Origin of the sequence: Bacillus nitratireducens (genome assembly GCF_001884135.1) — a bacterium.
Lineage (GTDB): Bacteria > Bacillota > Bacilli > Bacillales > Bacillaceae_G > Bacillus_A > Bacillus_A nitratireducens.
The window spans coordinates 1-115,343 of record NZ_MAOC01000007.1 but is presented as its reverse complement, the minus strand read 5'-3'; the positions used below and the strand labels follow the sequence as shown (position 1 = coordinate 115,343).

Sequence of the window (115,343 nt, the reverse complement as noted above, 5' to 3'; positions counted from 1 at the left end):
CGAAGCTGGTGGAATTACTCAGCATATCGGTGCATACCAAGTTGATGTAAATGATAAGAAAATTACGTTCTTAGATACACCAGGTCACGCGGCATTTACAACAATGCGTGCTCGTGGTGCACAAGTAACAGATATTACAATTCTTGTTGTTGCAGCTGATGACGGTGTTATGCCACAAACAGTTGAAGCAATTAGCCATGCGAAAGCAGCTGGAGTACCAATTATTGTTGCTGTGAATAAAATGGATAAACCAGCGGCAAATCCTGATCGTGTAATGCAAGAATTAACAGAATATGAATTAGTTCCAGAAGCTTGGGGCGGAGACACAATTTTCGTACCAATTTCTGCAATTCAAGGCGAGGGAATTGACAACTTGCTAGAAATGATTCTTCTTGTGAGTGAAGTAGAAGAATATAAAGCAAATCCAAATCGCTATGCAGCTGGTACTGTAATTGAAGCGCAGCTTGATAAAGGTAAAGGAACTATCGCGACATTACTTGTTCAAAACGGTACACTTCGAGTTGGAGATCCAATTGTTGTTGGAACATCATTCGGTCGTGTTCGTGCGATGGTAAGTGATATTGGTCGTCGTGTAAAAGTTGCTGGTCCATCAACTCCTGTTGAAATTACAGGTTTAAATGAAGTACCACAAGCGGGAGATCGTTTCATGGCATTCGCTGATGAGAAGAAAGCTCGTCAAATCGGTGAATCACGTGCACAAGAAGCGTTACTTGCTCAACGTGGTGAGAAATCTAAATTAAGCCTTGAAGATTTATTCCAACAAATCCAAGAGGGCGATGTAAAAGAAATTAACTTAATTGTGAAAGCAGACGTACAAGGTTCTGTTGAAGCAATGGCAGCATCACTTCGTAAAATTGATGTTGAAGGCGTAAAAGTGAAAATTATCCATACAGGCGTAGGTGCGATTACAGAATCTGATGTTATTTTAGCTTCTGCATCTAATGCAATTATAATTGGATTTAACGTACGCCCTGATGTGAATGCGAAGCGTACAGCTGAATTAGAGAACGTTGATGTTCGTTTACACCGTATTATCTATAAAGTAATCGAAGAAATCGAATCAGCAATGCAAGGTATGCTGGATCCAGAATTCGAAGAAAAAGTAATCGGTCAAGCGGAAGTACGTCAAACGTTCAAAGTAACAAAAGTTGGAACAATCGCAGGTTGTTACGTAATCGACGGTAAAATTACACGTGATAGTGGCGTTCGTATTATCCGTGATGGCGTAGTAGTCTTCGAAGGACAACTTGATACGTTAAAACGTTTCAAAGACGACGTAAAAGAAGTTGCACAAAACTATGAGTGTGGTATTACAATTGAGAGATATAATGATCTTAAAGAAGGGGACATCATTGAAGCGTACATTATGGAAGAAGTGAAGCGATGATTATCGCTTCACTCTCATTCGAGTGTATGATTTACGATGTGCATTCTTTAAAAGAGAAACGAGCAATTTTGCAAAGGGTGCTAACTCGTGTGAAGCAGCGTTATAACGTAGCTGTTTCAGAAGTAGGGCATCAAGATGTATGGCAACGTACAGAAATTGCAATTGTTTCCGTATCCTCAAATCGTGTTATCTGTGAAAAAGAAATGAATCGTGTACTCGAGTACATCGATTCATTTCCTGAAATTGAACGTACGATAACACAATTGGAATGGTACTGAATGAGGTGAAGAATTATGAAATTACGTGCAAACCGTGTAGGCGAGCAAATGAAAAAAGAATTAGGCGACATCATCAGTCGTAAAATTAAAGATCCACGTGTCGGATTTGTTACAGTAACAGATGTACAAGTGAGTGGAGATTTACAAATTGCTACAGTATATATTTCTGTTTTAGGTGATGAAGAACAGAAAGAAAGTACATTAAAAGGTTTAGCGAAGGCAAAAGGCTTCATTCGTTCAGAAATTGGCCAACGTATTCGTCTTCGTAAAACACCGGAAATTTCTTTTGAATTTGATGAGTCTATCGGATATGGTCATCGAATTGATACACTTTTACATGAAATTAATAAAGAAGGTAAACGTGAAGAATAATGGATAGACATATGTCTATCCATTTTTTCAATGCAAAATAAGTTTTGGATATTTATTATGAAAGAATTATGATGAGGTGAACATATATGGAAGGTGTAGTATTATTACATAAGCCGAAAGGCATGACGTCACATGATTGTGTATTTAAATTAAGGAAGATTTTACGTGAGAAACGAATTGGTCATACGGGAACATTAGATCCAGATGTAACGGGCGTATTACCGATTTGTGTTGGTAAAGCAACGAAAATTGCACAATTTTTAACAAGTGAGACGAAAACGTATGAAGGTGAAGTAACATTAGGATTTTCTACGACGACTGAAGATGCTTCGGGTGAAGTTGTAGAAACGAAAAATGTAGATCGTGTTATTACACGAAAAGAAGTAGAAGATGTTCTTGCAAAGTTAACAGGAACAATTGAACAAATGCCACCGATGTTTTCAGCTGTAAAAGTAAACGGGAAAAAACTATACGAATATGCTAGAGCAGGTCAAGAGGTTGAACGTCCAGTTCGTACAATTACAATTCACGAATTTGTATTACTTGATGAACGTGAAGTTTTTGAAGGGGAAAACATTTCATTCCGTTTCCGTGTAACGTGTAGTAAAGGAACATATGTAAGAACGCTAGCAGTAATGATTGGTGAAAAACTTGGTTTTCCATCACACATGTCCCATCTTGTAAGAACAGCATCTGGTGAATTTTTACTAAAAGATTGCATATCATTTGAAGAAATTGAAGAAAACGTGCAAAATGGAACAGTAGAGTCTATCTTCATTTCAATTGACGAAGCGTTAAGTAAGTTTCCGAAAATGGTTGTAGATGAAAAGCAAGCAGAAAAAATAAAAAATGGTATGTTCTTAAAGAATGAATTAGAAATAACAGCACCATTTATTACAGTATTTGATAAAAATGATTGTTGCTTAGCGATTTATGAGCACCACCCAAAACACCCTGGTATGCTAAAGCCAATGAAAGTACTTGTGAATAATCAAGAACTAAAGCTATAATGAATTATCGGAAGGATTATTACAGAAAAAGGTGAATTCAAGCGTGAAACTTATTCATTTAACTCATCCACATGAACAAAATAAATTAGAATTACCACCTACTGTAATGGCATTAGGATTTTTTGATGGCATTCATTTAGGACATCAATGTGTGATTCGAACTGCGAAGCAAATAGCGGATGAACGGGGATATAAAAGTGCAGTTATGACATTTTATCCTCATCCATCTGTTGTTTTAGGGAAAAAGGAAGCGCATGTGGAGTATATTACACCAATGCGTGATAAAGAAAAAATAGTCGAAAGTTTAGGAATCGATATATTATATGTTATTAAATTTGATGAATCATTTGCAGGATTATTACCACAACAATTTGTAGATGATTATATTATTGATTTAAACGTAAAGCATGTAGTAGCAGGATTTGATTATTCATATGGACGTTTAGGGAAAGGGAAGATGGAGACTTTACCATTTCATGCAAGAGGGGAGTTTACACAGACCGTGATCGAAAAAGTTGAATATCAAGAAGAAAAAGTAAGTTCTACTTCATTACGAAAGTTAATTCGAAATGGAGAAATGGAGCAGATTCCATCTATTTTAGGGAGAGCTTATACGGTAGAAGGAACAGTTGTGCACGGTGATAAGCGTGGACGCCAAATTGGCTTTCCAACTGCAAATGTAGGTTTAAGTGATGAATATCTACTCCCACCTGTAGGTGTATATGCAGTGAGATTGAAAGTTCACGATGAATGGCACGATGGCGTATGTAATATTGGATATAAACCAACTTTTAAAGAGAATGAGCGCCAATTATCTATTGAAGTACATCTATTTGAATTTAATAAAGATATATACGATCAAAGTGTCACGGTGGAGTGGCATATGCGTATAAGAGAAGAAAAAAAGTTTAATGGTATTGATGAGTTAGTCGCACAAATCGCGAAAGATAAGAAAATCGCCCAAGAATATTTTTCAAGCGCAAAGAATATACTTGCTTTTTCAAATGAAAAGTAGTATTCTATGTTATGTACTTTATGACAACCATTGCTTGGCATTGCGACTCACCGACGCTTGCTAGGTAACTGGGGGTTTAATTAATAGGAGGTGAAATAGGATGGCTTTAACACAAGAGCGTAAAAATGAAATCATTGCACAATTTAGAACTCATGAGACTGATACTGGTTCTCCAGAGGTTCAAATTGCTGTCCTAACGGAGCAAATTAACACTCTAAACGAGCACTTACGTACTCACAAGAAGGATCATCATTCACGTCGTGGTCTATTAAAGATGGTTGGTAAACGTCGTAACTTACTTACTTACCTTCGTAATAGCGATATCACACGTTACCGTGAATTAATCACAAAGCTTGGCTTACGTCGATAGTCAAAGAAGCGGGAATATTCCCGCTTTTTTGTTAGGTAAAAATATATCTTCTACTCTTTATAGCTTATTAAATTTTCGGCAATACTAGAGGAAAGAATATTGTGATATACTATCCATTTACATAGAAGAATTGAATATTTTAAATTGAGAGGGGTACTTAAATGAGTCAGGAAAAGCAAGTCTTCTCGATAGATTTAGCTGGTCGTCAGCTAACAATTGAAACAAGTCAGCTTGCAAAACAAGCGAACGGAGCAGTATTAGTAAGATATGGCGACACAGCAGTTCTATCTACAGCAACTGCATCAAAAGAGCCAAAAAATGTAGATTTCTTCCCACTTACAGTAAACTATGAAGAGCGTTTATATGCAGTCGGAAAAATTCCAGGCGGCTTTATTAAGCGTGAAGGCCGTCCAAGTGAAAAAGCAATTTTGGCAAGTCGTTTAATCGACCGTCCAATTCGTCCACTTTTCGCAGATGGTTTCCGTAACGAAGTACAAGTTGTCAGCATTGTAATGAGTGTTGATCAAGATTGTTCTTCTGAAATGGCAGCTATGTTTGGTTCTTCATTAGCGTTATCGATTTCAGATATTCCATTTGAAGGCCCAATCGCTGGTGCAACAGTTGGTCGTATTAATGGCGAGTTCGTTATTAATCCAACAGTAGAACAGCAAGAACAAAGTGATATTCACCTAGTTGTAGCTGGTACGAAAGATGCAATTAACATGGTTGAAGCAGGAGCAGATCAAGTACCTGAAGAAACAATGTTAGAAGCGATTATGTTTGGTCATGACGAAATTAAACGTCTAATTGCATTCCAAGAAGAGATTGTACAAGCTGTAGGTAAAGAGAAATTAGCAGTAAAACTTTATGAAGTTGACGCTGATCTTAATCAAGCTGTACGTGAAATGGCTGAGAAAGATATGCATTCAGCGATTCAAGTACATGAAAAGCATGCACGTGAAGATGCAATTAACGAAGTGAAAAAGCGTGTAATTGAACATTACGAAGCGCAGGAAGCTGACGCTGACACATTAGGACAAGTAAGTGAGATTTTATATAAAATTGTAAAAGAAGAAGTACGTCGTCTTATTACAGTTGAAAAAATCCGCCCAGATGGCCGTAAAGGTGACGAAATCCGTCCATTAGCATCAGAGGTTGGTATTTTATCTCGTACACACGGTTCTGGTTTATTCACACGTGGACAAACACAAGCACTAAGTATTTGTACATTAGGTGCATTAGGCGATGTACAAATTTTAGATGGTCTTGGTGTAGAAGAATCAAAACGCTTTATGCACCATTACAATTTCCCATCATTTAGTGTTGGTGAAACAAGACCGATGCGTGGACCAGGGCGTCGTGAAATTGGTCACGGTGCACTAGGAGAACGTGCTCTTGAGCCTGTAATTCCATCTGAAAAAGATTTCCCATATACAGTACGTCTTGTATCTGAAGTTTTAGAATCAAATGGTTCTACTTCACAAGCAAGTATTTGTGGTAGTACTTTAGCAATGATGGATGCTGGTGTTCCACTTAAAGCACCAGTTGCAGGTATTGCAATGGGTCTAGTTAAAACTGGTGAGCATTACACAATTTTATCTGATATTCAAGGTATGGAAGATCATTTAGGTGATATGGACTTTAAAGTAGCAGGTACAGCAAAAGGTGTAACTGCACTGCAAATGGACATTAAAATCGATGGTCTATCTCGTGAAATTTTAGAAGAGGCATTACAACAGGCGAAAGTTGGTCGTGTGCACATTCTAAATCATATGTTATCTGTTATTGCAGAGCCACGTACTGAATTATCAGCGTATGCTCCAAAGATCATTACAATGACAATTAACCCAGATAAAATCCGTGACGTTATTGGGCCGAGCGGTAAACAAATCAATAAAATTATTGAAGAAACTGGCGTTAAAATTGATATCGAGCAAGATGGTACAGTATTCATTTCTTCAATAAATCAAGAAATGAATGACAAAGCTAAGAAAATTATCGAAGATATCGTTCGTGAAGTACAAGTAGGTGAAATCTACGAAGGAAAAGTGAAACGTGTTGAGAAATTCGGTGCTTTCGTTGAATTATTCAGCGGTAAAGATGGATTAGTCCACATTTCTGAATTGGCACTTGAGCGTGTAGGTAAAGTAGAAGACGTTGTGAAAATCGGTGATGTAATTACAGTTAAAGTTATCGAGATTGACAAGCAAGGTCGTGTGAACCTATCTAGAAAAGTATTGCTAAAAGAAGAGCAAGAAAAAGAAGCTGCGAAAGAAGAAAATAAACAAGAGCAGCAATAAGTAAAAGCCAGTTAAACTGGCTTTTTTTGTTATGTAAAAAACATGATTTGCATATATTTTTATGTCAGTATAGGTATAGTTTTCATCATAACGCTCAAATTAACAAAGATAAGAAGAAAATGGTTTTCTTTTTATATAGTTAATGGGAGGGTTTATATGAAAGTTCGTATATTTGCATACATATTAATATTTTCTTTATATGTTGGTTTAGGCTCTTATTCCGTTTTTGCTCAAGATAGTTTGTATGAAGAAATTCAAAAACAAGCAAAACAGTATGAGGTTGTTCCGCAAAATGCGGTGATTGATAAGATTTGGAAAGCGACACCAGGATATAATGGAAGACAAGTGGATGTAGAAGCATCCTACAATAATATGAAGACGCTCAAGAAGTTTGATCAACAACAACTTAAATTCAAGGAAGTATCACCGAGTGTCCATCTAAAAGATTTACCACCAGCTCCCATTTATCGAGGGCACCCAAATAAAAAAATGGTGGGATTAACAATTAATGTGGCATGGGGCAATGAGTATTTGCCTCGTATATTAGAGATATTGAAAAAACATGATGTGAAGGCGACTTTCTTTTTAGAAGGACGTTGGGTGAAAGAAAATTTGAGGTTTGCAAAGATGATTGTAGATGCGAATCAAGAAGTAGGAAATCATTCTTACACACACCCCAATATGAAAACGTTATCTTCGGAGGAAATACGAGAGCAATTGCAAAAAACGAATCAAATGATAGAAGTAGCTACGAATCAAAAGGTGAGATGGTTTGCTCCTCCAAGTGGAAGTTTTCGGGATGAGGTAGTAAAGATAGCAGATGATTTTCAAATGGGTACGATTATGTGGACGGTAGATACAATTGATTGGAAGCGACCAGAACCAGGCGTGCTATTGCAGAGAGTAATGCGGAAAATACATCCAGGTGCTATCGTGCTAATGCATCCTACTTCATCTACAACGGAAGCATTAGAAACTATGATTAAAAATTTGAAGGAACAAGGATATAAAGTGGGGAATATAACAGAATTACTGGATGAAAAACGTGTAGATTAAATACATTTGCATGACATTCATCCTTAAACTTGTTATCATTAAATAATAGCAATTATTTAGAGAAACTGGCATTAGGAGGAAAGTTTTTGATTAAAAAATATACGTGTAAAAATGGTGTAAGAATTGTTATGGAGAATATTCCAACTGTACGCTCAGTTGCGATTGGTATATGGATCCATGCAGGTTCAAGAAATGAAAATGAAAAAAACAATGGGGTTTCGCACTTTTTAGAGCACATGTTCTTTAAAGGGACAGAAACACGTAGCGCGCGAGAAATTGCAGAATCATTTGATAGCATTGGCGGACAAGTAAATGCTTTTACTTCAAAAGAATATACATGTTACTATGCAAAGGTGTTAGATGAGCATGCTAAATACGCGTTAGATGTTTTAGCAGACATGTTCTTTAATTCAACATTTGATGAGGAAGAACTGAAAAAAGAGAAGAATGTTGTATGTGAAGAAATAAAAATGTACGAAGATGCGCCAGATGATATTGTACATGATATGTTAACGAAAGCAACATATGAAACGCATCCGCTTGGATATCCTATTTTAGGAACAGAAGAAACACTTGAAACATTTACAGGTGATACGTTACGTCAATATATAAAAGATCATTACACACCTGAAAATGTAGTTGTATCAATTGCAGGAAATATTGATGAATCATTTTTACAAATTGTAGAGCAATATTTCGGTAATTACGAAGGCACAACAAATCGTGAACAAGTACATAGCCCAATTTTCCATTTCAATAAAGTATCACGTAAGAAGGAAACAGAACAAGCTCATTTATGCTTAGGATATAAAGGCTTGCAAATGGGACACGAAGATATTTATAACTTAATTGTATTAAATAATGTTTTAGGCGGTAGTATGAGTAGCCGTTTATTCCAAGAAGTACGTGAGCAACGTGGATTGGCGTACTCAGTATTCTCTTATCACTCTTCTTATGAAGATACAGGGATGTTAACGCTTTACGGTGGAACAGGTAGCCAACAATTAGATACACTGTATGAAACAATGCAAGAGACGTTAAATACGTTGAAAAATACAGGTATTACAGAAAAAGAGCTTGTTAATAGTAAAGAGCAATTAAAAGGAAACTTAATGTTAAGTTTAGAAAGTACGAATAGTCGTATGAGCCGTAACGGTAAAAACGAATTACTTCTTCGTAAACATCGTTCTCTTGATGAAATAATTGAAAGTGTAAATACTGTAACAAAACAAAATGTAGACGAATTAATTCGTAACATGTTTACAGATGAATTCTCTGCGGCACTTATTAGTCCAGATGGAAAATTACCAAAAGGAATGAAACTTTAGTTGGTTTTATGATTCATTCCTTTTCGAGAATAATCGTATCTCATTTATATGAGGTACGGTTATTTTTTTTATATATGCAGAATAGGTACTTATTATAGGAGGCTTTTATAAAAAGATAAGGGGGAGATTTCATGCGTTTAAGTGAATTAAGTGGTAAAGAGATTGTGGATTTAGAAAGAGCGGAAAAAATGGGAGTTTTAGGTCACGCAGATGTAGAAATTAATGAGCGAGACGGGCGAATACAAGCTCTTATAATACCGCTTGGGAAATGGGGAGGCTTTAAAAGAGAACAACAAGAAGTGAGGGTGGAATGGAACCAAATTAAGAAAGTGGGACACGACATGGTAATTTGCGATTTTACAAATCATACAAAGTCAGAATGAAAGATGACCGTTTTGGTTGTCTTTTTTCTTATTTTTATATAGAGCAGATAAAACATGTGTGCTTTTTGTTTTTCAATCACCTCAAACTCGTACATTACATATGATGTGGAGGAAAAAGAAAAAGTAGGCATTTTTCTTATAAATGAAAGAAAAAGAAGGTGAATTAGGGAATGTTGACTGAGATGCATATCGCTGTCATAGGAGGAGATGCACGGCAGCTAGAAGTAATTCGCAAGTTAGTTGAACTAGATGCGAAACTTTCATTAATAGGGTTTGAACAGCTAGATCATGGCTTCACTGGGGCAGCAAAAGAAAGTATACAGGATTTAAATTTCGCTGCTTTAGATGCCATTATTTTGCCAGTTGCAGGGACGAATGCCAAAGGAGAAGTAGATACTATTTTTTCAAATGAAAAGGTTTCTATTACGCAAGAGCAAATTGAAAAAACACCAGAACACTTTACTATATATTCAGGTATCGGAACACCTTATTTGGAGAATCTTGTATCCACTACGAATCGAAAACTTGTAAAATTATTTGATCGTGATGATGTTGCAATTTATAACTCTATTCCGACTGTAGAAGGTACACTAATGATGGTTATTCAACATACTGATTATACAATCCATGGATCGAATGTAATGGTTTTAGGGTTTGGTAGAACTGGTATGAGTGTAGCAAGAGCCTTTCAATCATTAGGAGCACATGTCAAAGTAGGAGCGAGACGATCGGAACATATTGCTCGTATTACAGAAATGATGTTTTCTCCTTTTCATATGCAAGACATAGAAAAAGAAGTAGGTAATATCGATATTGTGATTAACACAATTCCGCATCTCGTTGTGACAGCGAATGTTATTTCAAAAATGCCAGCTCATACGTTAGTAATTGATTTAGCTTCGAAACCAGGCGGTACCGATTTTAGATATGCGGAGAAAAGAGGAGTCAAGGCGTTGTTAGCACCTGGTTTGCCGGGTATTGTTGCTCCGAAAACAGCCGGACAAATTTTAGCGAACGTTCTTTCTCAGTTACTAGCAGAAGGTGCAATAGCAAGAAAGGAGAATGGGGAATGAATTTAAAAGGGAAAAGAATAGGATTTGGTTTTACAGGTTCACATTGTACGTATGAGGAAGTGATGCCTCATTTAGAAAAATTAATTGCTGAGGGAGCAGAAGTACGTCCCGTTGTTTCTTACACTGTTCAATCAACAAATACTAGATTTGGAGAAGGAGAAGAGTGGATTAAAAAGATTGAAGAAATAACAGGTTTTAAGGCAATTAATTCAATCGTTGGCGCAGAACCACTAGGACCTAAAATTCCACTAGATTGCATGGTGATTGCACCACTAACAGGAAATTCTATGAGTAAATTTGCAAATGCAATGACAGATTCTCCAGTACTAATGGCAGCAAAAGCGACGCTAAGAAATGGAAAGCCTGTTGTGTTAGCTGTTTCGACGAATGACGCTTTAGGGCTTAATGGGGTTAATCTCATGCGCCTAATGGCTACAAAAAACATCTACTTCGTCCCATTCGGCCAAGATGCACCAGAGAAAAAACCGAACTCAATGGTAGCTCGTATGGAGTTACTTGAAGATACAGTATTAGAAGCATTGCAAGGGAAGCAATTGCAACCTGTTGTTGTAGAAAAATTCAGATATATGAATTAAAAAACGAAAAAAAACGGACAATTTTTGATGAAACCATCATTCTTACTGTAGAATATGATAAAATTAACGTTATTAAGATTGGGAGGGGCATTTTATGCTCCTTCTAATTCTAAGTTATAGAAGGATTGGTATCTAGAAAGGGGCATAGTGATGGAAAAGCAAAAAACTTTTCATGTCGCTGTAGTTGGAGCAACCGGCGCAGTTGGTGAACAAATGTTAAATACTTTAGAGAAACGAGAATTTCCAATCGGGAAATTAACGTTACTTTCATCTAAACGATCTGCAGGTAAGAAACTTGTATTTAAAGGCGAAGAATTTACAGTTCAAGAGGCAACTCCTGAAAGTTTTGAAGGAGTAGATATCGCACTATTTAGTGCTGGTGGATCTGTATCGAAACAATTAGCGCCAGAAGCAGCAAAGCGCGGTGCGATTGTTGTTGATAATACAAGTGCATTCCGTATGACAGAAAACGTGCCACTTGTTGTACCTGAAGTAAATGAAAACGACTTAAAAGAACATAATGGTATTATTGCAAATCCGAACTGTTCTACAATTCAAATGGTAGTAGCTCTTGAGCCAGTTCGTCAGCAATATGGTTTAAAACGAGTAATCGTTTCCACATATCAAGCTGTATCAGGTGCTGGTGCGGCAGCGATTGAAGAACTTCATGAACAATCACAAGCAATCTTAAATGGCGAAGAAGTTAAGGCGAATGTTTTACCTGTATCAGGTGACAAAAAACATTACCAAATTGCTTTTAATGCGATTCCACAGATTGATAAGTTCCAAGATAATGGATTTACGTTTGAAGAAATGAAAATGATTAATGAAACGAAAAAAATTATGCATATGCCTGAATTAGAAGTAGCGGCAACATGTGTACGTTTACCAGTTGTATCAGGGCATTCTGAGTCTGTTTACATCGAAGTAGAAAAAGAAGGCGTAACAGTAGCAGAATTAAAGAGCTTACTTGCAAATGCGGAAGGTATTGTTCTGCAAGATAATCCAGAAGAGCAGTTATATCCAATGCCAGCTACTGCAGTAGGTAAAAACGAAGTATTCGTTGGAAGAATCCGTAAAGATTTAAATAACGATAAAGGATTCCATCTTTGGGTCGTATCTGATAACTTATTAAAAGGCGCTGCATGGAATTCTGTTCAAATTGCAGAGCGCTTAGTAAAATTACAATTAGTGTAAACGGCTAAGAGAAGGTGCAAAATATGAAAATAATTGTTCAAAAATTTGGTGGCACATCAGTACGCGATGAAAATGGACGTAAGCATGCGCTTCATCATATAAAAAAATCGTTAGCTGCTGGTTATAAAGTAGTTATTGTCGTATCTGCTATGGGCCGTAAAGGTGAACCATATGCAACTGATACTTTGTTAAGTCTTGTAAATCAAGAGGAATCTCGCATTTCTAATCGTGAGCAAGATTTATTATTATCATGCGGAGAATTAATCTCAGCAATCGTCTTCTCTAACATGTTAAATGAGAACGGTATAAAAGCAGCAGCGTTAAATGGTGCACAAGCTGGTTTTGTAACAAATGATGATTTTACGAATGCTAAGATTATTGAAATGAATTGCGATCGCGTACATGAAGAGTTAGAAAATGTAGATGTAATCGTCGTTACAGGATTCCAAGGACAAACGAAAAAAGGTGATACGACAACACTTGGACGCGGAGGTAGCGATACTTCAGCTTCAGCATTAGGTGTTGCGCTTCATGCTGAATTTATTGATATCTTCACAGATGTAGAAGGTGTTATGACTGCGGATCCTCGTATTGTAAAAGATGCACGTCATCTTCAAACGGTAACGTATAACGAAATTTGTAACATGGCATATCAAGGTGCAAAAGTCGTTCATCCACGTGCAGTTGAAATTGCGATGCATGCAAAAGTGCCGCTTCGTGTACGTTCTACGTATTCTGATAGTGAAGGTACGCTTATTTCAGCATCTGATGGTGCTACAAAAGGCCGTGATGTAGAAGAACGACCTGTTACAGGTATCGCTCACGTATCAAATGTGACGCAAATTAAAGTGCTTGCAAAAGAAACGGCATATGATTTGCAACAGCATGTGTTTAAAGAAATGGCGAATGAAGGAATAAGTGTCGATTTAATTAACATTTCACCTACTGGAGTAGCTTATACGGTGAGTGATAATGTATCAAGTCGTGCAGTTGAATTATTAAAGAACCTTGGATATGAGCCAATTGTGACAGAGCATTGTGCAAAAGTATCTATTGTAGGAGCTGGAATGGCAGGATACCCAGGGGTTACTGCGAAAATCGTTACAGCTTTAGCGGAAAAAGGTATTCAAATTCTGCAATCAGCAGATAGTCATACGACAATTTGGGTTCTTGTAAAAGAAACCGATTTAGTGGAGGCTGTAAATGCATTACATAGTGCGTTTGAGCTTTCAAAAGAAAAGCAACTGGAACAATAAGGAGTGAGACCATGATAGATTTTGGGACAATTGCAACCGCGATGGTAACACCGTTTGATATAAACGGGAATATCGATTTTGCAAAGACAACGAAATTGGTAAATTATTTAATTGATAACGGTACAACAGCAATTGTGGTAGGAGGAACGACAGGTGAATCTCCTACATTAACATCAGAAGAAAAAGTAGCGTTATATCGCCATGTCGTAACTGTTGTCGATAAAAGGGTGCCCGTAATCGCTGGAACAGGTAGCAATAATACACATGCCTCTGTTGACTTAACTAAAAAGGCAACAGAAGTTGGTGTTGATGCAGTTATGCTAGTGGCGCCGTATTATAACAAACCGAGTCAAGAAGGAATGTATCAGCACTTTAAAACGATTGCTGAAAGCACGCCACTTCCGGTTATGCTATATAACGTTCCAGGGCGATCTATTGTACAAATCTCCGTTGATACAGTTGTTCGTTTATCAGAAATCGAAAACATTGTTGCGATTAAAGATGCAGGCGGCGATGTGTTAACAATGACAGAAATCATTGAAAAAACAGCGGACGACTTTGCAGTATACAGCGGTGATGACGGTTTAACGTTACCGGCTATGGCAGTTGGGGCGAAAGGTATCGTTTCAGTAGCATCTCATGTTATTGGAAACGAAATGCAAGAAATGATTGCAGCGTTCCAAGCAGGAGAATTTAAGAAGGCGCAAAAATTACATCAATTACTTGTAAGAGTAACGGATTCATTATTTATGGCGCCAAGCCCAACTCCAGTGAAAACAGCGTTACAAATGGTGGGATTAGATGTAGGTTCTGTACGTTTACCGCTTCTTCCATTAACAGAAGCAGAAAGAGTAACGTTACAATCTGTAATGCAATCCATTCCTCGTTAATAAAAAATGACCTAGTGTGAAACTAGGTCATTTTTATTTTTTTAACTAACTGTAGTAACATTCCTTAGAGTTAATAGGATGTAGGGGGAAGGGGAAATAACATTTAATTAGTTATATACTGATTGCATAGTTAATATATTATGAAACATTTTCAGTGCATATAGTTTTATATTCATGCAAAGAAATCGCATGAATATTTTTCCATTAAACTCTTGTGGAGTAGGAAAAATAATAAAGATGATATGAATTTCACCCTCGTAAATTATAACCTCATTTTAATGTCTTCTCTTGTCTTTCGCATAATTTAACTTGTGTTCTATTTCTTGTATCAGGTATAATATGGCTAAGTAGCTTAGTACGGGTATGCTTAGCAAAATTGGGAAAAATTATGATTCAATGAAATTTTCATATCATATCGAATAAGATATTTGATTTATATAATGAAAGAGAGGTGAAACCTGGTTTAAAAAATAAACAAGGACATGATATCGCATAACGGTAAGGACATTCGTCTTGGACGGTGAATATATGGTGGTTGTAGAGTTTCCCCTGGTGTCTCTACAATTTTAGTGAAATCAGTGTTTGCAAGATTTTTAAACCAGGCAACAACATGAAGAGAAAAGAGAATGAGTCTGTTAAAGTATTTGCTCTTGGTGGAGTAGGTGAAATCGGGAAAAACATGTACTGTGTTGAAATTGATTCTGAAATCTTTATTGTAGATGCAGGATTAATGTTCCCAGGAGATGAAATGTTTGGAATTGATATCGTTATTCCTGATATTACATACTTAGTGGAAAATCAAGAGCGAGTAAAAGGTTTATTTATTACTCACGGTCATGAAGATCATATTGGTGGAATTGTTTATGTACTTCGTAAATTATCTATTCCAGTGTATGCAACGAAATTAACAGTAGGACTTATACAAGAAAAACTTGGCGAAGCGGGCATGTTAGGCCGTGTAGACTTAAAAACAATCGATTCAAATTCAACAGTAGATTTTAATACTACAACGGTGTCATTCTTTGGAACGACACATAGTATTCCGGATTCTGTTGGTGTTTGTTTCCATACATCAAAAGGTGCTGTAGTGTATACAGGGGACTTTAAATTTGATCAAACTCCAATTGGAAATAATGGAGCAGATCTTGGGAAAATGGCGCAAATCGGAAATGAAGGCGTACTTTGCTTATTATCTGATAGTACAAACGCTGAGCGTCCAGGCTACACAGGTTCGGAAAAAGAAGTTGGTGTAGAAATTTCTAAAGTGTTCTACGGTGCAGAAGGTCGTATTATCGTTGCTTCATTTGCATCAAATGTACATCGTATTCAACAAGTATTTGATGCGGCTGCTGAAACAGGAAGAAAAGTAGCGGTAGTAGGACGTAGTATGGTGAAAGTAGTAGACATTGCAAGACGTCTTGGTTATTTAGATGTTCCAGAAGGTATGGTTATTTCATTACAAGAAGTAGACAATTTCCCAGAGAAAAAGGTAGCTATTTTAACGACAGGTAGTCAAGGGGAACCGATGGCAGCCCTTTCTAGAATGGCGAAGCAAGCTCATAAACAAATTTCAATTCGTAAAGGTGATACGGTTATTATTGCAGCTTCACCAATTCCAGGAAATGAAATATCTGTATCAAAAATTATTGACTTGTTATTTAGATCTGGGGCTGAGGTTATTTATTATGGTGAAAGAAAAGTACACGTTTCAGGTCACGGTAGCCAAGAAGAGTTAAAACTAATGTTAAATTTAATGAAGCCGAAGTATTTTGTACCCGTACATGGTGAGTTCCGTATGCAAAAAGCACATGCATATTTAGCGGAAGATGTAGGTATTGCGAGAGAAAATATCTTTATTGTAGAAAAAGGCGATGTAATTGCTTTTGGCGATGAAGAAGCAAACTTAGTTGGTAAAGTGCAAGCTGGCAATGTTTTAATTGATGGATTAGGTGTTGGCGACGTTGGTAATATTGTTCTTCGAGATAGAAAGATGTTATCTCAAGATGGAATTTTAGTTGTTGTTGTGACACTTGGTAAAGATGAAAAGAAAATTATCTCTGGTCCAGAAATTATTTCACGTGGTTTCGTATATGTACGTGAATCAGAAGCGTTGATCGAGCGATCTACAGATATTGTACGTATGATTGTTGAACAATCTATTAAAGAATATTCAATTGAATGGTCTATGTTAAAACAAAATATTCGTGAATTATTAGGGCAGTTCTTGTACGAAGAAACGAAGAGAAAGCCAATGATTTTACCGATTATTATGGAAGTATAAAGAAGATCACCTTTACAGGTGATCTTTTTCTTTTTTAAACCCTATCGAATGAAATTTATAACTTAAGAAATAATAGTTATATACGAGTGAAAGGGGATACGATATGACAGAACGTGATCGTTATACAAATGAAGAAAAAGAAGCTGAGCCGAAAGAAATTCCGAAAGAAGCTTCTATAGTGGAGAAAATTCAACAACTTGGACAGACGAATGTCCCGCAAATGAATGAATCGCGTATTCATTGTTTAACAATTGTTGGGCAGGTGGAAGGTCATATTCAGTTGCCGCCACAAAATAAAACAACAAAATATGAGCACATCATTCCGCAAATTGTCGCGATTGAACAAAATCCGAAAATTGAAGGCTTACTTTTAATATTAAATACAGTTGGAGGTGACGTTGAAGCTGGGTTAGCAATTTCTGAAATGGTGGCTTCGCTTTCAAAACCAACTGTCTCTCTTGTTTTAGGAGGAGGGCATTCAATTGGTGTACCGATTGCGGTCTCAACCGATTATTCATTTATTGCCGAAACAGCGACGATGACAATTCATCCAATTCGTTTAACAGGTCTTGTTATAGGTGTGCCGCAAACATTTGAGTATTTGGATAAAATGCAAGAAAGAGTCATTCGATTTGTGACAAAGCATTCGAAAGTAACGGAAGATCGTTTTAAAGAGCTTATGTTTGCAAAAGGGAATTTGACGCGAGATATTGGGACGAATGTAATAGGTGGAGATGCAGTGAAGTATGGTCTTATAGATGATGTCGGCGGTATTGGTGGCGCGCTGCGGAAGTTAAACGAATTAATTGATGCGCGTGTGGATAATCAGACAGAAGGGACAATGCTACAATGATTTTATATACAATTATGCCAGAGCAACTTGTATATCCGGCCGATTATTCACAATGCGAAAGTCAAAAAGTTGTGAATGTAAATGGCGTGGAATTAATGGTCTCTGAGGAGGATAATCAATGTTACTCGATTGTACGTGTGCTAAGTACGAATCCGTCTCACTACCTAGAGTTTGAGCCTGGACAGAAAATTACCTTTTAGCAAAAAGAAGGATTTTGTTTAGAAGCTATGGTATAATATAAAAAACAAGACGGTTGAGCAGCCATGAGTAGGCTGCTTTCTTCTGTTTATTTAACATTTTACAAGAAGTGTAAAAATAGAAGATATAAAGACCAGAAAAATAGAGAGAAAGACATATAAGTAGAGCTTTTTTTAGGAAGTTGTACTTAATTTTTAGAACACGAGGTGAAGAAATGGCAAAACAAAAGCAAAGAGGGACGAAGGCAAAAGCAAGGCGTACGATAAAGCCAACTTTGTATTATGAAATCGTCGGGTTGACTCTTTTTGCACTTTCGATTATTACGATTTTACAGCTAGGTGTAGTAGGGAAATCGTTTGTGTTATTTTTTCGCTTCTTCTTTGGTGAGTGGTACATAATTGGTGTTTTAGGTGTAATAGCTTTATCTGTTGCTTTTGTTATAAAGCGTGGATGGCCAAACCTTTTAAATAAACGGCTAATAGGTGTTTATTTAATTGTATTAGCAATATTAATGTTTAGTCATATTACATTATTTAATCTTCTTACGAAAGATGGAGCTGTGCAAAATACTTCTGTAATTGTTAGTACAAAAGATTACTTCTTCCTTGAAATGAAAAAGGGCCCAGATAGTGTTCATTTAGGTGGTGGTATGTTCGGTGCGCTTATGTTCGCAACGTGTTATTTCTTATTTGACGAAGTAGGAGCATATATCATTGGCATTATTTTAGTTATTCTCGGGATACTGTGTATAACAAATAAACATATTGGAGAAGTGCTGGCTCCTGTAGGGCGAATTCTTAGAAGTCAATTCGAAGTAATGCAAGGGGATTATAAAGATTGGAGATCTAAAAGGGTCGCTGAGCAAACTGAAAAGAAAAAAACAACAAGAAGCACGAGGCGTGAACGAGTTGCCGAACGAGAAGAGGCTATTGAGCCAGTAGAAGAGATAGAAATCGGTCCGCCAATTATTTCAAATTTTACTGAGAATTATCCAGTAAGTGAAGAGGCGGAAAAGCAGATAAAAGAAAAAGAAAATGAAAATGATTTAATCACTCCTCCGTTTATTGAAGAGGCAGTTCCGGTTACACCAGAAGAGCAACCTCAAAAGAAACGAGGAGAAAAAATAGTTGAATCGCTAGAAGGTGAAACGAAAACACCTCCTATGCAATTTTCTAATGTGGAAAATAAAGATTATAAGCTTCCTTCGCTTGATATATTAAAGTTTCCAAAAAATAAGCAAGTTACAAATGAAAATGCGGAAATTTATGAAAATGCTCGTAAATTGGAACGTACATTCCAAAGTTTTGGTGTGAAAGCGAAAGTAACAAAAGTACATAGAGGTCCCGCAGTTACGAAGTATGAAGTGTATCCTGATATGGGAGTAAAAGTAAGCAAAATTGTTAGTTTAAGTGATGATTTAGCGCTTGCTTTAGCAGCGAAAGACATTCGTATTGAAGCACCTATTCCCGGGAAATCAGCTGTTGGGATTGAGGTTCCGAATTCAGAAGTTTCTATGGTAACGCTCAGAGAAGTTCTTGATTCAAAGGCGAATAACCACCCAGAAGAGAAGTTATTAATTGGTCTTGGACGTGATATTACAGGAGAGGCTGTATTGGCACGTTTAAATAAAATGCCCCATTTATTAGTAGCTGGTGCGACTGGTAGCGGAAAGAGTGTATGTATTAATGGAATTATTGTAAGTATTTTAATGCGTGCGAAACCGCATGAAGTAAAATTAATGATGATTGATCCGAAAATGGTAGAGTTAAATGTATATAACGGTGTTCCGCATTTATTAACGCCAGTTGTAACTGATCCGAAAAAAGCGTCACAGGCTTTGAAGAAAGTTGTGAGTGAAATGGAGCGTCGTTATGAATTATTCGCGCATAGCGGTACGCGTAACATTGAAGGGTATAACGATCATATTAAAGAGCATAATAGCCAATCGGAAGCGAAACAACCAGAATTACCATATATTGTAGTGATTGTGGACGAGTTAGCTGATTTAATGATGGTTGCATCTTCTGATGTAGAAGATGCGATTATGCGTTTAGCTCAAATGGCACGTGCTGCTGGTATTCATTTAATTATTGCGACTCAGCGTCCGTCAGTTGATGTTATTACAGGTGTTATTAAAGCGAATATTCCATCGCGTATTGCATTTGCTGTATCTTCCCAAACAGACTCTCGAACGATTCTTGACGGTGGTGGTGCAGAGAAGTTGCTGGGGCGTGGAGATATGTTGTTCATACCAATTGGTGCATCGAAACCTGTTCGTGTACAAGGAGCATTTTTATCAGATGATGAAGTTGAGAGAGTCGTAGAATATGTTGTTGCGCAACAAAAAGCGCAATATCAAGAGGATATGATTCCGCAAGATGTTCCTGAAACAAAGCGGGAAGTAGAAGATGAATTATACGATGAAGCGATTCAGCTTGTCGTAGAAATGCAAACAGCATCTGTGTCTATGTTACAACGTAGATTTAGAGTAGGATATACGCGAGCGGCTCGTTTAATTGATGCCATGGAAATGAATGGTGTAGTAGGTCCTTATGAAGGTAGTAAACCGAGGGAAGTACTCATTAAAGATGTACAAGAAAAAAGTTCTTGAAAAAAAGCCTAATTGTTTTTACAATTAGGCTTTTTTATATGCTGTTTTTGTTATATACTATAGTCAACATAAAAGAAAGGGCTTACATAACGAGGTGCTCTTTAGAATACGAATGCTTATTGTTTTGGTTTTCGAAACGTTCGATATTTAATGTAGAAAAATGTTGAATTCTGTTGACACATATGGGAGCAAGTGGTAAGATTACTTCGAAAAGAATCACTGCCTCATATAATCTTGGAGATAAGGTCCATAAGTTTCTACCTGGCAACCATGAATTGCTAGACTATGAGGGGAAAAGTGTGTAACAAAGGATGTAAGGGATCTTTGTGCCGAACTTTTTCTCTATATGAGGAATGTTTATGGTACAAAGTTTTTTTTATGGAATAAAGAGTGAAAATTTCTTCTTGAAAAATTATTAATATTTATTCGACAATTATGCTTATTGTTAGTATTTCATACTATGTTGTAAGTTGAAAAAAGAGAAAAGAAGTCTTACATCAGAGGTCGAATAATTGAAATGCGGGGGAGTCTTATGTCAGTAAAATCCGATAGTCGTCATTTGTATTTGCGAGTGATTGATCACATCAAAGGAAAAATTAAAGATGGGGCTTACAAAGAAAAACAAAAGTTACCTTCAGAGTTCGATCTAGCGAAAGAACTTGGTGTAAGTAGGGCAACTTTAAGGGAAGCACTACGTATTTTAGAAGAAGAAAATGTTGTTATTCGTAGACATGGTGTAGGGACGTTTGTAAATGCGAAGCCATTATTTTCTTCTGGAATAGAGCAACTTTCTAGTATTACAGATATGATTTCTAGTGTGGGGAAAACACCAGGAACAATCTTTTTATCATCATCTACAACAACTTTAACAGAAGAAGAAAAAGAGAAGTTTAATAGTGAAGATGGTTTTAATGCGGTAATGATTGAGCGTGTTCGTACAGCGGATGGGGAACCAGTTGTATATTGCATTGATAAACTAGCGAAAGAGATATTACCAGATTTATCGGGGTACAATGAGGAATCACTGCTTACAGTTATACATAATAATACGCATAAGCGTATCACTTACGCAGTTGCTCATATTGAACCGATTGGTTATCATCCGAAAATCTCACCGATTTTAGAATGTGAACCTGAAACGGCACTGCTAGTTTTAAAACAAATGCACTATGATCAAAATGATGAGCCAATCTTATATTCTATTAATTACTTTAGAGCTGATAAGTTTAGCTTCCACGTATTAAGAAAGCGTATGTAGGGAAGTTCCTTTTTAGGGAGGTGACAGCAAGAAGTAAGGGACAGCAGCGTATGATTCATTAGATAAAACATTTCAGGAGGGGTTTCTAGTATGAAGAAAAAAACAGGTCTTTTATTATCGTTAACGTTAGCAGCAAGTACAGTGTTAGGTGCATGTGGTAACTCGGATAAAGCGGATAGTGACAAAAAAGGGGATAAAGAGTTTAAGGTTGGTATGGTTACAGATGTTGGGGGCGTTGATGACAAATCATTCAACCAATCAGCTTGGGAAGGTTTAACGAAATTTGGTAAAGACAACGACTTAAAGAAAAATGAAGGATATCGTTACCTGCAATCAAGTAAGGATGCAGACTATATCCCGAATTTAACGAAATTTGCGAAAGATAATTATAACACAACATTTGGTATTGGTTACTTAATGGAAAAATCGATTACAAAAGTAGCTGAACAGTATCCGAAAGAACAGTTTGCGATTGTAGACACAGTTGTGGATAAGCCAAACGTAACAAGTATTACATTTAAAGACCATGAAGGTTCATTCCTAGTTGGAGCTGTAGCAGCAATGACAACAAAATCAAATAAAGTAGGTTTTGTTGGTGGTGTGAAGAGTCCATTAATTACAAAATTTGAATCAGGTTTTAAAGCTGGTGCAAAAGCAGTAAATCCAAATATCGAAATTGTATCGCAATATGCTGATGCGTTTGATAAGCCAGAAAAAGGATCTGTATTAGCTTCAGCAATGTACGGTCAAGGTGTTGACGTAATTTATCACGCTTCAGGTGCAACTGGTAACGGTGTATTCACAGAAGCAAAAAACCGTAAGAAAAAAGGTGAAAACGTTTGGGTAATCGGTGTTGACCGTGACCAAAACCAAGAAGGTATGCCTGAAAACGTAACTTTAACTTCTATGGTAAAACGTGTTGATATTGCAGTAGCTAAAGTAGCGCAAGAAGCGAAAGATGGTAAGTTAAAAGGCGGTAAAATAGAAGAGTTCGGATTAAAAGATGACGGTGTTGGTATTGCGAAAACTACTGACAATGTGAAAAAAGTAAATCCAGAAATCTTAACAAAAGTAGAAGAATTTGAGAAGAAAATTACTGCTGGTGAAATTAAAGTACCTGCAACTGACGAAGAATATAAAGCATATGAAGCTTCTCTAAAGAAATAATAATAGAGAAATAGCAAAGGTTAGTTCTTAGAACTAACCTTTGTATATATAAAAATACCTTTAATAGACTGCAATTGGGGAGTGTTCCCTGCTAGAAGGAGGAACAAAATGGAATACGTAATTGAGATGAACAATATTACAAAAGTATTCCCAGGCATTGTAGCGAATGATGATATTACGCTACAAGTAAAACAGGGAGAGATACACGCTTTACTTGGAGAAAATGGTGCAGGGAAATCAACATTGATGAATGTACTGTTCGGTTTGTATCAACCAGAACAGGGAGAGATTAAAATTAAAGGGAAACCTGTAAAAATTACAAATCCGAATATAGCAAATGACCTTGGAATTGGGATGGTCCATCAACATTTTATGCTTGTTCATAATTTTACAGTTACAGAGAATATTATTCTTGGAAATGAACCGAAGAGAAAAGGGAAAATCGCTGTTGAAGAGGCTGCAAAAGAAATTAAACAATTATCTGAACAGTACGGTTTAGCTGTTGATCCATATGCAAAGATTGAAGATATTTCGGTTGGGATGCAGCAAAGGGTTGAAATATTAAAGACACTTTATCGTGGTGCGGAGATTTTAATATTTGATGAACCTACTGCGGTATTAACCCCTCAAGAAATTAATGAATTGATTCAAATTATGAAAAAACTTGTACAAGAAGGGAAATCTATCGTTCTTATTACACATAAGTTGAAAGAAATTATGGAAGTTTGCGATCGTTGTACAATTATTCGTAAAGGTAAAGGGATTGGTACAGTTGACGTTGCGGAAATGGATGAACATAAACTTGCAGAATTAATGGTCGGACGTCAAGTGAATTTTAAAACAGAAAAAATAGAGGCTAAACCGAGAGAAGAGGTTCTATCTGTTTCGAATATTGTCGTTCATGATGCACGCCAATTACCTGCTGTAAAAGGCCTTGACTTAACTGTTCGTGCAGGAGAAATTGTTGGGATTGCAGGGATTGATGGAAATGGACAAAGTGAATTAATAGAGGCGATTACTGGTTTACGAAAAGTTGAGTCAGGTTCTATTGCAATTAAAGGAAAAGAAATAACGAATTGGCCTGTTCGAAGAATTACAGAGGAAGGAATTGGTCATATTCCAGAAGACCGTCATAAACACGGGCTAGTGCTTGATTTTTCTGTTAAAGACAATATAGTTTTGCAAACGTACTATAAAAACCCATTTTCAAAGAAGGGGATTTTAAACTTTAGTAAAATCACAGAGAAAGCAAAGGCTCTTATTGAACAGTTTGATGTACGTACGCCTAGCGAACAAACATTAGCGCGTGCTCTATCAGGTGGAAATCAGCAGAAAGCTATCATTGCACGTGAAGTAGATCGAAATCCAGATTTATTAATTGCAGCACAACCAACACGTGGTTTAGATGTAGGGGCGATTGAATTTATTCATAAGAAGTTAATCGAGCAGAGAGATAAGGGGAAAGCGGTATTACTTCTATCGTTAGAACTGGATGAAATTTTAAATGTTAGCGATCGAGTTGCTGTTATATATGAAGGGGAAATTGTAGCGATTGTCGATGCAAAAGAAACAAATGAACAACAGCTTGGTTTGTTGATGGCTGGCGGAACGGAGAAAGAGAAGGTGAATACAAATGGCTAAAAAATTTTTAACGGAGCGAACAATTAATATTTTAGTTCCTGTATTATCCGTTATTTTTGGTTTACTTGTTGGTGCCATTGTAATGTTAGTTAGTGGATATGATCCAATTGTTGGGTATGCAGCGCTTTGGGAAGGAATGGTTGGAAATCCGCAAGCAATTGGTGAAACGTTACGTACGATGATTCCGCTTGTGCTAGCAGGACTTTCCGTGGCATTTGCATTTCGTACCGGTCTTTTTAACATTGGGGTAGAAGGACAATTATTAGTTGGGTGGCTTGCCGCTGTTTGGTTTGGTTATGCAGTATCGTTACCGGCATTTTTGCATATTCCATTATCTATTTTAGTAGCCGCGATTGCTGGTGGTTTATGGGGTTTTATACCTGGATATTTAAAAGGAAAGCTTAAAGTAAATGAAGTAATTGTAACAATTATGATGAACTATATTGCGCTTTATGTTACGTATGACCTTATTAAACGTTTTATACATGAAGGTAACGAGAAATCTTATGATGTACAAGCGAGTGCTTCATTAGCTTCTGATTGGCTATCTTCATTGACAGATGGATCTCGTTTGCACTGGGGAATTGTTGTAGCTATTATAATTGCTATTGTAATGTGGTTCTTGCTAGATAGAACTACGTTAGGATATGAGTTAAAATCGGTTGGTTTTAACCAAAATGCATCGCAATATGCAGGGATGAAAGTCTCTCGTAATGTTGTATTATCAATGACGATTGCTGGTGCTTTTGCTGGAATTGGTGGGGCAATGGAAGGTCTAGGAACATTCCAAAGTATGACGGCAATGACGTCGTTTACTGGTATTGGATTCGATGGGATTGCGGTAGCTCTTCTTGGAGGAAATAATCCGTTTGGTATATTATTATCGGCTTTACTGTTCGGTGGTTTGAAAAGTGCAGCCCCGCAAATGAATTTTGAAGCAGATGTACCTTCTGAGTTAATTAATGTTATTATTGCATGTATTATTTTCTTTGTTGCTTGCAGTTATGTTTTACGCTGGGCACTTACACGCATGAGCAAGGAGGGGAAATAAATGAGCTTTATAGATATTTTAGCCATTCTTGTGACTGGTACGTTATATACGGCAGCGCCACTTATTTTTACGGCGTTAGGTGGAGTGTTCAGTGAACGTTCTGGAGTTGTAAATATAGCATTAGAAGGCTTAATGTTATTTGGTGCATTTACTGGTATCGTTACAACGTTATTAATGGGTGATACGTGGGGAGCGATGACTCCGTGGATTGCACTATTATTTGCAGCGATTGGTAGTGGGTTATTTGCACTTCTTCATGCGGTAGCATCTATTACATTCCGTGCGGATCAAGTAGTAAGTGGGGTAGCGATTAACTTCTTAGCTCTTGGTTTAACAGTATTTGCGATTAAGAAAATCTTTGGCAAAGGACAAACTGATTTCATTCAATACCGCATTGAAAAAATCGATGTTCCGGGCCTTTCGGATATTCCGGTAATCGGAAAAATCTTTTTCTCAAATGTACCGTTAACATCATATATTGCTATTATTTTAGCTTTTGTTGTCTGGTACATTATTTATAAAACGCCGTTCGGTCTTCGTCTTCGTGCAGTTGGTGAACATCCAATGGCAGCAGATACGATGGGGATTAATGTATATAAAATGCGTTATATTGCAGTTTGTATATCTGGAATGTTCGCAGGAGTGGGTGGTGCGGTCTTCGCAATGTCGATTTCTGGTAACTTCTCAGGTGCTACAATTACTGGACAAGGTTTCTTAGCATTAGCAGCTATGATTTTCGGTAAATGGAATCCACTAGGTGCCCTTGGAGCAGCTCTATTCTTCGGATTTGCTCAATCACTTGGGATAACAGGTGGTACAATTCCTGTATTAAAAGAAATTCCAAGTGTATTCTTAACGATATTACCGTATGTATTTACAATATTAGCACTTGTTGGTTTTGTAGGCCGATCTGAAGCTCCGAAAGCACTCGGAACGCCTTATGAAAAAGGAAAACGATGAGTATTTAGAAAGTATAAGAAAAGCTCGCACATTAGTGCGGGCTTTTTTACATAGAATATATTTAATACGGAAATTTACTATGTTCCTTACATATTAAAGTTTTTAGAAAGACTCAAATGTAAGCATAATAAGGAAGAAAAGTTGATTTTTTATTTCTAAAAACTGTATATTGAAGAGGAATATTCCTACATACGTAAAGGAGGGCTATTAATGAAACTAATGGAACAGCAACTACATGAATTAGGTGGCTTGCGAGTACATATTATTCCGACTGATAAATATAAAACAAATACCTTTGTATTTCGTTTTAAAGCACCTTTAAATGAGGAGACGGTGACAGAGCGTGCCCTATTGCCATACGTATTGCAAAGTGCGACAGAAAAACTACCTTCTGTAATTCGCCTTCGTCAATATTTAGAAGAATTATATGGATCTTCTTTAGCGGTAGATGTAAGTAAGAAAGGGGAAGACCATATTATCTCTATTTATGTAGACATCGCAAATGAAACATATTTACGCGATGCACCACCGTTATTTGAAAAAGCGCTTTCTATGTTATCTGATATTGTTTTACATCCAGCAACAGAAGGCGAAGGTTTTCTACCTGCTATTGTAGAAAGTGAGAAACGAGCACTCTTGCAACGAATTGAGGCTACTTATGATGATAAAATGCGTTATGCAAACGAGCGTTTAATTGAAGAAATGTGCAAAGTAGAACCATATCGTTTAAGTGCAAATGGGAAAAAAGAAAGTGTTGCTTCTATTACAAATGAAAGTTTGTATCAATATTATCAAAAAGTGTTAGCGGAAGATGAAATGGATTTATATATTATTGGTGACATTTCAGAAGATGCTGTGGAGCTTGTAAATAAGTATTTTTCGATTTCGCCTCGTGTTGTGAAAGAAAGAAATGTACTTCTTCATAAACGAAATAATGAAGAGAAAGAAATTGTTGAAAAACAAGAACTAAAGCAAAGTAAATTAAATATCGGCTATCGCACATTCATTACGTATAAAGATGAAGATTATTTTGCACTGCAATTGTTTAACGGATTATTTGGAGGGTTTTCTCATTCAAAGTTATTCGTAAACGTCCGTGAAAAAAATAGTTTAGCGTACTATGCAGCATCAAGATTTGAAAGTCATAAAGGTTTGCTCTTCGTTATGTCTGGAATTGAAGCGAAGAACTTTGAAAAAGCGGTTGAAATTATTAAAGAACAGATGAAAGCAATGCAAAACGGTGATTTTTCAGAGGAAGAGATGCAACAAACAAAAAGTGTAATTCAAAATCAAATCTTAGAGGCTGTTGATACACCACGTGGTTTTGTTGAAATGCTTTATCATGGCGTTATTTCAGAGCGTACGCGTCCAGTTGAAGAGTGGCTAACGGGTATAGAAGGCGTGACGAAAGAAGAAATTGTGAAAGTTGCTAATAATATTGAATTAGATACAATTTACTTTTTACATGGAACGGAGGGAGAATAAATGGAGAAGATTGTGTATGAGCAATTAAAAGAGACACTATATTATGAAAAACTTCCGAATGGATTAGATGTATACATTTTACCGAAACAAGGATTCAATAAAACATTTGCGACATTTACGACGAAGTACGGTTCTGTTGATAATACGTTTGTCCCACTTGGAAAAGAAGAAATGACTCGTGTGCCAGATGGGATTGCTCATTTTCTTGAGCATAAATTGTTCGAAAAGGAGGACCATGACGCATTTCAATTGTTTAGTAAACAAGGTGCTTCAGCAAATGCTTTTACGTCCTTTACGAGAACGGCTTACCTCTTTTCTTGTACATCAAATGTAGAGCAAAATTTAAATACGTTGTTAAATTTTGTTCAAGAACCGTATTTCTCGGAAAAAACGGTTGAAAAAGAAAAAGGTATTATCGGCCAAGAAATTCAAATGTACCAAGATAATCCAGATTGGCGTTTATATTTTGGGTTAATCGATAGCTTGTTTGTGAAGCATCCAATTAAAATTGATATTGCAGGGACGATTGAGTCTATTAGTAAAATTACAAAAGACCTATTGTATGAGTGTTATGAGACTTTTTACCACCCAAGCAATATGTTATTGTTTGTTGTTGGAGCGATTGATCCTGAAAAAACAATGGATTTAGTTCGTGACAATCAAGAGAAAAAAGATTACGAAAACCAACCGGAAATCGTTCGTTCTTTTGAAGAGGAACCAGAAGAAGTAAATGAAAAGAAAAAGATTATTTCAATGCCTGTTCAAACTCCAAAATGTTTAGTTGGTATTAAAGCAACGAATTTACAAGAAAAAGGGCAAGCTCTTTTAAAACAAGAAATTGCGCTTACATTACTTTTAGATTATTTATTTGGAAAAGGGTCAGTTCATTATGAATCTTTATATAATGAAGGTCTTATTGATGATTCGTTCTCGTATGACTATACAGAAGAAAATAACTTCGGTTTTGCGATGGTTGGTGGAGATACGAAGCAACCTGATGAATTGGCAGATCGATTAAAAGGTATTTTACTGCAAACGAATTATGATCAGTTAGATGAGGCTGCGTTGGAACGGGTGAAGAAAAAGAAAATAGGTGGATTTTTACGATCATTGAATTCACCTGAATATATTGCAAATCAGTTTACACGATATGCGTTTAATGAATCTAGTTTATTTGATGCTCTTACAGTGTTAGAAGGCTTAACTGTTCAAGACCTACAACAAGCAGCAAAAACATTATTAATTGAAGAGAGAATGAGCGTCTGCCAAGTGTTGCCAAAAAAGTAAAGTGATACTTGAATAAAAAACGCAGTATCTATATCCCTCATCTAACGTTTGGTTATTGCCAAATGGTAAGATGAGGGTATTATTTATTTATACATAAAAGATAAGAGAGGGAACTTATGAAAAAGTATGCATTAGTAACTGGAGGGAGCGGAGGGATTGGCTCTGCTATTTCGAAGCAGTTAATCGAGGATGGTTATACAGTCTATATTCATTACAATAAAAGCGAAGAGAAGGTAAGGGAGTTACAGAAGGAATTTGATGTAGTGATTCCTGTGCAAGCAAATTTAGCTTCTAGAGATGGAGCAGAGGAATTGTGGGCGCAAATAGAACATCCTATTGATGTTATTGTATACGCAGCTGGAAAGAGTATTTTTGGATTAGTAACAGATGTTACAAATGAAGAATTAGATTATATGGTCGAGCTTCAAGTGAAGAGTGTATATAGACTTCTTTCGATGGCGCTTCCATCGATGATCGGGCGGAGAAGTGGAAATGTTGTTGTTATTTCATCCATTTGGGGGCAAATAGGAGCATCTTGTGAGGTGCTGTACTCAATGGTAAAAGGTGCACAAAATTCATATGTGAAAGCTTTAGCGAAAGAAGTTTCTTTAAGTGGATTACGTGTTAATGCGGTAGCGCCAGGTGCAATCGAAACAGAAATGTTAAATATATTTTCAGCAGATGATAAAAATGAAATTGCTGAAGATATTCCATTAGGTAGGCTAGGACTACCGGAAGAGGTAGCAAAAACAGTCTCCTTCCTTGTTTCACCAGGAGCTTCTTATATTACGGGGCAAATTATTGGAGTCAATGGCGGTTGGCATTGTTAAAAATTTCTTACATAAAAAACAAAAAAATGTACAAATTAAGCATGATTCTATTACTCAATAGTGAGGTGCTTAAACATGTCAGTGTTAGATAATTTTGATCAGTGGAAGAGCTTTTTGGGAGAACGTTTAGAACAAGCGGGGGGGAAAGGGCTTGATGGTGGTGCCGTATCAGATATGGCATTTCGTGTTGGAGATTATTTAGCTAATGAAGTAGAAGCGCGCAACGATCAAGAAAAATTATTGTCTGAGCTTTGGAAAGTTGCTGATGAACAAGAGCAACATACAATCGCAAATTTAATGGTGAAGTTTGTACAACATAAGTAAAAGTAGAGAGGAGAAACTCCTCTCTACTTTTTTTGTATAATAATTAAGAGGGGTAGATTATACATTTAGCTTCCCTATTAAGGTGAAATCATATAATATAGTACGTAGGTGTAAAGTAAGCGTGGGGGAGTGATCTTGGATGATTGAATGGTATTTTGAATATGAAATACATAAAAACCGACCTGGCTTACTTGGTGACGTTTCTTCGTTAATCGGTATGCTTGGCATCAATATTGTCACAATTAATGGTGTAGATAATGCACGACGTGGACTTCTGCTTATGTGTGATAATCAAGAGCAAATCTCTAGACTTGAATCAATTCTAAATACGATGGATAATATAACGGTAACGAAATATCGTCCGCCAAAGCTTAGAGATAAGCTAGCAGTTAGACATGGTAGGTACATACAACGAGATGCAGATGATAAGAAGACATTTCGATTTGTACGTGATGAATTAGGATTACTTGTAGACTTTATGGCGGAGATAATGAAAAAAGAAGGTCATAAGCTAATTGGGATACGAGGAATGCCTCGTGTCGGAAAAACAGAATCCATTGTTGCCGCAAGTGTTTGTGCAAATAAGAGATGGCTATTCGTATCATCGACTCTTATTAAGCAAACTGTACGTAGCCAATTGATTGAAGATGAGTATAGCGACGATAATATTTTCATACTAGATGGAATTGTATCAACAAAGCGTGCAAATGAAAGACATTGGCAGCTTGTTCGTGAAATCATGAGGTTGCCTGCAACGAAAGTTGTGGAACATCCAGATGTATTTGTGAGTCAGTCGGAATACACATTGGATGATTTTGATTATATTATCGAATTGCGTAACGATTATGATGAAGAAATTCAATATAATTTAGTAGATGAAATTGAGCAAGGTACGCAAAATAATTTCTCTATGTTTGACTTTTAAAGAAATATTGAGGTGTTAGTAGTGACGGAATTAGGACAAAAGCTGACAGAAGCAAGAGAAGCGAAAGGCTTGTCTATTGATCAGCTGCATGAAATTACAAAAATTCAAAAACGCCATTTAGTAGCGATTGAAGAAGGCAATTATAATGTATTGCCAGGAACTTTTTATGCGCGTGCATTCATTAAACAATATGCAGATGCGGTTGGATTAAATGGAGAGGAACTGCTTGTAGAATATCAGAGTACGATACCACAATCTGAAAAACACGATGTTCCACAAGTATCAACTGGACAGAAAACACAAGAAACAATGCAAAAATCTTCATCATGGCCAATTGCAGATCATATGCCGAAAATTTTGATTGCGTTATTAGTGATTGCATTTGGAGTGGTAGTATGGTTTGTTATTCAAGCGTTAACTGGAAAAGATGATAGGCAAGTTCCAAATGCTCAAAGTGAGAAAATTGAAGTTCAAAAAGCAAAAAATTCTCCGCTAGATACGAAGAAAGATGAAGAGAAAGCGGAAGAACCAAAAAAAGAAGAACCAAAAAAAGAAGAGCCAAAGAAAGAGGAACAACCAGCACAACCAACTGGACAGCAAGAGGTAAAAGTAGTTGGAACAACTGGTAAGGTATCTACTTTGGAAATTCATAATAATAAAACATTAGAACTGGAAATATCGGGTAAAGGTGCGAGTTATGTAGATGTTAAAGATGATGCTGGGAACGAAATTCTAAACACTACAGTACAAGGTGGCCAAATAGAAAAACGTGATTTATCAACAGTAAAAGAAGTGCGACTTAATATTGGAAATGCAACGAATGTTGAAGTTAAACTGAATGGTCAAGTGGTTGCTTTCCCATTGGATCCAGAAAAAGAACTTCACCAAAGATTGGTGATAAAAAACCAAGGGATAGGGCAACCTGCACAATAACAGTCATCGCTTCGATGACTTTTTTCAATGAACAAATGTTTTTGATATGATGGAGGAATAGCTGTGAATTTACCAAATAAAATTACAATATCTAGAATCTTCTTAATTCCAATTTTTATGGTAATTATGTTAGTGCCCTTTGAATGGGGCTCATTTATAATTGGTGATGTAGAGTTACCAATTCAACATTTAGTAGGGGCACTTATCTTTATTATCGCTTCGGCTACAGATTGGATTGATGGACATTATGCAAGAAAGTATAATCTTGTAACGAATTTAGGGAAGTTCCTTGACCCGTTAGCAGATAAACTACTTGTTTCGGCAGCACTTATCACATTGGTAGAAATGCAATATGTACCTGCTTGGATCGTTATTATAATTATAAGCCGTGAGTTTGCAGTAACAGGTTTACGCCTTGTACTTGCTGGGACAGGGGAAGTAGTGGCAGCAAATCAGTTAGGGAAAATTAAGACATGGACACAAATTATTGCGATTGCAGCGTATTTATTACACGATGTACCTTTAAATTTAATCCATATCCCAGTTGCTGATATTTTCATATGGATTGCATTAATCTTCACTGTTATTTCAGGATGGGATTATTTCTGGAAAAATAGGGCTGCTTTTGTAAACTCAAAATAGAAGTTTTATGGGGGAATTGGGATGAATGCTGAGATTATTGCGGTTGGAACTGAATTGTTACTTGGACAAATTGCAAATACAAATGCCCAGTTTTTATCTGAAAAGTTAGCTTCAATTGGAATAAATGTGTACTATCATACTGTTGTGGGTGATAATAACAAGCGATTACAAAAGGCAATTGAATTGGCTGAAGAGCGCGCTGATATGCTTATTTTCACAGGCGGATTAGGGCCGACAAAAGACGATTTGACGAAAGAAACAATAGCGTCTAGCTTAGGTGAAGAGCTTGTGTATGATGAAACAGCATTAACGTCCATAAGCGATTATTTTAAGCGTACAGGCCGTGAATTTACGGAAAATAATAAAAAGCAGGCGCTCGTTCTAAGTGGATCGACTGTATTTGCGAATGATCACGGTATGGCACCTGGCATGGGTTTAAATAAAAACGGAAAAGTTTATATTTTATTACCAGGGCCGCCAAAAGAAATGAAGCCGATGTATGTAAGGTACGTAGAGCCTTTTTTACGTAACTTTACAACAGGGGAAAATATTTATTCTCGCGTTCTTCGCTTTTTCGGTATTGGGGAATCTCAATTAGAGGTAAAAGTTCAAGATTTAATTGATGGACAAACGAACCCGACCATTGCACCACTCGCAAATGATGGAGAAGTGACATTACGTTTAACTGCAAAACATCATGATGCGAATGAGGCGGAGAAACTAATTCAACATGTGGAAAATTTGATTTTAGAAAGAGTAGGAGAATTTTTCTACGGATATGACCAAGATTTTCTTCATTACAAGGCAATAGAGTTATTGAAGCAAAAAGGGTTAACTTTAGCATGTGCAGAAAGTTTAACAGGCGGTCTCTTTGGAAATCAAGTAACAGAAAATGCGGGTGTTTCGTCTGTGTTTAAAGGCGGAGTCATTTGTTATCAAAATGAAGTAAAGCAACAAATTTTACATGTACCTGAAGAAGTGTTACGTACTGACGGCGCGGTTAGTAAACAATGTGCTCGTTATCTTGCTGAAAATGTAAAGAAACTGTTAAAAGCAGATATTGGAATTAGCTTTACTGGGGTGGCAGGACCTGATGCTTCGGAGTATAAAGAACCAGGAACAGTATTTGTTGGATTGGCGATTAAGGATGAACCGACTGAAGTCTTCCCTCTTAATTTAAGTGGAAGTCGTCAACAAATTAGAGAACGCTCTACAAAATATGGGTTTTATCATTTATACAAAAAACTAGAAGAGATATGAGTTTCTTCTGGTTTTTTTTGTGGGAAAATCTAGTTTGATTCGATATAAAATAAAAAAATCGAATAAATGTTCGATTTTTGTTGGCAAATTGAATTGAAAATAGGTATAATAAGATTAGCAGTTCAGTTAAGGAGGAATTATGAATGAGTGATCGTCAAGCGGCATTAGATATGGCGTTAAAACAAATAGAGAAGCAATTCGGTAAAGGTTCAATTATGAAATTAGGAGAACAAGCGGAGCGTAGAATTTCTACAATTTCAAGTGGTTCTTTAGCACTAGATGTGGCACTAGGGGTAGGCGGATACCCACGTGGCCGTATTATTGAAATTTACGGACCTGAAAGTTCAGGTAAAACAACAGTTTCATTACATGCAATCGCGGAAGTACAGCGACAAGGTGGACAAGCAGCATTTATCGATGCGGAGCATGCGATGGATCCTGTTTATGCACAAAAATTAGGTGTTAACATCGATGAATTACTATTATCACAGCCTGATACAGGGGAGCAAGGACTAGAAATCGCAGAAGCACTTGTACGAAGTGGCGCGGTTGATATTATCGTAATTGACTCTGTAGCAGCTCTTGTACCGAAAGCTGAGATCGAAGGAGACATGGGTGACTCTCACGTTGGTTTACAAGCACGTTTAATGTCACAAGCACTTCGTAAACTTTCAGGTGCAATCAACAAATCAAAAACAATCGCAATCTTTATCAACCAAATTCGTGAAAAAGTTGGGGTTATGTTCGGAAACCCAGAAACAACTCCAGGTGGTCGTGCGTTGAAATTCTATTCAACTGTCCGTCTTGAAGTGCGTCGTGCTGAGCAGTTAAAACAAGGTAACGACATCGTTGGTAATAAAACGAAAGTAAAAGTAGTTAAAAATAAAGTAGCACCACCATTCCGTGTTGCTGAAGTTGATATTATGTACGGAGAAGGTATTTCAAGAGAAGGTGAAATCTTAGATATGGCTTCTGAACTTGATATCGTGCAAAAGAGTGGTGCTTGGTACTCTTATAATGAAGAACGCTTAGGACAAGGTCGTGAGAATTCGAAGCAATTCTTAAAAGAGAATACGGATTTAAGAGAGGAAATTGCCTTCTTTGTTCGTGAACATCATGGAATTGGTGAAGACTCTGGTGTTGAAGACACGGAAGATTCAACCCTTCAAGATTAAAAATAAAAGACACGGAATCGTGTCTTTTATTTTTAAATTCGCTATGAAAGCGTTGTATATAGTTGGAGATAAAATATTTATTCTATCCAAAAGGCTATGTGTAAAGAGGAATATTCATATATTTTACGTGAAGACAATGGGATTTACTAAGGTTTTCCAGGATAATATGCTACCTACTTTTCGAATTCAGATAAGATTCAGGGCTGAAGGTAAAGAAAGTAAAAGTAGACAACGCTTGACAATGAAAATTGCGATAGATACAATGAGAATGTATATTTTTTCTTATATACGATATACTCTTCTCAAGAAGAGAAGTAATATTCGGAGTAAGACTTAAATCTTGCCGAAATAATAATATGACATTTTAATTGTGAAATGAAGAAAGTCCCTTAAAAAAGCGGGACGACGGTCTTTGCTGTACGTTGCTATTCAATGTACATGCCGACAGTCTTTTTTCATTCATAGCAAGGGGAGGTGAAATCATGAGTAGTACAGTTTGGATACTCATCTCCATTTTGCTTGCAACAGTCGGTGCAGTTGTTGGCTTTTTTGTTCGAAAGTCTATTGCTGAAGCGAAGATTAATGGTGCAACTAATGAAGCGAAACGTATTCTAGACGAAGCGAATCGTGAAGCAGAAGCACTTAAGAAAGAAGCGCTTTTAGAAGCAAAGGATGAAATTCATACACTTCGTACAGAAGCTGAATTAGAAATTCGTGACCGTAGAAGCGAATTACAAAAACAAGAAAATCGTTTAATGCAAAGAGAAGAGAACCTTGATCGTAAAGACGAAACGCTCGATAAGCGCGAGCAACAGTTGGAAAAGAAAGAGGATTCTCTTGTAGCGAAACAACAACAGATTGAAGAGTTGGAAAGCAAAGTGGGAGAGTTAGTTCAAAAGCAACAAACAGAATTAGAGCGCATTTCCAATCTGACACGCGAACAAGCGAAAGCAATTATTCTTGGTAAAGTAGAAAGTGAAGTTTCTCATGAAATTGCCGTTATGGTAAAAGAAAGTGAAGTTCGTGCGAAAGAAGAAGCGGATAAGAAAGCAAAAGAGATTTTATCTCTTGCAATGCAAAGATGTGCAGCTGATCATGTTGCTGAAACAACCGTTTCGGTTGTAAATCTTCCAAACGACGAAATGAAGGGACGTATTATCGGACGTGAAGGTCGTAATATTCGTACGCTAGAAACGTTAACAGGTATTGACCTTATTATCGATGATACACCAGAAGCGGTAATTCTATCTGGATTTGACCCGATTCGTCGTGAAACAGCTCGTATCGCTCTTGATAAACTAGTACAGGACGGACGTATTCACCCAGCGCGTATTGAAGAGATGGTCGAAAAATCAAGACGTGAAGTGGACGAGTATATTCGTGAAGTCGGAGAGCAAACAACGTTTGAAGTGGGTGTTCATGGCTTACATCCAGATTTAATTAAGATTTTAGGTCGTTTAAAATACCGTACAAGTTATGGACAAAACGTCTTAAAACACTCTATGGAAGTTGCATATTTAACTGGACTTATGGCAGCGGAGCTTGGTGAGGATGAAAAACTAGCAAGACGTGCTGGTCTATTACATGATATCGGAAAAGCAATTGATCATGAAGTAGAAGGTAGCCACGTTGAAATTGGTGTTGAACTCGCAACGAAATATAAAGAGCATCCTGTTGTAATAAACAGTATCGCATCTCACCATGGTGACACAGAACCAACTTCTATCATTGCAGTTCTAGTTGCAGCAGCAGATGCATTATCAGCTGCAAGACCGGGAGCTCGTAGTGAAACACTTGAGAACTACATTCGTCGTCTTGAAAAGTTAGAAGAAATTTCAGAGTCTTATGAAGGCGTAGAAAAATCTTTCGCAATTCAAGCAGGACGTGAAGTTCGTATTCTGGTAAAACCAGATACAATTGATGATTTAGAAGCTCATCGTTTAGCTCGTGATATTCGAAAACGTATTGAAAGTGAACTGGATTATCCAGGACATATTAAAGTTACTGTTATTCGTGAAACACGTGCAGTGGAATACGCAAAATAAAGTGGTGAAACACCACTTTATTTTTTTGTGTTGGAATTGGGTAAAATAAAATTATTTATGAGAAGTATGCAAGTGAAAGAAACTTATAATAGGTAAATTTTTAATATTATAAGGAAATTGCTTGTTAGAGTAAGGTAATAAAAAATGCAGTACATAGAAAGGGTAAGACATATGAGAATATTATTTGTTGGGGATGTAGTAGGATCTCCTGGTAGAGACATGATTCAACAGTACGTACCGGCATTAAAGAAAAAATATACACCTACAGTAACAATCATTAATGGAGAAAATGCTGCGGGTGGACGTGGAATTACGGAAAAAATATATCGAAACTTTTTGGAGTGCGGGGCACAGGCAGTTACGCTTGGAAACCATGCTTGGGATAATCGTGAAGTATTTGAATTTATTGATGATGCTAAATATCTTGCAAGACCAGCTAACTTCCCAGAAGGAACGCCAGGAAAAGGTCTTATCTTTGTGAACTGTAACGGAACAGAAGTTGCAGTAATTAACTTACAAGGACGTACTTTCCTACCTCCAATTGATTGTCCATTCCGAAAAGTGGATGAATTAATCAATATTGCAAAAAAACGTACGAATATTATCTTTGTTGATTTTCATGCTGAAACAACAAGTGAGAAGCAGGCGTTAGGTTGGTACGTAGATGGCCGTGCTACAGCTGTAGTAGGTACACATACACACGTTCCTACAGCTGATAATCGTATCTTACCAAGCGGAACAGCTTATATTACAGATGTTGGTATGACAGGACCGTATGATGGTATTTTAGGTATGGATCGCGAAGCGGTATTGAAGAAGTTTTTAACGAACTTACCAGTACGTTTTGAGGTAACGAATGGCAGAACGCAATTAAGTGCAGTTTTAATCGATGTGGATCCAAATACAGGGAAAGCGAAGAAAATTGAACGCATTTTAATTAATGATGATCAGCCGTTTTTTGAGTAATTTTTAACGAAAAGTTAGAGAAGTCATTATATTTTAATTTTTTAGAAAAATTACAGAAATTTAGCAGGAATACGTGCCATTCCTCGTGAATATAAGTTAAAGTGAAATAATTGCTATTACTTTTTATAAAAACGAGGAGGAAACGCGGAATGGAAATATTAAAAGTTAAAGCAACGTCGGTCCCTAATTCTGTAGCTGGTGCACTTGCAGGTGTTATTCGCGAACGCGGAACAGCAGAAATTCAAGCTATTGGTGCAGGTGCATTGAATCAAGCGGTAAAGGCAGTAGCAATTGCAAGAGGATTTGTAGCGCCTAGTGGTTTGGATCTGATTTGTATCCCAGCGTTTACAGATATTATGATCGATGGCGAAGAGCGTACGGCAATAAAATTAATTGTAGAACCTCGTTAAGTTGAAACAACCTGTTTGCATGTATGCAAACAGGTTGTTTTTATAGTGGAGGAATGAATATGAAAATTTTTGATGCTCATTGCGATGTACTCTTTCAGTTATGGAGTGCAAAGGGAAAAAAAGACTTTCAAAACGATTCACAATTACATATTACATTTGAACAATTAAAGAAAAGAAAAGGAAGTATACAATGCTTTGCGATATATATACCAGAAACAGTAGCGTATGAAAAGCGCTTTGAAGTTGCACTGCAAATGATAGATATTTTTCATAGTGAAATTCTATCGCTACCAGGAATGAAGTTTATTCAGACAAAAAACGATATTAACATGCTAAAACAGGACGAGATTGGAGCGTTATTAACATTAGAAGGATGCGAAGCGATTGGAAAAGAAGCGATGAAATTACGTTTGTTTTATCGCTTAGGTGTACGTTCCTTTGGATTAACATGGAACTATGCCAATTTATTAGCTGATGGGGCGCTAGAGACACGTGGTGCAGGCTTAACTACATTTGGTAGACAAGTTGTACAAGAACTTAATATGTTAGATTTATGGACCGATGTGTCTCATTTAAATGAAAGAAGCTTTTGGGATGTTATAGAAATAGCTAAAAACCCAATTGCATCTCACTCAAACTGTTATCAACTTTGTGGGCATCCACGCAATTTAACCGATGAACAAATAAGAGCTCTCATAAAGAAAAATAGCATTATTGGTATTACATTCGTACCGCAGTTTTTAACGAATGAAAGACAAGCGAATATAGCAGATATATTAAGACATGTGGAATATATTTGTTCATTAGGTGGAGAAAAAAATATAGGATTCGGTTCTGATTTTGATGGGATTTTAGAAACTGTTGTAGGTGTAGAAGCATACAGGGATTATGAAAATATAATTAATCACCTGTGTAAAAAGTATAGTGAATCAACTGTAGATCGATTTTTGTATAAAAATTTTGTTGACTGTGTAACGTTCTAAAGATTGTATTTTAAAAATTCAGAAAAATTAAAATGAATTCACTTGAATTTATTGATTTTTTTAAGACCTAATACTAGAATGGAAAACGAAATAGCTTTATACTAAAGATTCAGGGAAATCAGAAGAGGCATAATTTGCGTCCATTGTAGTTTATTTGTATAAAAAATGCTAAACTAATACTGTAAAAAAATACACTACAATGAATGCAGCCAAAAGGGGTGTAGGAGATGATTAGTCAACTTTCATGGAAAGTTGGAGGCCAACAAGGTGAAGGAATTGAAAGTACAGGGGAAATCTTCTGTATTGCATTAAACCGATTAGGATATTACCTATACGGTTACCGCCACTTCTCATCACGTATTAAAGGCGGCCATACAAATAATAAAATTCGTGTAAGTACAACAGAAGTACGCGCGATCTCAGATGATTTAGATATTTTAATTGCTTTTGATCAAGAAACAATTGATTTTAACTTCCACGAACTACGTCCGGGTGGAATTGTAGTTGCGGATGCAAAATTTAATCCAACAATACCTGATAATACAGATGTAAATCTATATGTGATACCGTTTACAGATATTGCTTCAGAGTTAGGCACATCATTAATGAAAAACATGGTTGCTGTTGGGGCATCTAGTGCGGTATTAGGATTAGACGAAACAGCGTATTTAGAGGTTGTTGAAGAAATCTTTGGTCGTAAAGGAGAGCAAGTCGTTCAAAAGAATATGGAAGCCATTAAACGCGGCTCTCAATATATGAAAGAATTGCTTGGTGAAAAAGTAAACATGATGCAGCTTGAAAAAGCTGACGGTAAGAAACGCATGTTTATGATTGGAAACGATGCAATCGCATTTGGTGCAGTAGCTGGTGGTGCTCGCTTTATGTCTGCATATCCAATCACACCTGCATCTGAAATTATGGAATACTTAATTAAAAAGTTACCGAAAGTCGGCGGGACAGTAATCCAAACTGAGGATGAAATCGCAGCTTGTACAATGGCAATCGGTGCAAACTACGCTGGTGTTCGTACATTAACAGCATCTGCTGGTCCTGGTCTTTCTTTAATGATGGAAGCAATAGGTTTAGCAGGTATTACTGAAACACCGCTAGTTATCATTGATACACAACGTGGTGGTCCAAGTACGGGCTTACCAACAAAACAAGAGCAGTCTGACTTAATGGCTATGATTTACGGAACGCATGGTGAAATTCCAAAGATCGTAATGGCGCCAAGTACAGTTGAAGAAGCTTTCTATGATATTGTAGAAGCATTTAATTTAGCAGAAGAATATCAAGTGCCTGTTATCTTCTTAACAGATCTACAGCTTTCTTTAGGAAAGCAAACAGTAGAGCCACTTAAGTTAGATAAGGTTGAAATTCGTCGCGGTAAGCTTGATTTAGAAGTAGAATTACCAGAACGTGAAAATAAAGCATACTTCAAGCGTTATGAAGTAACAGAAGATGGAATTTCACCACGTGTTTTACCTGGTATGAAAAATGGTATTCACCATGTTACAGGTGTAGAACATGATGAAACGGGTAAACCATCTGAATCAGCGTTAAATCGTAAAGATCAAATGGACAAACGTTTCCGTAAAATGGCGAACTTGCAGTTTAATACCCCTATTTACAAAAATGCTAAGCATGATGACGCAGACGTATTGTTAGTTGGCTTTAACTCAACTCGTGGTGCGATCGAAGAGGCAATGCAACGTTTGGAACAAGAAGGAATGAAAGTAAACCATGCCCATGTACGTTTAATTCATCCGTTCCCAACAGCTGAAATCGATCCACTTGTGAAAAAAGCGAAGCGTGTTGTAGTAGTAGAAAACAATGCAACTGGTCAGCTTGCTAACATTATGAAAATGAATCTTGGCAGTGGTGAGAAAATTTCTAGTCTTTTAAAATACGATGGAAATCCATTCTTGCCGAAAGAGATTTACAACGAATGCAAAAAAGGGGTTGTATTAAATGGCAACATTTAAGGACTTTCGTAACAGTGTAAAACCAAACTGGTGCCCAGGTTGCGGAGACTTCTCGGTGCAGGCTGCGATTCAGCGTGCGGCAGCTAACGTTGGTTTAAATCCAGATGAGCTAGCTGTTATTTCTGGTATCGGCTGTTCAGGTCGTATTTCAGGGTATATTAATTCATATGGTTTGCATAGTATTCACGGACGTGCTCTTCCGATTGCACAAGGTGTAAAAATGGCAAATCGTGACTTAACAGTTATTGCATCCGGTGGTGACGGTGATGGTTTTGCGATTGGTATGGGACATACGATCCATTCTATTCGTCGTAACATTGATATTACGTACATCGTAATGGATAACCAAATTTACGGATTAACAAAAGGTCAAACTTCACCACGTAGTGAAGCTGGATTTAAAACGAAAAGTACACCACAAGGTTCAATTGAACCATCACTAAATGTTATGGAAATGGCTTTAACAGCTGGTGCGACATTTGTGGCGCAAAGCTTTTCAAGTGATTTAAAAGAATTAACGCAAATTATTGAAGCTGGTATTAACCATAAAGGCTTTTCATTAATTAATGTATTTAGTCCATGTGTTACTTACAATAAAGTAAATACTTATGATTGGTTTAAAGAGAATTTAACGAAACTAAGTACAGTAGAAGGATATGATCCATCTAACCGCATGATGGCTATGCAAACATTAATGGAAAAGAACGGGTTAGTAACAGGTTTAATTTATCAAAATACAAAGCAACCTTCATACCAAGAACTTGTAAAAGGGTATAGTGAGAAGCCTTTAGTGCAAGCTGATTTAAATATGGATCAGAAAATGTTTGATGAACTTGTTGCTGAATTTATGTAATATAAGAAGAGGAGGTTGCCATTTGGTAACCTTTTTTTATGAGTAAAAAATATAGGGTAGTCTTATTTACTTAGAAAATTCAGAATGGTAAAATAATATATAAATCGTTGTATGAAAATGGCGAGTTCATTGCTGATGAAATGTAAGATCAGACAAAGCCTCTTTCTTGTTAAAATTGGCGCAACGCTTCATACTATGGTAATGTTTATAGGGATAAAGCAATATGCTTTTGGATAGGACAAAAAGAAGTATGAAAAGGGAATGTCTATTTGTGTGGGGAAGACTTCATTCTTATGAATGATTAGATTGATTACTCAAGTTTCAAAGGACAAGTTATCTCTCAAGCTATCTAACCATTTTTGAGGTGAGTCAAAGCGCATTAAAATGGACTATAGAGTGTGTATAGTTAAGGGTGAAAGGAGATTACCGATGAACGAGCAACAACGATTAGCAAGTCAACAAGCGAATTCCTCTACGAAAAAAGAAGAGAAAGATTATAGTAAATACTTTGAAAGTGTATACCAACCACCTTCCTTAAAAGACGCGAAAAAACGAGGGAAAGAAGAAGTTAAAATTGAACGGGATTTTGGCTTACCTGAAGAATTTCGCAATTTTGGTACAGGAAGAAAGTTCTATATTCGTACATATGGTTGTCAAATGAATGAGCATGATACGGAAGTAATGGCGGGTATTTTCACCGCACTTGGATATGAGCCAACCTTTTCAACTGAAGATGCAGATGTAGTTTTATTAAATACTTGTGCAATTCGTGAAAATGCTGAAAATAAAGTGTTCGGTGAACTAGGTCATTTAAAGTCATTAAAAAGAAGAAATCCGGACCTTTTAATTGGTGTATGTGGTTGTATGTCTCAAGAAGAATCTGTTGTAAATAAAATTATGCAAAAAAATCAGCATGTAGATATGGTGTTTGGAACGCATAATATTCATAGATTGCCGTATATTCTAAAAGATGCAATGTTCTCGAAGGAGACGGTAGTTGAAGTTTGGTCAAAAGAAGGGGATGTAATTGAAAACCTTCCGAAAGTACGCCGTGGTGATATTAAAGCTTGGGTAAATATTATGTATGGCTGTGATAAGTTCTGTACATATTGTATCGTGCCGTATACACGTGGAAAAGAGCGAAGCAGACGTCCAGAAGACATTATCCAAGAAATTCGTCATTTAGCTGCGAATGGTTATAAAGAAATTACATTACTTGGCCAGAACGTAAATGCATATGGTAAAGACTTTGAAGATTTTGAATACGGACTTGGCGATTTAATGGACGAACTCCGTAAAGTTGATATTGCCCGTATTCGTTTTACAACGAGCCATCCACGTGATTTCGATGATCACTTAATTGAAGTGCTTGGAAAAGCTGGAAACTTAGTAGAACATATTCACTTACCAGTTCAATCTGGAAGCACAGAGATGTTAAAAATTATGGCGCGTAAATATTCACGTGAGCATTATTTAGAACTTGTAAGAAAGATTAAAGAAGCAATTCCAAATGCAGTATTCACAACTGATATTATCGTTGGTTTCCCAAATGAAACAGATGAGCAATTTGAAGAAACGATGTCGTTATATCGTGAAGTAGGATTTGATACTGCCTTTACCTTTATTTATTCTCCGCGCGAAGGTACACCAGCTGCAAAAATGAAAGATAATGTACCGATGGAAGTGAAAAAAGAACGTCTTCAACGCTTAAATACACTAGTAAATACGTTGGCAATTGAAAAGAATAATCGTTACAAAGGTCAAATTGTAGAAGTGTTAGTTGATGGGGAAAGTAAAAATAATCCAGAAGTACTCGCAGGTTATACTCGTACGAATAAACTTGTAAACTTCGTCGCTTCAAAATCTTTAATTGGTCAGCTTGTGAAAGTAAAAGTAACGGAAGCAAAAACTTGGTCTCTTAACGGGGAATTAGTTGAAGAGCCGATTGAGGTGGAATAATAGATGAAAGCATATTCGAAAGATGAAATTGTTGAACAAGCGAAAGAATTAGCAAAAATGATTTCTGAAACAGAAGAAGTCGACTTCTTTAAGCGAGCAGAAGCACAAATTCATAAAAATGAAAATGTAAAGCGCGCAATTGATGAAATTAAAGCACTGCAAAAGCAAGCAGTAAACTTGCAGCATTACGGGAAATGGGAAGCTTTGAAAAAAGTAGAAGCTGAAATTGATGCATTGCAAGATAAGTTGGATAGTATCCCAGTTGTGCAAGAATTTAAATCTTCACAAACATATGTAAATGACTTACTACAGCTAGTTGCAAGTACGATTTCTAACAACGTAACAGATGAAATATTAATTTCAACTAATGGCGATGTATTGAAGGGTGAAACGGGCGCAGCGGTAGAAAGTAAAAAAGGAAATTGTGGTTGTTAAAGAGATGTCGAATTGACATCTCTTTTTTTAGTGGGTTAAACGTAAGTTCTTCTCGAAAAAAGAATGACACATTCCGCTATTGTCACGCATATGATTAAGTGAATAGTGATTGAGGAGGGTTACGAATGTCCGAATTTAGAGAGATTATTACAAAAGCAGTGGTTGGAAAAGGACGTAAGTATACAAAGTCAACGCATACATGTGAATCGAATAATGAGCCAACAAGTATTTTAGGGTGCTGGGTAATTAACCACTCGTACGAAGCAAGAAAGAATGGAAAGCATGTGGAAATTGAAGGTTTCTATGATGTGAACACTTGGTATTCATTTGATGGAAACACAAAGACAGAAGTTGTAACAGAACGTGTGAACTACACTGATGAAGTGAGTATTGGATATCGTGATAAAAACTTTTCTGGTGATGATTTAGAAATTATTGCTCGTGTCATTCAGCCACCAAATTGTTTAGAAGCTCTTGTATCACCAAATGGTAATAAAATTGTTGTAACTGTAGAACGTGAATTTGTAACAGAAGTAGTTGGGGAAACGAAAATTTGTGTAAGTGTAAATCCTGAAGGTTGCGTAGAATCAGACGAGGATTTCCAAGTCGATGATGATGAGTTTGAAGAATTAGATCCGAACTTTATCGTCGATGCAGAAGAAGAGTAATAGAAAGCTAGGGAGAAGTTCTTCCTAGCTTTTTACTTTACATAAGTGATGCTTGAATGAACATGATTCCTTATGAAATGTGCTATAATGAGGAAAGACTCCTGAAATAGGAGATATGGATGTCCGTGAAGTGTGACATATATGAAAATTGATTACTATGTAAGAATTATGGAGGAAAAGTATGACGCAATATACCCCTATGATACAGCAATATTTAAAGGTTAAGGCAGACTATCAAGATGCCTTTTTATTTTTCCGATTAGGTGATTTTTATGAAATGTTCTTTGAAGATGCGGTTAAAGCAGCTCATGAACTTGAAATTACATTAACGAGCCGAGATGGTGGTAGTAGTGATCGTATACCGATGTGCGGTGTACCGCATCATGCAGCTAAAAATTACATTGAACAACTTGTTGAAAAAGGATATAAAGTAGCTGTTTGTGAGCAAGTGGAAGATCCAAAAACAGCTAAAGGTGTAGTACGTCGTGAAGTAGTACAACTAATTACGCCAGGAACGATGATGGAAGGGCGTACAATAGACGAGAAAGAGAATAACTTCTTAGCAGCATTAACACATTTCGAAGATGGATCTTATGCGCTAGCTTGTAATGACTTAACGACTGGACAAAATACAGTGACGTTGTTAACAGGTTCAGTAGAAGATATTTTATTAGAAGTGTATGCAACTGGTTCAAAAGAAATTGTTGTAGATTCTACATTTTCAAAAGATGAATTAAATAAATTAACTGAAACATTAAAAATGACGATTTCGTATGAAGATGCAACAACTATTCCGGAAGGGTTAGAACATCTTGTGAAAAATGTTTCACAAGCAAAGTTAATTAAAGCAATTGGACGCTTATTTAACTATGTGATAAGAACACAAAAACGTTCGTTAGATCACTTGCAACCAGTGGAAATTTATTATACGAACCAGTTTATGAAAATTGATGTGCATTCAAAGCGAAATTTAGAACTGACAGAAACACTTCGAACAAAAGAAAAAACAGGATCATTATTATGGCTATTAGATAAAACGAAAACAGCTATGGGTGGTCGTATGTTAAAACAGTGGATGGAACGTCCACTTATTCAGAAAGAAAAAGTTGAAGAGCGTTTAGAAATGGTTGAAACGTTTGTAAATGATTACTTCTTACGTGAAGATTTAAAAGAAAAGTTAAAAGAAGTATATGATTTAGAGCGTTTAGCAGGGAAAGTTGCATTTGGTAATGTAAATGCACGGGACTTATTACAGTTAAGACGTTCTTTACTTCAAGTACCAGCTATTTTAGAAGCGATTAGTCTTTTAGATAATGCTTATGCAGCAAGGTTAATTCAAGGTGCGGATCCATGTGAGAGCTTAACTGAATTACTAGGAAGAAGTATTCAAGAAAACCCACCGCTTTCTATTAAAGATGGAGATATTATTAAAGACGGTTATAATGACAAGCTTGATCAATATCGTTACGTTAGTAAAAACGGGAAAACGTGGATCGCTGAGCTTGAAAAACGAGAGCGTGATATTACAGGGGTTAAATCATTAAAAATTGGATACAACCGTATTTTCGGCTACTACATTGAAGTGACGAAGGCGAATCTTGCAGCACTTCCAGAAGGGCGCTATGAGCGAAAACAAACACTTGCAAATGCAGAGCGCTTCATAACAGATGAACTAAAAGAAAAAGAAACATTAATCTTAGAAGCAGAAGAGAAAATTGTACAATTAGAATACGATTTATTTACAGCACTTCGCGAAGAAGTTAAAGTATTCATTCCGAAATTACAGCATTTAGCGAAAGTAATTAGTGAGCTAGACGTGTTGCAAAGCTTTGCGACAGTTAGTGAAGAAGAGCAGTTTGTAAAACCTGTTTTAACAACTAAGCGCGAAATCTTTATTAAAGATGGTCGTCATCCTGTCGTTGAAAAAGTATTGAACGGGAAATTGTATGTACCGAATGATTGTATTATGCCGGAGAAGATGGATGTCTTTTTAATTACAGGACCGAACATGTCTGGTAAAAGTACGTATATGAGACAATTAGCACTTGTTACTGTTATGTCACAAATTGGTTGCTTTGTACCAGCGAAAGAAGCAGTATTACCCGTCTTCGATCAAATCTTTACGAGAATTGGTGCAGCGGATGATTTAATCTCAGGTCAAAGTACATTTATGGTTGAAATGTTAGAAGCGAAAAATGCAATTGCAAATGCATCAGAAAGAAGTTTAATTTTATTCGATGAAATTGGACGCGGTACATCTACGTATGATGGTATGGCACTTGCACAAGCAATCATTGAACATATTCATGACCAAATTGGTGCGAAAACATTATTTTCTACACATTATCATGAATTAACAGTGTTAGAAGAAAGTTTAGACCAACTAAAGAATGTACATGTTTCAGCTATTGAAGAAAATGGAAAAGTAGTTTTCCTTCATAAAATTCAAGATGGAGCAGCGGATAAAAGTTATGGAATTCACGTTGCGCAACTTGCTGAGCTTCCAGATAGCTTAATCGCTCGCGCGAAAGAAGTGTTAGCACAACTAGAGGGACAGGAAGAAATTATTATTCCAAAGCGCACAGAAGTGAAAGTGCAAGAAGTTGCTCCAGAACCTGTAGTTGTAAAAGAAGAACAAGCAGAAATACAAGAAAAGCAAGAAAAGCAAGAAGAGACTGAAGAAGAATCGCAACTATCTTTCTTTGGAGGAGAACAGTCTGCGAAGAAACAAGACAAGCTTGTGTTAGATCAAAAAGAAACGGCAGTACTTGCACAAATTAAAAAAATTGATTTACTAGATATGACACCTTTAGAAGCGATGAACGAACTGTATCGTTTACAAAAAAAGTTAAAGAAAGGATGAGTAAGTAGATGGGGAAAATTCGCAAACTCGATGATCAACTCTCTAACTTAATTGCGGCAGGGGAAGTAGTAGAGCGCCCTGCCTCAGTTGTAAAAGAACTCGTGGAAAATTCCATCGATGCGAATAGTACATCTATTGAAATCCACTTAGAAGAAGCTGGGTTATCGAAAATTCGCATCATTGATAATGGAGATGGCATTGCAGAAGAAGATTGTATCGTTGCATTTGAACGCCACGCAACGAGCAAAATTAAAGATGAAAATGATCTGTTTCGTATAAGAACGCTCGGTTTCCGCGGAGAGGCCCTGCCGAGTATTGCCTCTGTAAGTGAGTTAGAATTAATTACAAGCACAGGTGATGCGCCTGGTACACACCTTATGATTAAAGGTGGAGACATTATAAAACAAGAGAAAACAGCGAGCCGAAAAGGAACAGATATTACAGTACAAAACTTATTCTTTAATACACCAGCGCGCCTTAAATATATGAAAACGATTCATACAGAGCTTGGGAACATTACAGATATCGTGTATCGTATTGCAATGTCTCATCCAGAAGTATCGCTAAAACTGTTTCATAATGAAAAGAAATTGCTTCATACGTCAGGAAACGGTGATGTAAGACAAGTACTTGCATCGATTTACAGCATTCAAGTTGCGAAGAAGCTTATTCCAATTGAAGCCGAATCTTTAGACTTCACAATTAAAGGGTATGTAACATTACCAGAAGTAACGAGAGCGTCTCGTAATTATATGTCAACGATCGTAAATGGTCGTTACGTTCGAAATTTCGTATTAATGAAAGCAGTTCAGCAAGGATACCATACATTACTGCCAGTCGGACGATATCCAATCGGTTTCTTATCGATTGAAATGGACCCAATGCTTGTTGACGTTAACGTACATCCAGCGAAATTAGAAGTTCGTTTTAGTAAAGAACAAGAATTGCTAAAGCTTATCGAAGAAACATTGCAATCGGCATTCAAAAAAATACAGCTTATTCCAGATGCTGGCGTAACAACGAAGAAAAAAGAAAAAGATGAAAGTGTGCAAGAACAGTTCAAGTTTGAGCATACAAAACCGAGAGAATCATCTATGCCTAACATCGTTTTACCGACTGGTATGGATGAAAAACAAGAAGAAACAACGACTGTGAAACGACCAGCACAACTTTGGCAACCGCCGAAGCAAGAATGGCAACCACCACAGTCACTAGTAAGAGAAGAGCAAAGTTGGCAGCCATCCTCTAAGCCGGTAATAGAAGAAACGGTTCGAGAGGAAAAGGAATGGACTAGCAACGATGATGATTTTGAATTAGAGGAATTGGAAGAAGAAGTTCACGAAATAAAAGAGATTGAAATGAACGGTAATGATTTACCGCCGCTTTATCCAATTGGACAAATGCACGGAACATATATTTTCGCTCAAAATGATAATGGGTTATATATGATTGATCAGCATGCAGCGCAGGAACGTATCAATTATGAATATTTCCGTGATAAAGTAGGAAGAGTAGCGCAAGAAGTACAAGAACTACTTGTACCGTACCGTATTGACTTATCTCTTACTGAATTTTTACGTGTCGAAGAGCAGCTGGAAGAACTAAAAAAAGTCGGACTATTTTTAGAGCAATTCGGCCATCAATCCTTTATCGTCCGCTCGCACCCAACGTGGTTCCCGAAAGGACAAGAAACAGAAATCATTGATGAAATGATGGAGCAAGTTGTCAAACTTAAAAAAGTTGATATTAAAAAACTACGAGAAGAAGCAGCAATCATGATGAGCTGTAAGGCTTCCATTAAAGCAAATCAATATTTAACGAACGATCAAATATTCGCTTTACTTGAAGAACTTCGTACAACAACAAACCCTTACACATGCCCGCACGGAAGACCGATTCTTGTGCATCATTCTACTTATGAGTTGGAGAAGATGTTTAAGAGGGTTATGTAGGGTTAACCTCTTTAATGCGAAACGTTAAAAGACACCTTTATTTTAAGGTGTCTTTTTGAGTTTCACATTAAGATTAATACCATATTCTATTTTATCTTTATTTACTTGAGAGATACTTATCCGGATTACTTTGTGTTTGTTTCCTTCTAAATACATTCTAGATGCATTATCTACATAAATATGTTTTTCTTTTAACGAATGAATTAACTTGTCAATGTTTATATGTGAAGGTAAGAAAATAGTAAGATACAAACCACCTTTTGGCTTAGTAAATTTTATATAGTTTGGTAAATAAGATGAACAAGCATTTAATAAGATAGTCATTTTATTAATGTACAATTTGTTCCATTATCAATATGATAATGGAACATTCCACTTTATATATATATTTCTAAAGCGCTTTGTGATAGTGTCGATGTATTGAAATTAGCAATAAATTTATATTGTACAAATTGATCAACCATCGCTTCAGGGAGTATAACTGTTGCGATGCGTAATCCTGGTACAAATACTTTTGAAAAACTTTTAACATAAATAACTCTACCGTTAGGTTCATATGCAAATAATGGATCTGCCTTGGAATCCATATCAAATTCTGCCAAATAATCATCTTCTACAATGTAAACATCATATTTTTCGGCAAGAGCGACGATTTTTTTCTTGTCTTCATTTGTATAACAAGTATCAAAGGTTTTAAATCATTATAGGGAGAAAATACAACACTTCAAACAACAACATCAAAATTTCAGGGTTAAAATAAGGGGTTATTTAGGTTTCCAGAAACTTAGGCGTACAGATTAAGACGATTTGTCGGTAGTATTCCTTTTGTAGATTTGTGCCATTAACGGCGTTGACGAAATTTTAAATTTAGGATATTATGTACGTATATCAATGGAATTGGGTAGTAATTGTTTTAATACAAGCTAAGCCTATTCATTAGTGTGCAGAGAAGTTTTTAGGTACTTCTATGCATTTTAATGGATGGGCTTTTTTATGTTATATCGGAATAATATATGATAAATCCATACTAAAATATCCTTGATTGGAGTGAAATATATGGAAGTTAAAAGGAATCTAAATAACAATGTCGTTATTACGGAGGATAAAAATGGAAAATAGATAATTGTTATGGGAAAAGGAATAGGCTATCAAAAATCAAAAGGTGATGTGATTGATGAAAGTAAGGTAAACAAAATTTTTCGCATAGCCAATCAAGATATATCTAATAAATTACAAGAATTGCTAAATAACATACCCATTGAGCATATGAAACTCTCAGATGAAATTATTGGATATGCTCAAAGAAAATTAGGTAAAAAACTCAATGAAGGTATTTATATTTCATTGAGTGATCACATGCATAATGCAATTCAAAGGATTAAAGAAGGAATTCAGATTAAAAATGCACTGCTATGGGAAATAAAACGATTTTATAAAGATGAATTTAATATTGGAATGAAAGCACTGGATATTATTGAAAGAGAGACGCACATTCGTTTACCTGATGATGAAGCAGGTTTTATTGCTTTTCATATTGTAAACGCTCAGTTGCATAAAGAACAGCCAATCGTACATGAGATCACACAGTTGATTCAAGAAGTGCTGACAATTGTAAGGGTTCATTTTGGTATTGAGATTATAGAAGAATCGGTTTCCTTTTATCGTTTTATTAGCCATTTAAAGTTTTTTGCTTCCCGGCTAATTACGAATAGCACATACAGTGATGAATCTGATGAAGAGTTATTTGAGATTATTAAAAATAAGTATATGAAAGAGTTTGAATGTGTTTCAAAGATTCAACTATTTATCCAAAAGAAATACGGACATTATTTAACTTCAAATGAAATGATTTATTTGACTATTCATGTAGCAAAGGTAGTTCGGGAGTCGAGTAGATAGGTAAAAGAACATGAAAGGTGGTGATGACTGTAAACATGCAATACATAGCTGGATGGTAACATTAAGTTGGCCAGACCTTCACTATTTCTGTAAATAAATACAAGAAAAAATGGAGGATTGAAAAATGAGGAAATACAACGAATTAGCAAAAGAAATTATTGAAAATATAGGTGGAAAAGAAAATATAAATAGCTTAACACATTGTGTGACTCGACTACGTTTTAAATTGAAGGACGAGTCCATCGCAAATGATGATACCCTAAAAAATATGGAGGGTATTGTCACGGTCATGAAAAGTGGTGGTCAATATCAAGTTGTTATCGGAAACCATGTACCACAAGTATATGATGATATTAGTGCATTGATCGACGTAGATCAACTGAATGCAACTCAACAAGGTGAGCAAAAGCCTGAAAAATTACTACATAAGGCAATTGACATCATATCAGGTATATTCCAGCCAATATTAGGTATTATGGCTGCGTGTGGTATGTTGAAAGGACTAAATGCACTGTTTGTTGCTATAGGATTATATAGCTCAACTTCGGGTGGTTCAATGGTCATTAATGCAATCGGTGATGCTTTATTTACTTTTCTACCATTGTTTTTAGGTTATACTTCAGCTAAAAAGTTTGGTTTAAAACCCATGTTAGGCTTAGTTGTAGGGGCTATTATGTGTTATCCAAGCATACAAGCTAGTGCTGTTTCTTCAAGTACTAATGCAATGTATACATTATTTCAAGGTTCTATGTTTAAATCGCCGATTTACATTGATTTCTTTGGCATACCTTTAATTTCAATAAATTATACAGGTACAGTTATTCCTGTTATTTTAGCTGTATATTTTGCAGCAAAATGCGAAAGAGTGTGTAATAAGTTTGTACCAGATTTACTTAAATTCTTCTTTGTTCCAATGCTTACATTACTAATTGCATTACCAGTTGCATTTATTGTAATTGGACCACTTGCAACATTTGGCTCAACGGCTGTTTCTGAATTTGTATTTGCAGTTAGAGATTTCAGCCCCTTGTTTGCTGGTATCATAGTTGGAGCTACGTGGCAAATACTAGTAATCTTTGGTATACACTGGGGATTTATACCTGTATATCTAAATAACATTATGACTATGGGATACGATAATGTGATGATGCCTTTCTTTGCTTGTACTTTCGCAACTGCAGGAGTTGTCCTAGCGATATTATTTAAAACAAAAGACAAGAAAATGAAGGAAATGTCTTTACCAAATTTCTTATCCAGTATATTCGGAGTAACAGAACCAGCTATTTATGGAATTCTATTACCCTTAAAGAAACCATTTATTATTAGTTGTATTGCTGGTGGAATCGGTGGGGGATTCTATGGATTCTTTAATTTAAGAAAATTTATGGCTGGTGGAATGGGTATTTTTGAATTACCTGCAATGATTGAACCGGATGGAGCAATGGGGAATTTAATTGTTGCGGTTATCGGTATTGTAATTTCGATGGTAGTTGCATTTATATTGACGATGATTGTCTATAAAGATAAAGAGACTGTTTACGCAGGGGTGAATGAGCCTCAAATTGAAGTTAGCCAAGATGAAAAGAAAAGTAGATTAGAGAAAGAAATAATTGAAAGCCCGATAAAAGGTGAAGTATTGCAATTAAAAGATATAGAAGATGCGGCTTTTTCATCAGGTGTATTAGGTAATGGAGTTGCCATCGTACCTACAGAAGGGGTAGTTGAGGCCCCTGTTAATGGGGAAGTAACAGCATTATTCCCTAGTTTACATGCGATTGGAATTATATCGGATAATGGAGTCCAGATTCTGATTCATGTTGGTTTAAACACAGTCCAATTAGAAGGTAAAGGATTTAAAACTTATGTACAACAAGGTGATAAGGTAAGGAAAGGTCAACGATTGTTAGATTTCAATATTGAAGAAATAGAACAAGCTGGTTACAGTGTTGTTACTCCAATAGTTATTACGAATTCCGCAGATTATTTAGAGGTCGCGGAGAGTAAAGAAGGTAACGTGGATAGAGGAGCGAGTTTAATTACAGTTATATTTTGATGCCAAAGACGGCCAAATCTAGGCGGAAAAGTTTTCTATACACGGTTATTAAGAATAATACTTCGAGATTGGAGGAATGAGTGATGAAGTTTAGTGATGATTTTTTATGGGGTGGGGCTACCGCAGCCAATCAATGTGAAGGGGGATATAACGAAAATGGGAGAGGACTTTCGAATGTCGATGTATGCCCAACAGGAGAAGCTCGATCTTTAGTAATTACAGGAAAGCTGAAAATGTTTGATTTTGATGAAAATTACTATTATCCAGCTAAAAAAGGCATTGATATGTACCATCATTTCAAGGAAGATATTCAGCTATTTGCTGAAATGGGCTTTAAAGTTTATCGAATGAGTATTGCTTGGACTAGAATCTTTCCATTAGGTGATGAAGAAAAACCTAATGAAGCGGGGCTTCAATTTTATGAAGATATATTTAAAGAATGCCGTAAATATAATATAGAGCCACTCGTAACCATTACTCACTTTGATTGTCCGATGCACCTAATTAAAAAATACGGTGGCTGGAGAAACCGTAAAATGATTGATTTCTATATGCAACTATGCCAGGTTATTTTTAAAAGATATAAGGGCTTAGTTAAATACTGGTTAACGTTTAACGAGATTAATATGATTTTACACGCTCCATTCATGGGGGCAGGAATTTATTTTGAAGAAGGTGAGAATAAGGAGAAGATAAAATATCAAGCTGCACACCATGAACTTATTGCAAGTGCAAAGGCCACTAAAATGGCTCGTGAAATAGATGGAAATAATGTAGTCGGCTGTATGTTTGCAGCAGGGAGTGTATATCCTTATAGTTGTAATCCAAATGATGTTTGGGAAGCAACAAAATTAGATCGGGAAAGTTATTTCTTTGTTGATGTACAAGCAAGAGGAAAATATCCAAACTATGCACTAAAGGAAATGGAACGTAATGGGACGCTGCCAATAATGGAGAATGGGGATGAAGAGCTCCTCGCAAAATATACAGTAGATTTTATTTCCCTTTCTTATTATAACAGTCGCTGTGTAAGAACAGATAGCGACGGGGGAGATAATGCAGAAGGGAATTTATTTGCATCCACCAAAAATCCTTATTTGGAGTACAGCCAATGGGGATGGCCCATTGATCCATTGGGATTCAGAATTACTCTAAACCATGTCTACGATCGTTATGAGAAGCCATTATTTATTGTAGAAAATGGATTAGGGGCAAAGGATGAAGTGGACAAAAATGGTTATGCGGAAGATGATTATAGAATTGATTATTTAAGAGAACACATCCAAGCGATGAAGGATGCGATTCAGGTTGATGGGGTAGATATTTTAGGGTATACAACATGGGCACCTATAGATTTAGTGAGTGCAGGATCTGGTGAGATGGACAAGCGGTATGGATTTATTTATGTTGACCAGGACAATAAAGGAAATGGAACATTAAAAAGAAGTAAAAAGAAGAGCTATTATTGGTATAAAAAAGTTATTTCCACGAATGGGGAAGATTTAGATTAAATAGTGTAGATGGCGTAGTCACAGGGGTGTAGCTATGATGGAGGGAGTTCTTCATCACGGTACAGATATTGTAGGTAAATATAAAAACGTAGAAATAATTAATTTCTACGTTTTTATTTGTTCATATGTAAAGTTAAGTGTTGAATGAGATTCGGAGGGAGTAATTTTGTTGTTTTATTAAAATTTGAGTGCATGATATTTAATAATGCAAGTAATGCATTTCTAGACTAAGGAAACTTTAATTTATCTATGTATAAAAAAGCGCTGTATATCAGCACTTTTTAAAAGGTACGTGGATTTTAAAATAAAGGTTGTACATTATTAAAAGCGTAACTATGCACGGCTAAACATAGATTCTTACTTTGTTAATTGTTATAAGAATCTATATGATTATTTATTTTTATTATTATTAATTTTTTCAGTATATAGCACCTGTTCTTTATAGTGTTTTTTAATTGGGAAAGTATGTGTACCAGAGCTATTTTTGAAATTTTTATTGATAGGATTTTTTAGAGGGACTGTTGTAGTTTCGGTAAATTCATATGGGTAATTTATTTTAGATTTATCTTCAAACATGAAAATGCCTCCTTTTTAGGATTTCCTGAATTCTTTACTATAACATGATATGCATATAGATTTTTTTTGGACTAGTTATTTATATAGGTTAATGGAATTTAATTACGTAACTACTGAAATATTTCCAAGGAAAACAATTGGAGAAAAATATTGTAATGATAGCCGTTCACTATTATTGTTGTTTAAGTTATCGTGGTATGTTCGAAATTCTGAGGGGACGTAGCATATTGGTCTATCTAATAACCATTATGTGATGAGTTCTTTTATTTATCAGTGAAACAAACAATGCATATATATTCGTTATAGATTGTTTTTATAATGTAATATATATATAGTTTTCCTGATAATATAATGTGGAATATTATAGTGTTATTAGGTTATTAGGAACATTTAATGTTGTTTCACAACTGAAAGGGAATTGAAAAAAAACTGAAACTTTTCTCATAAAAATTCAATCTTACTTGAAAAATGAAAGGAAAATGAAATTTTCCAAAAGGAAATCTTTGTTAAGATAAAAAGCATACATACAAAAAAGTATTGACATATCTCAAAAATGTATTTTTGAGATATAGTGGGGGAAAAGATGAGATTAGAAAAACAATTAATAAAAAAGATGTATTATGAAACATTCCTAATGGAGAATGAAACGCACCCACCTCTTCAAGTACTTGGAGAAGCTTATGTAAACGAAGAAAAAAATGAGATTTCTGATGGATCTTATATTCGTTTTGCACAAGGTGAATTTTATTATCACCATCAAGATTTTGAAGCAGCTATTTTTAAATGGGAGAAAGTTAGTAATGAATTCGCGCCATGGGCACAAAAAAATATTGCGGATGCTTACTTCGAACTTAACCAATTATCAGTTGCTGAAAATGTGTATACTTCCATTACTACTGATAACAAAATACTGATGACCGAAATTGTACTGCAATTACTGTCTCTTTACATCGAGCAAAATAATTTTGATTCAGCTTTCGCTGTTATAAAAGAAGCGGTTTCTTTAAATCCCGATTATCCAAACGTCACAACAATTGCACGTTCCTTTTATGAAGAACAGCAAGATTTTGATAGTGCAGTAGAGCTTGCTGTGAACGAGTTAATTCGAACAGAATCTTATCCGTGGTTTGAGGTTCTAAAAGAATATATCGATAAAGGATTTACTAAAAATATTTCACCAGATTATTTTTATAAAGTATTAATAACATTAAATAATGTAGATCAAGTACAATTTACGCAAATAGTCTCATCACTTTGGCGCAGCTATAAAGATGAACAAAATTACTTATTATGGCTTAACACAATAAATGAATTTTTCATACATATCGAAATACGTTCGTCCGATATATGGGACGAAATTTCTTCTCTTTACGAAGAAACATACTTTGAATTAATTCAAGGTCAATATATGCTTAGACAATTACACGATATCATTCCAAATCTGTTAACAAATTGGTTAAAGGTAGTCAATCCCTCTCATGCTGTATTTCCATCTGCAGCAGTATTGGCATGGGATGAGATTTTCCCTTCTAAAATAGATTCAGCGGATATAAAAGATGCGGAAAACCTACTGTCATATTCTATTAATCATGTGAATGGATTAGAGTATAGTTTACATCTTTTTGAATCTATTACATACTGGGCACAAGAATATGATTTAGAAATGGGTCACCGATTTAGCTGGTTAGTTGGCGAGCTTGCAGATTTAAGAACAAATCGCCTATTAGTAACTGGAACTTCAGGAAACGGAAAAGCGTCATTTATTAACTCTATTTTAGGAGAAAATATATTAGAAAACTCAATCTCAAATGTAGTTGTTTTTAAAAATGACGCTTATACAGAAATTAACGCTATAACAGATTCGGAAATTACAACAACTGAGAATTTTTCTGATTTCCATAACATGATGGCAGTACACCGTCAAACATACAGAGATAGAGCATGTGTTGAATTTAAGTTACCATGCAGATTTTTAAGTAAAAATAAACTTACATTCGTTGTTACACCTAGCTTTAATAGGAACAATGATGCGAGAGATGAGGTGTTTGAATATTTAAATTCTGTAGATGAATTGTTATTCGTATTGAATGCGGATTCACCTTTTACTGACAAAGAACGTGACATTCTATTAAGTATCCAAGAACATACACCAAATCTACAAGTGCATTTTTTATTAAATAAAATCGATAACATTTACAATGAAGCAGAAGCAAAAAGAGTTATACAAGATACGCAAGTGAGAATTAACACATATTTCCCTAATGCAAGGGTTTTCCCTTATTCTTCGTTATATACAAATAGTAAACAACTAAACGATTTAACTGAGTTTATTCATTTTAACTTTAACTATAAAAATATCGATGCAGAACGTACTGAAAAGCTATTGTTTTTCATTCGAAAAACAATTACATATCTTTTGGATAAACGCGTCGAGAGGGAAAAAAATCTAGTGGATTCTATTAATTGGAATGAAGATATGTTAGTTAAACTTAATGGTTGTATTAATAACCTTACTGCTTTTGAGAAGGAAAAAATTCATTTAATTACAGAATCATATCGTACGATGAAAAACGAAATTACTAATGATCTTACAGAACATATTCCGAAACTATTGAAGAGTTGTTCCGATTTAATTAGTGAAGAAAGCGATTTTAGTCACATTGATATTGAACTAAACACAGCGATGAATGGAAGAGTGCAACAATATCTAGAACAAACTGTATTACCTAATCTTGCTCGCTCTATGCAAAATTGGATTGCGACCTCTAATAATGAGCTCCTTCAAAGTCAATTGTACTTAGAAGAAACCAGTGAAGGACTTAATTCTTTATTTGGAGAAAATCGAATACAGTTAGAATGTGACTTTAAAGTAATTGATGACTGGCGCAGAGATACTGACAGAATGACAACTAGAATACAAATGGAAGAAGTAAATATTTTACGCCGATTTACGCCAGCGCAATTTTTACTGAAAAGTGCCGGTAAATTATTTGGAGTTCTTCCTAAAAATAAAGCTATGCTATATAACAAATACAAACAGTATTTAGAAAATGAAGATTATACCGATGTAACGGCTTCTATTATGAAGAAGTTTTTCTTGCAATTTGAGCTGTTTGAAAACACACAAGAGCGGGATATTAATATGTTCTTTAGAAATCCATTTGGTGCGTTGGAACAAGCTATAGAAAACACTCATTTAGAAATAAAAGAAAAACAAGATAAATTGCATAAAATGAAATCAAACCCTGAAGTTTACCATGATCCTATAAAGCTCTTTGAATTGAGATTACGTCAATGTGAAGTAATTTTAAATATAGGTGATGATAATACCTATACAGATGTAACTTTAGAAACAAGCATAGAATAAAAGTAAAATATATCAGTTTTTTATATGAAATTGCACCATGTGTTATAAGAAAGTAAAAAGGGAGCAACTTTTAATAAGTTGCTCCCTTTCCTTATATAGATTACTTTTCAGTTTCTTTAATTTTAGTTTTTACTTCTCCAGTTTTAATTTTATTACTTTCTGAGAAACGTAATAAATCGCCTTCAATAATTTTGTCAGACATTCGTAACTCATTTTGTGCACGGTTAATGAGTGCTTGTGCTTCTTTTTTTGGTAAATCTACAATTTCACCTGTTATGCGGTCATAGAAAGTATTGTTTGTGTATGCATACTTGTCTGTAATAAAGCTACCATCACGTAAAACAACAAAACCGGTATATTCATCTGAAAACATATCATGGCCAAAACGGATATCGTTAGTAGTATCAATCCCTAATAAATTTAGAATAGTAGGTTTCATATCGATTTGTCCCGTAGGCTTTGAAATAGTTTGACCTTCTGTTTGGCCAGGGATATGAATATATAGAGGTGTGCGTTGTAAATTTAAAGTATCAAATTCTGTTATTTGATCTTTTTCTAAAAACTGTGCCATTGCGCGATTATGTTTTTCAGAAATGCCATAATGATCACCATATAACACAATAATAGAATCATCATACATTCCCTCGGCTTTTAGACGCTCAATAAATTTTTTAATTGATTCGTCTAAGTAACGTGCTGTTACGATATAACGATCAAATACGCCATTACCAGAGTTGTATGGTTCAATGAATTTTGTATCTTCATCATACGTAAATGGATAATGATTTGTTAAAGTAAGGAAACGAGCATAAAATGGTTGATCAACAGTTTTTAATATATCTACCGATTGATCAAAGTATTCGATATCTTTTAATCCCCAATTTAAATTTGTTTCGGGTGTAATTTTGTAATCAAGTTCATTATAGTAACGATCATAACCAAGAGCAGAGTACATGATATTACGATTCCAAAATGTTGCGTTATTCGCATGGAATACAGAAGTGAAATAGCCTTGCTGACGTAAAATTTCTGGAGTGGCAGTATAATCGTTGTTACCGTGCGTGAAGAATACAGCTCCTCGATTTAATGGATACAACGATGTATCTATTAGAAATTCAGAATCTGATGTTTTTCCTTGCCCAGTTTGGTGGAAAAAGTTATCAAAGTAATAGCTTTCATTTATGAATTCATTCAAGAACGGTGTAACTTCTTGGCCATTGACGGATGCACCTATTAAAAAGGTTTGCAAGGATTCAAGAGTAACGACAATTACGTTTTTTCCTTTCGCTGCACCAAACATATTAGGATTTGGTTCACTTTGGTTTGCTTTTACGTAGTTTTCAGTTTCTTGTAATTTACTACTATCTGCAAGTGCCTTTTGGGATCCTGCTTTTACTTGTAGTGTTAAATCATATACTTGATGAGTGTATAGTCCTAAATTTTTCACAAGCATTACGCGGTCGAAGGATCTCGTTAATAATTCAGGTCGTTCTTTTTCTGCAAGATGTAGATTCGCAAAAAAGACACCAATCGTTAAAAGAAAATATAATAAGCGTGCAGAATGAGTTACACGTTCTGTTTTAAAGACTATTGCTTTCTTTTTTAATAAAATAAAGAAGAAAATAATGTCTACGAATGCGAGTATAATTTTGTAGTTCAATATTTCTATAATACTGCCGCCTAATTGGCCAAAGTTTGATGTTTGTCCAAGTACTGGTAACGTAACGAAATCATTATAAAAATCATAGAACATTACATTCCCAACAAGTACGATTGTTAATAAGAGATTAATACATAGCGCTATATAATTTCTCTTTTCACCGGTTGCAAATAATGCTAATCCAACAAATGCTAACGATGCAGCGAGAGGGCTAATAAACAAAATAAGTTCTTGTGTAGAAGACTCAATTTTTAAATCAAAACTGAATCGCGTAATAAGATATGTTTTTAACCATACTGCTAAAGCAATTATTAAAACAAAGCTTATATTTTGCATTTGTAAATTTATTTTATTCTTCATTTTTACACCTTCTTTATAGAATTTATTTAACTAATGTTATATATTATATTTTTATAACTATTAGAGTGTGGTGAACCATTTATATTATATTTTTCTAAAGGTAATATTTTGAAGTATTCATATACATACAATGGAGAATTTTAAAGCGAAGTAACATACATCTAATTTTTTTAGAAACAGAGCAGAAAAAGTCATAGTCGTAGTAAAAAATACTTATAGACATCCTAACATATTAAACACTACGGCGATGTTACAAAATATCGAACAAATAAAAGTGAAAATGAATAGAGACTTGTAAAACTATTGACATTCAATTTGTTAGAATTGAATGTCAATAGTTTTACATACATGGTTATATTAAATATGTATCTTGTAAAATCCCGATTCTTTGTGGGTTAATCAGTAGCGCGGGAATGATTTCATTCATGCTATTACTACATAAGTAAAGTACTGGTGAAACTCAAAATATTTGATTGGTATCTAAATTATAGCAATTAAATATCAGACAAGTATTTTCCAACATACAGCCCACTTGCAGCTGCTTGAGATAATGAATGAGTGACGCCTGAACAATCTCCAATTAAAAATAGCCCATTTATACTTGTTTCAAAATGGTTATTGATTTTTATTGTAGGAGCGTAAAACTTGCCATCAATTCCATATAATAAAGTATCTTGATCGATAGGTTCTTGGATAAATTGTTCTAAACGTAATAAAAATTTTTTGAGTCCTTCAATATATAATGGAGGAATTTCTTTATTCAAGTCTCCATAATCTCCATGTAGTGTAGGCTGTATACGATTATGTTTCATGGTGTTCTCCGCTGTAGGTTGTTTCTTTATTAAGTCCTCTAAACGCTGTGTAACAATCCGATCTCGTCCTTGGTTAATGTTTTTAATAATTGAACTTGCGTATACATTTGCTTCTCTGAGAGTTGGAAAATAGCGCGGGATAAATAAAGTGAAATTTAAGTTAGAAGTGCCAGTTTCTTGCTCTCGGAAATTTTGACCGTCAGGCATAATCAAGCCGTCTTCGTACTTTCGAATAATGCGTCCTTTTGGATTCATACAGTAAGTAGTAGCCGTGAAAAGTTCATGCTCATAAGAAAGTTTTGTCTCAAATGTATCTTTTAATATAGAACGTAATTGGTGTTCTTTCATCTCTACTCTAATACCTAAATCTACACGAGTTTGCTCTTGAGAAATATTTAGAGAAGTGCACATTTCTTTTAACCAATCCGCTCCGGAACGTCCTGTTGCAAATACGATTTGCTTAGATTGAACTATTCCTTGATTGGTATCTATTTTAAAATGATTTTTCTGTTTCATGATATGCTCTACATCTATATGAAATTGGATATCTATTTTCGTAAGTAAAAATTCATAGAGCTGCTGAAAAATGTTACGGGAAAGTGTAGTACCAAGATGTCTTACTTCGGTTGTTAGCATTTGTAAACCACATGCTTCAGCTCTCTTAGTGAGATTTAGATTTTCTGTAGAATATTTTGAAACTGAACTTCCGCCAAACTGACATAGAATTTCATCTACTTCATCCATGAGTTGTATAAAGCCTTCTTTACCTACCTTTTGCTCAAGTCCGCCTCCAAAACCGTTTGTGTAATTAAATTTCCCTTCAGATTTTCCTAAACCACCAAACCCGAAATATTTATCACATGCAGTACAGTTACATATTTCCCCTTGTTCTAAAGAGCAATTTCGATGTTCTAACGGTTTACCTTTATCAAGAATTAAAACCTTTTTGTTGCTTTTGGCTAATGTATAAGCCATAAAAATGCTACTCACTCCAGCACCGATAATTGTAATGTCATACATATTTTTTCACCTGCTAACGAATAGTTTGTTTTTTATTTTCTTAGTGTATAACACTTTTAGGAAGTTAAGAAATAGCTTTTATTAATAAAGAGGGCGTTTTTGAACTTGATGCTTTTTTAATTTCTCCGAGTAGTGGAGTAAATACAAATGTTTTTATTTGAAAGAAGAAATAGTTTTAATTGATCACTATGTCATATGATTAATAAAATCTTACATATAAAAAAACAGACCTTTTAAGTGAAGAGGTCTGTTAATGATTTCAAATCTTATTTAGCGAAGACGTGGTTACCGATTCTCTATCAAGAAGTTATAAGTACTAATAAGTCACTTTAATTTTCAACATAATTTCATAGAAACAATGTAACTCTATTAAAAGTCTTGTAGAATTCGCATAAGCCTTTTAGTATTTGTTATTATGAGAATCAAAGTTCTTTGAATAGGTTTATATAGTTAATATAATAACTTAATACAATTATAAGATTGATACGAAAAAAATGTCGATAAATGTCGATTAATGTTGTAATATAAAACGTATAAATATAATATATAGATGAGGTGTAAGTGTTGTTTTTTATTAAAAATAGTAAAATTGGAACGAAATTAAATGTATTAGTCATTATATCGAGTTTGGCTTGTATCATGTTATCTGCACTGGGGTTTTTAGGGCTTCAAAAAGGTGAAAATACATCTTCTAGTATGTATGACGAAAGGCTATTACCAATTCAATGGATAGGAATTGTAGAATCAAATTTTTACCATGCTAATATGAATTTTATGGAGATTATGATATCGAAAGATGAAAATAGAATGAAAGAACTAATAACAGAAATAGATAAGACTAGGAAAGAAAGTGAGGAGTTATTAAAACAATTTGAAACTAGAATTAGTTCTCATAAAGAAAAGGACTTGTATAATGCATTTCAAAGTCAATTCAAAGATTTAAGAATACAAATGAAGAAAGCACAGGACTTGGGACTGACTAATAATGAAGAAGCGTATAGCTATTATTTAAAAGAAATTGAACCTAATATGGGGAAAACAATTCAGTCTATTCGTGAACTTATTGTACATAATAATACCGCGGCTGAACAACTACAAAAAGAGAATATCAATAGTGTGAAAAATACAATAATAACATTTGTAATGATTTCATTTGTTGGCATCATAATAATCATTTTTATTGGTTTTATAATAAAAAATACTATAAAAAAACCAATTGTATTATTACAAAAAGATATGGAACGAGTATCTGCTGGAGATTTAACAATTCGAACTTCTTATAAATCCGAGAACGAATTAGGCCGTATTGTACAATCCTTTAATAGTATGTTAGATAACTTGCAACAATTAATCGGTCAGGTGAAGGTTACAGCGAAAGAAGTAATTACTTCAACTGAAAATATGCTACAAGAGACAAAAACGGCAGCACATATATCAAACGAGGTTGTTCGAACTACTTCTGAAGTAAATAAAGAAATAGAGGGACAAGTGACTAGTATTCAAGAAAGTTCAACTTCGATGGAAGAAATTGCAACTGGAGTTCAAACTGTAGCTGAATCTTCAGCGATGGTTGCTGAAGTTGCTGTTGCAACAATAGACCAAGCAAATTTTGGTAGTGAAGTTATAAAACAATCTATTCGTCAAATGAATAGTGTGAATGAAGTTGTCGAAGAAACTTCTAAGGTCATTGATAGACTTGTTACGCGTACACAACAAATTGAAGAAGCGCTAGATATTATTACTAATATTGCGGAACAAACGAATTTACTTGCCTTAAATGCAGCAATTGAGGCAGCACGCGCCGGAGAAAATGGAAAAGGATTTGCGGTAGTTGCAGCTGAAGTAAGAGGTCTGGCAGAGAAATCTAAAACATCTGTAAATGATATAAATAATTTATTACGTTTTATACATCAAGATACACAGGATACAGTTCATGTAATGAAAAAAGGTCAACAACAGGCTAGTGGTGGTAAAGAAGCAGTACATAAGGCAGAACTCGCATTTTCATCTATTATGCAAGATATTAATAGAATAACGTCCCAAATTCAAGAAGTGTCTGCTGCCACAGAAGAAATGTCTGCTGGGACAGAAGAAGTGAATGCCTCTTTATCAATAGTTTCTGAAACTGCAACACAAGTCGCACAAGAAACGAATCGAACGGTACAATCAATTCAAGCACAAGCCACATTGATTCAAGAAATAACGACGAAATCTAATGAAATGAAAAAGAAAGTCGAAAATTTAGAAATGCTAATTTCACAATTCATTATTGAAGAATAAGTCTGTTAACATTTATCATTAGTAAAAACTTTAAGATACTCAATATAGTGCTGCGTTGCACAATTTGAAAAAGGGCCTTCAATTGAAGTAAGTTATTTCAAAAAAGATATCATTCCTTATTTGAATGAAGAAATAGCATTAAGTTCTGTATACAGTTATTTCATTGAGGATTTACGATTAAATATTGGCTTTGCCGATAAAGTTATTAGTTGTGAAAAAATAAATAAAGAAAATGCACAGCTTTTAGAACTAAATGAAGATGATCCAGCGCTTCTTATTGAAAATACAGTTTATCTTGTAAATGGAACAATTTTCGAGCTATCTCAATCAATGTTTCATTATGAAAAGACCAAACTTTTAAATCGAATTAATTTTAATTGAAAATGAATACAAGTAGCCTTGTAAAAGAGCAACTGGTCCTAAGTGAGCAGTTGCTTTTTATTTTTAAAGTGGATGAGCAAAAAAACACAAAAGTGGTTGGTCCGTTTTTTACAAACTTCTATTATGATAAGAGAAGAAAGGTAGTATTTTATTCCTGCTTTAAAATAGACTGGCTTTAGAGAGGTGAAAGACAATGAGTTTTGCGATTTCACTAGTTGTTATTATTGTAGTTGTATCACTATTGGGGACCGTACTAGTCGCACGAAATGTAGAAGAGAATTACGGTAAGTCTACAAAGAGGAATGTAAAAAACTTATCTGCTATCTATACCATTCTTCTTTTAGGGCTTCTTGTGGGAGTTACTTGGTATGCGGTTGTTATTTTATAGAGTGTGTATATGATGAAGGAGTTAATGCATTGATGAAAAATGAGCGCCATGTTTTAGTTGTTTTCCCGCATCCAGATGATGAGTCGTATTGTGTGGCTGGGACAATTTTGGCTTATACGGAGCAGAAAGTCCCTCTTACCTACGTTTGCTTAACACTTGGTGAAATGGGGAGAGCGATGGGGAATCCACCTTTTGCAACTCGTGAATCTTTATATGCTATTAGAGAGAAAGAGTTAAAGCGAGCTACAAATATTTTAGGGATTAAAGATTTACGTATGATGGGATATCGTGATAAAACTCTTGAATTTGAAGAGCCTGGAAAATTAAGAAGCTTGATTCAAAACTGTATTGAAGAATTGAATCCTTCTGTAGTTATTTCTTTCTATCCTGGGTATGCAGTTCATCCAGATCATGATGCAACAGGGGAAGCAGTAGTAGAGGCCTTAGCTAATATTTCAGAAAGTAAACGACCAGCCTTTTATGCTGTAGCTTTTTCGAAAAATCATGAAGACGAAATAGGGCCTCCAGATTTTAAAAATGAAGTGAAAAAATATGTTCCGAAAAAATTGGAAGCATTACGAGCACATGCATCACAATTTACAACTAAAGTGGATGAGCTGGAAAGAGAGTATGAAGACGGTATTTCAGGCACAGTTGAGTGGTTAGAAAGAGAACCGTTTTGGATATATTCATTCAAAGATAAAAATATGTGATGCTACATCTGAAGGTGATGATTATGTATTTTGAATATAAGAATCGAAAGGTTTTTTACAATATAGAAGGATCGGGGCCTGTCATATTGTTTTTACATGGTCTTGGAGGGAATTCGAATAATTGGTTATACCAAAGAAAATACTTCAAGGAAAGATGGACAGTAATCTCACTCGATTTACCTGGACATGGGAAATCCGAAGGGATTGAAATTACTTTTAAAGAATATTCAAATGTTTTATATGGGTTATGTAATCATTTAAAGCTAAAATCAGTAACAATTTGCGGTCTTTCAAAAGGGGCTAGAGTCGGTATCGATTTTGCCATTCAATATCCAAGTTTTGTTTCTAGCTTAATTGTTGTAAATGCATTTCCTTATTTAGAACCGGCAGATCGTAAAGAACGACTTGAAGTATATGATTTACTTAGCTTGCATGATAAAGGAAAAACTTGGGCGGATACGTTATTGAGAGCGATGGGAGTAGAAGATAATGATGCAATTGTCCGAGGATTTCATCAATCCCTACAAACTATTCATCCGATGCACATTCAAAGGCTATTTACTGAATTAGTTGATTACGATCAAAGACCATACCTCTCTAATATTGCATGTCCTGTATTAATAATACGAGGAGAGAATGATTATTTTGTTCCGGAAAAGTATGTGAGAGAATTTGAAAAACACCTGAGAAACGTGATGTTCGTTGAGCTGAAGAATAGTGGGCATTTGCCTTATTTAGAACAGCCGACTAATTTTAATGTGACGGTTGAGGTATTTTTAAACCATGCGCTTGATTAATACCATTTTTACAGTGAATACTGTTGTTAATGAATTCAGGACACTAGCTTGGAGAGGAGGGAACTAAATGGAATGGAAACCGAATCGTGCAGATAAGATACCAGTGTATAAACAAATTGCTGATTACATTGAAAGAGGCATTTCTACCGGTGAATTCCCTTCTGATAGAAAATTACCTTCTGAGCGTATGTTAGCACAGAAGTTACAAGTGAACCGGAGTACGGTAGTAGCTGCTTATGAGGAATTAAAATCCCTTGGGGTAGTAGAACGGCAAAAAGGAAGCGGCACCCGGGTGAATACAGACATATGGGGTGTGTCACATAAACGAATACCGAACTGGGGGAGGTATGTTGAGGATGGATCGTTCTTACCTAATGTACCACTCGTTCAACAAATTCGAACGGAAACACAAAAAGATGATTTAATCAATTTAGCGAGTGGTGAATTGTCACCAGAATTAATTCCGAGTGATAGATTTCGAACAATTTTGTCGGAGAAAACATTTATGGAAAATCTCGGTTATGACCATCCACTTGGAAATGAGATGTTGCGAAAAACAATTGCGGCACATGTCGAGCAATATAAACAAATAGAAGCAGATTCAAGTTCTATTCTTATTACATCAGGAGCTCAGCAGGCACTTAATCTTATCGTTCAATGTTTGTTAAAACCTGGCGATGCAATTGCAATTGAGGATCCTTCATATTGTTATTCACTTCCGATGTTTAAATCAGCAGGTTTAAAAATATTCCGTTTACCAGTTGATCAGCATGGTATGAATCCAGATGACTTAATCAATTTGCACAAAAAGCATCGCATTCGTATGGTGTTTTTAAATCCGGATTATCAAAATCCAACTGGAACGGTACTTTCATTGGCAAGACGTAAAAAGGTTTTAGAATTATCTTCTGAATTTGGTATACCGATTGTAGAAGATGATCCGTATAGTTTGACTTCTTTTAATGGAGAAGTAAATCCAACATTGAAATCGATGGATCAAAATGGAAACGTTCTTTATGTAAGCTCATTATCAAAAATTGTTGCATCAGGATTACGGATTGGTTGGGTAATTGGCCCCACGCGCGTAATTGAGCGATTGGCAGATGCGAAGCAGCAAGTTGATTTCGGTCATAGTGTATTTACACAGTGGGTAGCGAACCAATTTTTAGAATCAGAGGATTTTCATACGCATATTACGATGCTTCGTGGACAACTGAAGCAAAGAAGAGATGAGTTAATTAGAAAGCTTGAAGAAATATTAGGGGACCAGGTTGAATTTTTTATACCCGAGGGCGGAATACATTTATGGTGCAAAGTACAAGGAACGTTTGATGAATATCATTTACTAGGTGAATCTATACAAAATGGTGTAGCATTTGTCCCAGGAAGCGTCCTAGGTTCGAAAAGTGAATATATCCGATTTACTTTTGGCAGAGCGAATGTAGAACAAATTCAGCTTGGAATTACAAGGTTTGCAGAGACATTAAACGAGATTCAATAATAAATTGTGGGAATTTGGTATTGAAATGGGGAGTAGCAATTGAAGTTTTTGACGCTTTTACTTCAAGTAGGAGTGCTATATATGTTTAGTTTGGTTGGTGTATGGATTCAGGAAGTATTTCATCTATCTATGCCAGGAAGTTTAATAGGAATGTTAATTCTTTTTCTGCTTCTTTCCACTCGCATTGTGCCATTAAAATGGTTTGAGATAGGTGCAGAAAAGCTAATAGTATTTTTACCTTTATTTTTAATTCCTTCGACGACGGGGTTAATGGAATACGGCTCATTTCTTTTAAGTAAGGGTAGTATTATGTTCTTTCTAGTTGTTATAAGTACTTTAGTAACATTGATTGTTTCAGGGTATGTAAGTCAATTATTAGTAACATCAAAAAAATAAAATCGACAAGGTGCACGATTCAAATGGTCTTAATTATTATTACTGTAGTAATTTATTTATTGGCGACAAAGTTATATAAAAAATTTACGTTTCCATTTACGTTACCGGTATTAACAGTTACAGCAATTATGATTTGTTTATTTTTGATATTTGGTATTTCTCATCATGAGTATAAGGAAAATGGGGGAGACATTCTTTCAGGCTTTTTGAGTCCTGCAATTGTAGCGTTAGCCATACCTCTATTTAAAGAGCGAAAGATACTTATGAAAAATTTTTTAGCGATACTAATCGGCGTAGTGATAGGTATAGTGGCTTTAACGAGTATGAATGTAGTGATTGGTGGAATTTTAAATATAGATAAGGAACTTATATTAACAACTTTACCACAATTAGCGACAATGCCTATTGCCATTTCATTAGCGGATCAAATTGGTGGCATTCCATCTATGACTGCTAGTTTTGTAGTTGTTGCAGGAATAACAGGTGCTATCATAGGACCGACGGCACTTAAGTTTTTTCGAATAACAAGTACAATTGGAAAAGGAGTTGGGATGGGCTGTGCATCACATATCATTGGTGTGAGTCGCTTAGTGAAAGAAGGAGAGAAAGAGGCAACTATTGGCTCGGTAACGATGATTGTAACAGGGATACTTATTAGTATATTAGTACCTTATGGAATGAAATTTTTATTTTGAAAATGAATGAATCGTAATAAGGAGTATAACACTACTCATTTTAGAGCGTAATGGAGATGATTAAAATGACAACATGGTTTATAGTTACATTATTTATTTTTGGTGCTCTTAAAGTACTAGTTTCTAGTATGCCAACTTCTGTTGTAGAATCAATTATTAGTAGATTTGAGTTACATCAAAAACTTGATGAGGAAAATACTACTATAACAGTAGATGGGGAAAGTATAGAAGGAGAAATGAAAGTTCAAGTTATTCATGAATTTAACGAGGCTTTATTTTTAGATAAACATTATTTTCCGCCACAAGGGAATGGTACACCAATAGTCATGGAGACGAAGAAAGGAAAAAGAGAGATTAGATTTTCTATATATAGCTACGAGGAACACGTTGATGTAATAAAGCAATATAAGAAGAAAGTAGTTGCATATCGTTTGCGATCAAAAAGCCTTCAAAGTCGTTCAGTAGCAGTAACTGAAGATTATGCTTAAGGAGAGACCGTTATAAAAACGGTCTCTTTATTTTTAGCATCCAATTATAAAATTTCCAAATAAGAGAAAAGAAAATGATATATCCAAACAAAGAATAACTATGCTGCCAATCCGTACTATGTACAAATAAGCCTAGCCTCTCAGCAATTTGCTCAAAAATGCTAGCACAAACGCCTATTGAAATAATAAATAGAGTTCTAGAAATGGTAGATAATTCCTTTGAAATTTGAATAAAAGAGGCTGTTAAAATCGGTAGTACGAGTAACGTGAAAGCTATGTTAACTGAAAATGTGGATGAGAAGGGTCTAACCGGAAAAGAATATATTTGTTTATTAACAAAGAAAGCATCTAAACAAGTTCCAATAATAGCAGAGAAAAAAACTGTAATTATTATAGCTAGGAAGTCATTCTTCCTCTCGGAGGAGGACATTTTTCTTTGCAAGAATGGCAAGTTCAATTTTTTCGAGTGTTTTGCAGTAGTCTTCTGAAATTTGTCCACTTATATTTTCCTCCTTATCAACTAAGTAATTTACAACTTGCCAATCAGTAAACCAATCTTTACTTTCATCTTCTTCATGTTTCATATCGCGCCATGCATAGATGAGTGCAGGGCTGTATATACGATATGCGCCACTACGCAACTGGCATTTCTTTATTCGGCGTTTATAAAACTCACGGGAAAAAGATTCATTTACACTTGAAAATAAATGAGGCCAGTAATCTTTCCTTGAGCCTGTGTGTGGATGATGCTCGGCCCAACTTATTATTTGAGATAAAATATGTGTATCCCGAAATAATAGTGAATACAATCTTTTTCCAATTAAGATTCGTTCATGCAAGGATGTAAAATGTTTCATTGTATCACCAAATAGTAATACTTTTTGTTTCTTATCATTTTCGTAGAATGGGAAAAGGATATGATTAAACTGAAAGAAATCAAAGAGTTTAAATCCAATACTATTTAGTACAGTCTTTTTAAAGTGTGCATTTTGAATAACTCTTTTTTCTAAGTAGTTTTGTTCATTAATAATAGTTGCAATCGCTAATGTTTTTTTGTTACCTGTTTTCCAAAAATCGTTCCACATCGTTTCCATAAATGTAGAAACATTTAGGTGAGGGAGAAGGTGAAATAGCCTTTGCGATCTTTTTACACTTTGTTCATATAGCAAAAATTGAGGATATACATCTTGGAAAATAAGCCAATTTCCCCTTTCTAAAAAAGAAAAAAATGTAATTTGATCTTTCTCTGATAAAATTCTCGTATATAAATCTCCCTTTAAATCGGTCATATTCCAACCACCGTTACGTGATACCATATGCCCAAGTAGTGCCCAATGTATTTCTGGATATTGAATGTAAAATTGGTAGTATGCACGTGTTCTTGTTACATTATTTTTATTTAGTTGTTTTGTTTGTACTTTTATGTTCTCGATGATGAGTTGCTCTTCTTTCGTTAATTTATACATGGTTTCAGAATGAATGAGTGTGCATTTTTGTTTTAACTCACTTTTCACATCAAATAGGGAGAGAGGAAGTGCTTTGGAAGCTTCATTATATGTATTATTTGAGTTGCTTTGGTACATTCCATTACCTCCCTTTTCATGAATTTAAACATGATATTGGTTATGAATCATTCTATTTATTTTATTACGAGTATATGAAATAAATGAGCGGTGTTTTTTTATAAGTAATATAGCTATCGTGCAAACAGTATGAAAAAATCTTACTGTTAAGAGGTGAAATGAAAAACAGAAACTATGTTTAATAGTTTCTGTTTTTTTATTTTGTCAATTTAATGTAACAAACGACGATTATGATTTGAATCAATTGAAAATAATTCAATAGCTTTGGTAAGTACAATTTTTAATGAAATGTACAGTAGGAGGAAATGGAATGCTTAATAAAATAATTTTAATTACTGGTGGAACAGGTTCGTGGGGACATGAACTTATAAAACAACTATTAGAAAAATCGCCGAAAGAAATTAGGGTTTTTTCAAGGAATGAAACGGTTCAGTTTGAAATGCAGCAACAGTTTATAAATGACGATAGATTAAAATTTATTATTGGAGATATTCGTGATAAGGACCAACTAGTCTATGCGTGCCAGGGTGTACATTATGTATTCCATCTTGCAGCTTTAAAACATGTTCCAGTATGTGAGTATTATCCTTATGAAGCTATAAAAACAAATATACATGGTACGCAAAATGTAATTGAAGCATCAATCCAGGAGCAAGTTGAGAAAGTTATATATGTTTCAACTGATAAAGCGGCCGACCCATCAAATACGTATGGGATGACAAAAGCAATTGGTGAAAAGTTAATGGTTCATGCGAATGTGCAAACGAAGAAAACCAAATTCATTTGTGTTCGTGGTGGAAATGTTTTAGGGACGAGTGGAAGTGTGGTACCGCTCTTTAAAAAGCAAATTAAAAAGTCTTCACAGGTAGGGATTACTGATGAGAATATGACTAGATTTTTCTTAACAATTGAAGATGCTGTTGGATTGTTATTTAAAGCAGCATCTGAAGGAAGAGGAGGAGAAATCTTTGTTATGAAAATGCCAGCATGTAAAATAACGGATTTAGCAAAAGTATTAATTGAAGATTCGAAAAAAGAAAACGTGAAGATAAAAGAGGTAGGGATAAGACCTGGTGAAAAATTAAGTGAAATGCTTTTATCTGAGGTAGAGAGTAAAACAAGTATTAGTTTTGATCAAAATTATTTTGTGGTACTACCGACTATTCCTATAGAAGGACTTCAAGAATATTATGCTAGTTATCCGCTTGTGGATGTGAATAGTTTTAGTTCACAACAAGACTTACTTACAAAACATGAGGTGAAACAAATGTTAGAAAAAGGAGGGTTTTTACGATGAAAAAAAATGCGAGCCTTTTAATCACTGGTGCAAATGGCTTCACAGGACGTCATGCTTGCCAATATTTTTTAGAGCAGGGCTTTCATGTAATTCCTATGTTTCAAAATCGTTCACATAGTGAAAAAATCGAAAATGGTATTACTTGTGATTTAACAAATAAGAGTGAAGTAATGAAGGTAATGAAACAAATAAAGCCAGACTGTGTATTGCATTTAGCAGGAAGAAATTCGGTCATAGAGTCTTGGACAGCTTCTCTGGAATATATAGAGATTAACGTAATAGGGACTTTATATTTATTAGAGGCCATTAAGCAGGAAGCCTCGCATTGTAAAACATTAGTTATAGGATCTGCATTGCAAGCAGATAGTATGAAAAACATAAAAGTTTCAAATCCATATAGTTTAAGTAAAACTATGCAAGTCATTATTGCAGAGGCTTGGGGTGGGTTAATGGATTCAAATATTATCATTGCAAAGCCCTCGAACTTAATTGGTCCAGGAGTATCGAATGGTGTTTGTTCAATTCTCGCAAAAAAAATGATAGATATAGAATCGGGTAGAAGTAAAGCGATTATTGAAGTAAACAGTTTGAAAGATAGTAGAGACTTTCTAGATGTACGTGATGCAGTTAAAGCGTATCATGTGTTATTACGTGATGGTATAAATGGAAAACAATATAATATTGGATCAGGAGTAAAACGCTCTTTATTAGATGTATTGGAGCAATTTAAAGGATTAACACAGCTGAATTTTACTATAAAAGAAAAAGAGAATAGTGGGAGTAACTCAAATGAAAATTTATTATTAGAGGATATAAAAAAATTAGGATGGATCCCAGAAATTCAATTTCAGCAATCATTAAAAGATGTACTTGAATATGCGAAGTGTAGTGAAATCTGCATTCAATAAAAATATAAAAGGATGTAACAAATATATGAATTGTTATGAAGCGATAGATAATCAAAGTACGCTATTTCTTTCGATTGTTGATACGTTGGATTGGAAAGATGAAGAAGCGCATGTGTTGCACCTTTATGAGGCAATAAATCAATATCGAGCGTATGTTGAAGAAAAGAAGGTTGATCGAATAAAGCCAGCACTAGAGACTAGAACTAGGCATATGATTCAAGTTTTTGCTCAGTATGAGTGTAGTGAGTATGGAAATGATTTTTATGAACTCATCAAAGATCTTTTACAAGATATAGGACTTGAGTTAAAGATTAATATAAAGCTAGATTTTTAATGATAAAGGTGGATATAAGTTATGAATAAAAAGATTCTCTTTACTGGGGGCGGTACAGCCGGACACGTAATGATTAATATGGTATTGATTCCTAAATTTATGGAAAAAGGATGGGGAGTTGAGTATATTGGATCTCAAAATGGAATTGAAAAATTATTAGTTCAAAATGTTAAATACAATAGTATTTCGACGGGGAAGCTTAGGAGATATTGGGATTGGGAGAACTTTAAAGATCCTTTTAAAATTATACACGGTTGTTTACAAAGTTATCAATTAATTAAGAAGATGAAGCCTGATGTTATCTTTTCAGCAGGAGGATTTGTTTCAGTTCCTGTAGTTATAGGGGCATGGTTAAATCGTGTACCTATAATAATACGTGAACCAGATAGTACGTTAGGGTTGGCAAATAAAATAGCATTACCTTTTTCTAAAAAACTATGTACAACATTTCCTCAAACAGGGGGTAATGTAAGTACTGAGAAGAAGGTTTATGTAGGGCCAATTGTAAGGGAAGAAATTGAGAGAGGTAACGTATTACGAGGAAGAAGCTATTGTAAATTTCAGCAAGATAAACCGGTATTGTTAATAATGGGTGGGAGTCAAGGTGCTAAGTGGATAAATGATATGGTAAGGAAAAGTTTAGATACATTATTATTAAATTTTAATATTGTTCATATGTGTGGTAAAGGGAAGGTGGACCCAGCTATTGGAATGGAAGGTTATATACAATTTGAATATATAGGGGAAGAGTTACCGCATATACTGAATATGGCAAGTGTTGTAGTTTCCAGAGCGGGTTCTACTGCTATTTCTGAATTGTTATTTTTGAAGAAACCGATGTTGCTTATTCCGTTAACTAATGGTTCCAGTAGAGGGGATCAAGTTTTAAATGCTGACCATTTTGCACGACAAGGATATGCAGAAGTTTTACTTCAAGATAGAGTAAACAGTAGTACATTTACACATGCAGTAAATAAGTTGTATACAAATAAGGAGAGGTATATTCAAAACATGAATGGATATAAGAAAACAAATGATGAGGGGATTCATCAATTAATAGATATAATAAATGAAGTGGTGAAGTAATAGAAATTTAAATAGAAAAAAAAGGAAAGAAGGTATCTTCTTTCCTTTTTACTATAGTTGCTCAAATTCATTATTACTTATACCGATTAGCTATGTACTATTGGTGAATACCGATTTCTAATAGCTCAGTAAATGCATTAGTATGAATAGGTTTACTGTAATAGTAACCTTGAATAAAATGACATTTATTTTTTTGAAGGAAATTTACGTGCTCTTTCGTTTCTACACCTTCAGCAATGACAGACATTCCTAATGTATTTGCTAATGTGATGATCGTTTTAATGATTTCCATTCCATCTTCACATGTTTCAGACATTGTAATAAATTCTCTTGGGATTTTTAACGTATCGATTGGATATAAAGGTAAGTAGGCTAGGGAAGAATAGCCTGTACCAAAGTCGTCGATTGAAATGTGAATCCCTAAACTTTTTAGTGTACGCAGTTTTATCAATGTTTCTCTCTCATCCATCATTGCAATTCGCTCTGTTAATTCAAGATCGAGAGAACTTGCTGGTAAGCCTGTAGTTGCTAAAGTAGAAGAAATAGATTTTACAAAATCCTCTTGTTCAAATTCTTTAGCAGATAAATTTACCCCTATTTTTAAATGCGAATATCCGAGTGCGTGCCAACGTTTCATTTGCTCACAAGCCTGCTGTAATGTCCATTTTCCTATTGGAATAATTTGTAGTGTTTCTTCTGCAATCGGAATAAACTCGTATGGAGAAATAACACCTAATTCAGGATGATTCCATCTGATTAAAGCTTCTGCACCGATAATTTTATTAGATCCACTATCAACTTGAGGTTGATACAAAAGGAACAATTCTTCATTTTGTATTGCGTTTGGTAAATCTTTTTCTAATCGTAATCGTCTTTCAATCTTTCTAGCGATTACATCGTCATAAATAGAGACAGAGTTAAGTTCTTTTGCCTTTGCATCATACATTGCAACATTAGCGTTTTTCAGAAGTGTAGCGGTATCGATTCCGGAATGTGGATAAATAGCGATGCCGATACTTAGTGATAAAGTTAATTTATGCTCATGTATGACAAACGGCTTTTTCATGCATTCAAATAATTGGTTACATAATTGGAATAAGGAATCTTCGTCAGTATAGTCTTCAATTAAGATTGTAAATTCATCGCCACCAATTCTTGACAGATGAGTATGTGATGGAAGACATGATTGGAATCGGTTTGATACTTCTTCTAATATGTAATCTCCTGACGAATGTCCAAGTGTATCGTTAATTGCTTTAAAGCGATCTAAATCTAAATATAATAAAGCGAACTCACTGTCTGTTATTTTAGCATTTTTTATAACTTTTTTTAATTTCTTATGGAAAAAGGCACGGTTCCCAATTTTCGTTACAGTATCATGGAATGCTAAATATTTTATTTCTTCTTGTTGCTTTTTTAGTGCGGTAATATCTTTTACCATAATATAACTTCCTGAAATTTGTCCGTCTATCATAATAGGGACGATTGTAACGTATAAAAAATAAGTAAAGCCATTATTGTATTGAGAACGTAATTGTAAAGAAGTAGGCTCCTGTTTTTTTACTTTTTCTAATGCGGATGCTAGTTTGTGCTTATCTTCATCTAAGATAATAGAAAGACAAGTTTTGCCAAATAATTCACTTGTAGCGACTCCAAGTAGCATGCCGCCTGCTTTGTTAACATTTAAGAAAATACCATTTAAATCAATAGTAAAAATGGGATCAGGATGATATTCATATAATGATTCGAATTTTTGTTGTTTCTGAGATAGGGCCTCTGATTTTTGAACTAAATCAGAAGTTCGTACAGCAACTTTTTCTTCTAATTGTGCATTAAAGAATTGTAACCGTTCTGTTAAGCTCTTGTTTTGCATACGTCCAATAGAATGGCGAATAAGTACGAAAACAAAAGTGATACAGTTTCCTGTAATAAGAATGGAAGAAGCTGTTTGTTCTTTAAGGGTAAAGCCAATTAGAAATGCAACAACGAGATAGGGAAATGTGACTAAAACTTTTTTCCCTAGTACAGGGTTTACGATGGAATAACTTGTATTATTCGTAAGACCGCTTGGAATAGAAGCAGCTATTGCAACAAGTAATAGTGGTATTCTATATAAAAGTCGTAATAATGCTACAGTGTCATGCGATAAATGAGTATTTAAATAAAAATAAATATAATTAAAAGCTGCAGAACTTATTAATACAAAAACAAAAATATATATTTTCCATTTCGACTTAAAAACAGTTGGGCGAAAAATGAGACTAGCACCTAGTAGTAAAAAGAGTAGGTCTGCAATTGGATATAAAAATGACAGGAAAATTTCTCCCATTGGTAGAGAGAAAACACTTAAATCTGGTTGATTAAATAAATACCATTCTAATGTGAGTATGGAAGCGAGTACTATACATATATCGCAAATAAAGAAAGCTTTTTCCCACTTATTACATTCCTTTAAAATCTTATAACAAAAAGCAATAAGGAAGAAGAATAGAAATATCATGTAAAATATATCTGAAAAAGTGAAATTATGTATTGGGAATTCGAAAAATTCATGTTGAACTGTATATATTATTTTTCCTAATAAAAAACTGCCCATTGCAATTGTAATACATATCCAAAAAGGATTTGAACTAACTTTTTTAGAATATATAGAGTAAATTAGCGATATAAATGTAATGACTTCAACGATGAGTGAAGCAAAGCGTACATTGAAATTTGAAAAATGAGTAGGGAACAGAAAGAAAAACATAAAATAGATTGAATAGCATATTAGTGTTGTAATTAATATACATAGTTGTAAATTTTTATTTATTTTCAATAAAATCACCTTCTTTAAGTATGCACTATATTCGTAATATCTATACATATTAATATTACTTAAGGATTGTATCAGATTTCCTTATAAAAAGCATGCTTATAAGAAAAAAATGAAGAATGTAATACTTCTTAAAATTGAAAAAGTATTGAGTTCAATAATTTTTAATTTATAAGGAATGCAGATAGAATTTGTATATTTAGTCATCCTTTAGATTTTAAAGGTTTTTTAGTGATTTGCAAGCGGAGATGTAAAATTGCATATAAAGTGATGGGAACTTCTCTCTAGATGAGGGGAGTTTTTCGTTATTAAAGTGTATTAAGTAAGACCTTTGTATGTACCTATTCTCATACTAATGAGGGATTAAAGAAACGTGTTGATTATATACAATAATATGTAATACAGTAATTGATTTTTAATATGGAGGGAAAATCACGATGAAATGGGTGAAGTTTAGAATAGCACGTCCAACTGATAAATTTGAAGCGATTATTGCATTCTATGAAGAAGGATTAGGTTTAAAACGTATAGGTGAGTTTTATGATCATGATGGTTATGATGGAGTCATGTTTGGTCTACCGGATGAAGAATATCATTTAGAATTTACAAGACATATAGATGGAAGCCCATGTCCAGCCCCAACAAAAGATAATTTACTTGTGTTTTATATAAAAGAATATAATGAAATAGAAAAAGTGAGTAAAAGGCTGCATGCAATGGGGTACGATGAAGTAGAACCAGAAAATCCATATTGGAAAGAAAAGGGGATTACTATAGAGGACCCAGATGGTTGGAGAATTGTATTGATGCAAATAGAAGAATGAAGCTAGATAAGTTTCGAATTTTGATAGAGTATAAGAAAATATAAAAAAGTTTCCTTGGAGGAGATACACTCATAGGGAAGCTTTTTTAATGTTTGTAATCTGAAAATTAAGATTTGAAATTAACTTCTGAAAAGATGTAAAATGAGAACGTGTATTCTTTTGAGTTTGAGCGGGTTGTTTTTAAAGGTGAATATAAAAATAGGGAGGTTTTTTTATGATATGCCGGATTAGGGATGCAGAAGTATACTATGAAATCATTGGAGAAGGAAAGCCAGTACTTATCATACATGGGTGTTCTCCTGACCATAGATTAATGAAGAAATGTATGGAAACAGTGTTTCAGAAGTCTATAGGATATCAACGAATTTATATTGATTTACCTGGAATGGGGAAATCGAATGCCCCAGATTGGATAAATAGTTCAGATTGTATATTAGAACTGTTAACTGCATTTATTGAGAAAATCATCCCAACTAAAGATTTTTTACTAGTAGGAGAGTCTTACGGGGGATATTTAGCTAGCGGGATACTTTCAAAGATGTTTGAGAGAGTTAATGGATTATTGTTAGTATGTCCTGTTGTTGTAGCGCAACGAGAAAAAAGGCTTCTCCCAGATAAACAGGTAATTGTAAGAGATGAAGAATTTTTAAATGCGCTTACTTCAACCGAAAGGGAAGAATTTTGTGAGTTAGCAGTGGTTGCGAATGAGTATACATATAAGCGTTTCAAAGAAGAAATTAAGCCAGGGATAGATATTGCTAATGATGGGTTTATTGATAGATTACAAAAGAATTACTCTCTTACTTTGGACTTCCAGCATAAAAAATATGAAAAAACCGTTCTTTTATTAGCTGGAAGACAAGATATATCGGTAGGTTATCAAGATATTGTAGGAATCATTGAAGATTATCCAAGAGCGACATTAGCGGTATTAGATATGGCGGGACATAATTTACAAATTGAACAGCCTGAATTATTTGAGGGTTTAGTTTCGGATTGGGTTAGACGAACTGCTCAGCAAAGTTCATAAAAAAAGAATAAATTAATATTTTGATTGTATTCAAGTTTTGATACGGAAAAGGTTAAAGTAAGTAATTAACTTATAAATATTTTCAAGGAGGAATTATGAATACATATATCTATATGGTTAGACATGGTGAATCGCCAAAATTAGAAGGAAATGAAAGAACACGTGGATTAACTGAGAAGGGAATTTTAGATGCGCAAAGAGTAACTGAGATATTAGAAACAGAGGGAATTAATACTTTCATTTCAAGTCCGTATAAGAGGGCTATGTTAACGATAGAAGAGTCAGCGAATCTCCATGAAAAAGAAATATTAGTATATGAAAATCTTAAAGAGTGTAAGTTTTCAAATGAAGATAAAATTATATCGGATAAGGAAGTGTACCCACTTGTAAAGGCGATGTTTTTTAATCCAGAATATGCACTGAAGGATGGAGAGTCATATGCGGATTGTCAGAGAAGAGTAGTGAGAGTGTTAAAAGAAATATTAATGAATTTTCAAGGACATAAAATTGTAATTGGTACACATGGGCTTGTAATGACACTAATGATGAACTATTTTGATAATCAATATGGACTTGAATTTTTAATGAATACATCCAAACCGGATATATATAAGCTAGAATTTAAAGAAGAGCAATTTATGAATGTAGAGAGATTATGGAGAGAAGAATGAAATGGAGTATATGGAGTGTGTTTTAAAAATTATTTTTAAAACACACTCTTTTGTATTAAGTTGAGCTTCAAATATTTTCACTAATATGTTCTTTGTTTTTGTTATTTAAAGTATGTAAGAGTTTTTGAAATACCTTAAATGAATGTTGGAATATTGGACTTTGAATAAAAGTGTATAGAAAAGTTACGATAAAAACAGGACCTCCTAGCATGTATCCAATGACTAGTACAAAGCATTCTACAATGATTCGAGCACGGCTAATAGATAACCCAGTTTTGTCAGAAATGGTAAGCATGAATCCATCGCGGGGTCCAGCACCAATGCCAGCCGCAACGTACATGCCGCCCCCAATTCCTGTAATTGCAATACCAGAAAATAAAATGAGTAAGTTTATCCATAAATAATCACTAGCGTTTGGAAGGATTTTTGATTGTAAGAAAAAGTCCATAATAGGACCGATAAGTAGTGCGTTTAAAAATGTACCCACGTTTATATATTTTCGATCTACTAGTAAAGAGATAAGAACGAGACATAATCCACATATGACACTCCAAGTACCAATTGTCCAACCAAATCGTTGGTAGAGAGCCATATTTAAAACTTCCCAAGGGTGTAAACCGAGGAATTGAACTTTGACTGCGAGAGCATTTCCAAGTCCAAAGAAAATTAATCCTAGGAAAAAAAGAAAATAGCGAAAGAGAGTTAGCCTCATCTTTAAAACCTCCCAATATATAATGGTGTATATTACATGTTTGAATTCCAATGTACAAATATTATGTCTTTTTATGATTTATTAAAAATGTAAATGGATATATATTTTCACAGTCAAAAAAGTTAAAATATTTCGTTTTAAGGATTATAATGGAGAAAGAAACAGAAAAGGGAGTGAATGAACTTGAAACAAGAACTTATTGAAAGATTTACGAGATATGTAAAAATTGATACCCAATCAAATGAAGAAAGCCATACAGTACCAACAACACCTGGACAAATTGAATTTGGTAAGTTATTAGTGGAAGAGTTAAAAGAGATTGGATTATCAGAAGTGACGATGGATGATAATGGTTACGTAATGGCAACACTACCTGCAAATACAGATAAAGATGTTCCTGTAATCGGCTTTTTAGCTCATTTAGACACAGCAACAGATTTTACAGGGAAAAACGTAAAACCACAAATTCATGAAAATTTTGATGGTAATGCGATTACGTTAAATGAAGAATTAAATGTTGTGTTAACACCTGAACAGTTCCCAGAATTACCATCATATAAAGGACATACAATTATTACAACTGATGGTACAACACTTCTAGGAGCAGATGATAAAGCTGGTCTTACAGAAATTATGGTTGCAATGAACTATTTAATACATAATCCGCAAATTAAGCATGGGAAAATAAGAGTAGCATTTACACCGGATGAAGAAATTGGTCGTGGACCAGCGCATTTTGATGTAGAAGCGTTTGGTGCATCATTTGCTTACACGATGGATGGAGGTCCATTAGGTGGTTTAGAGTATGAAAGTTTTAATGCTGCAGGTGCTAAGTTAACGTTTAACGGAACGAATACACATCCTGGAACAGCGAAAAATAAAATGCGTAACGCAACTAAACTTGCTATGGAGTTTAATGGACATCTGCCGGTAGAAGATGCACCAGAATATACGGAAGGTTATGAAGGGTTCTATCATTTACTTTCTTTAAATGGTGATGTTGAGCAAAGTAAAGCGTATTACATTATTCGAGATTTTGATCGTGAAAATTTTGAGACACGTAAAAATAACGTTGAAAATATTGTGAAGAAAATGCAAGAGAAGTATGGGCAAGATGCGGTTGTTTTAGAAATGAATGATCAATATTATAACATGCTTGAAAAAATTGAACCGGTAAGAGAAATTGTTGATATTGCATATGAAGCGATGAAAAGTTTAAATATCGAACCGAACATTCACCCGATTCGTGGTGGAACAGATGGATCACAATTATCATATATGGGATTACCGACGCCAAATATTTTCACTGGTGGTGAAAACTATCACGGTAAATTTGAGTATGTTTCGGTAGATACTATGGAAAAAGCTGTTCAAGTTATTGTAGAAATCGCAAGACGATTTGAAGAACAAGCTTAGAAAAGAACCAAGTAGTACGAATGTGCTACTTGGTTCTTTTTAATATAGCACTCGCCACAAATAAAAAATGTATAATATTACCAATTTTTCTGGTTTGCCGCAAAGTCTTTTATTTCATGTTTAGTCGGTTTATTTTCGGAACCTGTTATAAATTTAATTGCATTAAAACAGAGCGAGTAGCTTATGATTCTATACCGCGAATGTTAAGTAGTAGCATTTTTGCTATTACTTAAAATGTTGAGAATAATAAATGTTCTATTGTTCCAAACTATATAAGCTCTAAACCACTCAACACGTTGCCTTAAGGTATATCATTTTGATATAGTATGTGGAATTTTTATACGTTTGTTATCGTATTTAATTAATATTACATATAGACAGTCCTTACGTTACTAAGTAATACATTTCGTTAAATTGTATTATTAAATAAATTATATCAATAATATACATATAAAACTAGACTTGTTATAAAATTATACAAGAATTATTATTTTCTTAAGGAGTAAAAATTATTATGAATAGGAGAGGGATTTTTGTGAAGAAAAAAATGTTACCAGTTTTAATAATATTAATGATGATATCTTCATTCTTTATGAGTAACTTGAATGAAATATCTGCAGAATTAATATTTAAAAATCAATATATTAAAATTGATGGTTTGGAATTAATTACTGATACTTATGGTAATCAACTCATTGATCAAAAAGAATTTATTGAATTTATAGAAGCAATGGATGTCACTGAGAATTCATTACAAGAAGTAAAATATTTTTATAATAATATGAACGGTACTACTTCAATCCTTAATCTGGGTTTAGAAATATATGAAAGTCGTTTAAAAGTAAATTTAATTAATATTGAAGAAACGAATACGACGATTAAAGATGAAATTCTAAATCAAGATGATTTTGAAGAAGATTCTATTTATAATGGGGTACAATTAAGAAAAGGGAAGCCAAAACCAAAACCAAATGCATCGAAAAAAGTTCCCACTAAAGTAAATGGTGGATCAAACAAGGCGGATTTTATTAATTCTCATGCCTACGATAGGCATAAATATGATTCAACAAGAAAATCTACTAAGAATAGAACTCAGTATGGAAAAAATGTAGATGTGAAAAAATTAAGAGAAACAACTATGAATCAACCTGATCAAGCTTGGTCTGCTCGTGAGGATGGTGGACCTTGGAGAACTTTTTATAGAAAAGAATTTAATAGTAATATAAGTACTAATGATACTCCTACAGTGCATCATAGAGTAATCATTAATACTGCGGATAGTAGTAAAAACACTCAATTCCCATTGTATTCAAAATAGAAGGGAGGGTATCGTTCTGATTGAAAAGCATAAAAATAAAGTTGTATTAGATATCTATCGTGGAAATGAAGAAGACTTAAAAAGTACGATTGAAGAGATAAAGGCTTATTCAAAAACATATGAACATGATAAGATTAAAGTAATTGAATTAAAAAAGTCAGGATCTTCCTTTATGGATAAAGAGCAATATATAGTCATGTTAGAAATCGAAAGGGATACAAACAATCTCGGAAGAAAGTATGAATATGAAGAGGAAAAATTATTTGGTTTCTATGAAGATGAAGAAGAGTGATTAAAATTAAATTTTACTCCTAAAGATTTGTATGAATGTAAAGGCTTTCTGTAAGGGAAGGTCTTTTTTTCTTGTAAAAGCACGGTTGATGATAGCTAATAATGAGTGGGGGGAACAAAACCCACACCCATTAAGGTTTTACTTTATTCTCCCAGCCTCATTTCTAAGTTTAATAGTAATTTCTTCATTTCTAATCCGCCTCTAAAGCCAGTTAGTTTTCCATCTTTTCCTATAACGCGATGGCAAGGAATCGTAATGAGAAGAGGGTTGGCGGCAATAGCAGAAGCAACGGCACGCACAGCTGTAGGCTTTTGAATTCTTTCTGCAATTTCTGAATAAGAATAGGTCTTCCCGTAAGGAATTTCACGTACTGCATTCCAAACGGATAATTGAAAAGCAGTTCCGTAAGCATCGATAGGGAAAGTAAAAGTTTCACGCTTGTTTTCTAAATACTCGATAATTTCTTTCGTATATGTTTGCATGTAATCTGGATTGCAAGTCAATATATGTGGGGGCTGTTTTTTTCTAGCCCATATATTTAGTTCTTCAAAGTTTGCGTCTTGTGATCCAATGAAACAAATTCCATTTTCAGTTGCAGCAATATGAAAGCACCAATTTTTATATGTAAGTAGCGTCCAATATATAGATTTATTTTTGTAGGAATTCATTATTGTCTCCCTCCTTCATTACGTTCTTTTTTCTATATTCAGTAGGAGTAAATCCAGTTTTCTTTTTATATAAAGTTGCGAAATACTCTTGGTTTTCTATCCCGACAGCAGTACTAATTTCCTTAACGGATCGCTTTGTATGTGAAAGATATTCCGTTGCTTTCACAATCCTGAATTGCTGTATATATTCTATTGGGCTAATTCCTGTTATTCTTTTGAAAGTGCGTTGTAAATGAAAGGGGCTACCGTGGCACATTTCCGCCAGTATGTCGAGAGTTAATACTTCGTCAAAATGCTTTTCAATATACTCTTTAATTTGTTCTACCCACTCTTCATTTGGTAAAGTGATCCCATTTGGTTTACAACGTTTGCACGGACGAAAGTTTGCCTGCAATGCTTGCTCTGCATGAAGAAAAATTCGTACATTGTTTTGATTCGGTATTCTTGATTTACACGATGGTCGGCAAAAGATACCAGTTGATTTCACAGCATAAAAGAATTTGTCATCATAGGAAGAGTCATTATGAATAATTGCTTGCCAATACTCATCTGTTAATTCGTATCTTTGTAATTTCTCATTGTTCATAGAATGTCACCTCTGAGATTAGTATAACCTGAATAAAGTACGTACGTATGCAATTACGGATGTAAGAGCAAGATTACAAAGATGAAACTATGATAGGTTATCTATTTTGTGTTAGCATGAACTTTGAAAGTGAACAACAAGAGGAGGACTATAAGTGAAGTTAATTTCATGGAACGTAAATGGTTTGCGTGCAGTTATCGCGAAGGGTGGTTTTTTAGAATATCTTGAGGAATCCAATGCAGATATATTTTGTCTACAAGAAATTAAATTACAAAGTGGACAAATTGATTTAAATCCTGAGGGATATTATACATATTGGAATTATGCTGTGAAAAAAGGCTATTCAGGAACGGCTATTTTCACGAAAAAAGAACCGCTTTCTGTTACATACGGTTTAGGGATTGACGAACATGATCAAGAAGGACGCGTTATTACATTAGAATTTGAAGATTTTCACATGATAACGCTATATACACCAAATTCAAAACGAGGATTAGAACGTTTAGATTACAGAATGAAATGGGAAGATGATTTCAGGGCTTATATAAAGCGATTAGATAAAAAGAAACCAGTTATTTTCTGTGGTGATCTAAATGTTTCCCATAAAGAAATCGATTTGAAAAATCCGAAAAGCAATCGGAAAAATCCTGGTTTTTCGGATGAAGAAAGAGAGAAGTTTACAAAAATTTTAGAGGAAGGCTTTGTTGATACATATCGCTTTTTATACCCTGAGCAAGAAGGCGCATATTCATGGTGGTCATACCGTATGGGAGCAAGAGCGAAAAATATCGGGTGGCGCTTAGACTACTTTGTAACTTCTGAAAGGCTAAAACATAAAATTACCGATGCGAAAATTAATAGTGAAATAATGGGATCCGACCATTGTCCGGTTGAATTACATATGGATTTCTAAAAAAAGAAGTATCTTCCTGAGAAAAGGAGATACTTCTTTTTTTGTTCAGTTTGTTAAAATTTTTCAAATCATTCTTGAAATAATTAAATATTAAATATATACTTAATAACGATAATCATTATCATTAATAGTGGTTATCGTTGGTGGGAACGGCAAATAATTTCATACTGGGGGAAGTGAACGAGGATGAATCTTCATTTTACATAGATTTGTTAATGATGTGAAATATAGATGAAGGTTATGTTTCATATAATTAAGTTTTGTTGTTGGAATAATATATGTAAAGATTTCGAGAGGAGATATATAAAGATGAACAAGAAGTTATTTACATTAGGGATGGTTACAGTTTTAAGTGTAGGGTTAGCAGCGTGCAATAGTGCGGATAAGACTTCAGGAGAGCAAAAGCAACAAACAAAAGCTACGGAAACGAAAAAAGACGAAAAAAGAAAAATTACATATTTAGGTAAAGAATATACAGTACCAGCAAAAGTAGATAAAATAGCGACGGCTAGTTTAGAGTCAATGGAAGATGCGGCAGTACTTGGAATTAAACCAGTTGGTGCAATTACTGTAGGCGGTAAATTACCAAAGTATCTTGAAAAAGAATTAGAGGGTGCAAAATCTGTAGGTGAAAAGATGCAACCGAACTTTGAAACATTGCTTCAATTAAAACCAGATGTTATTACATCTAGTACGAAATTCCCAGCAGAAACAGCTGAAAAGTTTACGAAAGTAGCTCCGACGTTCCCAGTATCACATGTTTCAACAGATTGGGAAGATAACTTAAAGTTAATGGGAGAACTAACTGGTAAAAAAGATAAAGCGGAAAAAATTATTAAAGATTACAATGCGGATGCTGAAAAAGCAAAAGCAAAACTAGGAGATAAGTTAAAAGATAAAAAAGTACTTGTTATTAGACTAAGAGCAAACGAATTATTCCTATATCCAGAAGGAGTATACTTCAACCCTGTAATTTATAAAGATCTTGGACTAACTGCACCAGAACAATTGAAAGCTGTAAAAGCACAAGAGAAAATTTCATTTGAAAAACTTGCTGAACTTAACCCAGATTATATTTTCTTACAATATGAGGCAAGTGAAAATAAAAATCCGAAAGTGCTAGAAGAAATTGAAAGCAATCCAATTTGGCAAAGTATGAATGCTGCGAAAGAAAAGAAAGTATTTGTAAACGTTGTGGATCCAATGGCACAAGGTGGTACAGCTTGGAGTAAAACAGCATTCTTAAAAGAAGCAGTGAAAAATTTATCTAAATAATACAATAAGTAAGGTGCGTTGAATGATATGCAGAAAACAAATGTAGTACCAGTAACCATATTATGTATAGCACCCATACTCATCTTATTTACAGTTATACTTTCTATTTTGTATGGGGCGAAAAGTATTGATGCTGAAACAGTGTGGAACGCATTATTTCATTTTGATTCAAGCAATGTAAATCATAATATTATTATTACTTCACGTATACCAAGGGTAGTTGCAGCTCTTTTAGTCGGAGCATTTCTAGCCATATCAGGAGCACTTATGCAGGGGATGACAAGAAACTATCTTGCATCCCCTTCTATTATGGGTGTGACGGATGGGGCAGCCTTTGTTATTACACTTTGTATGATTTTTCTTCCGGGAATGTCATCAATTGGTATGGTTTTATGTTCAATGATTGGTTCTGCACTAGGAGCCGGTATCGTGTTTGGCTTTGGTTCGCTCCTTCAAAATGGCTTATCACCAGTTAGGTTAGCAATTATCGGAACAGTTATTGGAACATTTTTAAGTAGTGTATCTGCTGCAATGGCTTCATATTTCCAAATTTCTCAAAATGTTAGCTTTTGGTTTAATGCAAAATTAGATCAAGTGGACCCGAATATTATTAAAATCACGATACCGTTTGGGATAATTGGAATAGTTTTAGCGCTGTTCATATCAAAATCTATTACTATTCTTTCTTTAGGAGAAGAAGTTTCCATTAACCTAGGGCAGCGTACAAGACTAGTTAAAGCGATGGCAATTTTATCGGTTATTTTCTTAACAGGAACAGCAGTTGCTTTAGTGGGGAAAGTTGGTTTTGTAGGTTTAATTATTCCGCACATTACTCGCTTTATAATTGGAGTAGATTATAAGTGGATTTTACCATGTGCAGGCGTTATTGGTGGCGTGTTCTTAGCATTATGTGACGTTTTAAGTAGATTTGTAAATTATCCATTTGAAACGCCAATTGGAGTCGTAACATCTTTAATTGGAATTCCTTTCTTCCTTTATTTAATCCGTACAAGAGGAGGAGAGAGACATGCTTAAAAGTTCAAGTCAACGTTTTGGAATGACGATGGGGATTGTTATATTTTTAATACTATGTGCTATTTATATTAGTTTAACAAATGGTACGTTCGACATTACGATTACAGATGTATTTAAAACACTCCTTAGAATAGATCCAGTACCAGATCATGATTTAGTTATATTTGAATTTCGTCTTCCGCGTATTGTAATTGCTGGATTAGTAGGACTAGGCCTTGGTGTTGCCGGTGCCGTTATTCAAGGAATTACGAGGAATGGATTGGCAGACCCAGGTATTTTAGGAGTAAATGCCGGGGCAGGAACAGCAATCGTCATTTTTATGTTTTTCTTTCAAGGCCAATTAAAGAGCACAGACTGGGTTTCTATTATGATGATGCCGATGTTTGGGTTAGTTGGTGGATTAGGTGCAGCCACCATAATCTATCTGTTTTCTTGGAAAAACGGTAAGTTAGATTCGCAGCGTCTTTTATTAACAGGGATTGCAATTGGATCAGGATTTGGAGCCTTTTCTATGTATTTATCACTCAAAATGAAGTCAACTGATTTTGAAATGGCTGCAGTTTGGGTGTCTGGAAGTATATATAGTGCAAATTGGAAGTATATTGTTGCTATGTTACCGTGGCTTATCATTTTAATTCCGCTTATACAAAAGAAAGCTTATTTATTAGATTTATTTCAATTGGAAGAAACGAGTATTACAAGTTTAGGTGTTGCAGTAGAACGAGAGAAATCCATTTTACTATTAAGTAGTATCGGACTTGTGAGCGCATGTGTTGCTGTGTCAGGGAGTATTGGTTTTATTGGACTAATGGCACCGCATATAGCGAAAAGACTTGTCGGTATTCAGCATAAGTATATCATTCCTACGTGCGGAGTAATCGGAATGTTCCTTGTAATTGCTTCAGATTTTATTGCAAAAACAGTTTTCACACCTGTAGAGTTACCAGTTGGAATCGTTATTTCTATTGTCGGTGTACCGTATTTCTTATATTTACTTTATAAGGCGAAAGCGTAAGAGGAGGAATAAAAGTGAGTATTTTAAGTGCAAAAAATTTAGAAACGAGTTATGAAAAGCTTACAGTGTTTCGCGATTTAAATGTGGAAATACAAGAAGGAAAAGTAACGACAATTATAGGGCCAAACGGGTGCGGTAAATCGACATTGTTAAAAACAATGGGAAGAATCTTAAAGCAAAAGAGCGGTAAAGTATATTTGCAAGGACAGGATTTAAATACAATTCCAACGAAAGAAATTGCGAAGCAGTTAGCTTTACTTCCGCAAACTCCAATTGCGCCAGGAGAGCTTAAAGTAGAAGAGTTAATTTCTTATGGACGCTATCCACATCGAAATAACGTAAATAAGTTAACTTCAAAAGATAAAGAAATGATTGATTGGGCATTAGAAATAACGAAAACTTCTGAATTTCGAACGAGACAAATTGCAAATTTATCAGGTGGTCAACGACAGAAGGTATGGCTAGCGATGGCTTTAGCACAAGAGACAGAAGTGTTACTACTAGATGAACCAACGACATATCTTGATATGTCTCATCAATTAGATGTATTACAAATTGTGGAGAAGTTAAATAAAGAGCATAATTGTACGGTCGTAATGGTACTACATGATATTAACCATGCAGCAAGGTTTTCAGATGAAATTATTGCAATGAAGGAAGGGGAAATCGTTACAACTGGTATCCCAGAAGAAATCATTACAAATGAAGTGTTAAAAGAAGTATTTCATATTGATGCGCGTGTCATGATTGATCCGTATAACGGGTCTCCTGTTTGTTTCGGCTACGATAGCATTGTATCTCAAGAAGAGAAAGTAGAAATATATATAACGAGTTAAGAAGGGGGATATAAGATGAATACTACTATTGAAAAACAGCAGATTATTACATCTAATACAGAACAGTGGAAAATGTATTCGAAATTAGATGGTAAGGAATATCAAATTCATATTTCGAAGCCGAAGCAACCAGCACCAGAGTCAGGATATCCTGTCATATACGTATTAGATGGAAATGCGTTTTTTCAAACATTCCACGAAGCGATTAAAATCCAATCGGTAAGGGCGGAAAAAACAGGTGTTTCACCAGCCGTTATAGTAGCTATTGGTTATCCAATTGAAGGGGCATTTTCAGGAGAAGAAAGATGCTATGATTTTACGCCTAGCGTAATTTCAGAAGATGCCCCGTTAAAACCGGACGGTAAACCGTGGCCTAAAACAGGGGGAGCGCATAACTTCTTTACTTTTATTGAAGAAGAATTGAAACCACAAATTGAAAAAGAATTTGAGATTGATAAAGGAAAGCAAACGTTATTTGGACATTCTTTAGGTGGTCTATTTGCTTTACATATACTATTCACAAACGTAAATGCCTTTCAAAATTATTTTATAAGTAGTCCATCTATTTGGTGGAATAACCAATCCGTGCTTGAAAAAGAAAAGAATCTTATAAATGAATTAAACAATGCTAAGGTTGAAACGAGAGTATTCCTTACAGTTGGGTCATTGGAACGAGAGCACATGGTTGTAGGGGCAAATGCATTATCAGAGCGCCTTCTCCTAGTAAAACACGATCAGTTTAAAATTAAATTCTATGAGGCTGAAGGGGAGAATCATGCATCTGTTGTGCCGACTACTTTAAGTAAAGGATTAAGATTCATTAGTCATTTATAGAAGAATTAATAGCATAAAAAAGAATTCCATATTATGTGGGATTCTTTTTGTTATATATACATATTTAAGATATTAACCAAAAACATTCAAATGAACATTTGAATGTTTTTGGTTAATAAGGTATACTACATACATAATCAAATATATATTTGAATAAGAGGTGTTACATATGAGTGAAGAACATTGTGAACTTTGTTATCATGATGAGAAAAAAGTCAAACATGCAAGTGACATGTTGGAGAAAGAAAATATAAGTAGTGTAGCGAAAATGTTTAAGGCACTTGCAGATGAAACACGTTTGAAAATTGCTTATGCGCTGTATACGGAAAATGAGCTTTGCGTACGAGATGTCGCAAGTATTATTCATAGCAGTATTGCAACGGCATCGCATCATTTAAGACTATTACAAACAATAGGATTAGCGAAAAAGCGTAAAGAAGGGAAACTTGTTTTTTATTCATTAGATGACTCTCACGTAAATGGATTAATTGAATTAGCGTTTAGTCATAGTAGTGAAATGAACAAGAAAGAACTTGATATGTAATCATGCATTTTCATAAAGATACTTCTTTATGAAAATGCAACTTTAAAAGGAGAGGAGATAATAAGTATGGTAAAGCTAGTTTTAATACGGCACGGACAAAGTGAATGGAATGTTGAAAATAGGTTTACTGGTTGGACGGATGTTGATTTATCCAATAAAGGTTTGGAAGAAGCAAGAGAAGCCGGAGTAATGCTGAAAGCGAATGGTTTCTCATTTGATATAGCATTTACATCTGTTTTGAGAAGAGCGATGCGTACTTTATGGATGACTCTCGAAGAAATGGATTTGATGTGGATACCTGTTCATAAAACATGGAAATTAAATGAGCGTCATTACGGTGCGCTTCAAGGGTTAAACAAGGAAGAAACAGCGAGAAAATATGGCGATGAACAAGTAACTTTATGGAGACGTTCAACAAATGTACGCCCACCAGCACTTACAAAAGATGACGAAAGATATGAAGCAACACATCCGAAATATAGAGATTTAAATGATTATGAGTTTCCTCTTACAGAAGATCTAGAAGATACAGAGAAACGAGTTGTTTCATATTGGAATGAAGAGATAGCTCCTAATGTAAAAGCTGGTAAACAAGTAATTATTGCAGCCCATGGAAATACAATACGTGCTTTAGTAAAACATTTAGATCAAATTTCAGATGAAGATATAGAAAATGTAAACATTCCAACAGGAACACCATTGGTTTATGAATTGGATAACGATTTAAAACCGATAGACCATTATTATTTGAATAGGGAAATTTGTATAAAATAAACATTTTAACATACCCTACCCGTGTATTGTATGTTTGTGACGGAGGTGATTTATATTGTTACATTATACGATCGTAAATAAAAAGAATTGTGAGTCATGTGGATTATGTACTTCTATAGCACCTGATATATATCAATTAGATGGAAGAGGGAAATCATTTAGTGCATTAGATAACAATCAAGGAATAATGGGGATCCCAAAAACTTTCTTGAAAGCAATGTTGGCGGCAAGTGACGGCTGTCCAACAAGTTCGATTCAGGTAAGAAAAGAGCCATTTATAAATAAAGTGAAAATTCAATAGAGGAATTATGAAAGACAAAACAAAATTAAAGGGAGGAATTTATATGGGACATCATCACGGTCACCAACATCATGGACATACTCACGGGCATTCGCATGGACATCATCATTTTGAGGAGAGCAGGAAAGGGAATAGAAAAGGGTTAATTACAGCTTTAGTAATTACAGCAACTATTATGTTCCTTGAATTTTTTGGGGGACTAGTTACAAATAGTTTGGCCTTATTATCTGATTCAGGACATATGTTAAGTGATACAAGTTCATTATTATTAAGTTTAATTGCAATAGGACTTGCAGCTAGAACGGTTACTTCTACAAAAACATATGGATATTATCGTTTTGAAATATTAGCAGCATTAATTAATGGAATTACATTATTTGTTGTAGCAGGGCTTATCGTATGGGAAGCAATTGGTCGTTTTTTTGAACCACCAACTGTAGCAAGTGGTCCAATGATGTTAATCGCATCAATTGGTTTACTAGCAAATTTAATTAGTGCATGGGCGCTCATGAGACAAGGTGATGTAAAAAATAACGTGAATTTACGTAGCGCATATGTACATGTTCTTGGGGATGCTTTAGGATCAGTTGGCGCATTAGTAGCTGGTGTACTTATGTCATTATTCTCATGGTATATTGCAGATCCAATTATTTCAGTAGTTGTAGCTCTATTGATTTTAAAGAGTGCGTGGGGAGTAACAAAACATTCCATTCATATACTTATGGAGGGTACACCTGTTTCAATTGAAATAGAACAAGTTAAGAAAGCTATTAAAGGAGTAAAGGGTGTACGTGATATACACGATCTTCATATTTGGACTATTACATCAGGATTAGATGCTTTAAGTGTTCATGTAATGATTGATAAAAATCAAAATGATCAAGAAGTGCTTCAAAATATTATTGATATGTTAAAGCAAGAGTTCCATATTGAACATGCTACAATTCAAATTGAAACACTTACCATTAAACATAACGAAATGATTGTCTAATAAAATGCAAACGAAAGGCTATGGGGAAATTCTCCATAGCCTTTTGTTTGTGTAAGTAGAATTGTCCTTTTTGAAAGTTTTGTTTCAACTTTTCGTCTAAAGAGACAAAAAGTTGTCACAATTCGGTCACAATTAGCATAAACATAAAATAGACGAAATGAACTTATTTCCAAAAAGGCTTGATTCATTCCATTCATGATTAGTAGAGCTGAAAAAGCATGGATTAAAAGTTCACTATATTCTCAAGGAGGTAGATCGTATGAAAACTATTCTTGCTATCGCTGGGCTTATTTGGGTTTTATCACATGGCATTCCAATTTATGAAGGAGAACAAATTCGCAGTGCTCTGAATAAAAATTTTAATGAATATCATATCATTGATCGGCAAGATAATGTCGTGACAGTTCGTGTAAATGACTGTTTTCATACGGTAACCGTTGAAGGAACTTCAGTAGTGAATGATACAAAAGTATGTGATCAGCAATAATTATATATTGGAAGAAAAAAGTCTCAATTTACACGTATGAAAATTGAGACTTTTATATTTGTGGATGAATAATAAGCGGGGATGAATAATCCCTGCTTATTATTGTTTTTTGAAAAAAGGCAAGGGTATCATAATAATTGAGTCTGAGAAGCTAATAAGTTGTTAAGAATAGGCATAGAGTGGAAATATACTCATATGGGGTATCATACGTAGATAATTAATGCTATAATTGGTATACTCGTAAAAGCAATTGTTTTATTGGATGAAGAGAAACTTTGAGAAGGTGATAATATGGATCATAAAGATCATGAAGCAGTAACACATAGATCAGAAAAAGAAAAAGAACAAATTATAAATAGATTAAAGAGAATTGAAGGGCAAGTCCGCGGTATTCAAAATATGATTGAAAATGATCGTTATTGCGTGGATATTTTAGTGCAAATTTCAGCAATTAATGCAGCGATGAAAAAAGTAGGAATGGGTGTATTAAAAAACCATACAAGTCATTGTGTTTCAGGTGCTATTAAAGATGGCAATGGTGACGAAGCAATTGAAGAATTAATGACAGTATTTGAACGTTTTTCAAAAGCGTAAAAACAAGCTAGTATGTAACTGGCTTGTTTTTTTGTTTACCTTTATATAGGCTTTCGGGGAATTGGTGTGAAAAAGTGTGTGTAAAATAAACTTTTAGAAAATAATTGAAAAATCGTGATACAAAACCATTGATTACCTTAGGGGGGTATGGTAAGATGTAATTGTGATTAACAAACATTGAAGAAACAAGAGGAGGATTTTAAATGGAACAGTTAACATTACAAGTTGAAGGTATGTCTTGTGGACATTGTGTAAATTCTATTGAAAGCAGTGTAAAAGAGCTCAACGGTGTTGAACAAGTGAAAGTTCAATTAGCAGAAGGAACTGTTGAAGTTACGATCGACTCATCAGTTGTAACGTTAAAAGATATCGTTGCTGTAATTGAAGATCAAGGATACGATGTTCAATAATTATTTTTAGATATGGAAATAAATCGTACTTTATAGGAAGTACGATTTATTTTGCTAATAATTATACCTCATAAGGGTATATAGAGGTGAGAGACATGAATGAGCAAAAAGAGGCCAATCTTCAAATATCAGGAATGACATGTGCGGCATGTGCGAATAGAATTGAAAAAGGCCTGAAAAAAGTAGAAGGTGTTCATGATGCAAATGTAAATTTTGCACTTGAAAAAACAAAAATAATGTATGATCCCCAAAAAACAAATCCACAACAATTTAAGGAAAAAGTTGAATCGTTAGGATATGGAATTGTAAGTGATAAAGCTGAATTTACTGTTTCAGGGATGACATGCGCAGCATGTGCGAATAGAGTAGAAAAGCGTTTAAATAAGTTAGAAGGTGTGAACGGAGCGACAGTAAATTTCGCTTTGGAATCGGCTACAGTAGATTTTAATCCTGATGAAATTAATGTAAATGAAATGAAGAGTGCAATTACGAAATTAGGATATAAATTGGAAGTGAAATCAGATGAGAAAGATGGATCAACTGATCATCGCTTACAAGAAATTGAGCGACAAAAGAAGAAGTTTATCATTTCGTTTATTTTATCATTCCCGTTATTGTGGGCAATGGTAAGTCACTTCTCATTTACATCGTTTATTTATTTACCTGATATGCTTATGAATCCTTGGGTGCAGCTAGCTCTTGCAACTCCAGTTCAGTTTATCATTGGTGGGCAGTTTTATGTTGGGGCTTATAAAGCATTACGTAATAAAAGCGCCAATATGGATGTTCTCGTGGCACTTGGAACGTCTGCGGCATATTTCTACAGTGTGTATTTAAGCATTCAATCCATTGGTTCTTCGGAACATATGACAGACTTGTATTTTGAAACGAGCGCAGTACTTATTACGTTAATTATTTTAGGTAAATTATTTGAGGCGAAAGCAAAAGGACGCTCGTCAGAAGCGATTAAAAAATTAATGGGATTACAGGCGAAAACCGCTACTGTTGTACGAGATGGAACAGAAATAAAGATTTTAATCGAAGAAGTGGTAGCTGGTGATATCGTTTATGTGAAACCAGGGGAAAAAATCCCGGTAGATGGGGAAATTGTAGAAGGAAAGTCAGCAATAGATGAATCGATGTTAACAGGCGAGAGTATTCCGGTTGATAAAACAATTGGGGATGTAGTAATCGGTTCTACAATAAATAAAAATGGCTTTTTAAAAGTGAAAGCAACTAAGGTAGGAAGAGATACGGCATTAGCTCAAATTATTAAAGTAGTAGAAGAGGCGCAAGGTTCAAAAGCTCCTATTCAAAGGGTAGCAGATCAAATTTCAGGTGTTTTCGTACCGGTTGTAGTTGTGATTGCTATTATCACATTTGCAGTGTGGATGCTATTTGTTACACCTGGTGATTTTGGCGGAGCACTTGAGAAAATGATAGCCGTACTTGTTATCGCTTGTCCATGTGCATTAGGTCTTGCGACACCTACATCTATTATGGCTGGATCAGGAAGATCAGCTGAGTATGGTATTTTATTTAAAGGTGGAGAGCATTTAGAAGCAACGCACCGATTAGATACAGTTATTCTAGATAAAACAGGTACTGTGACAAACGGGAAGCCTGTTTTAACAGATGTAATTGTAGCAGATGGATTCCATGAAGAAGAAATACTACGTTTAGTAGGTGCGGCAGAAAAAAATTCTGAACATCCACTTGCAGAAGCGATTGTAGAAGGAATTAAAGAAAAGAAAATTGATATCCCAAGTTCAGAAACGTTTGAAGCGATTCCAGGATTCGGTATCGAATCAGTTGTAGAAGGGAAACAATTATTAATTGGTACACGTCGATTAATGAAGAAATTCGATATTGATATTGAAGAAATTTCTAAATCGATGGAAGAGCTAGAACGAGAAGGAAAAACAGCAATGCTTATTGCGATAGATAAAGAATATGCTGGTATAGTGGCCGTTGCAGATACTGTAAAAGATACTTCAAAAGCAGCTATCGCAAGACTTAAGAAAATGGGTCTAGACGTTGTTATGATTACAGGAGATAATACACAAACTGCTCAGGCAATCGCTAAGCAAGTTGGTATTGATCACGTAATTGCAGAAGTATTACCAGAAGGAAAAGCAGAAGAAGTGAAAAAACTCCAAGCGCAAGGTAAGAAAGTAGCGATGGTTGGGGATGGAATAAATGATGCTCCTGCTCTTGCTACAGCAGACATTGGTATGGCAATTGGAACAGGAACGGATGTAGCGATGGAAGCGGCAGATATTACGTTAATCCGTGGTGATTTAAATAGCATTGCTGATGCAATTTTTATGAGTAAAATGACGATTAGAAATATTAAGCAAAACCTATTCTGGGCGTTAGCTTATAACGGCTTAGGGATCCCAATTGCAGCATTAGGTTTCTTAGCACCTTGGGTTGCAGGAGCGGCGATGGCATTTAGTTCTGTATCCGTTGTATTAAATGCATTACGACTGCAAAGAGTGAAATTAAAAAAATAAAAATCTATAGAGTAATTGCATATGCTTTTAAACAAAAAAACAATACTTTGAAATAAGTATTGTTTTTTGTTTATATAGAAAGAAAAAAGATATAATAAAGCAGAAATATTGAATACTAGATGGTAGAAAAGTTAAATGATAGTTTAGTAAGGAGGTTCATATATGTTAAAAGATATGATCATTAGAACATTCCATAAAGAGGATTTAGAACAAGTATTACAGTTATTCTATGAAACAGTTCATACAATTAATGCAAAAGATTATAACGTGTTACAGCTACAGGCATGGGCACCAAATCAACTAGAGAGAGAAAGCTGGTTAAAGTCTTTAGAGAAGAATATTAGTTATGTAGCGGATTATAACGGTGTGATAGTGGGATTTGGGGATTATAATGATGAGCATTACGTAGATCGTTTATTTACACATAAAGATTATCAAGGGAAAAGGATAGCTTCCTACATACTACAGAAGTTAGAAAAAGAAGCAGTAAACTTGGGGCATAGGGAGATATATACAGAGGCGAGTATTACAGCAAAACCTTTCTTTGAAAGTAAAGGTTTTATTTGCATAAAGGAACAAAAGAAACAGCATAATGGTCAGATTTTTATTAATTATATAATGAAAAAAATAGCCCTCTCGTAAACGAGAAGGCTATTTTTTCATTATTTTACAGCTTCTTTTAGTTCTTTACCAGCTTTGAAAGCAGGTACTTTAGAAGCTGCGATTTGCATTTCTTCACCAGTTTGTGGGTTACGGCCTGTACGAGCAGCTCTTTCACGAACTTCGAATGTACCGAATCCGATAAGTTGTACTTTTTCACCAGCAGCTAAAGCGTTAGTGATTGATTCTACTACAGTTTGTACAACTACAGTAGCTTCTTTTTGAGAAATCTCAGCATTTTGTGCTACGTTTTTAATTAATTCTGTTTTATTCATGTTTTTCACCTCATATGTAAATAATGCTATTTAAGTTGTTATTATAACGTATAAAACATTCGAGAACAAGTGTACGTACATATATTCGCAAAAAAAATGAAATTTGTAATATTTTTTAGAACCACTTTATAGACATTCAATTTAAGCGGATACAGACTTTTTCTTTAATGCAGTTTGCTCTTTATTGGAAGGTAGTTTCTTATTATAAGATAGGAAATAAGGTAATGCTACAAATAACATGCCCCCTACTAAGTTTCCGAAGAAAACAAAAATGAAGTTTGGAAAATATTCAACCCAAGTTAAATGACCAGAAAAAATTGCAGCTGGGATGACAAACATATTGGCTACAACGTGTTGAAATCCAATCGCAACAAAAGTCATAACAGGGAACCAAATACCGACAATCTTTCCGATAAATTCTTTACTTCCCATACTGAGCCAAACAGCTAAACAAACGAGCCAATTGCACCCGATTGCAGAAATGAAGGCTTGCAGTGGTGTATCTTGTAGTTTAGCTTGTGCAATAGAAACTGTTTTTGCTAAAAAAGCTCCCTCCGTTAAGCCGACGATGTGACCGAAAAAATAAGCGACGAATACAGCACCTATGAAGTTGCTAAACGTAACAATAACTAAATTTCGTATGAAGTGAAATAAGTCGATTTTTTTGTGAAGCCACGCCATTGAAACGGTCATCATATTGCCAGTTACTAATTCACCGCCTGCAAGGATAACAAGTATAAGACCGATAGGGAATACGGCAGCACCTAGAAAACTAGTAAATGATCCCCAAGATTTTGGCATTGTTCCAATAACATGGATATCAAGTAAATATCCTAATGCTATGAAAGCACCACCAAAAAAACCGAGAATTAGCATAGGGAGCAATGATAAATGAGCTTTTTTTCTTCCAGAATTAGCAGCAAGTTCCGTAATTTCTTCTGGTGTAAATACAGACATGAATAACCTCTCCTTAATAAAATGATGGAATGAATAGAAGAAACATTTTAAAGAATCTATGTATTATAAAAATATGTTATGACTTCTGTATAAATTTGTCAAAGTGAGTAGAGGTAAAATTGGATATAACGAACATTGTTCATGTTGTCACATTAATGTAACAATGAGGATTTAAAGTGATTTTAGAGGTGAAAACATGAATACGCATCATGTAAAAAAAGAACGAAAAAAATCAATGGTAAAGATATGTATTATTAGTTTCATAAGTATAGTAATGATACCAATAAGTTTGTACTTCTATGCGACAGAAATAGAAAGAAGACTAGTAACAGTTACGTGGAATGAAATAGAAGCTCCTACAATTCCTAAAGAGTTTAATAATAAAAAAATATTGCAGTTCTCAGATGTACATTTAGGACCAGATTTTACATTGAAACAACTAGAAAATTTGGTGGAGAAGATGAATGAATTACATCCAGATATAGTAGTTTTTACAGGAGATTTAATAGATAAGTTTGGATCCTATAAGGCGGAAAGAGAAGAAGCAAAAGTTATTTTGCAGAAAATTAAAGCTCCCCTAGGAAAATATGCTGTGTTTGGGAATCATGATAGAGGTGGGGGCGGTAGTTTATTTTACAAAAAGTATATGGAGGAAGCTGGTTTTTCTGTGTTAGTAAATGAAGTGCAGAAAATTAAAGCGGAAAATGGTAAGTATATTACAATATCAGGTTTGGATGATTTTTTATTAGGGAAGCCACAAATAGACTCGACTTTAAAACATGTAAGGCAACAAGATTTCAATATGCTATTAGTACATGAGCCAGATGTTGTAGATAAAGTAGCTCGTTACCCAGTTGATTTTCAAATGTCAGGCCATAGTCACGGAGGACAAGTTCAAATTCCTTTTATAGGTCCATTAATTACTACAAAATTAGCTGAGAGCTATGTTGAGGGTATGTATGAGTTAGAAGGGCAGAGTAAGCTGTTACATTTATACGTAAATCGTGGTATTGGGACAACCCGAATGCCAGTTAGATTTTGGAGTGTACCTGAGCTTTCAGTATTTGTGTTGAAGCAAAATAGTAACTAGACTATTACTAGAATAGTAAGAGGACTTTCAGAGAAAGTTTTCTTTTTTATTGATTAAATACAGAATATTATGTAACTTTTATTTAAAGTGTTAAAAAAGAAAGGGGAATTTCTATGATAGAAACATGGCATAAAGAATTGGAAAGTATATATAACCAAATGATTTCGTGGCGAAGAGATTTTCATCAATACCCAGAGCTATCGTTTCAAGAAATAGAAACACCGAAAAAAATAGCTGAAATCTTAAAAAGTTTTCATATTGATGTGAAAACAGATGTTGGGGGAAGAGGGGTAATCGGCGTAATTGAAGGCGGAAGACCTGGGAAGACGATAGCGCTACGTGCTGATTTTGATGCACTACCTATTCAAGATGAAAAGAAAGTTTCATATAAATCAAAGGTTCCTGGCGTAATGCACGCTTGTGGCCATGATGGACATACAGCAACACTTTTAGGAGTTGCAAAAATATTAAGTGATAACAGAGACCAACTTTCAGGAAAAATAGTCCTTATTCATCAACATGCAGAAGAGAAAGAGCCTGGCGGAGCAATTGCTATGATTGAGGATGGTTGTTTAGAAGGAGTAGATGTTGTTTTTGGCACACATTTATCTTCTCAAATGCCTGTAGGAATTGTTGGTGCGAAAGTGGGAGCAATGATGGCGGCAGCTGATACTTTTGAAGTGAAGATTCAAGGGCGAGGCGGTCACGGAGGTATGCCGCATCATACTGTAGATGCCATTATCGTTGCAACACAAGTTATTAATCAGTTGCAACTTTTAGTGAGTAGAAAAGTCGATCCACTTCAATCAGCAGTTTTAACAGTTGGTACATTCCATGCTGGTCAAGCAGATAATATTATTGCGGATACTGCTATATTTACAGGGACAATTCGGACGATGGATCCTGAAGTGAGAGAATTTATGGAGAAGGAATTTAAAAGAGTTGTTGAGGGGATTTGTCAATCTCTTCATGCTGAAGTTAATATTCAATATAAACGCGGCTATCCGATATTAATAAATCATTTAGATGAAACGAGTCATTTTATGGAGATTGCGAAACGAGATATTGGAAGAGAAAAGGTCATTGAAGTACCACCGATTATGGGGGGAGAGGATTTTGCATACTACTTAGAACATGTGCCAGGAGCATTTTTCTTCACAGGTTCGGGTAATGAAGAAATAGGAGCCACATATCCACATCATCATCCTCAATTCGATTTTGATGAACGTGCGATGTTGGTTGGTGGGAAGTTGCTTTTAAGTCTTGTGAATAGTTATTTAAGAGATGGAAAAGAATTTCTTGAGACTTTAGATGTGAATGCGATAAATTAATTTGCATAAATAAAAACAACAATAGGTTGTAAAGGGATCTATTGTTGTTTTTTGAGTGGAAATAGTATCGAAATATAATCTATACAAAAAGTTATCTAGATCTATAATTTTCTCAACAATTTTGTATGGAAAATTATTAAACCTAATGTAATAATTTCTGTAGGAGCTTGCATTGTAATTGTTAAATTCAGAATATTTTGATATATTTTAAAGTGTAGGACAAGATTTTTCGCATAATACTCTTACATAAATTTCAAAATCAAGTTTGGAAGGGGATGTACAAGAGTTGGATAAAAATCTTAAGAAAGATCTCAAAATACGCCACATTACAATGATCTCAATTGGCGGTGTAATAGGAGCTGGTTTGTTTGTCGGAAGTGGTGCGGTTGTGCATTCAGCAGGGCCAGGTTCTATCGTTTCATATGCATTAGCAGGACTTCTAGTTATTTTCGTTATGAGAATGCTGGGGGAAATGGCAGCTATTAATCCGACAAGTGGTTCGTTTGCAACATATGCACGAGAAGCAATCGGTCCCTGGGCGGGTTATACAATTGGGTGGCTATATTGGTTCTTCTGGGTAATTGTTATTGCAATAGAAGCTACAGCAGGGGCTGGTATCATTCAATACTGGATTCCACAAATCCCACTATGGTTATTAAGCTTACTATTAACAATTTTATTAACGTTGACGAATGTTTTTTCAGTGAAATCATTTGGAGAGTTTGAATATTGGTTTTCATTTATTAAAGTAATTAGTATTGTTTTGTTCCTATGCCTTGGTCTTGCTGTGATTTTAGGGTTTGTACCAGGAACGGAAGCACCTGGCACTTCAAACTTAGTAGGGCAAGGAGGGTTTATGCCAAATGGTATAAGTTCGGTGCTGCTTGGAATCACCGTCGTTATATTTTCATTTATGGGATCAGAGATTGTTGCAGTAGCGGCTGGTGAATCTGCCGAACCTGTAAAAGCAGTAAAAACAGCAACAAATAGTGTAATTTGGCGTATTCTCGTATTTTTTATTGGATCTATCGCTGTAGTTGTTACACTTCTTCCATGGAATTCAGCAAACATATTAAAAAGTCCGTTTGTAGCGGTCCTTGAACATATAGGAATACCAGCGGCAGCACAAATTATGAATTTTATCGTTTTAACAGCTGTACTTTCTTGCTTGAATTCAGGTTTATATACAAACTCAAGAATGCTTTTTTCGATGGCAGAAAGAGGAGATGCTCCAAAGGCATTTTTAAATTTGAACAGTAGTGGTGTTCCAGTTCGGGCAGTTTTATTTGGAACGTTCTTTGCTTATATTGGAGTTGTTTTTAGTTACATATCTCCAGATAAAGTCTTTTTATTTTTAGTGAATGCATCTGGTGGGATTGCGTTACTAGTTTATCTCGTTATAGCAGTTTCACATTTAAAGATACGTAAAAAAATGGGGAAAGTAGAACAACAAAATTTGAAAGTGAAAATGTGGCTTTTCCCGTATGTAACGTATGTTACAATTGCCGCTATTATAGCAGTTTTAGTTGCAATGGTTGCAATTGAATCTTTACGTTCACAAGCACTTTTAACGATGCTTGTTACTGTTCTTATTATAGTTTCTTATTTTATTTTTAATAGAAATAAAAATAGTTCGGTTTTGAATCCTAAAAGTGAGGATAAAGAACCCGTTCAATTCTAATTTTTTGTTTTCGAAGAAAGGTATATCCAATCATTGCTAGAAAAGATTCATATATAAGTAAAGAAAAGAGTAATTACTATTGTCATAGTGAATATAAACTTTTTTCTTGACTTTTTATACGAAGGCGAGCAAAATGGTAAAAAAGGAAGGGGGGATGATGATGGAAGAGTACGTATTAGAGCTGTATAACTTGTTATATACGACAGAATGGCAAGATATTGTTTCGTTTCTAGGAATAGTATTTTGTATGAAAATTGTAATTGTATATATGGAAGAGCAAGGTATGTTCTATTCCTTCTCATCTCCGTTCGATGTGCAGCGCGAGCCGTTGCTAAACTATGCCAAGGTAAATTACGAACAATTTCCTTTTGTTATTTTCTTTATGATTCGATTTATAACAGCAATTGTAAAGAAAAAGGAAAGTGACGATGAAGAGTGCCACTCAACTTGTAATATAGCAACTGCTTTATAGGCTAAATACAAGGAGGAGATTTATATGTGGTTTCGATTTCTTATGATTGGTTTCTTTTCATTAACAGCAATTTCTTTAATGGGATATCAAGTGTCTGAAATTTTTCAAGCATATAGCAATACGTTTTTCAACAAAAACTAATTACATTGCTATTTAAATAATAAAGCGATAAAATCCTTCTTAAGAAGTTTTATTAAGAAGGATTTTTTTCTTTGCTCTGTCTTACTGTGTCAAACTATTGTCACATTTACACTGTGAATAATATGTTAAAATAGTGAGGTTACGTATACATATTTGAAGGAAGAGGAGTGACCATTTTGGTGGATCAATCAACTAATCAGAAAAGCTATGCTCCTATTGTGATAACGCTTTCTGTAATTGTAAATGCGATTATTTTATTTTTGTTCTTTGGACCTGTTGGCTATGAAGGAGAATTACATTTTGATGTAACGATTTTACCAATGTTAAATGCAATTTTTAATAGCTTTACGTTCGTATTCTTATTAGCAGCTTTATACTCTATTATTAAAAAGAATGTGAAAATGCACCGTGGCTTCATTCTTGCGGCATTCACAACGACCTTGCTATTCTGTGTGTCGTATTTATCGTATCATTACTTGGCTCCGGCAACACATTTTGGCGGGGAAGGATTCATTAAATATGTGTATTTCATCATTTTAATTACACATATTATCCTTGCGGCAATTATTGTACCACTTGCATTGTTCGCACTTGTATTTGGTTTTACGAATCAATTAACACGTCACCGTAAAATCGTACGATGGACGATGCCAATTTGGTTATATGTAAGTTTATCTGGTGTTATTGTTTACTTAATGATCTCACCTTATTATCAATAAAAAATCTCAGCCCTAAAGGCTGGGATTTTTTTATTAAGCAAATATTTTTGTGAAATGAAAAAAATATGGTATACAAAAGTATAGTTGCTTTTTAAATAGAAGGGATGGTAAAAAGATATGCAAAATTTTGTATTTCGTAATCCGACAAAACTTATTTTTGGTAAAGGACAATTAGAGCAGTTAAAAACTGAAATTCCACAGTTCGGTAAAAAAGTTCTTCTCGTATACGGAGGAGGCAGCATTAAAAGAAACGGTATATATGATAATGTAATTTCTATTTTAAAAAATATAAATGCGGAAGTATTTGAATTGACAGGTGTTGAACCGAACCCTCGTGTATCAACTGTAAAGAAAGGGATTCAAATTTGTAAAGATAATGGCGTTGAATTTATTTTAGCAGTTGGTGGGGGAAGTGTAATTGACTGTACGAAAGCAATTGCAGCTGGTAGTAAGTACGATGGAGATGTGTGGGATATTGTAACGAAAAAAGCATTTGCTAGCGAGGCGTTACCATTTGGTACTGTGCTTACGCTTGCGGCAACAGGATCTGAAATGAATGCTGGTTCTGTCATTACAAACTGGGAAACGAATGAAAAATATGGCTGGGGTAGCCCGGTTACTTTCCCGCAGTTTTCGATTTTAGATCCAGTTCATACTGCGTCTGTACCGAGGGATCAAACAATTTACGGTATGGTAGATATTATGTCACATGTATTAGAGCAATATTTCCATCATGGAACAAATACTGAACTGCAAGATCGTTATTGTGAATCTGTTTTAAAAACAGTAATTGAAACAGCTCCCAAGCTGTTAAGTGATTTAGAAAATTATGAGCATAGAGAAACTATTTTATATTGCGGGACTATGGCGTTAAATGGCATTTTAGCGATGGGAGTAAAAGGAGATTGGGCGACTCATAATATTGAGCATGCAGTTTCAGCTGTTCATGATATACCACATGGAGGAGGTCTTGCGATTTTATTCCCGAACTGGATGAAGCATGTTGTAGATGAAAATGTAAGTCGTTTTAAACAGTTCGCTATTCGTGTATTCGATGTAGAAACAGATAGAAAGACTGATCGAGAAATTGCGTTAGAAGGAATTGAGGCGTTACGTCAATTTTGGACTTCAATTGAGGCACCGGTAACATTAGCTGATTATACTATTGGGGAAAATGAAATTGAATTAATGGCAGATAAAGCGATGGCTTATGGCGAATTTGGTAACTTTAAAAAATTAAATAAAGACGATGTCTTAAGCATATATAAAGCTTCTTTATAAGTGAATCGAGTAAATAAACCCATTTGATTGTTATATCAAATGGGTTTATTTTTGTTGTTTATAACTGTTTTTGATTGTTTTTGATTATTCGTGAATGTTTATGGTTGATTTTTGTGATCGTTTTCATTATACTGTAATCAAAGAAGAGGTGAATAAAATGTTAACTCCTGAACGTCATCAAATGATATTGCAACTTGTAAAAGAGCAGAAGGTTGTTAAATTACAACAATTAGTGGAAAGAACAGAAAGCTCTGAATCAACAATTCGTCGTGATTTAGCACAATTGGAAAAGCAAAGGTTATTAAAAAGAGTTCATGGTGGTGCTGCTGTTTTAACAGGAAAAGGACAAGAGCCAACGATGGTTGAAAAGTCATCCAAAAACATTCAAATAAAACAACAAATTGCCAAGTATGCGGCTAGCGTTGTTGAACAAGGTGATTGTATTTATTTAGATGCAGGAAGTACAACATTTGAAATGATTCCATTTTTAATAAATAAAGACGTTACAGTCGTTACGAATGGACTTATGCATATTGAAGCTTTAGTTGAAAATAATATTCGTGCGTATTTACTAGGCGGGATGATGAAGAGTAGGACGAAAGCTTTAATTGGTGCTATGGCACAGGAAAGTATGCAGAAGTATCGTTTTGATAAATGTTTTTTAGGAGCGAATGGTGTACATGAACAGCTTGGTTTTACAACTCCAGATCCAGAAGAGGCACTCTTAAAACAAATGGCATTAACATTAGCAAACGAAGGATATTTCTTAATTGATGAAAGCAAGTTTTCAGAAGTTGCGTTTGCGAAAATTGCAAATGTTGAAGATGCAAGTATTATTACAAACCATTTAGAAATTGATTTAGAAAAATATAAAAGACAAACCAATGTAATTGAGGCTGATAAACAATGATCTATACAGTTACTTTAAACCCATCTATTGATTATGTAGTACAAGTTAATTCCTTCGATTTAGGCGCAGTAAATCGAGCAGAGAAAGATATGAAGTTTCCTGGAGGAAAAGGGATTAATGTTTCTCGCGTTCTTCATCGTTTAGGTGTTGAAAATGTAGCGCTTGGATTTACTGGTGGATTTACTGGTCAATTTATTAAAGATGTATTACAGGCGGAAGGTGTAACAACAAACTTCGTTCAAGTAGACGGAGATTCCCGAATTAATGTGAAAATAAAAGGTCAAGAAGAGACAGAATTAAACGGGCAAGGCCCTATTGTGACAAATGAGCAATTTGAACAATTAATGAAACAAATTGAAAGTATGAAGCAGGGAGATTGTATTGTACTAGCTGGAAGCGTACCGGCGTCTATCTCAACTACTTTTTATGAATCAATCGCAGCGTTCGGAGCTGAAAAAGGTATTCGCGTAGTAGTAGATGCGAGCGGAAGTGCACTGCAGCATGTAATTAAAAATAAGCCATTTTTAATAAAGCCTAATCATCATGAACTTGGTGAGTTATTTGGGGTAGAGATTTCAACAGTAGAAGATATTTTACCGTATGGAAGAAAATTAGTTGAACAAGGTGTAGAGCATGTTATCGTATCAATGGCCGGAGATGGAGCTTTATTATTTACGGCAGAAGGTATATATGAAGCAACTGTTCCGAAAGGTGTTGTAATTAATTCGGTTGGGGCCGGAGATTCTCTCGTTGCAGGATTTGTAGGTAAATATGAACAGACAAAAGATATTGAAAAGGCATTTCAATATGGCGTTGCTACAGGGAGTGCAACAGCATTTTCAGCTGATTTATGTGAAAAGGAAAAAGTAGAAGAATTATTGTCGCAAGTAATTGTAGCTAAGCGATAGGGGGAAGCAACATATGAAAATTACAGAACTATTAAAAAGGGATACAGTCATTATGAATTTGACAGCTTCAAATAAAGAAGCTGTCATAGATGAATTAGTTGAGAAATTAAACGGCGCAAATCGTTTAAATAGTAAAGTGGAATTTAAAGAAGCTATTTTAAAGCGGGAGTCACAAAGTACGACTGGAATTGGTGAAGGTATTGCTATACCTCATGCGAAGACGAAAGCTGTTAAGCAACCAGCGATTTGTTTTGGTAGAAGTGTAAGCGGTATCAACTATGAATCACTTGACGGACAGTCAGCGCATTTATTCTTTATGATTGCTGCGAGTGAAGGGGCGAATAATACTCATTTAGAAACGTTGTCGCGTCTATCTACAGTACTAATGGATGAAGGGTTTCGTAAGCAACTATTAGAAGCGAAAGATGAAGAGGAACTTCTTCGTTTGTTTGATGAAAAAGAGAATGAAAAAGAAGAAGAAGTTGAAGTGGCAAAGCCAGAAGGGAATGAACCATACGTATTAGCTGTCACAGCTTGTCCGACTGGTATCGCTCACACATATATGGCTGCTGATAGTTTGAAGGCGAAAGCGGCAGAGTTAGGGATTGCAATTAAAGTTGAAACGAATGGGTCAACAGGTATAAAGAACGGTTTAACGAAAGAGGATATTGAACGCGCAACAGCGATTATTGTTGCGGCAGATAAACAAGTAGAAATGAACCGTTTTGCTGGAAAGCATGTCATTCAAGTGCCAGTCGCTGATGGGATTAGAAAAACGGAAACACTTCTTAATCGAGCTGTAAAACAAGATACGTCAATCTTTAAAGGAATAAAAGAAGATGGGGAGACAGAAAGTACAGAGAACGAAAAAGGATTAGGAATTTATAAGCATTTAATGAGCGGTGTAAGTAATATGCTTCCATTCGTTGTTGGTGGCGGGATTTTAATTGCATTAGCATTTATGTTCGGTGGAATTAAGGCGGAAGGTCCTATTGCTGAAATATTAATGAATATTGGCGGTGGAGAAAAAGGAGCCTTTTTATTCCTTGTACCTATTTTAGCTGGATTTATTGCAAGTTCTATTGCTGATCGACCTGGTTTTATGCCTGGTGTTGTCGGTGGATTTTTAGCAGCGCAAGCGAATGCTGGATTTTTAGGTGGATTAATTGCTGGTTTCTTAGCTGGATATGTTGTTTTAGGATTGAAAAGATTGTTTTCGGGATTACCAGTACAGTTAGAAGGAATTAAACCTGTTTTGTTATATCCAGTCTTTGGATTGTTAATTACAGGAGTTGTTATGCAAAAAGTAGTAAACCCACCTGTAGTAGCATTAAATGAAATGTTAACAGGATGGTTAAATGGTTTGAGTGGAACGAATGCTATATTATTAGGTCTTATTTTAGGTGGCATGATGGCAATTGATATGGGTGGCCCAATTAATAAAGCGGCATTTACATTTGGTATTGCTGCAATAGAAGCAAAGAATTTTGGAGTGCACTCTGCTGTAATGGCTGGTGGTATGGTACCGCCATTAGCAATTGCATTCGCAACAACATTCTTTAAATCGAAGTTTACAGAAGCGGAACGTAAATCTGGCTTAACAAATTATATAATGGGAGCTTCGTTTATTACAGAAGGTGCGATTCCATTTGCAGCTGCAGATCCAGTTCGAGTAATTGTAAGTTGTGTTGTTGGTTCAAGTATTGCGGGTGCGTTATCTATGTTATTCCAAATTACATTACCAGCACCGCATGGTGGGTTGTTTGTTATCGCATTAGTAAATAAACCGTTGCTATATATTTTCTCTATATTAATTGGAACGATTGTTTCAGCGGTTATGATAGGTGTTTGGAAAAAGAAAGTTAAATAAATGATAAAAGGGACAGCTAATAGGGGTTGTTCCTTTTTTATTACAAAAAAGTAGGTTAATAGTTGGAGAGTGATGAATTTTGGTAAAAGATGTAATGAAACGTGATTTTTTTGTAACAAAACAGTAATACTGTAATTTTTTCTGGAAAAAATTCTCATGCTTCTATGTGGAAAATATATGAAAACTATTGGGGATTCTATTGAAAATGCACTTTATGAATATGGAAATTTATGTTACAGCTCATTAATCGTATATTACGAATGCTTTGTAATTGTGTGATTTCTAAAAATCACCAAAATCTGTTGCTATAATGAAAATACGAAAACAAAGCAAATGGAGGCTATTCATGAAAAAATTATTAGGTATAGCAACAGCAGCAGTTTTTGGTCTTGGGATTTTTGTAGGTTCTGCGAAAGCGGAAACGATTGTAACAACGGATGTATTAAACGTTAGAGAAAACCCAAATGTAGAGTCAAAGCTTGTAGGTAAAATGTTAAATGGGAATAAATTAGATGTAATAAATACAGAAAACGGATGGACAAAAATTAAGTTAGATGGTAAAGAAGCGTTTGTAAGTGCTGAATTTACAAAAAGTACTTATTATGTAGCGGCGAACGTATTAAATGTTCGTGCTGGAGCGAATACTGACTCTGAAATTATTGGCAAACTTAATAAAGATGATGTGATTGAAACGACAAATCAAGTTCAAAATGAATGGTTACAATTCGAATATAATGGGAAAGCGGCATATGTTCACGTTCCATTTTTAACAGGAACGGCACCTGTGATTGAAACGAAAGAAGTGGTAACTCAAGAAGAAGCACCGGCTAGAGTGAAAACGTCGGTTAAAAATAATACGGCAGTTAAGAGTAAAGAAGCAGTTAAGAGTGTAGAATCAAGTAAACCTGTGGCAAAAGAGAAGTCAGCTGTGAAACCAGTTGTGAAATCTACTGAAACAAGTGCGCCTGCTGGTGGACGCGAAATAACAGTAGAAGCGACAGCATATACAGCGCATCCAAGTGAGAATGGTACGTATGGTGGTCGTGTATTAACTGCGATGGGTCATGATTTAACAGCAAATCCAAATATGAAAGTAATTGCTGTGGATCCAAAAGTAATCCCTCTTGGATCAAAAGTGTGGGTGGAAGGATATGGAGAAGCGATTGCTGGAGATACTGGTGGCGCGATTAAAGGAAATCGTATTGATGTTTTAGTTGGTTCAGATAGCAATGCTGATAGTTGGGGTCGTAAATCCGTTAAAGTGAAAGTTATAAAATAGTTTATCTTTATTAATGATAAAAAGCGGTTGCTTGAAAATATGTAAGCAACCGCTTTTTATCATTTTGTAATAACAATATCGCCTAAAAGAATGGTTATTGAAATGGATAAATTGTTTTACCTGTAATAATTTTATATGCGCTGCAAAATTGAGTTTGCATATACTCTGTATGTGTGTCTTCTGAATGTAACGTTGTTTCTTGAAGAGTAGAATGAAAAGAACGTAGTAAACAATTTAAGGCGAAGTATAATTCGTCTTGTGAACAATTTTGTTCTTTTGTAGCTGTAGCCAAAATGAGGTCATTTGTAAGTGTTGAAAAATTGATAGTGGATTGTTTCATAGTCAACCATCCCCTCCGAGCGATTTTTATCATGTATATGCAGAATTGGACAAACTATGTTCTTTTTTTATTTATAATTTCATTTACCGAAATGAAAGAACTTGCAATCATGTCGTTAAAATTGGTAAGATTGGGTATAATCAATAGATGGAGTACATTACATAAAGAGAGTTGAATGATATGGGAGAAGTGCAACGTGAAAAAGTTGCTGTCATAATTGGACCCACTGCTGTTGGGAAGACGAAGTTAAGTATCGATCTTGCAAAAGCGTTGAACGGTGAAATTATAAGTGGCGATTCCATGCAGATCTATCGCACGATGGATATTGGTACTGCAAAGGTAACAAAAGAAGAGATGGATGGAATTCCACATTATATGGTCGATATAAAAGATCCGGAAGAATCATTTTCCGTTGCGGAATTTCAAGAACGTGTTCGTAAACATATTCGAGACATTACAAAGCGTGGTAAATTGCCAATTATAGTTGGTGGAACCGGTCTTTATATACAATCTGTTTTATTCGATTATCAGTTTACAGATGATGCTGGTGATGCTACATACCGAGAACAAATGGAAAAGTTAGCTTTAGAACGTGGTGTGGAATATGTACATAAAAAATTGCAAGAAGTAGATCCAGAAAGCGCGGAGCGTATTCATGCTAATAATGTGCGTCGTGTCATTCGGGCGTTAGAAATTTTCCACACGACGGGTGAAAAAATGAGTGAACAACTCGAAAAACAAGAAAACGAGTTATTATATGATGTTTCACTAATTGGCTTGACAATGGATCGAGAAATGCTATACGATCGCATTAACTTACGAGTGGATTTAATGATGGAACAAGGTTTATTAGAGGAAGTAGAAGGGCTGTATAATCGTGGGATGAGAGATTGTCAATCTATTCAAGCGATTGGGTATAAAGAGGTATATGATTATTTTGAGAATCGTGTCTCTTTAGAAGAAGCGGTATCACAATTAAAGACGAATTCACGTCGTTATGCAAAACGTCAATTAACGTGGTTCCGTAATAAAATGGATGTCACATGGTTTGATGTTACAGATGGTGAAAAAACGTCAGAAATTTTACGATACATAGAAGGAAAGTTACAACTAAAGTCGAATAATAGTAAGTAGAGAAAAAGAGGAGGATTCGACATGAAGCAATCAATCAATATTCAAGATCAGTTTTTAAATCAACTCCGTAAAGAAAATACGTTTGTTACGCTGTACTTATTAAATGGTTTCCAGCTTCGTGGATTAATTAAAGGATTTGATAATTTTACAGTCCTACTGGAAACAGAAGGTAAGCAACAGCTTATTTATAAACATGCAATTTCTACATTCGTACCACAAAAAAATGTTTCGATTGAATTAGAGTAGTAATGAATTATTGTACATAACAAAAAAAGAGCGAGTTTCTCGCTCTTTTTTTATTTGTCATAAACAATACATAGTGAAATTTAAGCGATTCTAAATACAGTAAGGCGAATGTTAGTGTTTCCTGTTGCGGGGACCGTAATCTCGTTAAGAGTAGATTGGACAGAAATGTTTGCTCCAGCAGCTAATGTTTCGATTGTAGTAAATGAAAGTGAGTCGCCTATGAGATTTGAAGAGAAGTTGTCAGTAGCGACTGCCCCGTTAATTGAAATTCCTACTCCAAGTGGAGCGCATCCTGGAGCAGTTGTAGAAATAGATACGCTAATTACATAAATACCAGCGTTAATAACAGTAACTGTATTTATGCCGTTAAAGATAATATTGTTTACGTTAATTGCAGTACTAAAAATAAAGTTATTAAATTGGAGTACTGTTTGTTGGATGTTGTTTGTTACAACGATTGTCGCTACTGGGAAGCTAGGTCCAGTAGGTCCGGTAACTCCTATACCAGTAGCACCGGTTGGTCCTTGAGCACCTTGAGGTCCAGTGGCACCAGTA

106 protein-coding genes, 3 pseudogenes and 1 riboswitch (1 of these 110 running past the window's edge) are annotated in these 115,343 nt (G+C 35.0%); of the genes and pseudogenes, 94 read left to right on the top strand and 15 right to left on the bottom strand.

What is annotated here, in order from left to right:
- From infB to mutL, 44 genes are all read left to right on the top strand, one after another.
- Positions 1 to 1,408: the 3' portion of a translation initiation factor IF-2 gene (gene infB / locus BAU23_RS01995; protein ID WP_000036350.1), read on the top strand. It extends 662 nt beyond the left edge of the window; the window shows 1,408 of its 2,070 coding nt (coding positions 663-2,070); the start codon falls outside the window, past its left edge; the stop codon is at positions 1,406 to 1,408.
- Entirely contained in the window at positions 1,405 to 1,686 is a 282-nt protein-coding gene (locus BAU23_RS01990) for a DUF503 domain-containing protein (protein WP_000582364.1), read from the top strand. Before infB ends, BAU23_RS01990 begins: the two co-directional genes overlap by 4 nt.
- Before the next feature lie 15 nt (positions 1,687 to 1,701).
- Positions 1,702 to 2,058, top strand: a complete 357-nt coding sequence (rbfA, locus tag BAU23_RS01985; RefSeq protein WP_000776443.1) for a 30S ribosome-binding factor RbfA — start codon at positions 1,702 to 1,704, stop codon at positions 2,056 to 2,058.
- An 86-nt stretch (positions 2,059 to 2,144) separates the two neighbouring features.
- Positions 2,145 to 3,068, top strand: coding sequence for a tRNA pseudouridine(55) synthase TruB (gene truB, locus BAU23_RS01980; protein WP_016130179.1), 924 nt, complete (start codon positions 2,145 to 2,147; stop codon positions 3,066 to 3,068).
- 43 nt (positions 3,069 to 3,111) lie between these two features.
- Positions 3,112 to 4,083 (top strand): bifunctional riboflavin kinase/FAD synthetase, encoded by a 972-nt coding sequence (ribF, locus tag BAU23_RS01975; RefSeq protein WP_000766725.1) that lies wholly within the window; start codon positions 3,112 to 3,114, stop codon positions 4,081 to 4,083.
- Between the two features lie 100 nt (positions 4,084 to 4,183).
- Positions 4,184 to 4,453 carry a 30S ribosomal protein S15 gene (rpsO, locus tag BAU23_RS01970; RefSeq protein ID WP_001229392.1) on the top strand — a complete coding sequence of 90 codons (270 nt, stop codon included), beginning with the start codon at positions 4,184 to 4,186 and terminating at the stop codon, positions 4,451 to 4,453.
- Positions 4,454 to 4,614: 161 nt separating this feature from the next.
- On the top strand, positions 4,615 to 6,753 hold the full coding sequence (pnp, locus tag BAU23_RS01965; protein ID WP_000076732.1) for a polyribonucleotide nucleotidyltransferase: 2,139 nt from the start codon (positions 4,615 to 4,617) through the stop codon (positions 6,751 to 6,753).
- Between the two features lie 156 nt (positions 6,754 to 6,909).
- A complete protein-coding gene (locus tag BAU23_RS01960) occupies positions 6,910 to 7,809 on the top strand; it encodes a polysaccharide deacetylase family protein (protein ID WP_000868215.1) in 900 nt (299 codons plus the stop codon).
- Positions 7,810 to 7,895: 86 nt separating this feature from the next.
- Positions 7,896 to 9,137: a M16 family metallopeptidase gene (locus BAU23_RS01955; RefSeq protein WP_000593008.1), complete on the top strand. Its 1,242-nt coding sequence runs from the start codon at positions 7,896 to 7,898 to the stop codon at positions 9,135 to 9,137.
- A gap of 131 nt (positions 9,138 to 9,268) precedes the next feature.
- Positions 9,269 to 9,520, top strand: a complete 252-nt coding sequence (locus tag BAU23_RS01950) for a YlmC/YmxH family sporulation protein (RefSeq protein WP_001239742.1) — start codon at positions 9,269 to 9,271, stop codon at positions 9,518 to 9,520.
- Positions 9,521 to 9,690: 170 nt separating this feature from the next.
- Positions 9,691 to 10,593 carry a dipicolinic acid synthetase subunit A gene (gene dpaA, locus BAU23_RS01945; RefSeq protein WP_016130177.1) on the top strand — a complete coding sequence of 301 codons (903 nt, stop codon included), beginning with the start codon at positions 9,691 to 9,693 and terminating at the stop codon, positions 10,591 to 10,593.
- Positions 10,590 to 11,189, top strand: a complete 600-nt coding sequence (dpaB, locus tag BAU23_RS01940) for a dipicolinate synthase subunit B (RefSeq protein ID WP_001049482.1) — start codon at positions 10,590 to 10,592, stop codon at positions 11,187 to 11,189. Before dpaA ends, dpaB begins: the two co-directional genes overlap by 4 nt.
- Positions 11,190 to 11,339: 150 nt before the next feature.
- A complete protein-coding gene (gene asd, locus BAU23_RS01935; RefSeq protein ID WP_000414857.1) occupies positions 11,340 to 12,386 on the top strand; it encodes an aspartate-semialdehyde dehydrogenase in 1,047 nt (348 codons plus the stop codon).
- Between the two features lie 23 nt (positions 12,387 to 12,409).
- Complete coding sequence (dapG, locus tag BAU23_RS01930; RefSeq protein WP_000692462.1) at positions 12,410 to 13,642, top strand: aspartate kinase; 1,233 nt, start codon at positions 12,410 to 12,412, stop codon at positions 13,640 to 13,642.
- Positions 13,643 to 13,653: 11 nt separating this feature from the next.
- Positions 13,654 to 14,532, top strand: a complete 879-nt coding sequence (dapA, locus tag BAU23_RS01925; protein ID WP_016130137.1) for a 4-hydroxy-tetrahydrodipicolinate synthase — start codon at positions 13,654 to 13,656, stop codon at positions 14,530 to 14,532.
- Positions 14,533 to 15,142: 610 nt separating this feature from the next.
- Positions 15,143 to 16,813 carry a ribonuclease J gene (locus BAU23_RS01920; protein WP_000823078.1) on the top strand — a complete coding sequence of 557 codons (1,671 nt, stop codon included), beginning with the start codon at positions 15,143 to 15,145 and terminating at the stop codon, positions 16,811 to 16,813.
- 103 nt (positions 16,814 to 16,916) lie between these two features.
- The gene (gene tepA, locus BAU23_RS01915) at positions 16,917 to 17,666 is read left to right on the top strand and encodes a translocation-enhancing protein TepA (RefSeq protein WP_000139810.1); all 750 of its coding nucleotides are present in this window, start codon (positions 16,917 to 16,919) and stop codon (positions 17,664 to 17,666) included.
- Positions 17,663 to 17,866 carry a YlzJ-like family protein gene (locus tag BAU23_RS01910; RefSeq protein WP_000605032.1) on the top strand — a complete coding sequence of 68 codons (204 nt, stop codon included), beginning with the start codon at positions 17,663 to 17,665 and terminating at the stop codon, positions 17,864 to 17,866. Before tepA ends, BAU23_RS01910 begins: the two co-directional genes overlap by 4 nt.
- Positions 17,867 to 18,078: 212 nt before the next feature.
- On the top strand, positions 18,079 to 20,475 hold the full coding sequence (locus BAU23_RS01905; protein WP_016130136.1) for a DNA translocase FtsK: 2,397 nt from the start codon (positions 18,079 to 18,081) through the stop codon (positions 20,473 to 20,475).
- 204 nt (positions 20,476 to 20,679) lie between these two features.
- A riboswitch (purine riboswitch) is annotated at positions 20,680 to 20,781 on the top strand.
- A gap of 226 nt (positions 20,782 to 21,007) precedes the next feature.
- Positions 21,008 to 21,733 (top strand): GntR family transcriptional regulator, encoded by a 726-nt coding sequence (locus BAU23_RS01900; protein ID WP_000114184.1) that lies wholly within the window; start codon positions 21,008 to 21,010, stop codon positions 21,731 to 21,733.
- Between the two features lie 90 nt (positions 21,734 to 21,823).
- Positions 21,824 to 22,900, top strand: a complete 1,077-nt coding sequence (locus BAU23_RS01895) for a BMP family lipoprotein (RefSeq protein ID WP_000730601.1) — start codon at positions 21,824 to 21,826, stop codon at positions 22,898 to 22,900.
- A gap of 108 nt (positions 22,901 to 23,008) precedes the next feature.
- Positions 23,009 to 24,541 carry an ABC transporter ATP-binding protein gene (locus tag BAU23_RS01890; protein WP_000456922.1) on the top strand — a complete coding sequence of 511 codons (1,533 nt, stop codon included), beginning with the start codon at positions 23,009 to 23,011 and terminating at the stop codon, positions 24,539 to 24,541.
- On the top strand, positions 24,534 to 25,592 hold the full coding sequence (locus BAU23_RS01885; protein WP_001074493.1) for an ABC transporter permease: 1,059 nt from the start codon (positions 24,534 to 24,536) through the stop codon (positions 25,590 to 25,592). Before BAU23_RS01890 ends, BAU23_RS01885 begins: the two co-directional genes overlap by 8 nt.
- Complete coding sequence (locus BAU23_RS01880; protein WP_000008059.1) at positions 25,593 to 26,552, top strand: ABC transporter permease; 960 nt, start codon at positions 25,593 to 25,595, stop codon at positions 26,550 to 26,552.
- A gap of 210 nt (positions 26,553 to 26,762) precedes the next feature.
- Positions 26,763 to 28,037, top strand: coding sequence for an EF-P 5-aminopentanol modification-associated protein YfmF (yfmF, locus tag BAU23_RS01875; protein ID WP_000772408.1), 1,275 nt, complete (start codon positions 26,763 to 26,765; stop codon positions 28,035 to 28,037).
- Entirely contained in the window at positions 28,038 to 29,324 is a 1,287-nt protein-coding gene (gene yfmH, locus BAU23_RS01870; protein ID WP_000411955.1) for an EF-P 5-aminopentanol modification-associated protein YfmH, read from the top strand.
- A 116-nt stretch (positions 29,325 to 29,440) separates the two neighbouring features.
- On the top strand, positions 29,441 to 30,154 hold the full coding sequence (gene ymfI / locus BAU23_RS01865; protein ID WP_000759588.1) for an elongation factor P 5-aminopentanone reductase: 714 nt from the start codon (positions 29,441 to 29,443) through the stop codon (positions 30,152 to 30,154).
- A 75-nt stretch (positions 30,155 to 30,229) separates the two neighbouring features.
- Positions 30,230 to 30,478, top strand: coding sequence for a DUF3243 domain-containing protein (locus BAU23_RS01860; RefSeq protein WP_000114449.1), 249 nt, complete (start codon positions 30,230 to 30,232; stop codon positions 30,476 to 30,478).
- 139 nt (positions 30,479 to 30,617) lie between these two features.
- On the top strand, positions 30,618 to 31,403 hold the full coding sequence (locus BAU23_RS01855) for a DUF3388 domain-containing protein (RefSeq protein WP_000574107.1): 786 nt from the start codon (positions 30,618 to 30,620) through the stop codon (positions 31,401 to 31,403).
- 21 nt (positions 31,404 to 31,424) lie between these two features.
- Positions 31,425 to 32,336 carry a helix-turn-helix domain-containing protein gene (locus tag BAU23_RS01850; RefSeq protein ID WP_071733449.1) on the top strand — a complete coding sequence of 304 codons (912 nt, stop codon included), beginning with the start codon at positions 31,425 to 31,427 and terminating at the stop codon, positions 32,334 to 32,336.
- Positions 32,337 to 32,399: 63 nt separating this feature from the next.
- The gene (gene pgsA, locus BAU23_RS01845; protein ID WP_001052978.1) at positions 32,400 to 32,978 is read left to right on the top strand and encodes a CDP-diacylglycerol--glycerol-3-phosphate 3-phosphatidyltransferase; all 579 of its coding nucleotides are present in this window, start codon (positions 32,400 to 32,402) and stop codon (positions 32,976 to 32,978) included.
- A 21-nt stretch (positions 32,979 to 32,999) separates the two neighbouring features.
- On the top strand, positions 33,000 to 34,238 hold the full coding sequence (locus BAU23_RS01840) for a competence/damage-inducible protein A (protein WP_000990702.1): 1,239 nt from the start codon (positions 33,000 to 33,002) through the stop codon (positions 34,236 to 34,238).
- Between the two features lie 143 nt (positions 34,239 to 34,381).
- Entirely contained in the window at positions 34,382 to 35,413 is a 1,032-nt protein-coding gene (gene recA / locus BAU23_RS01835; RefSeq protein WP_001283855.1) for a recombinase RecA, read from the top strand.
- A 482-nt stretch (positions 35,414 to 35,895) separates the two neighbouring features.
- The gene (gene rny, locus BAU23_RS01825) at positions 35,896 to 37,458 is read left to right on the top strand and encodes a ribonuclease Y (RefSeq protein WP_000099778.1); all 1,563 of its coding nucleotides are present in this window, start codon (positions 35,896 to 35,898) and stop codon (positions 37,456 to 37,458) included.
- A gap of 171 nt (positions 37,459 to 37,629) precedes the next feature.
- Positions 37,630 to 38,424 (top strand): TIGR00282 family metallophosphoesterase, encoded by a 795-nt coding sequence (locus BAU23_RS01820; protein ID WP_001221088.1) that lies wholly within the window; start codon positions 37,630 to 37,632, stop codon positions 38,422 to 38,424.
- A gap of 149 nt (positions 38,425 to 38,573) precedes the next feature.
- On the top strand, positions 38,574 to 38,834 hold the full coding sequence (spoVS, locus tag BAU23_RS01815; RefSeq protein WP_000404341.1) for a stage V sporulation protein SpoVS: 261 nt from the start codon (positions 38,574 to 38,576) through the stop codon (positions 38,832 to 38,834).
- Between the two features lie 59 nt (positions 38,835 to 38,893).
- On the top strand, positions 38,894 to 39,817 hold the full coding sequence (locus tag BAU23_RS01810) for a dipeptidase (protein ID WP_000688013.1): 924 nt from the start codon (positions 38,894 to 38,896) through the stop codon (positions 39,815 to 39,817).
- A gap of 227 nt (positions 39,818 to 40,044) precedes the next feature.
- Positions 40,045 to 41,802, top strand: a complete 1,758-nt coding sequence (locus BAU23_RS01805; RefSeq protein WP_000625430.1) for a 2-oxoacid:acceptor oxidoreductase subunit alpha — start codon at positions 40,045 to 40,047, stop codon at positions 41,800 to 41,802.
- On the top strand, positions 41,789 to 42,655 hold the full coding sequence (locus BAU23_RS01800) for a 2-oxoacid:ferredoxin oxidoreductase subunit beta (protein WP_000190147.1): 867 nt from the start codon (positions 41,789 to 41,791) through the stop codon (positions 42,653 to 42,655). The genes BAU23_RS01805 and BAU23_RS01800 overlap by 14 nt, the downstream gene beginning before the upstream one ends.
- Before the next feature lie 429 nt (positions 42,656 to 43,084).
- The gene (gene miaB, locus BAU23_RS01795) at positions 43,085 to 44,614 is read left to right on the top strand and encodes a tRNA (N6-isopentenyl adenosine(37)-C2)-methylthiotransferase MiaB (protein ID WP_001005384.1); all 1,530 of its coding nucleotides are present in this window, start codon (positions 43,085 to 43,087) and stop codon (positions 44,612 to 44,614) included.
- A gap of 3 nt (positions 44,615 to 44,617) precedes the next feature.
- Positions 44,618 to 45,049: a YlbF/YmcA family competence regulator gene (locus BAU23_RS01790; RefSeq protein WP_000649389.1), complete on the top strand. Its 432-nt coding sequence runs from the start codon at positions 44,618 to 44,620 to the stop codon at positions 45,047 to 45,049.
- Positions 45,050 to 45,174: 125 nt separating this feature from the next.
- Positions 45,175 to 45,717: an outer spore coat protein CotE gene (gene cotE, locus BAU23_RS01785; RefSeq protein ID WP_001288802.1), complete on the top strand. Its 543-nt coding sequence runs from the start codon at positions 45,175 to 45,177 to the stop codon at positions 45,715 to 45,717.
- Positions 45,718 to 45,898: 181 nt separating this feature from the next.
- Entirely contained in the window at positions 45,899 to 48,580 is a 2,682-nt protein-coding gene (gene mutS, locus BAU23_RS01780; RefSeq protein ID WP_016130129.1) for a DNA mismatch repair protein MutS, read from the top strand.
- An 8-nt stretch (positions 48,581 to 48,588) separates the two neighbouring features.
- The gene (mutL, locus tag BAU23_RS01775) at positions 48,589 to 50,532 is read left to right on the top strand and encodes a DNA mismatch repair endonuclease MutL (RefSeq protein WP_071733447.1); all 1,944 of its coding nucleotides are present in this window, start codon (positions 48,589 to 48,591) and stop codon (positions 50,530 to 50,532) included.
- Between the two features lie 377 nt (positions 50,533 to 50,909).
- Here mutL and BAU23_RS01765 read toward each other — a convergent pair whose 3' ends face one another.
- Positions 50,910 to 51,152: a GntR family transcriptional regulator gene (locus BAU23_RS01765; protein WP_229165476.1), complete on the bottom strand. Its 243-nt coding sequence runs from the start codon at positions 51,150 to 51,152 to the stop codon at positions 50,910 to 50,912.
- Between the two features lie 436 nt (positions 51,153 to 51,588).
- Here BAU23_RS01765 and licT point away from each other — a divergent pair.
- The 3 genes and pseudogenes from licT (at position 51,589) to BAU23_RS01750 (ending at position 55,995) form a co-directional block, all read left to right on the top strand.
- Positions 51,589 to 52,431: pseudogene (gene licT, locus BAU23_RS01760) on the top strand (BglG family transcription antiterminator LicT).
- 124 nt (positions 52,432 to 52,555) lie between these two features.
- Positions 52,556 to 54,484 (top strand): beta-glucoside-specific PTS transporter subunit IIABC, encoded by a 1,929-nt coding sequence (locus tag BAU23_RS01755; protein WP_016130126.1) that lies wholly within the window; start codon positions 52,556 to 52,558, stop codon positions 54,482 to 54,484.
- An 83-nt stretch (positions 54,485 to 54,567) separates the two neighbouring features.
- Positions 54,568 to 55,995 carry a 6-phospho-beta-glucosidase gene (locus tag BAU23_RS01750; RefSeq protein WP_000672302.1) on the top strand — a complete coding sequence of 476 codons (1,428 nt, stop codon included), beginning with the start codon at positions 54,568 to 54,570 and terminating at the stop codon, positions 55,993 to 55,995.
- A 390-nt stretch (positions 55,996 to 56,385) separates the two neighbouring features.
- On the opposite strand, the gene BAU23_RS01745 is transcribed toward BAU23_RS01750, so the two are convergent.
- Positions 56,386 to 56,571 (bottom strand): hypothetical protein, encoded by a 186-nt coding sequence (locus tag BAU23_RS01745; protein WP_000461141.1) that lies wholly within the window; start codon positions 56,569 to 56,571, stop codon positions 56,386 to 56,388.
- 583 nt (positions 56,572 to 57,154) lie between these two features.
- Between BAU23_RS01745 and BAU23_RS01740 the strand changes: the two genes are divergently transcribed.
- Positions 57,155 to 59,938, top strand: coding sequence for a dynamin family protein (locus BAU23_RS01740; RefSeq protein ID WP_016130125.1), 2,784 nt, complete (start codon positions 57,155 to 57,157; stop codon positions 59,936 to 59,938).
- 100 nt (positions 59,939 to 60,038) lie between these two features.
- Here BAU23_RS01740 and BAU23_RS01735 read toward each other — a convergent pair whose 3' ends face one another.
- Both BAU23_RS01735 and BAU23_RS01725 read right to left on the bottom strand, forming a co-directional pair.
- Positions 60,039 to 61,958 (bottom strand): LTA synthase family protein, encoded by a 1,920-nt coding sequence (locus BAU23_RS01735; RefSeq protein WP_000791055.1) that lies wholly within the window; start codon positions 61,956 to 61,958, stop codon positions 60,039 to 60,041.
- A 494-nt stretch (positions 61,959 to 62,452) separates the two neighbouring features.
- Entirely contained in the window at positions 62,453 to 63,790 is a 1,338-nt protein-coding gene (locus BAU23_RS01725; RefSeq protein WP_016130124.1) for an NAD(P)-binding protein, read from the bottom strand.
- A gap of 564 nt (positions 63,791 to 64,354) precedes the next feature.
- On the opposite strand from BAU23_RS01725, the gene BAU23_RS01720 reads away from it, so the two are divergent.
- The 9 genes and pseudogenes from BAU23_RS01720 to BAU23_RS01680 all read left to right on the top strand — a co-directional run bounded on the left by BAU23_RS01720 (position 64,355) and on the right by BAU23_RS01680 (position 71,429).
- Complete coding sequence (locus BAU23_RS01720; RefSeq protein WP_071733443.1) at positions 64,355 to 66,070, top strand: methyl-accepting chemotaxis protein; 1,716 nt, start codon at positions 64,355 to 64,357, stop codon at positions 66,068 to 66,070.
- Between the two features lie 78 nt (positions 66,071 to 66,148).
- Positions 66,149 to 66,451, top strand: a pseudogene (locus BAU23_RS01715) (UTRA domain-containing protein); the annotation flags it as partial.
- 193 nt (positions 66,452 to 66,644) lie between these two features.
- Positions 66,645 to 66,839, top strand: coding sequence for a hypothetical protein (locus BAU23_RS01710; protein WP_000006471.1), 195 nt, complete (start codon positions 66,645 to 66,647; stop codon positions 66,837 to 66,839).
- A gap of 32 nt (positions 66,840 to 66,871) precedes the next feature.
- Positions 66,872 to 67,552: a bacillithiol biosynthesis deacetylase BshB2 gene (gene bshB2, locus BAU23_RS01705; RefSeq protein ID WP_000787330.1), complete on the top strand. Its 681-nt coding sequence runs from the start codon at positions 66,872 to 66,874 to the stop codon at positions 67,550 to 67,552.
- Positions 67,552 to 68,349, top strand: a complete 798-nt coding sequence (locus BAU23_RS01700; protein ID WP_002094446.1) for an alpha/beta fold hydrolase — start codon at positions 67,552 to 67,554, stop codon at positions 68,347 to 68,349. The genes bshB2 and BAU23_RS01700 overlap by 1 nt, the downstream gene beginning before the upstream one ends.
- A gap of 67 nt (positions 68,350 to 68,416) precedes the next feature.
- A complete protein-coding gene (gene pdxR / locus BAU23_RS01695; protein ID WP_000454953.1) occupies positions 68,417 to 69,850 on the top strand; it encodes a MocR-like pyridoxine biosynthesis transcription factor PdxR in 1,434 nt (477 codons plus the stop codon).
- Between the two features lie 39 nt (positions 69,851 to 69,889).
- Positions 69,890 to 70,246, top strand: coding sequence for a CidA/LrgA family holin-like protein (locus tag BAU23_RS01690; RefSeq protein WP_016130122.1), 357 nt, complete (start codon positions 69,890 to 69,892; stop codon positions 70,244 to 70,246).
- Positions 70,247 to 70,269: 23 nt separating this feature from the next.
- Positions 70,270 to 70,941 (top strand): LrgB family protein, encoded by a 672-nt coding sequence (locus tag BAU23_RS01685; protein WP_000242951.1) that lies wholly within the window; start codon positions 70,270 to 70,272, stop codon positions 70,939 to 70,941.
- 65 nt (positions 70,942 to 71,006) lie between these two features.
- Positions 71,007 to 71,429 (top strand): YfmQ family protein, encoded by a 423-nt coding sequence (locus BAU23_RS01680; RefSeq protein ID WP_000214620.1) that lies wholly within the window; start codon positions 71,007 to 71,009, stop codon positions 71,427 to 71,429.
- Positions 71,430 to 71,439: 10 nt separating this feature from the next.
- Here the strand turns inward: BAU23_RS01680 and BAU23_RS30440 are convergent, their stop codons facing one another.
- Both BAU23_RS30440 and BAU23_RS01670 read right to left on the bottom strand, forming a co-directional pair.
- Positions 71,440 to 71,859 (bottom strand): CBO0543 family protein, encoded by a 420-nt coding sequence (locus tag BAU23_RS30440; protein WP_071733441.1) that lies wholly within the window; start codon positions 71,857 to 71,859, stop codon positions 71,440 to 71,442.
- The gene (locus BAU23_RS01670; protein WP_000284923.1) at positions 71,834 to 73,012 is read right to left on the bottom strand and encodes a DUF2515 domain-containing protein; all 1,179 of its coding nucleotides are present in this window, start codon (positions 73,010 to 73,012) and stop codon (positions 71,834 to 71,836) included. The genes BAU23_RS30440 and BAU23_RS01670 overlap by 26 nt, the downstream gene beginning before the upstream one ends.
- Positions 73,013 to 73,322: 310 nt before the next feature.
- Here BAU23_RS01670 and BAU23_RS01665 point away from each other — a divergent pair, with 310 nt between their 5' ends.
- From BAU23_RS01665 to BAU23_RS01650, 4 genes are read left to right on the top strand one after another with little or no spacing between them, the layout of a single operon-like run.
- Positions 73,323 to 74,309 (top strand): UDP-N-acetylglucosamine 4,6-dehydratase family protein, encoded by a 987-nt coding sequence (locus BAU23_RS01665; protein WP_000932603.1) that lies wholly within the window; start codon positions 73,323 to 73,325, stop codon positions 74,307 to 74,309.
- Positions 74,306 to 75,217 carry an SDR family oxidoreductase gene (locus BAU23_RS01660; RefSeq protein ID WP_071733439.1) on the top strand — a complete coding sequence of 304 codons (912 nt, stop codon included), beginning with the start codon at positions 74,306 to 74,308 and terminating at the stop codon, positions 75,215 to 75,217. Before BAU23_RS01665 ends, BAU23_RS01660 begins: the two co-directional genes overlap by 4 nt.
- 25 nt (positions 75,218 to 75,242) lie before the next feature.
- Positions 75,243 to 75,551: a DUF6572 domain-containing protein gene (locus BAU23_RS01655; protein ID WP_000995930.1), complete on the top strand. Its 309-nt coding sequence runs from the start codon at positions 75,243 to 75,245 to the stop codon at positions 75,549 to 75,551.
- Positions 75,552 to 75,572: 21 nt separating this feature from the next.
- Complete coding sequence (locus BAU23_RS01650) at positions 75,573 to 76,637, top strand: undecaprenyldiphospho-muramoylpentapeptide beta-N-acetylglucosaminyltransferase (RefSeq protein ID WP_001035073.1); 1,065 nt, start codon at positions 75,573 to 75,575, stop codon at positions 76,635 to 76,637.
- Positions 76,638 to 76,734: 97 nt separating this feature from the next.
- Here the strand turns inward: BAU23_RS01650 and BAU23_RS01645 are convergent, their stop codons facing one another.
- Entirely contained in the window at positions 76,735 to 79,455 is a 2,721-nt protein-coding gene (locus BAU23_RS01645) for a sensor domain-containing protein (RefSeq protein WP_071733437.1), read from the bottom strand.
- 434 nt (positions 79,456 to 79,889) lie between these two features.
- On the opposite strand from BAU23_RS01645, the gene BAU23_RS01640 reads away from it, so the two are divergent.
- From BAU23_RS01640 to BAU23_RS01630, 3 genes are all read left to right on the top strand, one after another.
- Positions 79,890 to 80,276 (top strand): VOC family protein, encoded by a 387-nt coding sequence (locus BAU23_RS01640; RefSeq protein ID WP_000872329.1) that lies wholly within the window; start codon positions 79,890 to 79,892, stop codon positions 80,274 to 80,276.
- A gap of 214 nt (positions 80,277 to 80,490) precedes the next feature.
- Positions 80,491 to 81,306, top strand: a complete 816-nt coding sequence (locus BAU23_RS01635) for an alpha/beta fold hydrolase (protein ID WP_071733435.1) — start codon at positions 80,491 to 80,493, stop codon at positions 81,304 to 81,306.
- A 95-nt stretch (positions 81,307 to 81,401) separates the two neighbouring features.
- A complete protein-coding gene (locus BAU23_RS01630; protein WP_071733433.1) occupies positions 81,402 to 81,977 on the top strand; it encodes a histidine phosphatase family protein in 576 nt (191 codons plus the stop codon).
- A gap of 67 nt (positions 81,978 to 82,044) precedes the next feature.
- On the opposite strand, the gene BAU23_RS01625 is transcribed toward BAU23_RS01630, so the two are convergent.
- Positions 82,045 to 82,689: a YczE/YyaS/YitT family protein gene (locus BAU23_RS01625; protein WP_001241273.1), complete on the bottom strand. Its 645-nt coding sequence runs from the start codon at positions 82,687 to 82,689 to the stop codon at positions 82,045 to 82,047.
- A 183-nt stretch (positions 82,690 to 82,872) separates the two neighbouring features.
- On the opposite strand from BAU23_RS01625, the gene pepT reads away from it, so the two are divergent.
- The gene (pepT, locus tag BAU23_RS01620) at positions 82,873 to 84,105 is read left to right on the top strand and encodes a peptidase T (RefSeq protein WP_000807000.1); all 1,233 of its coding nucleotides are present in this window, start codon (positions 82,873 to 82,875) and stop codon (positions 84,103 to 84,105) included.
- Positions 84,106 to 84,144: 39 nt separating this feature from the next.
- On the opposite strand, the pseudogene BAU23_RS29645 reads toward pepT, so the two are convergent.
- Positions 84,145 to 84,269, bottom strand: a pseudogene (locus BAU23_RS29645) (DNA-3-methyladenine glycosylase); the annotation flags it as partial.
- Between the two features lie 371 nt (positions 84,270 to 84,640).
- Here BAU23_RS29645 and BAU23_RS01615 point away from each other — a divergent pair.
- On the top strand, positions 84,641 to 85,423 hold the full coding sequence (locus BAU23_RS01615; protein WP_244159698.1) for a Hook-associated protein 2: 783 nt from the start codon (positions 84,641 to 84,643) through the stop codon (positions 85,421 to 85,423).
- 16 nt (positions 85,424 to 85,439) lie between these two features.
- On the top strand, positions 85,440 to 85,715 hold the full coding sequence (locus BAU23_RS01610; protein ID WP_033656619.1) for a hypothetical protein: 276 nt from the start codon (positions 85,440 to 85,442) through the stop codon (positions 85,713 to 85,715).
- Between the two features lie 143 nt (positions 85,716 to 85,858).
- Here the strand turns inward: BAU23_RS01610 and BAU23_RS01605 are convergent, their stop codons facing one another.
- Positions 85,859 to 86,383 carry a methylated-DNA--[protein]-cysteine S-methyltransferase gene (locus tag BAU23_RS01605; protein WP_001089822.1) on the bottom strand — a complete coding sequence of 175 codons (525 nt, stop codon included), beginning with the start codon at positions 86,381 to 86,383 and terminating at the stop codon, positions 85,859 to 85,861.
- The gene (locus BAU23_RS01600; protein ID WP_016130119.1) at positions 86,364 to 86,969 is read right to left on the bottom strand and encodes a bifunctional transcriptional activator/DNA repair enzyme AdaA; all 606 of its coding nucleotides are present in this window, start codon (positions 86,967 to 86,969) and stop codon (positions 86,364 to 86,366) included. Before BAU23_RS01600 ends, BAU23_RS01605 begins: the two co-directional genes overlap by 20 nt.
- Before the next feature lie 154 nt (positions 86,970 to 87,123).
- On the opposite strand from BAU23_RS01600, the gene BAU23_RS01595 reads away from it, so the two are divergent.
- The 15 genes from BAU23_RS01595 (at position 87,124) to BAU23_RS01525 (ending at position 100,136) form a co-directional block, all read left to right on the top strand.
- On the top strand, positions 87,124 to 87,882 hold the full coding sequence (locus BAU23_RS01595) for an exodeoxyribonuclease III (protein ID WP_000767609.1): 759 nt from the start codon (positions 87,124 to 87,126) through the stop codon (positions 87,880 to 87,882).
- A 309-nt stretch (positions 87,883 to 88,191) separates the two neighbouring features.
- A complete protein-coding gene (locus BAU23_RS01590) occupies positions 88,192 to 89,157 on the top strand; it encodes an iron-hydroxamate ABC transporter substrate-binding protein (protein ID WP_001035501.1) in 966 nt (321 codons plus the stop codon).
- A 27-nt stretch (positions 89,158 to 89,184) separates the two neighbouring features.
- Entirely contained in the window at positions 89,185 to 90,192 is a 1,008-nt protein-coding gene (locus BAU23_RS01585; RefSeq protein WP_071733429.1) for a FecCD family ABC transporter permease, read from the top strand.
- Positions 90,185 to 91,207, top strand: coding sequence for a FecCD family ABC transporter permease (locus BAU23_RS01580; RefSeq protein WP_000920469.1), 1,023 nt, complete (start codon positions 90,185 to 90,187; stop codon positions 91,205 to 91,207). The genes BAU23_RS01585 and BAU23_RS01580 overlap by 8 nt, the downstream gene beginning before the upstream one ends.
- A 14-nt stretch (positions 91,208 to 91,221) precedes the next feature.
- Positions 91,222 to 92,043 carry an ABC transporter ATP-binding protein gene (locus BAU23_RS01575; protein WP_016130117.1) on the top strand — a complete coding sequence of 274 codons (822 nt, stop codon included), beginning with the start codon at positions 91,222 to 91,224 and terminating at the stop codon, positions 92,041 to 92,043.
- Between the two features lie 15 nt (positions 92,044 to 92,058).
- Positions 92,059 to 92,877, top strand: coding sequence for an alpha/beta hydrolase (locus BAU23_RS01570; protein WP_016130116.1), 819 nt, complete (start codon positions 92,059 to 92,061; stop codon positions 92,875 to 92,877).
- Positions 92,878 to 93,046: 169 nt separating this feature from the next.
- Positions 93,047 to 93,421, top strand: coding sequence for an ArsR/SmtB family transcription factor (locus tag BAU23_RS01565; RefSeq protein ID WP_001287980.1), 375 nt, complete (start codon positions 93,047 to 93,049; stop codon positions 93,419 to 93,421).
- Positions 93,422 to 93,487: 66 nt separating this feature from the next.
- Complete coding sequence (gene gpmA, locus BAU23_RS01560; RefSeq protein ID WP_016130115.1) at positions 93,488 to 94,195, top strand: 2,3-diphosphoglycerate-dependent phosphoglycerate mutase; 708 nt, start codon at positions 93,488 to 93,490, stop codon at positions 94,193 to 94,195.
- Positions 94,196 to 94,250: 55 nt separating this feature from the next.
- Positions 94,251 to 94,496, top strand: coding sequence for a ferredoxin (locus BAU23_RS01555; RefSeq protein WP_000903524.1), 246 nt, complete (start codon positions 94,251 to 94,253; stop codon positions 94,494 to 94,496).
- A 43-nt stretch (positions 94,497 to 94,539) separates the two neighbouring features.
- Positions 94,540 to 95,487, top strand: coding sequence for a cation diffusion facilitator family transporter (locus tag BAU23_RS01550; RefSeq protein ID WP_000509827.1), 948 nt, complete (start codon positions 94,540 to 94,542; stop codon positions 95,485 to 95,487).
- Positions 95,488 to 95,746: 259 nt separating this feature from the next.
- The gene (locus tag BAU23_RS01545) at positions 95,747 to 95,974 is read left to right on the top strand and encodes a hypothetical protein (RefSeq protein WP_000849103.1); all 228 of its coding nucleotides are present in this window, start codon (positions 95,747 to 95,749) and stop codon (positions 95,972 to 95,974) included.
- A 291-nt stretch (positions 95,975 to 96,265) separates the two neighbouring features.
- Positions 96,266 to 96,568, top strand: coding sequence for a metal-sensing transcriptional repressor (locus BAU23_RS01540; RefSeq protein WP_000349635.1), 303 nt, complete (start codon positions 96,266 to 96,268; stop codon positions 96,566 to 96,568).
- A 203-nt stretch (positions 96,569 to 96,771) separates the two neighbouring features.
- On the top strand, positions 96,772 to 96,978 hold the full coding sequence (copZ, locus tag BAU23_RS01535; protein WP_000436980.1) for a copper chaperone CopZ: 207 nt from the start codon (positions 96,772 to 96,774) through the stop codon (positions 96,976 to 96,978).
- A 95-nt stretch (positions 96,979 to 97,073) separates the two neighbouring features.
- Positions 97,074 to 99,494, top strand: a complete 2,421-nt coding sequence (locus BAU23_RS01530; RefSeq protein ID WP_016130114.1) for a heavy metal translocating P-type ATPase — start codon at positions 97,074 to 97,076, stop codon at positions 99,492 to 99,494.
- 162 nt (positions 99,495 to 99,656) lie between these two features.
- A complete protein-coding gene (locus tag BAU23_RS01525; RefSeq protein ID WP_000910304.1) occupies positions 99,657 to 100,136 on the top strand; it encodes a GNAT family N-acetyltransferase in 480 nt (159 codons plus the stop codon).
- Between the two features lie 20 nt (positions 100,137 to 100,156).
- On the opposite strand, the gene BAU23_RS01520 is transcribed toward BAU23_RS01525, so the two are convergent.
- Both BAU23_RS01520 and BAU23_RS01515 read right to left on the bottom strand, forming a co-directional pair.
- Positions 100,157 to 100,429, bottom strand: coding sequence for an HU family DNA-binding protein (locus BAU23_RS01520; protein WP_001043903.1), 273 nt, complete (start codon positions 100,427 to 100,429; stop codon positions 100,157 to 100,159).
- 141 nt (positions 100,430 to 100,570) lie between these two features.
- On the bottom strand, positions 100,571 to 101,386 hold the full coding sequence (locus BAU23_RS01515) for a formate/nitrite transporter family protein (protein WP_000110533.1): 816 nt from the start codon (positions 101,384 to 101,386) through the stop codon (positions 100,571 to 100,573).
- 196 nt (positions 101,387 to 101,582) lie between these two features.
- On the opposite strand from BAU23_RS01515, the gene BAU23_RS01510 reads away from it, so the two are divergent.
- From BAU23_RS01510 to entD, 10 genes are all read left to right on the top strand, one after another.
- Positions 101,583 to 102,476, top strand: a complete 894-nt coding sequence (locus BAU23_RS01510) for a metallophosphoesterase (protein ID WP_001091714.1) — start codon at positions 101,583 to 101,585, stop codon at positions 102,474 to 102,476.
- A gap of 113 nt (positions 102,477 to 102,589) precedes the next feature.
- Positions 102,590 to 103,807, top strand: coding sequence for a M20 metallopeptidase family protein (locus BAU23_RS01505; RefSeq protein ID WP_000573492.1), 1,218 nt, complete (start codon positions 102,590 to 102,592; stop codon positions 103,805 to 103,807).
- A gap of 286 nt (positions 103,808 to 104,093) precedes the next feature.
- Positions 104,094 to 105,488, top strand: a complete 1,395-nt coding sequence (gabP, locus tag BAU23_RS01495; protein WP_016130113.1) for a GABA permease — start codon at positions 104,094 to 104,096, stop codon at positions 105,486 to 105,488.
- A gap of 133 nt (positions 105,489 to 105,621) precedes the next feature.
- Positions 105,622 to 105,960 carry a hypothetical protein gene (locus tag BAU23_RS01490; RefSeq protein WP_002076883.1) on the top strand — a complete coding sequence of 113 codons (339 nt, stop codon included), beginning with the start codon at positions 105,622 to 105,624 and terminating at the stop codon, positions 105,958 to 105,960.
- Positions 105,961 to 106,277: 317 nt separating this feature from the next.
- Positions 106,278 to 106,820 (top strand): DUF420 domain-containing protein, encoded by a 543-nt coding sequence (locus BAU23_RS01480; RefSeq protein ID WP_000228314.1) that lies wholly within the window; start codon positions 106,278 to 106,280, stop codon positions 106,818 to 106,820.
- Positions 106,821 to 106,937: 117 nt separating this feature from the next.
- A complete protein-coding gene (locus BAU23_RS01475) occupies positions 106,938 to 108,101 on the top strand; it encodes an iron-containing alcohol dehydrogenase (RefSeq protein WP_016130111.1) in 1,164 nt (387 codons plus the stop codon).
- 157 nt (positions 108,102 to 108,258) lie between these two features.
- Complete coding sequence (locus tag BAU23_RS01470; RefSeq protein ID WP_000957280.1) at positions 108,259 to 109,011, top strand: DeoR/GlpR family DNA-binding transcription regulator; 753 nt, start codon at positions 108,259 to 108,261, stop codon at positions 109,009 to 109,011.
- Complete coding sequence (gene pfkB, locus BAU23_RS01465; protein WP_000640833.1) at positions 109,008 to 109,919, top strand: 1-phosphofructokinase; 912 nt, start codon at positions 109,008 to 109,010, stop codon at positions 109,917 to 109,919. Before BAU23_RS01470 ends, pfkB begins: the two co-directional genes overlap by 4 nt.
- A gap of 13 nt (positions 109,920 to 109,932) precedes the next feature.
- Entirely contained in the window at positions 109,933 to 111,789 is a 1,857-nt protein-coding gene (locus BAU23_RS01460; RefSeq protein ID WP_016130110.1) for a PTS fructose transporter subunit IIABC, read from the top strand.
- A gap of 346 nt (positions 111,790 to 112,135) precedes the next feature.
- Positions 112,136 to 113,068 carry a cell wall-binding protein EntD gene (entD, locus tag BAU23_RS01455; protein ID WP_016130109.1) on the top strand — a complete coding sequence of 311 codons (933 nt, stop codon included), beginning with the start codon at positions 112,136 to 112,138 and terminating at the stop codon, positions 113,066 to 113,068.
- A gap of 94 nt (positions 113,069 to 113,162) precedes the next feature.
- Here entD and BAU23_RS01450 read toward each other — a convergent pair whose 3' ends face one another.
- The gene (locus BAU23_RS01450; protein ID WP_000814433.1) at positions 113,163 to 113,408 is read right to left on the bottom strand and encodes a hypothetical protein; all 246 of its coding nucleotides are present in this window, start codon (positions 113,406 to 113,408) and stop codon (positions 113,163 to 113,165) included.
- A 180-nt stretch (positions 113,409 to 113,588) separates the two neighbouring features.
- On the opposite strand from BAU23_RS01450, the gene miaA reads away from it, so the two are divergent.
- Both miaA and hfq read left to right on the top strand, forming a co-directional pair.
- On the top strand, positions 113,589 to 114,542 hold the full coding sequence (gene miaA, locus BAU23_RS01445) for a tRNA (adenosine(37)-N6)-dimethylallyltransferase MiaA (RefSeq protein ID WP_016130108.1): 954 nt from the start codon (positions 113,589 to 113,591) through the stop codon (positions 114,540 to 114,542).
- Positions 114,543 to 114,563: 21 nt separating this feature from the next.
- Positions 114,564 to 114,788 (top strand): RNA chaperone Hfq, encoded by a 225-nt coding sequence (gene hfq / locus BAU23_RS01440; RefSeq protein ID WP_000813896.1) that lies wholly within the window; start codon positions 114,564 to 114,566, stop codon positions 114,786 to 114,788.
- Between the two features lie 80 nt (positions 114,789 to 114,868).
- Here hfq and BAU23_RS28805 read toward each other — a convergent pair.
- Positions 114,869 to 115,343, bottom strand: a 475-nt coding sequence (locus BAU23_RS28805; RefSeq protein WP_083583288.1) for a Gly-Xaa-Xaa repeat protein, incomplete at its 5' end; no start/stop codon positions are given.

Coding starts and splice junctions, on each gene's coding strand:
- BAU23_RS01990 (WP_000582364.1), top strand. CDS start 1,405: ATGATTATCGCTTCACTCTCATTCGAGTGTATGATTTACGATGTGCAT.
- rbfA (WP_000776443.1), top strand. CDS start 1,702: ATGAAATTACGTGCAAACCGTGTAGGCGAGCAAATGAAAAAAGAATTA.
- truB (WP_016130179.1), top strand. CDS start 2,145: ATGGAAGGTGTAGTATTATTACATAAGCCGAAAGGCATGACGTCACAT.
- rpsO (WP_001229392.1), top strand. CDS start 4,184: ATGGCTTTAACACAAGAGCGTAAAAATGAAATCATTGCACAATTTAGA.
- pnp (WP_000076732.1), top strand. CDS start 4,615: ATGAGTCAGGAAAAGCAAGTCTTCTCGATAGATTTAGCTGGTCGTCAG.
- BAU23_RS01960 (WP_000868215.1), top strand. CDS start 6,910: ATGAAAGTTCGTATATTTGCATACATATTAATATTTTCTTTATATGTT.
- BAU23_RS01950 (WP_001239742.1), top strand. CDS start 9,269: ATGCGTTTAAGTGAATTAAGTGGTAAAGAGATTGTGGATTTAGAAAGA.
- dpaA (WP_016130177.1), top strand. CDS start 9,691: ATGTTGACTGAGATGCATATCGCTGTCATAGGAGGAGATGCACGGCAG.
- dpaB (WP_001049482.1), top strand. CDS start 10,590: ATGAATTTAAAAGGGAAAAGAATAGGATTTGGTTTTACAGGTTCACAT.
- asd (WP_000414857.1), top strand. CDS start 11,340: ATGGAAAAGCAAAAAACTTTTCATGTCGCTGTAGTTGGAGCAACCGGC.
- dapG (WP_000692462.1), top strand. CDS start 12,410: ATGAAAATAATTGTTCAAAAATTTGGTGGCACATCAGTACGCGATGAA.
- dapA (WP_016130137.1), top strand. CDS start 13,654: ATGATAGATTTTGGGACAATTGCAACCGCGATGGTAACACCGTTTGAT.
- BAU23_RS01920 (WP_000823078.1), top strand. CDS start 15,143: ATGAAGAGAAAAGAGAATGAGTCTGTTAAAGTATTTGCTCTTGGTGGA.
- tepA (WP_000139810.1), top strand. CDS start 16,917: ATGACAGAACGTGATCGTTATACAAATGAAGAAAAAGAAGCTGAGCCG.
- BAU23_RS01910 (WP_000605032.1), top strand. CDS start 17,663: ATGATTTTATATACAATTATGCCAGAGCAACTTGTATATCCGGCCGAT.
- BAU23_RS01905 (WP_016130136.1), top strand. CDS start 18,079: ATGGCAAAACAAAAGCAAAGAGGGACGAAGGCAAAAGCAAGGCGTACG.
- BAU23_RS01900 (WP_000114184.1), top strand. CDS start 21,008: ATGTCAGTAAAATCCGATAGTCGTCATTTGTATTTGCGAGTGATTGAT.
- BAU23_RS01895 (WP_000730601.1), top strand. CDS start 21,824: ATGAAGAAAAAAACAGGTCTTTTATTATCGTTAACGTTAGCAGCAAGT.
- BAU23_RS01890 (WP_000456922.1), top strand. CDS start 23,009: ATGGAATACGTAATTGAGATGAACAATATTACAAAAGTATTCCCAGGC.
- BAU23_RS01885 (WP_001074493.1), top strand. CDS start 24,534: ATGGCTAAAAAATTTTTAACGGAGCGAACAATTAATATTTTAGTTCCT.
- BAU23_RS01880 (WP_000008059.1), top strand. CDS start 25,593: ATGAGCTTTATAGATATTTTAGCCATTCTTGTGACTGGTACGTTATAT.
- yfmF (WP_000772408.1), top strand. CDS start 26,763: ATGAAACTAATGGAACAGCAACTACATGAATTAGGTGGCTTGCGAGTA.
- yfmH (WP_000411955.1), top strand. CDS start 28,038: ATGGAGAAGATTGTGTATGAGCAATTAAAAGAGACACTATATTATGAA.
- ymfI (WP_000759588.1), top strand. CDS start 29,441: ATGAAAAAGTATGCATTAGTAACTGGAGGGAGCGGAGGGATTGGCTCT.
- BAU23_RS01860 (WP_000114449.1), top strand. CDS start 30,230: ATGTCAGTGTTAGATAATTTTGATCAGTGGAAGAGCTTTTTGGGAGAA.
- BAU23_RS01855 (WP_000574107.1), top strand. CDS start 30,618: ATGATTGAATGGTATTTTGAATATGAAATACATAAAAACCGACCTGGC.
- BAU23_RS01840 (WP_000990702.1), top strand. CDS start 33,000: ATGAATGCTGAGATTATTGCGGTTGGAACTGAATTGTTACTTGGACAA.
- recA (WP_001283855.1), top strand. CDS start 34,382: ATGAGTGATCGTCAAGCGGCATTAGATATGGCGTTAAAACAAATAGAG.
- rny (WP_000099778.1), top strand. CDS start 35,896: ATGAGTAGTACAGTTTGGATACTCATCTCCATTTTGCTTGCAACAGTC.
- BAU23_RS01820 (WP_001221088.1), top strand. CDS start 37,630: ATGAGAATATTATTTGTTGGGGATGTAGTAGGATCTCCTGGTAGAGAC.
- spoVS (WP_000404341.1), top strand. CDS start 38,574: ATGGAAATATTAAAAGTTAAAGCAACGTCGGTCCCTAATTCTGTAGCT.
- BAU23_RS01810 (WP_000688013.1), top strand. CDS start 38,894: ATGAAAATTTTTGATGCTCATTGCGATGTACTCTTTCAGTTATGGAGT.
- BAU23_RS01805 (WP_000625430.1), top strand. CDS start 40,045: ATGATTAGTCAACTTTCATGGAAAGTTGGAGGCCAACAAGGTGAAGGA.
- BAU23_RS01800 (WP_000190147.1), top strand. CDS start 41,789: ATGGCAACATTTAAGGACTTTCGTAACAGTGTAAAACCAAACTGGTGC.
- miaB (WP_001005384.1), top strand. CDS start 43,085: ATGAACGAGCAACAACGATTAGCAAGTCAACAAGCGAATTCCTCTACG.
- BAU23_RS01790 (WP_000649389.1), top strand. CDS start 44,618: ATGAAAGCATATTCGAAAGATGAAATTGTTGAACAAGCGAAAGAATTA.
- cotE (WP_001288802.1), top strand. CDS start 45,175: ATGTCCGAATTTAGAGAGATTATTACAAAAGCAGTGGTTGGAAAAGGA.
- mutS (WP_016130129.1), top strand. CDS start 45,899: ATGACGCAATATACCCCTATGATACAGCAATATTTAAAGGTTAAGGCA.
- mutL (WP_071733447.1), top strand. CDS start 48,589: ATGGGGAAAATTCGCAAACTCGATGATCAACTCTCTAACTTAATTGCG.
- BAU23_RS01755 (WP_016130126.1), top strand. CDS start 52,556: ATGAGGAAATACAACGAATTAGCAAAAGAAATTATTGAAAATATAGGT.
- BAU23_RS01750 (WP_000672302.1), top strand. CDS start 54,568: ATGAAGTTTAGTGATGATTTTTTATGGGGTGGGGCTACCGCAGCCAAT.
- BAU23_RS01745 (WP_000461141.1), bottom strand. CDS start 56,571: ATGTTTGAAGATAAATCTAAAATAAATTACCCATATGAATTTACCGAA.
- BAU23_RS01740 (WP_016130125.1), top strand. CDS start 57,155: ATGAGATTAGAAAAACAATTAATAAAAAAGATGTATTATGAAACATTC.
- BAU23_RS01735 (WP_000791055.1), bottom strand. CDS start 61,958: ATGAAGAATAAAATAAATTTACAAATGCAAAATATAAGCTTTGTTTTA.
- BAU23_RS01725 (WP_016130124.1), bottom strand. CDS start 63,790: ATGTATGACATTACAATTATCGGTGCTGGAGTGAGTAGCATTTTTATG.
- BAU23_RS01710 (WP_000006471.1), top strand. CDS start 66,645: ATGAGTTTTGCGATTTCACTAGTTGTTATTATTGTAGTTGTATCACTA.
- bshB2 (WP_000787330.1), top strand. CDS start 66,872: ATGAAAAATGAGCGCCATGTTTTAGTTGTTTTCCCGCATCCAGATGAT.
- BAU23_RS01700 (WP_002094446.1), top strand. CDS start 67,552: ATGCTACATCTGAAGGTGATGATTATGTATTTTGAATATAAGAATCGA.
- pdxR (WP_000454953.1), top strand. CDS start 68,417: ATGGAATGGAAACCGAATCGTGCAGATAAGATACCAGTGTATAAACAA.
- BAU23_RS01685 (WP_000242951.1), top strand. CDS start 70,270: ATGGTCTTAATTATTATTACTGTAGTAATTTATTTATTGGCGACAAAG.
- BAU23_RS01680 (WP_000214620.1), top strand. CDS start 71,007: ATGACAACATGGTTTATAGTTACATTATTTATTTTTGGTGCTCTTAAA.
- BAU23_RS30440 (WP_071733441.1), bottom strand. CDS start 71,859: ATGTCCTCCTCCGAGAGGAAGAATGACTTCCTAGCTATAATAATTACA.
- BAU23_RS01670 (WP_000284923.1), bottom strand. CDS start 73,012: ATGTACCAAAGCAACTCAAATAATACATATAATGAAGCTTCCAAAGCA.
- BAU23_RS01665 (WP_000932603.1), top strand. CDS start 73,323: ATGCTTAATAAAATAATTTTAATTACTGGTGGAACAGGTTCGTGGGGA.
- BAU23_RS01660 (WP_071733439.1), top strand. CDS start 74,306: ATGAAAAAAAATGCGAGCCTTTTAATCACTGGTGCAAATGGCTTCACA.
- BAU23_RS01655 (WP_000995930.1), top strand. CDS start 75,243: ATGAATTGTTATGAAGCGATAGATAATCAAAGTACGCTATTTCTTTCG.
- BAU23_RS01650 (WP_001035073.1), top strand. CDS start 75,573: ATGAATAAAAAGATTCTCTTTACTGGGGGCGGTACAGCCGGACACGTA.
- BAU23_RS01640 (WP_000872329.1), top strand. CDS start 79,890: ATGAAATGGGTGAAGTTTAGAATAGCACGTCCAACTGATAAATTTGAA.
- BAU23_RS01635 (WP_071733435.1), top strand. CDS start 80,491: ATGATATGCCGGATTAGGGATGCAGAAGTATACTATGAAATCATTGGA.
- BAU23_RS01630 (WP_071733433.1), top strand. CDS start 81,402: ATGAATACATATATCTATATGGTTAGACATGGTGAATCGCCAAAATTA.
- BAU23_RS01625 (WP_001241273.1), bottom strand. CDS start 82,689: ATGAGGCTAACTCTCTTTCGCTATTTTCTTTTTTTCCTAGGATTAATT.
- BAU23_RS01605 (WP_001089822.1), bottom strand. CDS start 86,383: ATGAATTCCTACAAAAATAAATCTATATATTGGACGCTACTTACATAT.
- BAU23_RS01600 (WP_016130119.1), bottom strand. CDS start 86,969: ATGAACAATGAGAAATTACAAAGATACGAATTAACAGATGAGTATTGG.
- BAU23_RS01590 (WP_001035501.1), top strand. CDS start 88,192: ATGAACAAGAAGTTATTTACATTAGGGATGGTTACAGTTTTAAGTGTA.
- BAU23_RS01585 (WP_071733429.1), top strand. CDS start 89,185: ATGCAGAAAACAAATGTAGTACCAGTAACCATATTATGTATAGCACCC.
- BAU23_RS01580 (WP_000920469.1), top strand. CDS start 90,185: ATGCTTAAAAGTTCAAGTCAACGTTTTGGAATGACGATGGGGATTGTT.
- BAU23_RS01570 (WP_016130116.1), top strand. CDS start 92,059: ATGAATACTACTATTGAAAAACAGCAGATTATTACATCTAATACAGAA.
- BAU23_RS01565 (WP_001287980.1), top strand. CDS start 93,047: ATGAGTGAAGAACATTGTGAACTTTGTTATCATGATGAGAAAAAAGTC.
- gpmA (WP_016130115.1), top strand. CDS start 93,488: ATGGTAAAGCTAGTTTTAATACGGCACGGACAAAGTGAATGGAATGTT.
- BAU23_RS01550 (WP_000509827.1), top strand. CDS start 94,540: ATGGGACATCATCACGGTCACCAACATCATGGACATACTCACGGGCAT.
- BAU23_RS01545 (WP_000849103.1), top strand. CDS start 95,747: ATGAAAACTATTCTTGCTATCGCTGGGCTTATTTGGGTTTTATCACAT.
- BAU23_RS01540 (WP_000349635.1), top strand. CDS start 96,266: ATGGATCATAAAGATCATGAAGCAGTAACACATAGATCAGAAAAAGAA.
- copZ (WP_000436980.1), top strand. CDS start 96,772: ATGGAACAGTTAACATTACAAGTTGAAGGTATGTCTTGTGGACATTGT.
- BAU23_RS01530 (WP_016130114.1), top strand. CDS start 97,074: ATGAATGAGCAAAAAGAGGCCAATCTTCAAATATCAGGAATGACATGT.
- BAU23_RS01525 (WP_000910304.1), top strand. CDS start 99,657: ATGTTAAAAGATATGATCATTAGAACATTCCATAAAGAGGATTTAGAA.
- BAU23_RS01520 (WP_001043903.1), bottom strand. CDS start 100,429: ATGAATAAAACAGAATTAATTAAAAACGTAGCACAAAATGCTGAGATT.
- BAU23_RS01515 (WP_000110533.1), bottom strand. CDS start 101,386: ATGTCTGTATTTACACCAGAAGAAATTACGGAACTTGCTGCTAATTCT.
- BAU23_RS01510 (WP_001091714.1), top strand. CDS start 101,583: ATGAATACGCATCATGTAAAAAAAGAACGAAAAAAATCAATGGTAAAG.
- BAU23_RS01505 (WP_000573492.1), top strand. CDS start 102,590: ATGATAGAAACATGGCATAAAGAATTGGAAAGTATATATAACCAAATG.
- BAU23_RS01490 (WP_002076883.1), top strand. CDS start 105,622: ATGGTAAAAAAGGAAGGGGGGATGATGATGGAAGAGTACGTATTAGAG.
- BAU23_RS01475 (WP_016130111.1), top strand. CDS start 106,938: ATGCAAAATTTTGTATTTCGTAATCCGACAAAACTTATTTTTGGTAAA.
- BAU23_RS01470 (WP_000957280.1), top strand. CDS start 108,259: ATGTTAACTCCTGAACGTCATCAAATGATATTGCAACTTGTAAAAGAG.
- pfkB (WP_000640833.1), top strand. CDS start 109,008: ATGATCTATACAGTTACTTTAAACCCATCTATTGATTATGTAGTACAA.
- BAU23_RS01460 (WP_016130110.1), top strand. CDS start 109,933: ATGAAAATTACAGAACTATTAAAAAGGGATACAGTCATTATGAATTTG.
- entD (WP_016130109.1), top strand. CDS start 112,136: ATGAAAAAATTATTAGGTATAGCAACAGCAGCAGTTTTTGGTCTTGGG.
- BAU23_RS01450 (WP_000814433.1), bottom strand. CDS start 113,408: ATGAAACAATCCACTATCAATTTTTCAACACTTACAAATGACCTCATT.
- miaA (WP_016130108.1), top strand. CDS start 113,589: ATGGGAGAAGTGCAACGTGAAAAAGTTGCTGTCATAATTGGACCCACT.
- hfq (WP_000813896.1), top strand. CDS start 114,564: ATGAAGCAATCAATCAATATTCAAGATCAGTTTTTAAATCAACTCCGT.